Annotated in this window: 87 protein-coding genes and 4 pseudogenes (2 of these 91 cut by a window edge); 48 read left to right on the top strand and 43 right to left on the bottom strand. The window is 69.7% G+C overall.

Going from position 1 to position 115343, the window contains the following annotated elements:
* Positions 1-1436, bottom strand: the 5' portion of a protein-coding gene (locus ACL06G_RS02745) for a DNA gyrase/topoisomerase IV subunit A (protein WP_412835323.1). The gene continues 1018 nt to the left of window position 1, outside the view; only the first 1436 of its 2454 coding nucleotides appear in the window; it begins with the start codon at positions 1434-1436; its stop codon lies beyond the left edge, outside the window.
* A gap of 205 nt (positions 1437-1641) precedes the next feature.
* Here ACL06G_RS02745 and ACL06G_RS02740 point away from each other — a divergent pair, with 205 nt between their 5' ends.
* The 3 genes from ACL06G_RS02740 (at position 1642) to ACL06G_RS02730 (ending at position 5418) form a co-directional block, all read left to right on the top strand.
* Positions 1642-2991 (top strand): M16 family metallopeptidase, encoded by a 1350-nt coding sequence (locus ACL06G_RS02740; RefSeq protein WP_412785042.1) that lies wholly within the window; start codon positions 1642-1644, stop codon positions 2989-2991.
* 29 nt (positions 2992-3020) lie between these two features.
* On the top strand, positions 3021-4391 hold the full coding sequence (locus ACL06G_RS02735; RefSeq protein ID WP_412785100.1) for a M16 family metallopeptidase: 1371 nt from the start codon (positions 3021-3023) through the stop codon (positions 4389-4391).
* A 226-nt stretch (positions 4392-4617) separates the two neighbouring features.
* A complete protein-coding gene (locus ACL06G_RS02730; RefSeq protein WP_412835322.1) occupies positions 4618-5418 on the top strand; it encodes a murein hydrolase activator EnvC family protein in 801 nt (266 codons plus the stop codon).
* Positions 5419-5444: 26 nt separating this feature from the next.
* Here ACL06G_RS02730 and ACL06G_RS02725 read toward each other — a convergent pair whose 3' ends face one another.
* The gene (locus ACL06G_RS02725) at positions 5445-5732 is read right to left on the bottom strand and encodes an HPr family phosphocarrier protein (protein ID WP_412785040.1); all 288 of its coding nucleotides are present in this window, start codon (positions 5730-5732) and stop codon (positions 5445-5447) included.
* Positions 5733-5826: 94 nt separating this feature from the next.
* Between ACL06G_RS02725 and ACL06G_RS02720 the strand changes: the two genes are divergently transcribed.
* The 4 genes from ACL06G_RS02720 to ACL06G_RS02705 all read left to right on the top strand — a co-directional run bounded on the left by ACL06G_RS02720 (position 5827) and on the right by ACL06G_RS02705 (position 11216).
* Positions 5827-8526 carry a bifunctional acetate--CoA ligase family protein/GNAT family N-acetyltransferase gene (locus tag ACL06G_RS02720; protein WP_412835321.1) on the top strand — a complete coding sequence of 900 codons (2700 nt, stop codon included), beginning with the start codon at positions 5827-5829 and terminating at the stop codon, positions 8524-8526.
* Positions 8527-8602: 76 nt separating this feature from the next.
* A complete protein-coding gene (locus tag ACL06G_RS02715) occupies positions 8603-9199 on the top strand; it encodes a DUF5998 family protein (RefSeq protein WP_412785038.1) in 597 nt (198 codons plus the stop codon).
* Positions 9196-10422 (top strand): alkaline phosphatase family protein, encoded by a 1227-nt coding sequence (locus tag ACL06G_RS02710; RefSeq protein WP_412785037.1) that lies wholly within the window; start codon positions 9196-9198, stop codon positions 10420-10422. The genes ACL06G_RS02715 and ACL06G_RS02710 overlap by 4 nt, the downstream gene beginning before the upstream one ends.
* Before the next feature lie 56 nt (positions 10423-10478).
* Entirely contained in the window at positions 10479-11216 is a 738-nt protein-coding gene (locus tag ACL06G_RS02705; RefSeq protein ID WP_412785036.1) for a thymidine kinase, read from the top strand.
* Between the two features lie 26 nt (positions 11217-11242).
* Here the strand turns inward: ACL06G_RS02705 and ACL06G_RS02700 are convergent, their stop codons facing one another.
* Entirely contained in the window at positions 11243-12034 is a 792-nt protein-coding gene (locus ACL06G_RS02700) for a VOC family protein (RefSeq protein ID WP_412785035.1), read from the bottom strand.
* A gap of 116 nt (positions 12035-12150) precedes the next feature.
* Here ACL06G_RS02700 and ACL06G_RS02695 point away from each other — a divergent pair, with 116 nt between their 5' ends.
* A complete protein-coding gene (locus ACL06G_RS02695; RefSeq protein WP_412785034.1) occupies positions 12151-12981 on the top strand; it encodes a sulfurtransferase in 831 nt (276 codons plus the stop codon).
* 48 nt (positions 12982-13029) lie between these two features.
* On the opposite strand, the gene sepH is transcribed toward ACL06G_RS02695, so the two are convergent.
* Entirely contained in the window at positions 13030-14100 is a 1071-nt protein-coding gene (gene sepH / locus ACL06G_RS02690) for a septation protein SepH (RefSeq protein WP_412785033.1), read from the bottom strand.
* Between the two features lie 418 nt (positions 14101-14518).
* Between sepH and ACL06G_RS02685 the strand changes: the two genes are divergently transcribed.
* Complete coding sequence (locus tag ACL06G_RS02685; RefSeq protein ID WP_412835320.1) at positions 14519-15631, top strand: ferrochelatase; 1113 nt, start codon at positions 14519-14521, stop codon at positions 15629-15631.
* Positions 15632-15686: 55 nt separating this feature from the next.
* Complete coding sequence (locus ACL06G_RS02680; RefSeq protein WP_412835319.1) at positions 15687-16514, top strand: inositol monophosphatase family protein; 828 nt, start codon at positions 15687-15689, stop codon at positions 16512-16514.
* 93 nt (positions 16515-16607) lie between these two features.
* Here the strand turns inward: ACL06G_RS02680 and ACL06G_RS02675 are convergent, their stop codons facing one another.
* Positions 16608-16799 (bottom strand): hypothetical protein, encoded by a 192-nt coding sequence (locus ACL06G_RS02675; RefSeq protein WP_412785030.1) that lies wholly within the window; start codon positions 16797-16799, stop codon positions 16608-16610.
* Positions 16800-17102: 303 nt separating this feature from the next.
* Here ACL06G_RS02675 and ACL06G_RS02670 point away from each other — a divergent pair, with 303 nt between their 5' ends.
* The 4 genes from ACL06G_RS02670 to ACL06G_RS02655 all read left to right on the top strand — a co-directional run bounded on the left by ACL06G_RS02670 (position 17103) and on the right by ACL06G_RS02655 (position 20507).
* Positions 17103-17756: a response regulator transcription factor gene (locus tag ACL06G_RS02670; RefSeq protein ID WP_412785029.1), complete on the top strand. Its 654-nt coding sequence runs from the start codon at positions 17103-17105 to the stop codon at positions 17754-17756.
* 3 nt (positions 17757-17759) lie between these two features.
* The gene (locus ACL06G_RS02665; RefSeq protein ID WP_412785028.1) at positions 17760-19010 is read left to right on the top strand and encodes a sensor histidine kinase; all 1251 of its coding nucleotides are present in this window, start codon (positions 17760-17762) and stop codon (positions 19008-19010) included.
* Positions 19011-19403: 393 nt separating this feature from the next.
* Positions 19404-19703: a DUF4193 domain-containing protein gene (locus tag ACL06G_RS02660; protein ID WP_412785027.1), complete on the top strand. Its 300-nt coding sequence runs from the start codon at positions 19404-19406 to the stop codon at positions 19701-19703.
* A gap of 150 nt (positions 19704-19853) precedes the next feature.
* A complete protein-coding gene (locus ACL06G_RS02655; RefSeq protein WP_412785026.1) occupies positions 19854-20507 on the top strand; it encodes a hypothetical protein in 654 nt (217 codons plus the stop codon).
* A gap of 108 nt (positions 20508-20615) precedes the next feature.
* On the opposite strand, the gene ACL06G_RS02650 is transcribed toward ACL06G_RS02655, so the two are convergent.
* Positions 20616-21113 carry a DUF3093 domain-containing protein gene (locus ACL06G_RS02650; protein ID WP_412785025.1) on the bottom strand — a complete coding sequence of 166 codons (498 nt, stop codon included), beginning with the start codon at positions 21111-21113 and terminating at the stop codon, positions 20616-20618.
* Positions 21114-21172: 59 nt separating this feature from the next.
* On the opposite strand from ACL06G_RS02650, the gene ACL06G_RS02645 reads away from it, so the two are divergent.
* From ACL06G_RS02645 to ACL06G_RS02625, 5 genes are all read left to right on the top strand, one after another.
* Positions 21173-21766, top strand: coding sequence for a PaaI family thioesterase (locus tag ACL06G_RS02645; protein ID WP_412785024.1), 594 nt, complete (start codon positions 21173-21175; stop codon positions 21764-21766).
* Positions 21763-22305 carry a dUTP diphosphatase gene (gene dut / locus ACL06G_RS02640; RefSeq protein ID WP_412835318.1) on the top strand — a complete coding sequence of 181 codons (543 nt, stop codon included), beginning with the start codon at positions 21763-21765 and terminating at the stop codon, positions 22303-22305. Before ACL06G_RS02645 ends, dut begins: the two co-directional genes overlap by 4 nt.
* 1 nt (position 22306) lies before the next feature.
* Positions 22307-23083, top strand: a complete 777-nt coding sequence (locus ACL06G_RS02635) for a DUF3710 domain-containing protein (protein WP_412835317.1) — start codon at positions 22307-22309, stop codon at positions 23081-23083.
* 156 nt (positions 23084-23239) lie between these two features.
* Positions 23240-23638: an OB-fold nucleic acid binding domain-containing protein gene (locus ACL06G_RS02630; RefSeq protein WP_412785021.1), complete on the top strand. Its 399-nt coding sequence runs from the start codon at positions 23240-23242 to the stop codon at positions 23636-23638.
* Positions 23639-23641: 3 nt separating this feature from the next.
* Positions 23642-24478: a DUF3159 domain-containing protein gene (locus ACL06G_RS02625; protein WP_412835316.1), complete on the top strand. Its 837-nt coding sequence runs from the start codon at positions 23642-23644 to the stop codon at positions 24476-24478.
* A gap of 107 nt (positions 24479-24585) precedes the next feature.
* On the opposite strand, the gene ACL06G_RS02620 is transcribed toward ACL06G_RS02625, so the two are convergent.
* Positions 24586-25254 carry a potassium channel family protein gene (locus ACL06G_RS02620; RefSeq protein WP_412785019.1) on the bottom strand — a complete coding sequence of 223 codons (669 nt, stop codon included), beginning with the start codon at positions 25252-25254 and terminating at the stop codon, positions 24586-24588.
* Positions 25251-25922 (bottom strand): potassium channel family protein, encoded by a 672-nt coding sequence (locus tag ACL06G_RS02615; protein WP_412785018.1) that lies wholly within the window; start codon positions 25920-25922, stop codon positions 25251-25253. Before ACL06G_RS02615 ends, ACL06G_RS02620 begins: the two co-directional genes overlap by 4 nt.
* 69 nt (positions 25923-25991) lie before the next feature.
* Here ACL06G_RS02615 and ACL06G_RS02610 point away from each other — a divergent pair, with 69 nt between their 5' ends.
* The 3 genes from ACL06G_RS02610 to ACL06G_RS02600 all read left to right on the top strand — a co-directional run bounded on the left by ACL06G_RS02610 (position 25992) and on the right by ACL06G_RS02600 (position 30418).
* On the top strand, positions 25992-28028 hold the full coding sequence (locus tag ACL06G_RS02610; protein WP_412785017.1) for an APC family permease: 2037 nt from the start codon (positions 25992-25994) through the stop codon (positions 28026-28028).
* Between the two features lie 116 nt (positions 28029-28144).
* Positions 28145-29497 carry a class I SAM-dependent RNA methyltransferase gene (locus ACL06G_RS02605; RefSeq protein ID WP_412835315.1) on the top strand — a complete coding sequence of 451 codons (1353 nt, stop codon included), beginning with the start codon at positions 28145-28147 and terminating at the stop codon, positions 29495-29497.
* 315 nt (positions 29498-29812) lie between these two features.
* Positions 29813-30418, top strand: coding sequence for a hypothetical protein (locus ACL06G_RS02600; RefSeq protein WP_412785015.1), 606 nt, complete (start codon positions 29813-29815; stop codon positions 30416-30418).
* Positions 30419-30439: 21 nt separating this feature from the next.
* On the opposite strand, the pseudogene ACL06G_RS02595 reads toward ACL06G_RS02600, so the two are convergent.
* The 4 genes and pseudogenes from ACL06G_RS02595 to ACL06G_RS02580 all read right to left on the bottom strand — a co-directional run.
* Positions 30440-31210: pseudogene (locus tag ACL06G_RS02595) on the bottom strand (3'-5' exonuclease); the annotation flags it as partial.
* 283 nt (positions 31211-31493) lie between these two features.
* Positions 31494-32162 carry a hypothetical protein gene (locus tag ACL06G_RS02590; protein ID WP_412785014.1) on the bottom strand — a complete coding sequence of 223 codons (669 nt, stop codon included), beginning with the start codon at positions 32160-32162 and terminating at the stop codon, positions 31494-31496.
* Positions 32163-32175: 13 nt separating this feature from the next.
* Positions 32176-34401, bottom strand: coding sequence for a WXG100 family type VII secretion target (locus tag ACL06G_RS02585; RefSeq protein WP_412835314.1), 2226 nt, complete (start codon positions 34399-34401; stop codon positions 32176-32178).
* Between the two features lie 51 nt (positions 34402-34452).
* Positions 34453-34767 carry a hypothetical protein gene (locus ACL06G_RS02580; protein ID WP_412785012.1) on the bottom strand — a complete coding sequence of 105 codons (315 nt, stop codon included), beginning with the start codon at positions 34765-34767 and terminating at the stop codon, positions 34453-34455.
* A gap of 389 nt (positions 34768-35156) precedes the next feature.
* On the opposite strand from ACL06G_RS02580, the gene ACL06G_RS02575 reads away from it, so the two are divergent.
* The gene (locus ACL06G_RS02575) at positions 35157-35498 is read left to right on the top strand and encodes a hypothetical protein (protein ID WP_412785011.1); all 342 of its coding nucleotides are present in this window, start codon (positions 35157-35159) and stop codon (positions 35496-35498) included.
* Positions 35499-36544: 1046 nt separating this feature from the next.
* Here ACL06G_RS02575 and ACL06G_RS02570 read toward each other — a convergent pair.
* Positions 36545-37365 (bottom strand): annotated as a pseudogene (locus ACL06G_RS02570) (transposase family protein).
* A 159-nt stretch (positions 37366-37524) separates the two neighbouring features.
* On the opposite strand from ACL06G_RS02570, the pseudogene ACL06G_RS02565 reads away from it, so the two are divergent.
* The 6 genes and pseudogenes from ACL06G_RS02565 to ACL06G_RS02540 all read left to right on the top strand — a co-directional run.
* A pseudogene (locus tag ACL06G_RS02565) lies at positions 37525-38661 on the top strand (IS256 family transposase); the annotation flags it as partial.
* Positions 38662-39274: 613 nt separating this feature from the next.
* Positions 39275-39796, top strand: coding sequence for a DUF6416 domain-containing protein (locus ACL06G_RS02560; RefSeq protein ID WP_412835313.1), 522 nt, complete (start codon positions 39275-39277; stop codon positions 39794-39796).
* Positions 39797-40039: 243 nt separating this feature from the next.
* A complete protein-coding gene (locus tag ACL06G_RS02555; protein ID WP_412835312.1) occupies positions 40040-40234 on the top strand; it encodes a ribbon-helix-helix protein, CopG family in 195 nt (64 codons plus the stop codon).
* Between the two features lie 2 nt (positions 40235-40236).
* Positions 40237-40629: a type II toxin-antitoxin system death-on-curing family toxin gene (locus tag ACL06G_RS02550; protein WP_412835347.1), complete on the top strand. Its 393-nt coding sequence runs from the start codon at positions 40237-40239 to the stop codon at positions 40627-40629.
* 196 nt (positions 40630-40825) lie between these two features.
* On the top strand, positions 40826-41086 hold the full coding sequence (locus ACL06G_RS02545) for a ribbon-helix-helix domain-containing protein (RefSeq protein ID WP_412835311.1): 261 nt from the start codon (positions 40826-40828) through the stop codon (positions 41084-41086).
* Positions 41087-41230: 144 nt separating this feature from the next.
* Positions 41231-41371 carry a type II toxin-antitoxin system Phd/YefM family antitoxin gene (locus ACL06G_RS02540; protein ID WP_412835310.1) on the top strand — a complete coding sequence of 47 codons (141 nt, stop codon included), beginning with the start codon at positions 41231-41233 and terminating at the stop codon, positions 41369-41371.
* A 366-nt stretch (positions 41372-41737) separates the two neighbouring features.
* On the opposite strand, the gene ACL06G_RS02535 is transcribed toward ACL06G_RS02540, so the two are convergent.
* The 13 genes from ACL06G_RS02535 to ACL06G_RS02475 form a co-directional block, all read right to left on the bottom strand.
* Positions 41738-42310 (bottom strand): hypothetical protein, encoded by a 573-nt coding sequence (locus tag ACL06G_RS02535; protein ID WP_412835309.1) that lies wholly within the window; start codon positions 42308-42310, stop codon positions 41738-41740.
* Between the two features lie 719 nt (positions 42311-43029).
* Positions 43030-43266 carry a hypothetical protein gene (locus ACL06G_RS02530; RefSeq protein ID WP_412835308.1) on the bottom strand — a complete coding sequence of 79 codons (237 nt, stop codon included), beginning with the start codon at positions 43264-43266 and terminating at the stop codon, positions 43030-43032.
* An 85-nt stretch (positions 43267-43351) separates the two neighbouring features.
* On the bottom strand, positions 43352-44734 hold the full coding sequence (locus tag ACL06G_RS02525; protein ID WP_412835307.1) for a hypothetical protein: 1383 nt from the start codon (positions 44732-44734) through the stop codon (positions 43352-43354).
* Positions 44735-44737: 3 nt separating this feature from the next.
* Positions 44738-45079, bottom strand: coding sequence for a hypothetical protein (locus tag ACL06G_RS02520; protein ID WP_412835306.1), 342 nt, complete (start codon positions 45077-45079; stop codon positions 44738-44740).
* A gap of 312 nt (positions 45080-45391) precedes the next feature.
* A complete protein-coding gene (locus ACL06G_RS02515) occupies positions 45392-46765 on the bottom strand; it encodes a hypothetical protein (protein ID WP_412835305.1) in 1374 nt (457 codons plus the stop codon).
* A gap of 163 nt (positions 46766-46928) precedes the next feature.
* Positions 46929-49082 (bottom strand): DEAD/DEAH box helicase, encoded by a 2154-nt coding sequence (locus ACL06G_RS02510; protein WP_412835304.1) that lies wholly within the window; start codon positions 49080-49082, stop codon positions 46929-46931.
* Positions 49082-50407 (bottom strand): BREX system ATP-binding protein BrxD, encoded by a 1326-nt coding sequence (gene brxD / locus ACL06G_RS02505; RefSeq protein WP_412835303.1) that lies wholly within the window; start codon positions 50405-50407, stop codon positions 49082-49084. The genes ACL06G_RS02510 and brxD overlap by 1 nt, the downstream gene beginning before the upstream one ends.
* A 46-nt stretch (positions 50408-50453) precedes the next feature.
* Positions 50454-52202, bottom strand: coding sequence for an AIPR family protein (locus ACL06G_RS02500; protein WP_412835302.1), 1749 nt, complete (start codon positions 52200-52202; stop codon positions 50454-50456).
* A 39-nt stretch (positions 52203-52241) separates the two neighbouring features.
* Positions 52242-55142: a BREX-2 system phosphatase PglZ gene (pglZ, locus tag ACL06G_RS02495; RefSeq protein WP_412835301.1), complete on the bottom strand. Its 2901-nt coding sequence runs from the start codon at positions 55140-55142 to the stop codon at positions 52242-52244.
* On the bottom strand, positions 55139-59026 hold the full coding sequence (gene pglY, locus ACL06G_RS02490; RefSeq protein WP_412835300.1) for a BREX-2 system ATPase PglY: 3888 nt from the start codon (positions 59024-59026) through the stop codon (positions 55139-55141). The genes pglZ and pglY overlap by 4 nt, the downstream gene beginning before the upstream one ends.
* Before the next feature lie 91 nt (positions 59027-59117).
* Positions 59118-61061 (bottom strand): DNA/RNA helicase domain-containing protein, encoded by a 1944-nt coding sequence (locus ACL06G_RS02485; protein WP_412835299.1) that lies wholly within the window; start codon positions 61059-61061, stop codon positions 59118-59120.
* Positions 61062-61196: 135 nt separating this feature from the next.
* Positions 61197-61427, bottom strand: coding sequence for a hypothetical protein (locus ACL06G_RS02480; RefSeq protein ID WP_412835298.1), 231 nt, complete (start codon positions 61425-61427; stop codon positions 61197-61199).
* Positions 61424-61675, bottom strand: coding sequence for a hypothetical protein (locus ACL06G_RS02475; protein WP_412835297.1), 252 nt, complete (start codon positions 61673-61675; stop codon positions 61424-61426). Before ACL06G_RS02475 ends, ACL06G_RS02480 begins: the two co-directional genes overlap by 4 nt.
* 209 nt (positions 61676-61884) lie before the next feature.
* Between ACL06G_RS02475 and ACL06G_RS02470 the strand changes: the two genes are divergently transcribed.
* The gene (locus ACL06G_RS02470) at positions 61885-62727 is read left to right on the top strand and encodes a helix-turn-helix domain-containing protein (protein WP_412835296.1); all 843 of its coding nucleotides are present in this window, start codon (positions 61885-61887) and stop codon (positions 62725-62727) included.
* Positions 62709-62918 carry a DUF397 domain-containing protein gene (locus ACL06G_RS02465; RefSeq protein ID WP_412835295.1) on the top strand — a complete coding sequence of 70 codons (210 nt, stop codon included), beginning with the start codon at positions 62709-62711 and terminating at the stop codon, positions 62916-62918. Before ACL06G_RS02470 ends, ACL06G_RS02465 begins: the two co-directional genes overlap by 19 nt.
* Before the next feature lie 59 nt (positions 62919-62977).
* Here ACL06G_RS02465 and pglX read toward each other — a convergent pair whose 3' ends face one another.
* From pglX to pglW, 4 genes are all read right to left on the bottom strand, one after another.
* A complete protein-coding gene (gene pglX, locus ACL06G_RS02460; protein ID WP_412835294.1) occupies positions 62978-66616 on the bottom strand; it encodes a BREX-2 system adenine-specific DNA-methyltransferase PglX in 3639 nt (1212 codons plus the stop codon).
* Positions 66617-66923: 307 nt separating this feature from the next.
* Positions 66924-67109: a hypothetical protein gene (locus tag ACL06G_RS02455; protein ID WP_412835293.1), complete on the bottom strand. Its 186-nt coding sequence runs from the start codon at positions 67107-67109 to the stop codon at positions 66924-66926.
* A 76-nt stretch (positions 67110-67185) separates the two neighbouring features.
* Positions 67186-67548: a transposase domain-containing protein gene (locus ACL06G_RS21585; protein ID WP_503167844.1), complete on the bottom strand. Its 363-nt coding sequence runs from the start codon at positions 67546-67548 to the stop codon at positions 67186-67188.
* Between the two features lie 27 nt (positions 67549-67575).
* Positions 67576-72249: a BREX system serine/threonine kinase PglW gene (gene pglW, locus ACL06G_RS02440; protein ID WP_412835292.1), complete on the bottom strand. Its 4674-nt coding sequence runs from the start codon at positions 72247-72249 to the stop codon at positions 67576-67578.
* Between the two features lie 380 nt (positions 72250-72629).
* Between pglW and ACL06G_RS02435 the strand changes: the two genes are divergently transcribed.
* Positions 72630-74744 carry a DUF2075 domain-containing protein gene (locus ACL06G_RS02435; RefSeq protein WP_412835346.1) on the top strand — a complete coding sequence of 705 codons (2115 nt, stop codon included), beginning with the start codon at positions 72630-72632 and terminating at the stop codon, positions 74742-74744.
* Between the two features lie 55 nt (positions 74745-74799).
* Here ACL06G_RS02435 and ACL06G_RS02430 read toward each other — a convergent pair whose 3' ends face one another.
* The gene (locus ACL06G_RS02430; RefSeq protein WP_412835291.1) at positions 74800-74928 is read right to left on the bottom strand and encodes a DUF6408 family protein; all 129 of its coding nucleotides are present in this window, start codon (positions 74926-74928) and stop codon (positions 74800-74802) included.
* 365 nt (positions 74929-75293) lie between these two features.
* Between ACL06G_RS02430 and ACL06G_RS02425 the strand changes: the two genes are divergently transcribed.
* From ACL06G_RS02425 to ACL06G_RS02405, 5 genes are all read left to right on the top strand, one after another.
* Complete coding sequence (locus ACL06G_RS02425) at positions 75294-76904, top strand: TIGR02677 family protein (RefSeq protein WP_412835290.1); 1611 nt, start codon at positions 75294-75296, stop codon at positions 76902-76904.
* Positions 76901-78151, top strand: coding sequence for a TIGR02678 family protein (locus ACL06G_RS02420; protein WP_412785001.1), 1251 nt, complete (start codon positions 76901-76903; stop codon positions 78149-78151). Before ACL06G_RS02425 ends, ACL06G_RS02420 begins: the two co-directional genes overlap by 4 nt.
* Positions 78148-82383 (top strand): TIGR02680 family protein, encoded by a 4236-nt coding sequence (locus ACL06G_RS02415; protein ID WP_412835289.1) that lies wholly within the window; start codon positions 78148-78150, stop codon positions 82381-82383. The genes ACL06G_RS02420 and ACL06G_RS02415 overlap by 4 nt, the downstream gene beginning before the upstream one ends.
* Positions 82374-83744 (top strand): TIGR02679 family protein, encoded by a 1371-nt coding sequence (locus tag ACL06G_RS02410; protein ID WP_412784999.1) that lies wholly within the window; start codon positions 82374-82376, stop codon positions 83742-83744. The genes ACL06G_RS02415 and ACL06G_RS02410 overlap by 10 nt, the downstream gene beginning before the upstream one ends.
* A gap of 1430 nt (positions 83745-85174) precedes the next feature.
* The gene (locus tag ACL06G_RS02405; RefSeq protein WP_412835345.1) at positions 85175-93319 is read left to right on the top strand and encodes a golvesin C-terminal-like domain-containing protein; all 8145 of its coding nucleotides are present in this window, start codon (positions 85175-85177) and stop codon (positions 93317-93319) included.
* A gap of 676 nt (positions 93320-93995) precedes the next feature.
* On the opposite strand, the gene ACL06G_RS02400 is transcribed toward ACL06G_RS02405, so the two are convergent.
* Positions 93996-95384: an IS1380 family transposase gene (locus tag ACL06G_RS02400; protein ID WP_412784998.1), complete on the bottom strand. Its 1389-nt coding sequence runs from the start codon at positions 95382-95384 to the stop codon at positions 93996-93998.
* 1141 nt (positions 95385-96525) lie between these two features.
* Here ACL06G_RS02400 and ACL06G_RS02395 point away from each other — a divergent pair.
* The 4 genes and pseudogenes from ACL06G_RS02395 to ACL06G_RS02380 all read left to right on the top strand — a co-directional run.
* Positions 96526-96837: pseudogene (locus tag ACL06G_RS02395) on the top strand (transposase family protein); the annotation flags it as partial.
* 106 nt (positions 96838-96943) lie between these two features.
* The gene (locus tag ACL06G_RS02390) at positions 96944-97750 is read left to right on the top strand and encodes an ISAs1 family transposase (RefSeq protein ID WP_412835288.1); all 807 of its coding nucleotides are present in this window, start codon (positions 96944-96946) and stop codon (positions 97748-97750) included.
* A 546-nt stretch (positions 97751-98296) separates the two neighbouring features.
* Positions 98297-98878 (top strand): suppressor of fused domain protein, encoded by a 582-nt coding sequence (locus tag ACL06G_RS02385; protein ID WP_412835287.1) that lies wholly within the window; start codon positions 98297-98299, stop codon positions 98876-98878.
* A 209-nt stretch (positions 98879-99087) separates the two neighbouring features.
* On the top strand, positions 99088-99297 hold the full coding sequence (locus tag ACL06G_RS02380; RefSeq protein ID WP_412784995.1) for a hypothetical protein: 210 nt from the start codon (positions 99088-99090) through the stop codon (positions 99295-99297).
* Positions 99298-99380: 83 nt separating this feature from the next.
* Here ACL06G_RS02380 and ACL06G_RS02375 read toward each other — a convergent pair whose 3' ends face one another.
* From ACL06G_RS02375 to ACL06G_RS02365, 3 genes are all read right to left on the bottom strand, one after another.
* Positions 99381-99953: a hypothetical protein gene (locus ACL06G_RS02375; protein ID WP_412784994.1), complete on the bottom strand. Its 573-nt coding sequence runs from the start codon at positions 99951-99953 to the stop codon at positions 99381-99383.
* A gap of 545 nt (positions 99954-100498) precedes the next feature.
* Complete coding sequence (locus ACL06G_RS02370; RefSeq protein WP_412784993.1) at positions 100499-101062, bottom strand: Uma2 family endonuclease; 564 nt, start codon at positions 101060-101062, stop codon at positions 100499-100501.
* A 430-nt stretch (positions 101063-101492) separates the two neighbouring features.
* Positions 101493-102797 carry an MFS transporter gene (locus ACL06G_RS02365; RefSeq protein WP_412784992.1) on the bottom strand — a complete coding sequence of 435 codons (1305 nt, stop codon included), beginning with the start codon at positions 102795-102797 and terminating at the stop codon, positions 101493-101495.
* A gap of 185 nt (positions 102798-102982) precedes the next feature.
* On the opposite strand from ACL06G_RS02365, the gene ACL06G_RS02360 reads away from it, so the two are divergent.
* On the top strand, positions 102983-103807 hold the full coding sequence (locus ACL06G_RS02360) for an MBL fold metallo-hydrolase (protein ID WP_412835286.1): 825 nt from the start codon (positions 102983-102985) through the stop codon (positions 103805-103807).
* A gap of 175 nt (positions 103808-103982) precedes the next feature.
* Complete coding sequence (locus ACL06G_RS02355; RefSeq protein WP_412784990.1) at positions 103983-104915, top strand: sulfite exporter TauE/SafE family protein; 933 nt, start codon at positions 103983-103985, stop codon at positions 104913-104915.
* 94 nt (positions 104916-105009) lie between these two features.
* Here ACL06G_RS02355 and ACL06G_RS02350 read toward each other — a convergent pair whose 3' ends face one another.
* Entirely contained in the window at positions 105010-105336 is a 327-nt protein-coding gene (locus tag ACL06G_RS02350; protein ID WP_412835344.1) for a putative quinol monooxygenase, read from the bottom strand.
* Between the two features lie 248 nt (positions 105337-105584).
* On the opposite strand from ACL06G_RS02350, the gene ppk2 reads away from it, so the two are divergent.
* The 3 genes from ppk2 (at position 105585) to ACL06G_RS02335 (ending at position 108093) form a co-directional block, all read left to right on the top strand.
* Positions 105585-106583, top strand: coding sequence for a polyphosphate kinase 2 (gene ppk2 / locus ACL06G_RS02345; RefSeq protein WP_412784989.1), 999 nt, complete (start codon positions 105585-105587; stop codon positions 106581-106583).
* A gap of 56 nt (positions 106584-106639) precedes the next feature.
* Entirely contained in the window at positions 106640-107401 is a 762-nt protein-coding gene (locus tag ACL06G_RS02340) for an NUDIX hydrolase (RefSeq protein ID WP_412784988.1), read from the top strand.
* Positions 107402-107496: 95 nt separating this feature from the next.
* Positions 107497-108093: a dihydrofolate reductase family protein gene (locus ACL06G_RS02335; RefSeq protein ID WP_412784987.1), complete on the top strand. Its 597-nt coding sequence runs from the start codon at positions 107497-107499 to the stop codon at positions 108091-108093.
* A 25-nt stretch (positions 108094-108118) separates the two neighbouring features.
* Here ACL06G_RS02335 and ACL06G_RS02330 read toward each other — a convergent pair whose 3' ends face one another.
* Complete coding sequence (locus ACL06G_RS02330; protein WP_412784986.1) at positions 108119-109093, bottom strand: ArsR/SmtB family transcription factor; 975 nt, start codon at positions 109091-109093, stop codon at positions 108119-108121.
* Between the two features lie 56 nt (positions 109094-109149).
* On the opposite strand from ACL06G_RS02330, the gene ACL06G_RS02325 reads away from it, so the two are divergent.
* Positions 109150-110685: an MFS transporter gene (locus ACL06G_RS02325; RefSeq protein ID WP_412835285.1), complete on the top strand. Its 1536-nt coding sequence runs from the start codon at positions 109150-109152 to the stop codon at positions 110683-110685.
* On the top strand, positions 110603-110923 hold the full coding sequence (locus ACL06G_RS02320) for a cyclic nucleotide-binding domain-containing protein (protein ID WP_412784984.1): 321 nt from the start codon (positions 110603-110605) through the stop codon (positions 110921-110923). The genes ACL06G_RS02325 and ACL06G_RS02320 overlap by 83 nt, the downstream gene beginning before the upstream one ends.
* Positions 110924-110976: 53 nt before the next feature.
* Here ACL06G_RS02320 and ACL06G_RS02315 read toward each other — a convergent pair whose 3' ends face one another.
* From ACL06G_RS02315 to ACL06G_RS02290, 6 genes are all read right to left on the bottom strand, one after another.
* Entirely contained in the window at positions 110977-111123 is a 147-nt protein-coding gene (locus tag ACL06G_RS02315; RefSeq protein WP_412784983.1) for a hypothetical protein, read from the bottom strand.
* A 51-nt stretch (positions 111124-111174) separates the two neighbouring features.
* A complete protein-coding gene (locus ACL06G_RS02310; protein ID WP_412784982.1) occupies positions 111175-111381 on the bottom strand; it encodes a hypothetical protein in 207 nt (68 codons plus the stop codon).
* 55 nt (positions 111382-111436) lie between these two features.
* The gene (locus tag ACL06G_RS02305) at positions 111437-112027 is read right to left on the bottom strand and encodes a DUF5947 family protein (protein WP_412784981.1); all 591 of its coding nucleotides are present in this window, start codon (positions 112025-112027) and stop codon (positions 111437-111439) included.
* Positions 112024-112572 (bottom strand): NifU-related iron-sulfur-binding protein, encoded by a 549-nt coding sequence (locus ACL06G_RS02300; RefSeq protein ID WP_412784980.1) that lies wholly within the window; start codon positions 112570-112572, stop codon positions 112024-112026. The genes ACL06G_RS02305 and ACL06G_RS02300 overlap by 4 nt, the downstream gene beginning before the upstream one ends.
* Positions 112565-114364, bottom strand: a complete 1800-nt coding sequence (locus ACL06G_RS02295) for a nickel-dependent hydrogenase large subunit (RefSeq protein WP_412784979.1) — start codon at positions 114362-114364, stop codon at positions 112565-112567. The genes ACL06G_RS02300 and ACL06G_RS02295 overlap by 8 nt, the downstream gene beginning before the upstream one ends.
* 96 nt (positions 114365-114460) lie before the next feature.
* Positions 114461-115343, bottom strand: partial view of an NADH-quinone oxidoreductase subunit B family protein gene (locus ACL06G_RS02290; RefSeq protein ID WP_412784978.1) — the 3' portion only. The gene runs 194 nt beyond the window's last position; only the last 883 of its 1077 coding nucleotides appear in the window; the start codon falls outside the window, past its right edge; its stop codon occupies positions 114461-114463.

Genomic DNA, 115343 nt, shown 5'->3' with positions numbered 1-115343 from the left:
ACCAGCTTGCGCAGTTCGGCGTCGGAGTCGAGGACCTTCGTCAGGTCTGCGATCTCTTCGCGCAGCCGATCCCGTTCCGATTCCAGTTCGATCCTGTCCAGGCGCGTCAGCCGGCGGAGCGGCGTGTCCAGGATGTACTGCGTCTGGATCTCGGAGAGCTGGAACCTCTCCTGCAGCGCCCGCTTCGCCTCCGCCGCATCGTCGCTGGCGCGGATCAGGCGGATGACCTCGTCGATGTCGAGCAGGGCCACGAGCAGGCCCTCCACCAGGTGGAGCCGGTCGCGCCGCTTGCGGCGGCGGAACTCGCTCCGCCGCCGCACCACTTCGAACCGGTGGTCGATGTAGACCTCGAGCAGTTCCTTGAGCCCGAGGGTGAGGGGCTGGCCGTCCACCAGGGCGACGTTGTTGATGCCGAAGGACTCTTCCATCGGCGTCAGCTTGTAGAGGTGGGTGAGTACGGCCTCCGGGTTGAAACCGTTCTTGATCTCGATGACCAGGCGCAGGCCGTGCTCGCGGTCGGTGAGGTCCTTGACGTCCGCGATGCCCTGCAGCTTCTTCGCGTTGACGAGGTCCTTGATCTTGGAGACGACCTTCTCCGGGCCGACGGCGAACGGCAGTTCGGTCACGACCAGGCCCTTGCGGCGTGCGGTGACCTGTTCGACGGACACCGTGGCGCGCATCTTGAACGAGCCGCGGCCCTTGGCGTAGGCGTCCCGGATGCCCTCCAGGCCGACGATCCTCCCGCCGGTGGGCAGGTCCGGCCCGGGGACGAAGCGCATCAGCGTCTCGAGGTCCGCGCCGGGGTGCTTGATCAGGTGCCGGACGGCCGCGACGACCTCGCCCAGATTGTGCGGTGCCATGTTCGTCGCCATGCCCACGGCGATGCCGGAGGCACCGTTGACGAGCAGGTTCGGGTAGGCCGAGGGGAGGGCGAGCGGTTCGGACTCGCTGCCGTCGTAGTTCGGGCGGAAGTCGACCGTGTCCTCGTCGATGGACTCCACCATGAGGCCCGCGGCAGGCGTGGCGCGGCACTCGGTGTACCGCATCGCGGCCGGTGGGTCGTCGTTGCCGAGGGACCCGAAGTTGCCGTGCCCGTCCACCAGCGGCACCCGCATCGAGAACGACTGCGCCATGCGCACCAGGGCGTCGTAGATGGCCGAGTCGCCGTGCGGGTGGAGCTTTCCCATCACCTCGCCGACGACGCGCGCGCACTTGACGTAGCTGCGCTCGGGGCGCAGACCCATCTCGTGCATCTGGTACAGGATCCGGCGGTGCACCGGTTTCAGGCCGTCGCGGGCGTCCGGCAGGGCGCGCGAGTAGATGACCGAGTAGGCGTACTCCAGGTAGGAGCCCTGCATCTCGTCCACGACGTCGATGTCGAGGACGCGTTCCTCGAAGTCGTCCGGAGGCGGGGTCTTCGTACTGCGGCGGGCCATCGCGGCGGTCGCTCCTTCGTGCGGGTGGTCGTCGACGAGGTGGATCCGATGCGGACCATTGTGGCGCGTGGGTCCGTCACACGGGCGCGCGGCCCGATCGTGGTTCCCCTGGGCACGTACCGTACGGGAACTTCGCTCGTCGTCCGTGCGCTTGCATACAGTGACGGGAAGAATCACCTCTCGCGATCGAAGGGACTCCTCGCCCATGGGTCACACGGCCACGCCCCCGTCCGCCACGGGCGGATTCACAGCGACCGAGCACCGGCTGGCCAACGGCCTGCGCGTGGTGCTCTCCGAGGACCACCTGACCCCTGTCGCCGCCGTCTGCCTCTGGTACGACGTCGGCTCCCGGCACGAGGTGAAGGGGCGGACAGGCCTGGCGCACCTCTTCGAGCACCTGATGTTCCAGGGCTCCCGCCAGGTTCCCGGCAACGGCCACTTCGAGCTGGTGCAGGGTGCGGGCGGCTCGCTGAACGGCACCACCAGTTTCGAGCGCACCAACTACTTCGAGACCATGCCGGCCCACGAACTGGAGCTGGCGCTCTGGCTGGAGGCGGACCGGATGGGCTCGCTGCTGGCGGCCCTGGACGAGGAGTCCATGGAGAACCAGCGGGACGTGGTGAAGAACGAGCGCCGCCAGCGGTACGACAACGTGCCGTACGGCACCGCCTTCGAGCGGCTCACCGCCATGGTGTACCCGGAGGGCCACCCGTACCACCACACGCCCATCGGATCGATGGCGGACCTGGATGCCGCCACGCTGGAGGACGCCCGGCAGTTCTTCCGCACCTACTACGCGCCGAACAACGCGGTGCTCTCCGTCGTCGGCGACATCGACCCGGAGGCCACGCTCGCCTGGATCGAGAAGTACTTCGGTTCCATTCCCGGGCACGGCGGGAAGCAGCCCCCGCACGACGGTTCGCTGCCCGACGTCCTCGGCGAGGAGGAGCGGGAGGTGCTCCACGAGGACGTGCCCTCCCGCGCCCTGATGGCCGCCTACCGCCTGCCGCACGACGGCGCACGCGAGTGCGACGCCGCGGACCTGGCGCTGACGGCGCTCGGCGGCGGCGAGTCCTCGCGGCTGCACAACCGTCTGGTGCGCCGGGACCAGACCGCGGTCACCGCCGGATTCGGCCTGCTGCGGCTCGCGGGAGCGCCCTCCCTCGGCTGGCTCGACGTCAAGGCCTCCGCGGGCGCCGACATCGCCGACATCGAGGCCGCCGTCGACGACGAGCTCGCCCGGTTCGCCGCGGAGGGCCCCAGCGAGGAGGAGATGGAGCGCGCCCAGGCCCAGCTCGAGCGGGAGTGGCTCGACCGGCTGGCCACGGTGGGCGACCGCGCCGACGAACTCTGCCGCTACGCGGTCCTCTTCGGCGATCCGCAGCTCGCCCTCACCGCCGTCGCACGGGTGCTCGACGTCACCGCCGAGGAGGTGCGCGAGGTGGCCGCAGCGCGACTGCGCCGGGACAACCGGGCCGTCCTGGTGTACGAGCCGACGGCGCCCGAGGAGACCACCGAGACCACCGACACCACAGCCCAGGAGACCGGCCAGTGAGCAACACGACCGAGACCGCAGGCGTCACGATGGACTTCCACCCGCAACCCCGCGGCGGCGAGCCGAAGCCGTGGGCGTTCCCGGCTCCCGAGCGGGCCACCCTCCCCAACGGTCTGACGGTGCTGCACTGCCACCGTCCGGGCCAGAAGGTCGTGGCCGTCGAGGTCAACCTGCCGGCGCCGCTGGACGCCGAACCCGAGGGGCTCGACGGCGTCGCGACCATCATGGCGCGGGCACTCGCCGAGGGGACCGACAAGCTCGACGCCGAGGCGTTCGCCGCCGAACTGGAGCGCTGCGGCGCCACGCTCGACACGCACGCCGACCACCCGGGCGTCCGCGTGTCGCTCGAGGTGCCCGCCTCGCGTCTCTCCAAGGCCCTCGGGCTGCTGGCGGACGCGCTGCGCGCCCCTGCCTTCCGCGAGGACGAGGTCGCGCGGCTGGTGCGCAACCGCCTCGACGAGATCCCTCACGAGCTGGCCAACCCGGCACGTCGCGCGGCCAAGGAGCTGTCCCGGCAGCTGTTCCCGGCCGACTCCCGCTTCTCCCGCCCCCGGCTCGGCACCGAGGAGACCGTGGAGCGCATCGATGCCGCGGCGGTGCGCGCCTTCTACGAGCAGCATGTGCGACCGGCGACGTCCACCGCGGTCGTGGTGGGGGACCTCACCGGGATCGAGCTCGACGCGGCCCTCGCCGACACGCTGGGCGCCTGGACCGGGGCGGCCGCCGAACCGCGGCCGGTTCCGCCGGTCACCGCCGACGACCGCGGCCGGGTCGTCATCGTGGACCGCCCGGGTGCCGTCCAGACGCAGCTGCTCATCGGGCGCGCCGGCGCGGACCGGCACGACCCTGTCTGGCCCGCCCAGGTTCTCGGCACCTACTGCCTCGGCGGGACGCTGACCTCCCGCCTGGACCGGGTGCTGCGTGAGGAGAAGGGCTACACCTACGGCGTCCGGGCCTTCGGGCAGGTACTGCGGTCCGCTCCGGACGGCACGGGCGCGGCGCTGCTGGCGGTCAGCGGATCCGTCGCCACGGACGTGACCGGCCCGGCGCTCGCCGACCTGTGGCAGGTGCTGCGCACGCTCGCCGCGGACGGACTCACCGACGAGGAGCGGGACTTCGCGGTCCGCAATCTCGTGGGCGTGGCGCCTCTGCGGTACGAGACTGCCGCTGCGGTCGCGGCCACGCTCGCCGACCAGGTCGAGCAGCACCTCCCGGACGACTACCAGGCGACCCTGTACGCCCGTCTCGCCGAGACGGGCACGGTGGAGGCCACGGCAGCGGTCGTGAACGCCTTCCCGGAGGACCGGCTGGTCTGCATCCTGGTCGGTGACGCCGAGCAGATCGCGGGTCCGGTACGCGAGCTCGGCATCGGCGAGGTGTCCGTGGTGTCCGGGAGCTGACCGCCGGACGCGCGCGACCGAGCGCGGCTCCCCGGCGTCCGGGCGGCACCGGGGAGCCGCGCTGTGTCCGTTTCGTTCCCGGACGTCCGGTGCCGGATGTGGCGTCGGCGACAACCAACCGTTTCCGTTTGGTGCTTGACAGGCGACCCCTCTAGCGTCTCCCCGGCCCACGCCCGACGTGCCGCGACCGCGGCCTGCGTGGAGCCGGAAAGGAGCCCGACGCAGCATGGCGTCCAACTCTGGCCCCGGGAGGAAGCGCACGCCCGGGAACCCTCGTCGCCCCGGCCGCACCCGCCGCACGCGTGCCAGGATCGTCGGCGTGGCCGGGCTCGCCACCGCGGCCGTCGGCTCCCTGACCACTCCGGCCGCCGCCGTTCCCGGCCCGGCGACCGCGGGTGAGGCACCCGCCGGCGCCGACCGTGTCCTGGTCGCCGACGTCGGGCTCGACGACGCGGCCGGTGTCGCCGAGTCCCTCGCCGAGTCGCTCGCCGGACAGGCCCGGACCCAGCGGCGCGCGGCAGCCGCCCACGCCGCGCAGGAGGCGGCGGAGCGTGCCGAGGCACGCCGCGAACGGGCACAGGAGGCCCGCGCGGAACGTGCCGCCGAACGCGCGGCGCTGCGCCGCCACGTCCTTCCGGTACAGGGCTCCTACGTCTCCACCGCCTACGGTGCCGGCGGCGGCCAGTGGTCCTCCGGCGCCCACACCGGTGTCGACTTCCACGCCGCGTCCGGTACCCGCGTGGGCTCCGTCGCCGTCGGCGAGGTCGTGGAAGCGGGATGGTCGGGCTCCTACGGCTACAACGTCGTGATCCGCCACCGGGACGGGATGTACACGCAGTACGGCCACCTCTCGTCGGTTTCCGTCGGCGTCGGTGCGCAGGTGTCCGCGGGGCAGCAGATAGGCCTGTCGGGATCGACCGGCAACACCACCGGCCCCCACCTGCACTTCGAAGTGCGGACCGGCCCGGACTACGGCTCGGACGTGGACCCGCTCGCCTACCTGCGCAGGTACGGCATCGCCGTCTGACGGGCGGCGGTACGGCGCGGCGCGGCTCAGGCCTCGTCGGGCAGGGCCTCCAGCCCCTCGGTGACGAGCTTCGCCAACCGGTCCAGTGCGGACCGTTCCGCCGGGCCGTCGCCCTCCGAGGCGAGCACGATCTCGTCCCCCTGCTCCGCGCCCAGCGCCAGCACCCCCAGCATGGACGACGCGGACACGGCCGCCCCCTCGCCCCTGCGTACGGTCACCGGCACCCCCAGGGCGGTCGCCGCGCGGCAGAAGAGGGCGGCGGGGCGGGCGTGCAGCCCCTCCGCCCAGCCGACGGCGATGCGGCGTTCGGCCATGATCTCCTCCTGGTCTCTCCCGAGGCATGTCGGGGCGCCGGGCACCGGCGCACCGTCCCACGACACTACGCCGCCCCGGTCGTACGCTGTGCCCATGCGGACTCCGGCGGAGCGTGCCTACCCCACCCACTGGGAAGCCGACGTCGTGCTGCGCGACGGCGGCACGGCACGGATCCGGCCCATCACGGAAGACGACGCGGAACGGCTCGTCGCCTTCTACGAGCAGGTGTCCGACGAGTCGAAGTACTACCGGTTCTTCGCCCCCTACCCCCGTCTCTCCGACCGGGACGTGCACCGGTTCACCCACCACGACTACGTCGACCGTGTCGGTCTCGCCGCCACGGTGCGCGGCGAGATCATTGCCACCGTGCGCTACGACCGCATCGGCGCGGGCGGCCTGCCCGCATCGTCCGGCACCGACGGCGGGGAGGGGGACGAGGCGGAGGTCGCGTTCCTCGTGCAGGACGCCCACCAGGGCCGGGGGCTCGCCTCCGCGCTGCTGGAGCACATCGGCGCCGTGGCGAGGGAGCGGGGCATCCGCCGCTTCTCGGCCGAGGTGCTGCCCGCCAACACCAAGATGGTCAAAGTGTTCACGGACGCCGGCTACTCCCAGCGGCGCAGCTTCGAGGACGGCTCGGTCCACCTGACCTTCGACCTCGAGCCCACCGAACGCTCGCTCGCGGTGATGCACGCCAGGGAGCAGCGGGCGGAGGGGCGTTCGGTGCAGCGGCTGCTCGCACCCACCTCGGTCGCCGTCGTCGGGGTCAGCCGCGGCCCGGGCGGGGCCGGACGCACCGTGCTCGACAGCCTCCGCGCCGCCGGCTTCACCGGAAGCGTGCACGCGGTGAACCACGCGCTCCGGGACGGCGACGGACTCGCCGGGGCGGCCGCGTTCCGCTCGGTGCGCGACATCCCCGGGAGCGTCGACCTGGTGGTGGTCGCGGTGCCGGCCGACCGCGTCGCGCCCGTCGTCGACGACTGCGGCGAGCACGGCGTGCAGGGACTGGTCGTCCTCTCGGCGGACTTCAGCCGCGAGGGTCAGCGGGAACTCGTCCGGCACGCGCGGTCGTACGGCATGCGCGTCATCGGCCCCAACGCGCTCGGCATCATGAACACCGCACCCTCGGTCCAGCTCAACGCCACTCCCTCGCCCCGCCTGCCCCGGCGCGGCAGGGTCGGACTCTTCACCCAGTCCGGCGCCATCGGGATCGCGCTGCTCGAAGGGCTGCACCACCGCGGGACCGGACTGTCCACGTTCGTCTCGGCGGGCAACCGCGCCGACGTCTCCGGCAACGACGTGCTGCAGTTCTGGGACGAGGACCCCGACACCGACATCGCGCTGATGTATCTCGAGTCCATCGGCAATCCACGGAAGTTCACCCGCATCGCCAAGCGCCTCTCGACGCGCAAGCCCGTGGTGGTCGTGAAGGGCGCCCGGCACAGCGGCAGCGCACCGCCGCCCGGCCACGCGGCGCCCGCTTCGCACACGCCCGCCGCCACCGTGTCCTCCCTGCTGCGACAGGCCGGCGTCATCACCGTCGACACCGTCACCGAGCAGGTCGACACCGGTGTTCTGCTCGCCTCCCAACCGCTGCCGGCGGGGCCGCGGATCGCGGTGCTGGGCAACACCGAATCGCTGAACCTCCTGACCCACGACGCCTGCCTGACCGACGGGCTGCGGCCGCTGCCCGGCCGCGATCTCACCACCTCGGCCACTGTCGCGGACTTCTCGGACGCCGTTCGCGAGGCGCTCGCCGACACGGGCAGCGACGCCGTCGTCGTCACCGCCATCCCCGGGGTCGGCGCCATCCCCGCGGCGGAACTCGCCGCCGCCCTCGCGGATGCCGCCGAAGGCGCCGGGAAGCCCCTCGCGGTCGTGCACCTCGCCCTCGAGGGACTCGACGGCGCCCTGGCCCGACACGGTGTTCCCAGCTACCCGGCGCCCGAGCGCGCGGTGCGCGCACTCGCGCACGCCGCACGGCACGCCGCCTGGCGCAGGGACGCCCGAACCCCCGGCCGCCTGCCGGAGTTCGATGCCGACGAGGCGGCCGCCCACCGCCTGGTGGCCCGGGCCGCACGCGGCGGCGAAGGGGAGGAGGACCACCCCGGCGTCCCGCTGGACCCGGCCGACACGGCCGCCCTCCTCGGCCACTACGGCGTCGCGGTGCAGCCCACCGCTCCCGCCGGGACCCCCGACGAGGCGGTGGCCGCCGCACGCCGGCTCGGCTACCCCGTCGCGCTGAAGACCACCGCTCCCCACCTGCGCCACCGCGCGGACCTGGGGGGCGTACGGCTCGACCTGTCGGGCAAGCAGCAGCTCCGCCGCGCCTACGCGGAACTCACGGCGGACCTGGGAAGCCCCCGGGAGCTGCGGCCCGTCGTCCAGGCCATGGCCCCCCGCGGCGTGGACACCGTGGTCCAGGCCGCTGTGGACCCCTCCGTCGGCGCGGTGCTCTCCTTCGGTCTGGCAGGCGCTCCCTCGGAGCTGCTCGGCGACACCGCCCACCGCCTGATCCCCGCCACCGACCGCGACGTCTCCGGGCTCGTCCGGGCTCTGCGCTCCTCACCCCTCCTGTTCGGCTGGCGCGGTGCGCAGCCCGTCGACACGGACGCCCTGGAGGACCTGCTGCTCCGCGTGTCGCGCCTGCTCGAGGACCATCCCGAGGTCGTGGCGGTCGACCTGGAGCCGGTGGTGGTCGCCCCGCGCGGCCTGACGGTGCTCGGCGCCGCGGTCCGCGTCGCGGAGCCGCCACCGCGTGCCGACCTGGGGCGCCGCACCCTTCCCGCCTACTGAGCGCCCGGGCGCGGTCTGCCGGGCCGGCGCCCCGGGCCCGGCCTCGGCGGAGCGCAAAGGGCCTAGGATGGTGCGCATGGCGAAGACCGGCACGACGACCCAGGGACTGCGCTCGGCGATCGAGCGCAGCGGCTACTACCCGGCGCTGGTCGCCGAGGCGGTGGAGGCGGCCGTCGGCGGCGAACCGGTCACCTCGTACCTGGTCCACCAGGAGACGACGTTCGACGCGAACGAGATCCGTCGCCACGTCACCGTCCTGGTCCTCACCGGTACTCGCTTCCTCGTCAGCCACACCGACGAGCAGCCGGCGGACGGCACCTCCGCCTCCCCCTACGCCACCACGTCCACCGAGTCGGTGAAGCTGGAGCGGATCGCCTCGGTGGTGCTCTCCCGCGTCGTCGCCGACCCGGAGTCGTACACACCCGGCACTCTCCCCCGCGAGGTGGTGCTCACGATCGGCTGGGGCGCGGTCTCCCGCATCGACCTGGAGCCTGCCACCTGTACGGATCCCAACTGCGAGGCGGATCACGGCTACACCGGCTCGACCACTGCCGACGACCTCTCGCTGCGTGTCAGCGAGGCCGGTGACGGGCCGGAGACGGTGCGGCAGGCCCTGGCGTTCGCCCAGGCCCTCTCCGAGGCGACGGCGAACCGGCCGGGTGCCCACCGGTGACACCTCCCGACGCGGGGCCTTCCGCCGCAGACGGGCCGGCGGGCGCCGGCGACCGGGGGGAACCGGAGCCGCTCGACCCGCGCACCGCACCCGTTCCCCGCTACGGCGACGGCTCCCTGGCAGACCTGCTGCCCACCGTCGTCTCCGGCATGGGGGTCCCCGGCTGCGCCGGCGCGCTCCCGCTCGATCCGGCCGACCGCGTCTGCGTGTTCCTGGTGGACGGCATGGGCTGGGAGGCACTCGCGGCCCACCCCGAAGAGGCCCCTTTCCTGACCTCGTTGCTGCCGAGCTCGCTCGGACACACCGGAAAGCCGTTGACCAGCGGCTTTCCGTCCACCACCGCCACGTCGCTGGCGTCGGTGGGCACCGGTCTGCCGCCGGGGGGCCACGGTCTCCCCGGGTACGCGGTGCGGAACCCGGACAGCGGTGAGCTGATGAACCAGCTGCGCTGGCGCCCGTGGACGGATCCGCACCTGTGGCAGCCGTATCCGACCGTCTTCCAGCGGGCCCATGCCGCGGGCGTGGCGACCTGCCAGGTCACCGCGCCGCATTTCGCCGACACCCCGCTGACCACCGTCGCCCTGTCCGGCGGGACCTTCGTCGGGCGCCTGCCGGCCGAGGACCGCATGGACACCGCGGCCGAACGGCTCGGCGCCGCCGACCGCACCCTGGTGTACACCTACTACGCGGAACTCGACGGCCACGGCCACCGCTACGGCATCGACTCCGACGCCTGGCGCGGGCAGCTCCAGTACGTCGACCGGCTCGCCGAGCGACTCGCCGAACAGCTTCCACCCCGCTCGGTCCTCTACGTCACCGCCGACCATGGAATGGTCGACGTGCCCCTCACGGGCGACGCCCGGTTCGACTTCGACGAGGACTGGGAGCTGAGCGCCGGCGTCGCGGTCCTCGGCGGCGAGGGACGGATGCGCCATCTCTACGCGGTGCCCGGCGCGGCGGGTGACGTCGCCGCCGTGTGGCGCGAGGTGCTGGCCGACCGGGCTTGGGTGGCCTCCCGCGAGGAGGCGGTCGCGTTGGGCTGGTTCGGCCCGGACGTCGAGGAGCGCGTCCTCGGACGCATCGGTGACGTGGTCGTCGCGATGGACGCCGACGCCGCGATCGTCGCCACCCGCCGGGAACCCAAGGAGTCGGCCCTCGTCGGCATGCACGGCTCCGTCACCCCCGCCGAGCAGTTCGTCCCCCTGCTCGAGGTGCGCGGCTGACCGCCTCTCCACCCCCGCCTCCCCGCCCCCGACCCGACGAAAGGCCCGTCTCCTCCATGCCCGAGCTGGTTTTCTTCTCCGGCACGATGGATTGCGGCAAGAGCACCCTGGCGCTGCAGATCGAGCACAACCGGTCCGCGCGCGGCCTGCACGGCATGATCTTCACCCGGAACGACCGGGCGGGGGAGGGGCGGTTGTCCTCCCGGCTCGGGCTGGTCACCGAAGCGGTCGAGGCGGACGAGGAGTTCGACTTCCACCTGCACCTCGTACGCCACCTGACCGCGGGAGGCCGCGCCGACTACGTGATCGCGGACGAGGCCCAGTTCCTCTCCCCGGAACAGGTGGACCAGTTCGCCCGGATCGTCGACGACCTCGGCATCGACGTGTTCGCCTTCGGCATCACGACCGACTTCCGCACCAAGCTCTTCCCCGGCTCCCAGCGGTTGATGGAACTCGCGGACCGCATAGAGGTGTTGCAGGTCGAGGCGCTGTGCTGGTGCGGTGCGCGCGCCACGCACAACGCGCGCACCGTCGACGGCCGTATGGTCGTGGAGGGCGCCCAGGTCGTGGTCGGCGACATCGGCGGAAGGGGCGGGCAGGCCGCGGAGATCGGCTACGAGGTGCTGTGCCGCCGGCACCACCGCAGAAGGCTCACCGCCGCCACCGCCGGTGCGGCGCCTTTGTCCCCGGACGTGCTGCCCGTCGAGTCGGCCCCGCGGGGCACGCCGACCGGGACCGCCGGAGGCGCTCCGGCACCACGGGCGGACGTCGTCGCCCCGCGCCGTTCCTCCTGACGTGCGGGCCGGTGCAGCGATGCGGTTCAGTCGCCCGTGCGCTGGAGCACACTGAACCGGGCGCCCTCCGGGTCCGCCACGGTCGCCCGGATGCCGTACGGCGTCCGGTGCGGCGGGTGCACCGGACGGCCGCCCAGCTCCACGGCCCGCCGCACCGAGGCCTCCGTGTCGTCGACGGCGAAGCCGGTCCTCCAGTGGGGGCCGTGCACGGACGGCTGCTCCGGGTCGGTCGCGCGGACCGTGGCCACCGGCTCGCCCTCCAGGTACAGCGTCACCCGGTCCTCGTTCCCGCCCGGCGACGGCTTCGCGGTGTACCCGAAGAGCGCCGGGTAGAAGGCGGCCGGTCCGGCGGTGGTGTGCGTGACCAGCTCCAGCCACGTCGGCACGCCCGCGGCGCCGCTCCCCGTCACGCCCGGCCCGTCCGCCGCGGCTGCCTGCCAGACCCCGAACACGGCTCCGTCGGGATCGGCCGCGATCACCATGCGGCCGGCCTCGCCCGCGTCCAGCGGTCCCACCGCTACCGTGCCGCCGCAGTGCCGGATCAGTTCGGCGGTGGCGTCCACGTCGTCACTGGCCAGGTAGGGCATCCATGTGACCGGATACCCGACGTCGGGTGGTGCCGTCCCCATCCCGGCCACTTCCCGTCCGTCCAGCGTCGCCCTGACGTACGGGCCCGCACGCTCGGGACGGACGGTGAACTCCCAACCGAACAGCCCCCGGTAGAACTCCTGACCGGCCACCGGGTCGTGGACCATCACACTGGCCCAGCAGGGGGCTCCGTGGGTGTGCTGCCTTCGCGTACCCTGCGTCTGCGTCAACTGCTCTCCCGGTCCCCTCGGGGAGGCCCTTCCGCGGTACCCCCGGCAGGAAGGAGGATACTGCCGGCGCCCGCACCGTTGCAGGGAGTGCCGGACCGGTGCGCAAGGATGGACCCATGACCGCACTCATCTCCGCTTCCGGGCTCGCAGCCGAACTGGACGGCCCCCGCCCTCCCGTGCTGCTGGACGCGCGCTACAACCTCGGGGGGCCGCCGGGCCGTCCGGAGTACCTCCAGGGGCACCTGCCCGGTGCCGTGTACGTGGACCTCGACAGCGAACTCGCCGGCCCGGTCGGGTCGGCGACGGGACGCCACCCGCTGCCCGACCCCGAAGCCTTCGGTGCCGCGATGCGCCGCGCCGGCGTCTCTGCCGGCCGCGGTGTCGTGGTGTACGACGCCGCGCGGGGCTGGTCCGCCGCACGCGCGTGGTGGCTGCTGCGCTGGGCCGGCCACCGTGACGTACGCGTCCTGGACGGCGGACTGGCCTCCTGGCAGGGGCCGTTGACCCGTGAGGTGCCCGAACCGGAGGCAGGCGACTTCGTCCCGGTGCCCGGAGGACTTCCCACCCTCGACGCGGATGCCGCGGCGGATCTGGCGCGCAGCGGAGTGCTGCTGGACGCCCGGGCGGGGGAGCGCTACCGGGGCGAGACGGAGCCCATCGATCCGGTGGCCGGGCACATTCCCGGTGCCCTTTCCGCACCCACGACGCAGACCGTCGGCGGGGACGGCACCTTCCTGCCCCCTGCCCGGCTGCGTGAGCATTTCGCGGCACTCGGCGCCACTTCCGGCACCGGGGTGGGCGTCTACTGCGGCTCCGGCGTGTCGGCCGCGCAGGAGGTGCTCGCCCTGAGCGAGGCAGGCGTGGACGCCGCGCTCTATCCGGGGTCGTGGAGCGAGTGGTGCGCCGATCCCTCACGGCCGGTCGCCACCGGGCCGCAGCCGGGGTGAACCGCGGTGCCCGCCTTCCGGCCGTGCCGGGCGGCGGGCACCGCCCGGTCACTCGTTCTTGCGCCGCGTACCGAAGACGATCTCGTCCCAACTGGGCACCGCCGCGCGGCGCCCCGGGCGCACGCCGTCCGCCTCCGCCTGGCGATCGGTGTTGCCGGTCAGGCGCTCCCGGTGCGCCTTGACCGAACGCGGCATCAGGACGTCCGCATAGGCCGATCCCGCGCTCGCCGCGGGCGCGGGTGGCTCGACCTGCTCGCGCTCCTCCTCGCTCTCGGCCGCGGCCTCGTCGTCCGCCTCGGCCTGCCCGGCGGCCTGCGACCGCTCGGGCACCACGAGGTCGCCGCGGAAACTCGGAACCGCCTCCAGCAGACTGGTCAGTGAATCCGCGGCCTCAGCCGTGCCGTTGTCCGCGGAAGCCGGTGGCAGCGCGGACGGTCCCGGCTCCGCACGGTCGGTGCGGTCGCGGGGCAGCCGCGCGATCCGCGGAACGAACGGGAAGGTCGGCTCCGGGGTGTCGTCGGTCTCCCCGATCAGCGCCCGCGCCTCGTCGTCCACGGCCTGCACGAGCCGCCGCGGAGGGTCGTAGGTCCACACCGCCGCGTGCGGTTCACCGGCGACCCGGTAGGAGAGCACCACTTCCCATGTGCCGTCGTCCCGGCGCCAGGAGTCCCACAGCACCGTGTCCTTGTCCGCGCCGCGCAGCAGCAGCCGCTCCGCGACCGCGTCGCCCAACTGCGGGCCGGTGTTCTCCCCGGGCCGCCGCACCGGCGTCTTCTGCGCCCGCTCCGCCATGAAGGTGCGTTCGGCGAGCACCGGCCCCTCGAAGCGGCGGACGCGCTCGACCGGAATTCCGGCCTGCTGGGCCACTTCCTCGGCGGTGGCGCCCGCTCTTATCCGGGCCTGGATGTCGCGGGGGCGGAGGTGGCTCTCGACCTCGATCTCGATCTGCCCCAGGCGGGCGCGGTCGTTGCGCACGGCGGCCCGTAGGCGCTCATCGATCGGAAGGGTGTATTCCGTATTGTCGGCAGCTTTCAGCACCAGCCGTGTGCCGTCGTTGCTGACGGCCACGACACGCAGTTCGGGCATGGGAACCTCCCCGGTGGTGCCTGCCGACGTCACGTGCGTCGCTGCTCCCGCTAGACGAGTGTGGCCTGCCCGGGTGCAGCCTGCCACAACCTTGCCGACTTGCCCGGCGTGTCGAGCCCCTGTCCCGATCCATCACTGTGACACGGTGTCGCGTTGACCACTCAACGTGACGAATGGTCACGTTGTGCAGTAATGCCGAGGCCGAGGTCGAGGCCAGGGTGTGTCACACTACTCCATTCGTGCCATCGGGGGCGGTGTGACGCGCCGCCGAACCCGTACCGGGCGGCGCGGTGTGCGGCGCCCGGCCGTACCCCGGCGAGGCTCCCCGGGCGGCGCAATCTTCACGCCATCCACACAAGTGGAATTCCCGGCGGGGCGTGGTGCCGAGGGCGCGGAACGTGCGCCCGGCCCCTGCGGACCGTGCCGCTCCCCGAGTGGCAGGATCGGGGACATGCCCCCAGCCCTCGATGCACGTCCGTACGACGCCCTCCTCCTCCTCTCCTTCGGCGGACCGGAGGGCCCCGACGACGTCGTCCCCTTCCTCGAGAACGTCACCCGCGGCCGCGGCATCCCGCGGGAGAGGCTCGAGGAGGTCGGCGAGCACTACTTCCGCTTCGGCGGCGTCAGTCCGATCAACGAGCAGAACCGCGTGCTGCGGCGGGCGCTGCGCGCGGACTTCGCCGAACACGGCCTGGACCTCCCGGTGTACTGGGGCAACCGGAACTGGGCGCCGTACCTGACCGACACCCTCCGCGAGATGGCGCGGGACGGCAGGCGACGCGTCCTGGTGTTCGTCACGAGCGCCTACGCGTCCTACTCCGGCTGCCGGCAGTACCGCGAGAACCTGGCCGAGTCCCTCGAGACGCTCCGGGCCGAGGGCCTGACGCCTCCCCGCGTGGACAAGCTGCGCCACTACTTCAACCACCCCGGCTTCCTCGCCCCGGTCGCCGACGGCGTGCTCGCCGCGCTCGAGAAGCTCCCGGCCGAGGTGCGCGACGGTGCCCGCCTCGCGTTCTGCACCCACTCCATCCCCACCGCGTCCGCGGACACCTCCGGCCCCGACGGCGGTGCCTACGTCGCCCAGCACCTGGACGCGGCACGCGTGATCGCGGAGGAGGTGCGGAACACGACGGGCGTGGACCGCCCCTGGGAACTCGTCTACCAGTCGCGCAGCGGCTCGCCCCGCGTTCCCTGGCTGGAGCCGGACATCTGCGACCATCTCACCGACCTGAGCCGCACCGGAGCGCCGGCCGTGGTCATGGTGCCCGTCGGCTTCGTCTCCGACCACATGGAGGTCCTCTACGACCTCGACACCGAGGCGGCGGCCAGGGCGGCGGAGCTGGGACTGCCCGCGGTGCGCTCCGCGACGGTGGGCGCCGACCCGCGGTTCGCCGCCGCGGTGCGCGAGCTGATCCTGGAACGGGCCGCGACCGAACGCGACGAGCGGCCCGACCGCTGCGCCCTGGGAGACCTCGGGCCGAGCCACGACGTCTGCCCGGTCGGCTGCTGTCCGGCCAGGGAGCCCCGGCCCGCTGCCGCCGGTGCGGACAGCCCCTTCGCCTGATCCGCCGCCGGACGCGATCCGCCCGAGACCCGAGAGACACCACGCAAGGAGCACCGTGACCGACCGGACCGACCTGACCGACCTGGATCAGCTCAAGGCCGACCTCCTCGAGACCGCTCTGGAGGCCGCCGCCCGGGCCGGCACCCTGCTGAGCGAGGGGCGCCCCGCCGACCTGGGGGTCGCCGCCACCAAGAGCAGCCCGATCGACGTGGTCACCGAGATGGACCTCGCCGCGGAGAAGCTGATCACCGGCCATCTCGCGGAGCACCGCCCCGAGGACGGGATTCTCGGCGAGGAGGGCGCCTCACGGGAGGGCACCAGCGGGGTGCGGTGGATCGTCGACCCGATCGACGGGACGGTGAACTATCTCTACGGCCTCCCCGCATGGGGTGTGTCGATCGCGGCGGAGTACCGGGGGACCACCGTGGTCGGCGTGGTGGAGGTGCCGCCCCGCGGGGAGACGTTCCGCGCGGTCGAGGGGCACGGCGCGTTCCGCAACGCCGCTCCGCTGTCCTGCCGTCCCGCGGCACCCCTCGACCGCGCGCTGATCGGTACGGGGTTCAACTACGTCCAGGAGCGGCGGACGGCGCAGGCGGAGGTGGCGCGACGGCTCCTCCCGCTGGTGCGCGACATCCGGCGTTCCGGGTCCGCCGCGATCGACCTGTGCGACGTGGCCGCGGGTCGGCTGGACGGCTTCTACGAGCGGGGCCTGCACCACTGGGACTACGCGGCAGGTGCCCTCGTCGCACGCGAGGCCGGGGCCCGGACCGGCGGCAGGCCGGGGGAGGAGCCCGGTGAGGAGCTCACGATCGCCGCCTCGCCCGGGGTGTTCCACGACCTCCAGTCGCTGCTGGAGGAGTTCGGCGCCTGGCACGACGGCTGAACGGGCCCCGTACGCACTCCGAGCCCCGGACGGAGGGTGTCCGGGGCTCGGCAGGCGGTGACGGCCGTGGCAGCCGGCAGGCGGTGGGGTGACTCAGCAGGAGACGTGGGTGTCCCGGCTGACGTGATCCACGTCGACGCCGTGGTCGGCGGCGATGCGTCGCAGATCCTCCAGTTCGGCCTGCTCGACGTCCACCAGGAAGTCGTCGCCCGACTCGCGAGCGGCGTGCAGATCGGACTGTGTGCTCCGTATACGTTGCAGAATGCCTGCGGTGAACGCGTCCATGTGCGCCCCCTCGTCATGGTCGGCGGCACGGGGGTGTGCCGAGGGTGGTGGGCGCGATCACGACGTACTGCCCCGGTCGGCGGCCCGGGTGGGTCGGGCATGCGGCCGACGAGGTGTGATCGCTGGGTGTGAACTCGTCCTCCCCGCCTCCACTCCCCGAGAAACCTCGCGGACGCGGAAAAATTTCCTCCTTTCGCCCCTCCCCTCCCGCGCTTCCTCTTACCGCCGGTTTACTGCGGGCCCAGGCAGGATGGACGGGGCCCCTGCGCGGGCCCGCCGCACACCGAAGGGAAAGGACACGCCGTGCGCGTACTCGTCGTGGAGGACGAGCAGCTGCTCGCCGATGCCGTGGCGACCGGGCTCCGCAGAGAGGGCATGGCCGTCGACGTCGTCTACGACGGCGAGGCGGCGCAGGAGCGCGTCGAGGTCAACGACTACGACGTGGTGGTGCTCGACCGCGACCTGCCGCGGGTGCACGGTGACGACGTCTGCCGCCGCATCGTCGAGGCCGGTCTCGCGACGCGGGTGCTGATGCTCACCGCTTCCGGGGACGTCAGCGACCGGGTGGAGGGCCTGGAGATCGGCGCCGACGACTACCTCCCGAAGCCGTTCGCCTTCAGCGAGCTCACCGCCCGGGTGCGGGCGCTGGGGCGCCGCACCAGCGTCGCGCTGCCGCCCGTGCTGGAGCGTGCCGGGATCACCCTCGACCCCAACCGGCGGGAGGTCTTCCGCGACGGCCGGGAGGTCCAGCTCGCCCCCAAGGAGTTCGCCGTGCTGGAGGTGCTGATGCGGGGCGAGGGCAACGTCGTCTCGGCGGAACAACTGCTGGAGAAGGCCTGGGACGAGAACACCGATCCCTTCACCAACGTCGTCCGCGTCACCGTGATGACCCTGCGTCGCAAGCTGGGCGAGCCGCCGGTCATCGTGACCGTGCCGGGCGCCGGCTACCGGATCTGACCGATGGCCGGCCCCGTACCACCGTTCGACGTGCCCCCCAAGCCCGACCGGGACCCCCAGCCGCCCCGGACGTACCCGTGGCTGCGCCCCACCATCCGGATACGGCTCACCCTGCTGTACGGCGGCATGTTCCTCATCGCCGGCATGATCCTGCTGACCATCATCTACCTGCTGGCCGCGCAGGCGCTGCACGACGTCAGCAAGCTCCCGTTCACGATCCTCGGCGTGCACGCCGAGCTGAACTCCAACGCCTGCCCGGAGCTGGCCCGGCAGTTGCCCGAGCGGATGCCCGTGGAGGAGCTCATGCGGCGGCTGGGCGAGTGCAACGACACCCAGCGCGCCCACGCACTGGACGAGCTGCTGCGCAGTTCACTGCTGGCCCTCATGGGCCTCGCGGTCGCCGCGTTCGCCTTCGGGTACGTGATGGCCGGCCGGGTGCTTTCCCCGCTCGGCCGCATCACCCGGACCGCACGGCAGGTGGCGGGCACGGACCTGCACAAGAGGATCGAACTGGAGGGGCCGGACGACGAGCTGAAGGAGCTCGCCGACACGTTCGACGAGATGCTGGACCGGCTCGACCGGGCGTTCACCGCGCAGCAGCGCTTCGTCGCCAACGCCTCGCACGAATTGCGCACCCCGTTGGCGATCAACCGCACGCTGCTCGAGGTGCAGCTCTCCGACCCCGAGGCCTCCCCGGAGCTCCAGCAGCTCGGCAAGACGCTGCTGGCCACCAACGAGCGCAGCGAGCAGCTCGTCGAGGGGCTCCTGCTGCTGGCGCGCAGCGAGAACGAGATCGTGGACCGCAAGCCGGTCGACCTCGCCGAGGTGGCCTCCCGGGCCGTGGAGCAGGTCAGGGCGGACGCCGAGGAGAAGGGGGTGACGCTGCGCGGGGTGCGCGCCCCGGTGTACGTCCAGGGCAACGGGGTGCTGCTGGAACGGGTGGCCCTGAACCTCCTGCAGAATGCCGTCCGGTACAACCTGCCCGAGGGCGGGTGGGTGTCGGTCGGCACCGAGGCGGGCCCCGGGCGCGCGGTGCTGGAGGTGGAGAACACCGGCCCCGTCGTACCGGCCTACGAGGTGGACAACCTTTTCGAGCCGTTCCGGCGTCTTCGTTCGGAGCGGACCGGGAGCGACAAGGGCGTCGGGCTCGGACTCTCGATCGTGCGGTCGGTGGTGCGGGCCCACGGCGGCCTCGTGCAGGCGGTTCCGCGCGAGGACGGAGGGCTGGTCGTACGGGTCGTCCTGCCCGTCTGACCAGGCAGAGTGAGGAAGGCAACAGTGCACGATCCGTGGGCGCACCCCCGCGCAGGCCTCCCGCGAACGGGCCTGTGAGCGATCACACAGGCGATTTTGATCGCAGGAACTCTGTGTGATCATCGGGCGGGAAGAAATGCCGGAACGTCCAGGTTTGGCCCGGTGCGGGACGTGGGCAGACCACGGAGTGTTGCGCGGGAAGTGCGACTTTCGGACCGTCCACGGTCCGTATCGGCGGTCCACCCGATCACCTCTTCGGGGGTCGGGTCGGGTGTCGATTGAGTAACAGACCTTGATGTGAGGCAAAATCTCCGCCTCAGGTCGGGCACAAGCCCGGCCTCTCACGCGTTACGTGCGCGGAGACACCGCAGACACCCAGAGGGGGAGAGCGACATGGCAACGGATTACGACACCCCACGCAAGACCGACGACGAGGTCAACGAAGACAGCATCGAGGAGCTGAAGGCCCGGCGGAACGACAAGTCCGCGTCCAATGTCGACGTGGACGAGTTCGAGCAGGCCGAAGGCCTGGAGCTGCCGGGGGCCGACCTGTCCAACGAGGAGCTGTCCGTCCGCGTCCTGCCCCGGCAGGCGGACGAGTTCACCTGCATGAGCTGCTTCCTGGTGCACCACCGGTCGCAGCTCGCAGCGGAGAAGAACGGGAGCCCGATCTGCCGCGACTGCGCGGCCTGACCGGGCGCCCCCGTGGCGGCGGACGACGCACGTGACGCCGAGCGAGGAACCCCTGGGGAGGGTGCCTCGCTCGCGCCCCGGAGCGCGCGCGGCCGGGCACCGCGCATCGGCCGGCAAGGAACCACGCCCCAGGCGGCCGGGAGCGGGATCGTGCCGGACACCGGGGACCCCCTCGGCCCGCACGACTCCGGTGACCACTCCCGGCGCGGACGGGTCCGCGCCTTCCTCGGTGTGGTCGCGGACCGCATCGTCGGGGTCGCGCCCCGGGTACCGGTACGCGACGGGGCAACGCTCCGGCGTCAGTTCCCCGGCCTGGAGCCCGAGGAGATCGCCGACAAGCTGGTGTCCGGGGCCCTGAACGGCTCCGCGACGATCGGCGCCGGGGTCGGTGCTGCCGCGATGATGCCGGTGCCCCCGGCGATGCCGGCAGAGCTCGCCACCGAACTCGTCGGTGTCGCGTGCGTGGAACTGAAACTGATCGCCGAACTGCACGAGGTCTACGGCTGCCCCGCCCCCGGAAGCCCCCAGCAGCGCACCATGGCGTACCTGCGGGCCTGGACCGCCGAACGCCGCATCGACCTCACCCATCCGGCGACGCTGAACGCCGCGCTGGGCGCCCAGGTCCGGCGGGAGCTGCAGCACCGGCTGGTCCGGCGCACCCTCCGCACCCTGCCGAGTCTGGCCCCGTTCATGATGGGCGCCGCCGTCGGTGCCGTGATGAACCGCCGCGGCACGGCGAGGCTCGCCGAGCGGGTGCGGAAGGACCTCCGGCGGGAAGCCCTGCCCCGGCCCCCGGAGCCGTAGGAGCCCTGCCGGCGCCCCAGTGAACGGAGCAGGCAACCGGGACCGCCCCCGGCCCTCGCCGCTCCGCCACCGACCCGCCCGCGCCGTCCGAGAGGGATGCAGGAGGGCTCAGTAGCCGGACTCCTGGGACCGCCGGGCCGCATCCAGCGCCTCGACCAGCGCCGACGGGCGACGCGTCGAGACGTACACGTACGGCGTCGGATCGTCCGGGTCCGAGACCTCCACCCGCACCGCGGTCGCCACGTAGCCCCGCAGCAGCATGTGCGCCCGGGGATCGGCCTTGTGGGTGCGCCACGCCCGCGCCTCCTCCGGCGGCAGCGCCTGCGCCTCGCCGAGCGCGCTCACCGGGATGCGTGCCTCGCCCGCGACCAGCGAACCGGCGACCACCCGCACCCGTGCCGACCCGTAGGAACTCACGGCGACCGCCGCGAGCGCCCCCGCCGTGACCAGGCCGGCCAGCATCGCCGCGACACCCAGCGGCAGCAGGATGAGGCCGCCGGCGAGCCCGGTGCCCGCGGCGATCAGCCACCAGCTGCCCGGAGCGGTCAGGCGCTCGTCGAACCGTGCCGGGGAGGAGGGACGGACGGGATGCGAGGAGGGCTGCATGCCCACCAGCTTGGCACGGCTGCAGGCACGCGGAGCCCGCGGCGGTAGGGTCTGCACACGTGAGTGAAGAGCGCACCTCGAGAACTACCCTGACGCCGCCGGCCGACGCCGTCGAGCCGGTGCGTCACCCCGACGCCCCCGCGCCGGGCGAATTGCTGGGTTCCCACTACGCCCAGTGCTTCGGCTGCGGCTCCGAGCAGCCGCACGGCCTCCACCTGGAAGCCCGCGCCGGCGAGGGGGTGACGGTCACCGCCGAGTTCACCGTCAAGCCCGCCCACCAGGGTGCGCCGGGTCTCGCCCACGGCGGGGTCCTCGCGACGGCACTGGACGAGACGCTCGGCTCCCTGAACTGGCTGATGCACGTCATCTCGGTCACCGGCCGCCTCGAGACGGACTTCGTCAGCCCCGTGCCGGTCGACACCGTCCTGCACCTCGACGCCCGCGCCACCGCCCGTCACGGCCGCAAGATCTACTGCTCCGCCACCGGCCGCATCGGCGGCCCGGACGGCCCGGTCGCCGTACGCGCCGACGCCGTGTTCATCGAGGTGAAGATCGACCACTTCGTCGACCACGGGCGCGAGGAGGAGATCCAGGCGGCCATGTCCGACCCCGACCAGGTCCGCCGCGCCCGCGCCTTCGAGGTCAACCCGTGACGCGGCAGCCCGTGGACGTGCTGCTGCGGCGCCTCGACCCCGACGTGCCGCTGCCCACGTACGCCCACCCCGGGGACGCCGGCCTGGACCTCGTCACGACCCGTGCCGCCGCGCTGGCACCCGGCGAACGCACGCTCCTGCCCACGGGGGTTTCCCTGGCCCTGCCGGACGGGTACGCCGCCTTCGTGCACCCCCGTTCGGGCCTCGCGGCCCGCTGCGGGGTCTCCCTGCTCAATGCCCCTGGAACCGTGGATGCCGGGTACCGTGGAGAGATCAAGGTGATCGTGGCCAACCTGGACCCGCACGAGACCGTGCGGTTCGAGCGGTTCGACCGCATCGCCCAACTCGTCGTTCAGCAGGTCGAGAAGGTGCGCCTCCACGAAGTGGGGGAACTGCCCGGATCGGCACGGGCCGCGGGGGGCTTCGGGTCGACCGGTGGTCACGCCGCGAGCGCCGGAAGCGCTGACGGCGCTGCTGCACAGCAAGAAGATGTCGTTGCGGTCGAACCCGACCTGGACGCCGACCTGAGAGGACAGTGACGTGTTCGGACGTCGTCGTAAGAAGAGCGGAAAGCCCGAGGGCGCCACGGACGAGTTCGAGACGGAAGAGTCCGGGAACGGCACCGCGGACCCGGGCGCCGGGAGCGCCGAGGACCAGCACTTCAAGCTGCCGCCGGCACCCCGCCCCGACGGCCCCTGGGACATCGGCGAGGTCGCCGAACCCGGCAAGGGCCGGGTGAACCTCGGCGGGCTCTACGTGCCCGGCGTGGAGGGCATGGAACTCCGCGTCGAGGTCGCCGGCGACGCCATCGTCGCCGCCACGATCGTCCTGCGCGACAGCGCGATCCAGCTGCAGGCCTTCGCCGCCCCCAAGCGCGAGGGCATCTGGGACGAGATCCGCGAGGAGGTCGCCTCGGGCATCACCAAGCAGGGCGGCGTCATCGACGAGCAGGAGGGCGCGCTCGGCTGGGAGCTCCGCGCCCAGGTCCCGGTGCAGCTCCCCGACGGCAAGCACGGCGTGCAGGTCGTGCGGTTCGTCGGCGTCGACGGCCCCCGCTGGTTCCTCCGCGGCGTCATCTCCGGACAGGGGGCGGTGCAGCCGGAGCAGGCGGGGCTGCTGGAGTCCGTGTTCCGCGACACCGTCGTCGTCCGCGGCGACTCGCCCATGGCTCCGCGGGACCCGATCGTCCTCAAGCTCCCCGAGGACGCGCAGATGGTGCCCGAGGGCGTCCGGCAGGAGACCGTCGAGGAGGGCTCCCGCTTCGCCGGCGGCATCGACAAGCTGCAACGCGGCCCGGAGATCACCGAGGTCCGCTGACCGGTCGTCCGCGCGACCCCGTGGAGCCGAACGACCACCTGCGGAGTCCGGTGTCCGTCACGGACACCGGACTCCGCAGGTGTTCACCGGCCTTCACCGCCCGGAAAGCCCCCGCGGCAGCCGTGGCGGCGCCGCCACGCGGGTACGCTGACCGTTATGAAAGGCGCCACCCGAGACGAGAAGGCCGGTGGACGGTTCCGGCGCTTCCTGGAGCGGCTCTCCTCGTCCGAGGAGGACCTGCGCACCGCGGAACTCCGCGAGGACTCGGCCACGACGGGCTGCACCCGGATCAGTGACTGCGCGGACCGCCAGTTCGTCCGCGTCACCGGTACACTGCGCACCGTCACACTGCGGCCACGCGCCGGAGTGCCGACCCTGGAGGCGGAACTCTTCGACGGGTCGGCCGCGCTGGACGTGGTGTGGCTGGGAAGGCGGGCCATCGCGGGCATCGAGCCGGGGCGCAAGGTGATCGTGTGGGGCCGCATGGCGATGCACCGGGGCCGCCCCGTGCTCTTCAACCCCAAGTACGAACTGCGACCCCTCGGACAGGAGTAGCGGGTGACCTCACTCGACAAGCAGACCGCCGGCAACAACCCAGCGGGTGACGCGGCGGAGGCCACCGAGGAGGTCGCGGACCGGGCCGGAACCCAGCAGGCGCTGCTGGAGGCCTTCGGCGGCCTGCGCGGCTTCGTGGAGACCACACTGCCGGGGCTGGTCTTCATCCTCATCTACACGATCAACCAGGACGTCCACGCCTCCGCCATCGCCGCTCTCGTGCTCTCCGGCGTGATGTGCGTGGCCCGTCTCGTCGGCCGGAGCACCGTCAAGCACGCGTTCAGCGGCGTCTTCGGCGTGGTGGTCGGTGTCGCCTTCGCGGTCTTCACCGGCAACGCGAAGGACTTCTACCTGCCCGGCATGCTCTACGGGCTCGGGCTCTCCCTCGCCTACCTCATCAGCGCGGCCACCGGATTCCCCCTCCTCGGCATCATCCTCGGACCGGTCTTCAAGGAGAACCTCTCCTGGCGCCACCGCAACCCGGGGCGGAAACGTGCCTACGTGCGGGCCAGCTACGCCTGGGGGCTCATCTTCCTCGGGAAGTCGGCCATCCTCTTCCCGCTGTACTTCTTCGCCGATCCGACCCGCTTCGGCTGGGTCACCATCGCGCTGAAGATCCCGCCGCTGCTGCTCGCGGTCTACCTCACGTGGATCTTCCTCGCCAAGGCGCCTCCGCCGATCAACGTCATCGCCGAGATGGAGGCCGAGGAAGCCGCGAAGGCCGAAAATGCACAGGCCGAGGCAGCCGAGAACGAGGACAGGACGGAAGCGCCCGCGGAGAGTGCCGACGGAACCCCCGCAGCGTCCCCGTCCCGCCACGGGGGCCGGCACCGCCGCTGACCCCCGCTCCGCCCCTCGGCGCGGGGCCCCGGGGAGGCCCGAGGACCCGGGACGAGCAGCCCTCGCCCTCGCCCTCCTCGGACCCGGCCACCCGGCCCCGGCCCGGATCAGGCCGAGCCGCGCACCGACAGCAGATCCTCCAGCTGCTCCTCGCGCGAGGGCGCCGCGACGAAGAGCAACTCGTCCCCCGCCTCCAGCGCATCGTTCGGGTCGGGCGTCATCACCCGGTTCCCCCGGATGATCGTCACCAGCGCGGTGTCCTGCGGCCACCGCACGTCGCCGACCCGGGTACCGGCGAGCGCCGCCTCCGGCGCCAGGGTCAACTCCACCAGGCTCGCGTCGCCCTGCGAGAACCGCAGCAGACGCACCAGGTCGCCCACGCTCACGGCCTCCTCCACCAGCGCGGACATCAACCGCGGCGTGGAAACGGCCACATCCACACCCCACGACTCGTTGAAGAGCCACTCGTTCTTCGGATTGTTGACCCGGGCCACGACCCGCGGCACCCCGTACTCCGTCTTCGCCAGCAGGGACACGACGAGGTTCACCTTGTCGTCACCGGTCGCCGCGATCACCGTCTGGCACCGCTCCAGCGCCGCCTCGTCCAGCGACGTGATCTCGCAGGCGTCCGCCAGCAGCCACTCCGCCTGCGGCACCCGCTCGACGGAGATCGCCGACGGCGTCTTGTCGATCAGCAGGACCTCGTGACCGTTCTCCAGCAGCTCGCCCGCGATGGAACGGCCGACGGCCCCGGCACCCGCAATCGCCACTCTCATCGCTGCTGCGCCTCCTCCGGGCCCTTCGCGAACGCCGCCTCGGTCTCCGCGACCTGGTCGGTGCGCATCATCACATGCACCAGGTCACCCTCCTGCAGGACGGTCCGGGACGTCGGCAGCATCGCCTCGCCCAAGCGGGTGAGGAAGGCGACCCGTACGCCCGTCTCCTCCTGGAGCAGACTCACCCGGTGCCCGACCCACGCCGGCGAGGCATGCACCTCGGCCAGCTGCACGCCGCCGCTCGGATCCCGCCACAACGGCTCCGAACCGGCCGGCAGCAGCCGCCGCAGCATCTGGTCCGCCGTCCAGCGGACCGTCGCCACCGTCGGGATACCCAGCCGCTGGTAGACCTCGGCCCGCTTCGGGTCGTAGATGCGCGCCGCGACGTTCTCCACGGAGAAGTTCTCCCGCGCCACCCGGGCCGCGATGATGTTGGAGTTGTCGCCGCTGCTCACGGCCGCGAAGGCCCCGGCCTCCTCGATCCCCGCTTCCCGCAGCGTGTCCTGGTCGAACCCCAGACCGGTCACCCGGCGCCCGCCGAAGCCGGAGCCCAGCCGCCGGAACGCCGTCGGGTCCCGGTCGACCACGGCGACCGTATGTCCTTGCTGCTCGAGAGCCTGTGCGAGCTCGGCGCCCACCCGGCCACAGCCCATGATCACAATGTGCACGCCCGTCCCTCTCATCCACTACAGCGGGCCGTATCAGGATCGCACGAGTGCCCGCGTACGATCCTCCCCGTGCCGAAGTTGACCGACCTGCCGAAGCGGATCCTGATCGGCCGTGCCCTGCGCAGCGACCGACTCCACGAGACGTTGCTCCCGAAGCGGATCGCACTCCCCGTCTTCGCGTCCGACCCGCTCTCGTCCGTGGCGTACGCCCCGGGCGAGGTCCTCATCATGCTGTCCCTCGCAGGGGTCACCGCATACCACTTCAGCCCCTGGATCGCACTCGCGGTCATCGTGCTGATGTTCACCGTGGTCGCGTCCTACCGGCAGAACGTACGCGCCTACCCCTCCGGCGGCGGCGACTACGAGGTGGCCAACACCAACCTCGGACGCCGCGCCGGCCTGACCGTCGCCAGCGCGCTCCTCGTCGACTACGTGCTGACGGTGGCGGTGTCGATCTCCTCCGGCGTGGAGAACCTCGGCTCCGCCGTACCCCTCATCGTCGAGCACAAGACCGCCTCGGCCGTCCTGATCATCCTCCTCCTCACCCTGATGAACCTGCGGGGCGTGAAGGAGTCCGGCAAGCTGTTCGCCGTCCCCACCTACTGCTTCGTGTTCGGCGTGCTGTGCCTGATCGCCTGGGGCGCCGTCCGCCACTGGCTGTTCGGCGACGACCTCGCGGCACCCAGCGCCGACTACGAGATCCACACCGAGCACCCCGGCGGCCTCACGGGCGTCGCACTGGCCTTCCTCCTGCTGCGCGCCTTCTCCTCCGGCTGCGCCGCGCTCACCGGAGTGGAGGCCATCAGCAACGGCGTACCCGCCTTCCGCAAACCCAAGTCGAAGAACGCCGCCAACACCCTCGCCCTGATGGGCGCCATCTCGGTGACCATGTTCTGCGGCATCATCGGCCTGGCCCTGGCCACCGACGTGAAGATGGCGGAGAAGCCCGCCTCCCAGATCCTCATCGACGGCAGGCCCGCCGGAGCCGACTACACCCAGGACCCGGTCATCACCCAGGTGGCGGCCGCGGTCTTCGGCGACGGCTCCCTGCTCTTCGTGTTCCTCGCCGCCGCGACCGCCCTGGTCCTCTTCCTCGCCGCGAACACCGCCTACAACGGCTTCCCGCTGCTCGGCTCGATCCTCGCCCAGGACCGCTACCTGCCCCGCCAGCTCCACACCCGCGGCGACCGCCTGGCGTTCTCCAACGGCATCGTGCTGCTCGCCGGAGCCGCGGCCATACTCGTCGCGATCTACGACGCCGACTCCACCCGGCTGATCCAGCTCTACATCGTCGGCGTGTTCGTCTCCTTCACCATCAGTCAGATCGGCATGGTCCGGCACTGGAACCGCCTCCTGTCGACCGAACGCGGCCCCGCCGCCCGGCGCCGGATGCACCGCTCCCGCATCATCAACACCTTCGGCGCCTCCTTCACCGCGCTCGTCCTGGTCGTCGTGCTCGTCACCAAGTTCAGCCACGGCGCCTGGGTCTCCCTGGTCGGCATGGCCCTCTTCTACGCCGTGATGACCGCCATCCGCCGCCACTACGACAACGTGTCGGACGAGTTGACCGTCGACGAGAACGAGGAGGTGCCGGTCCGCCCCTCGCGGGTGCACTCCCTCGTCCTCGTCTCCAAGATCCACAAGCCGACACTGCGGGCCCTGTCCTACGCCCGCCTGATGCGCTCCGACACCCTCGAGGCCGTCACCATCAGCGTCGACGAGGCGGAGACCCGGGAGTTGCGCGCGGAGTGGGACCGGCGCGGCATCGACGTCCCGCTCAAGATCCTCGAGTCGCCCTACCGCGAGGTGACCCGGCCGGTGATCGACTACGTGAAGCGGCTGCGGCGCGAGAGCCCCCGCGACGTGGTGAGCGTCTACATCCCGGAGTACGTGGTCGGCCACTGGTACGAGCAGCTGCTCCACAACCAGAGCGCGCTGCGGCTCAAGGGCCGGCTGCTCTTCACCCCAGGCGTCATGGTCACCTCCGTGCCCTACCAGCTGGAGTCCTCGGAGATCGCCAAGCGCCGCGCCCGCCGGCGGGCCGACTGGAACGCACCGGGCGCCGTCCGCCGCGGCCCGGTGCCGCGGTCGAAGCGCAAGGACTGAAGCGCACCGACCGAAGGGCACGAACCGAAGCGCGGCAACCAGGGACCGGGCCCGTCCCCGCAGCGCCTAGACTGGGCCGCTGCCCCCGCCCCTGCACGTACTGGAGCCGCCTCCTCATGCCCGATTCCCAGGCCGACGACCGAGCCGACCGCTCCGCTGCGTCACGCGTCGGCGAGGAGCACACCGTCGAGGTCGGCCCCGTCGCGCACGGCGGCCACTGCGTGGCCCGCACCGAGGAGGGCCAGGTGCTCTTCGTGCGGCACACCCTGCCCGGCGAGCAGGTCCGGGTGCGCGTCACCGAGGGCGACACCGGTTCGCGGTTCCTGCGCGCCGACGCCGTGGAGGTCCTCCGCCCCGCCAAGGACCGCGTGCCCGCACCCTGCCCGTTCTCCGGGCCGGGCCGCTGCGGCGGCTGCGACTGGCAGCACGTCAAGCCGGGGGCGCAGCGCCGCCTGAAGGCGGACGTGCTGGCCGAGCAGCTGCAGCGCCTCGCCGGGCTCACCCCCGAGGACGTCCGCTGGGACGGGACGGTCGAGCCCGCACCGGGCGACAAGGTGCCGGCCGGCGAGGTGCCGGCCTGGCGGACCCGCGTGCAGTACGCCGTCGACGAGGAGGGCCGTGCGGGCCTGCGGCGGCACCGCTCGCACGAGGTCGAGCCCGTCGACCGGTGCCTCATCGCAGCGCCCGGTGTGAGTGAAATCGGCGTCGAGAAGCACCGGTGGCCGCAGATCGCCACGGTGGAGGCCACGGCCGCCACCGGCTCGCACGACCGCCAGGTCGTCCTCACCCCGCGCCCGGGCGGGCGGCTGCCGCTGGTCGAACTGGACCGGCCCGTCTCCGTGCTCCGCGTGGGGGAGAAGGACGGCGAGCTGCACCGCGTGCACGGGCGCCCGTACGTCCGCGAGCGCGCCGACGACCGCACGTGGCGCGTCTCCGCCGGAGGCTTCTGGCAGGTGCACCCGCAGGCCGCCGCGCTGCTCGTCGACACCGTCATGCGGGGTCTCACGCCGCGCAGGGGCGAGATGGCCCTGGACCTGTACTGCGGTGCCGGTCTGTTCGCCGGGGCCCTCGCGGACCGGCTCGGCGAGCAGGGCGCGGTACTCGGTATCGAGTCCGGCAAGCGTGCGGCCGAGGACGCCCGGCACAACCTCGCCGACTTCCCCCGGGTGCGCGTCGAGCAGGGGAAGGTCGAGTCGGTGCTGCCCCGCACCGGCATCACCGAGGCCGACCTCGTCGTCCTCGACCCGCCCCGTGCCGGTGCCGGCAAGCAGACCGTCCGCCACGTCGCCGGCCTCGGCCCGCGCCGCATCGCGTACGTCGCCTGCGACCCCGCCGCGCTCGCCCGCGACCTGAAGTACTTCCGCGAGGCGGGCTACGTCCCGCACTTCCTGCGGGCCTTCGACCTCTTCCCGATGACCCACCACATGGAGGCCGTCGCCATCCTCAAGCCGGCACCGAAGGACGCCTGACCCGCGGTATTATCGATGTGCATCATGTGCGGTGTGGGCGTTACGGGCGATATCTCGACGCTGAATTTGACGCTCGTTGATCATGGTTCGAGAGCGGTGTTGCACAGGCGCCGCCGGACTGTACGCGAACCTTGTACAACCTGCGGTCCATTGACAACCAGCGCGGGGCCGGAGCCCCCCGCCCGGGCTGGGCGGCGCTGGGTCGGGCAGAGAGAAAGACGGGGTGGAGCGCGTTCACTGCCAGGGCCGCGAACGGCAACTCTTGCCAGGAGCAGTGGCAAGTTCGGGCCTGGAGCTGGGCTAGCTCACGTTGCGGTGGCCACCGACGGACCCCTGGAACCTGCGAAGGAGCAGGTCGCGGACGTACCGCTGATCGATCTCCTGGACGACGTCGTCGATCTCACGCCGGACCTGTACACGGAGGCGACCCACCGGGACTATGCCGCGGACTACGCAGCGTTGAAGGACCGCCTGCGGGCGCAGCTCGAGGATCTTGCCGAGCTGTTGCCCGACCTTTCCGAGGGCACCGGCTCCTCGACGTCCGAGGCGGCGACCGTGAGCCTCTCCGAACTGGCCCGGGCCGGCCTTGTGGAGTACCGCGGGGAAGAGCCCAGCTCGTCCAGCGGCCAATTGGACACCGACTACCTCCAAGGCTTCCTGCGCAGCGCAGCGAACCGGCGGCGCTCCACGAGCGCGAGTGGTACTCACCGGCCCGACAGCCGTGGAGCACGCATCCCTCAGCTCGACATCGCAAGTCAGCGCAGATTCGGCCGCGCTTTCCGGGCGCTCCAGGATTTCGAGCGCCGGGTGCAGAATGTGGCGGATCTCGGGCAGGAAGCTGCCGAGTTGGCTCGGGACGGGCTCACCGGCGGCGCGCTCGAGCCCAGTGAGCCCGGGCCCAGCGAGTACGAAGGCCGCTGACGAGCCTGGCCGTCCCTCCGGTCACCGGCTTGCGCCGGCGGGGAGAAGCTCGCTCTTCCGGCCGCTCCACGAGACCTGCAGTGCCTCGCGGGCCCGAGTGCACGCCACGAACAGCAGGCAACGCTCTCGCAGGAGGTCCGTCACATGCTGCTTGGAGTCCACCTTGGCGGGAGTAATCTCCCGCGCGAACGGCAGCGCGCTCGCCGTCACCCCGAGTACGGCGACGCAGCGGAACTCGAGCCCTTTCATGGAGTGCATCGTCGCCAGGCGCACGCCGTCCATCTCCCGGCCCGGGTTCTCCCGGACCCGTACCGCCGGCACTCCCGCCTCCGAGAGTCTGTCGTATGCCTTGTCCAGCAGGAGATGGAACCGGGCGCACACGCCGATCTCGGCAGGACGGACACCCTGCGCGATCCACTCCTGGACCCGCTCGACCAGTGCCGCGACTTCCGCCTGTTCGGACCCATGCCCATCGACCGCCGGCGTTCGCCCGTGCAGCAGTGACCGGTAGCCGGTCAAACCGTCGGCACCGTCGCCGCTGAGGTCGTCGATGGGAACGTCGTGCAGGAGGCGAGCCGACCAGCTCAGGATCTCCTCCGTGCTGCGATAGTTGACCCGCAGCCGGTTCGTCCGGCCGGTCACGCGGATTCCCAAGGAGCGCAGCGAGACCTTCGCGTCGTAGATGCGCTGGTGGGGGTCGCCGGTGATGAACAGATCGTCGGTGCCGGAGGCGACGGCACCACGGAGTACCCGCCACTGGGCGGGGTGCAGGTCCTGAGCCTCGTTCCTCACGCAGCCGGTAGGAGGATGCGCCGTGCCGTGCGAAGTTGGGAGAGACGTCCGGGCGTACCGGCTCCCCGGCCGGCACGAAGAACTTGCGGCTGCCGTTGGTGCCCAGCATGTCCGTCTGCCGCCCCCGCGCCCTGGGCCGCCGTTCGGCAGCTGAAAGTAGAACTCCGGGTATTCGTCAGTCATACGTCCTCACCCCTTGCATGATCGTCGATCGTGCGCGCACCGGTCACCTGCCAGGGGCTCGAACTGCTTGTCATGGGACGTGCCTGAATGCTGGAAACCTCTAGTAGATTTCCAACGGGTAAGGCGGCAGGGGTGTTCCGGGTTCGCATTGAGAGTTGGAATCTCCACTGTGTGCGGCGTTCAAGGCGGTCTCGGTGAGGGAAACCCTGTGCTGCCCGCTTCGGGAACGCGAGGCCTGGGGGATTACCACAGTGGTGCTGAGTCGCACAGGCTTGTGGTCGAATATGAGATTCTCGCACGAGACGTAAATGGCGGCGGAGAAGGGAGTGTTGAAGGACGAGTCGCCGATATCGAGTTCTTGGAGGTCATCTATGGCGACGCCCTTACGCTGCATGTCTCTTCGCCAATCCTCTTTCGGTTTCTTGATCAACTCGCTTTTGATTTTTAGGGCTGCAGTGCCATCGACGATGATTGTGCAATTTGACCAGAAGTCTTGAGGGTTGTTGACGTCGTGGGCGTGTCGATCGGCTTTGATAGTTATTTGCTCCCCTTTCGGGAGTGCGCTCTGAAGAGGTTCAAGCTCTTCGCCGCCAAATTCAGCATTGCATACGCCCGCAGGGTTGAGGCGTGCGTAGCTATCGCTTGACGTTCGTTGCTGAATGTAATAGGCTGCGGCTAGTCCAATCAGGATAATAGTAGTCAATCCCGCTACTTTCAGTCGATGTTTCATGGGTGATGCTTTCTTTTGCGTGTCAATTTGATCTTTCATGAGGGCGTAGTGCTCAGTTGGGGAGGCTAATCTTCTTGTCTCTCGCGTAGGCAGTGATGTCGTGCTCGGCCTGGGCCATCCCAGATTCTGACGACGAGGCGATGTAACTTCTGTAGTCGGCCAATTCTTCCTTTGTCAAAGGCACATCATTGCCCAGGGCTGCAGTGGTGAAGGCCTCTTGGGATGTGATCCTTGTTGAATCCTTCACGTGCTCCCACTCATATCCCGCCGAGTAGACCGCTTGTTCGTCGTTGTCCTTCAGTCTCCCCTCGATCATCTCGTCGATGAGGCTATTCGTGATGCTGGTAGCGCCTGCTCCCACTCCTGCGCCGACCGCAGGTGTGGCAATGAATGAGGCGCCTACGCCGATTCCGACACCGACGATGCCTTGAGCCCATTTTCCCCCCGTCTTGAGTGACTCATTGTATTCTGCGTCGGACTGCACCACATTTCCTATGGAATCTTCCCGGCGGCCGATGCCAATCAGTCCCTGGACTTCGCCGTTCGACGCGGCAATATTCCTGATCGTTTCTTCCCGTCCTTGAGGTGACGCGTCCGGGTTCTGCAGGTGATAGTCCATGAGGCTGGATGTGTACGCGGTTTGACCCAGATTGACTGCGGCATATCCGTCGGGGTTTCCGCCTATTGTAAGGAGAAATCTTGCTGCGTCTCTTTCTCCGAAAGGCGCCTTGGCCCCTGAAGTAGGGAACAAGCTTTCGGCCGAGTCGGCATCTTTGTGCAGTTCCTGATTGAAATCGGGGAGGTATTCGGCAGCCATCTCTCCGAGACTGTCGTACATACCTTCACGGGCCAGGGAATCGCGCTCGGCGATGTCGTGAACAACCATGGTCATCAAACTCGCTTGTTCTTGAGTGTGTGCCGGAAGATCACCAGACGGTGCTTCATCGTATGGATGTCCGGTCACAGCCGCTTCCAGAGCATGGCCTAGGGAGTCGTAGCCAGCGGACTGGTCGCTGTTCTGGCTGCCGTCCTCGGGCCACTCGCGCTGTTCCATAAGATATTCGTAGTTCTTTTGATCAGCGAGAAATTCTGTTGCTGCAGATTGTTCAACAAACTCGCCGTCACTGACCTCGGGACTGCTGTGTCCCAACGCTTCCATGAAGCCAGTCATTGGGTCAGTGCCGAGGTCGTTCGGCGCACCTATGTTCAGCGAGGGGCGAGTGCCGACAGGATGGTCCCATAGGATTTTCGGATCCAAGCCGTCGCCAGTGAGTGCCCGCTCGGTCGCGATGAGTTTTTCTCCGTAGTCGGTGAGGAATTCGTTGTCCCACTCGCCGTAGCGCATCAGATTACTGGTTACTTGGAACCCATACGGAGCGGGGCCGCCGTGAGGTCGCTGCAGGATTTCTGGTCCGAGGTCTATCGTATCCTGCTTCCACTCTTTCATCCCGAACTTGTCGGTTTGGGAAGCGGTTCCGAGAGTCGTTCCAAGGTTCTTTTGCATCTGCTTCAGCAATTCGCGTCGTTCCTCCGGAAGTCTGACGCCAGGAGAATGCTGAGGATTGGCGACACTGGTCCAGAAGTTCATTGTTCCCTGTGATCCGAGGGAGGTAGTGAACTTGGCGGAGAATTCTGTGTCGTTGCGATTTACCTTGAGCAGATGATTCAGCTGGTTGAGTTCGGTCTTGGAGAGCTCTTCACCATTTGCGGCCTTCTTTGCGATAGCCGATGCTTTGGCTGCTTCAGCGGCATCTCCCGATGCGTAGCCTTTCCTGTTGAAGCCTTGGTCATCCGATCCGTTGGAGTCCTTTCGTAGCGCCATGTCGGCCGCTATGTCCGCTGCTGTTGCCTGGCTAAGTATCCGTTCGAGCCGGCCGGTATACCCAGACATAAGCTTTTGGCGTTGTTCTTTCCAGGCGAAATCCTTCCCTGCCACTGGAGATTCCCAAGTGGGATGTACATCGGCAATAGTGCCGGTGTCGTCCACCTTGAACTTGTCCTTGCGGGCGTCCTCAAGGAAGTCTTGGAGCTCTTTCTGCCACTTGATGAGCTCGCTGTGCGTATCATCCAGAAGCCTGGCGATCCGCCGCGCCTCCACAGCGGCCGCTTCGTATTGTTCCCTGGCCTTACGCATGTGCGCAAAGCCTTTAGCTGCAGCCTCTCCCTCCCAGCTGCCCTTGAGGCGATTGACGACTTGGGATTCGAACTGGTCCAGGAGACCTTCGTACTTGGACGGTAGTTTGCGCCATTCGGCCGCTGCCGTCGCGATCTTTGTCATGTCTGCTTCGCGTAGATAAACGAAAGAAACCACTATGCTAGTCCCCGTTTGTCAGCCGAAATCTGCCCGCATGCGCTGATACGCATCATTCTCTGCCTTTTCTCGTTCTGTGTACGAGTGCCGAGTGTCGTGGAGCTTCTCGCTGATATCCCGGAGGATCTGCTTCAAGTGAATAACCTGCGCACCCCAGCGCACGTCCATCTGGACGATCCCGCCCGCTGTGAGCCAACTGCCATCGTCCGGAGCGTTTCCGAATGTGTGCTTGTTCAGGTGCTTACTGGCATCCAAGGAGTCCTCGCTCGCTTGGTTGTCCACGTTTTCTGTCGAACCGCGCAGCCCCACGAGCGCGTCCGCGGCCTGTCGCATTGCTTCAAGATCAGCCCTGGTGTGGCCGCTTGACCCACCGCCTGGGCTATCCAACTTATTGAGCCTCATGGCGGCTGCGGGTTGTGACTCGGCTTCGCCAGAGTTGTTTTGTGGCACCGTCCCCCCCCATTCACTCTGTCCTGGCGTCTTCGCTAGCCAGCTTCGACGCCAGCTTGTCAAATTATGCAACATCGCGTATGCATGTCAATATCGAGTTGTCTGGCGCCCCATTCCGTGGCGGTTCTCCGTCCGCCCTGCGGTGGCAGGGCAGTGCAGATGCAAGAGCCTGCTGCCATATGCAACCGGGTCTGGTACTGGGAGACCGACGACGCCCAGGCGTACGGTCGTGGCTTCGACAACAGGTCGGATCAGGCGAAGGCCGCGCTGAAGTGAGCGACAGGGCGACACCGCGGCTCCACACCGAGCGGAGAGACCGGCGCGGCCGGGTCGCAGGGGTGATCGTCGGTGCAGCGCTCACGTCTCTGTGCCTGATCGTCGCCGCCTACTTCCTCCTGCTCGCCTTCATGATCACCCCGGACGGCTTCTGGGACCACGAGTCGGTGTCGAGGGCACGCATCGCAGCGGGGGTGAGCATCGTGTTCGCCGGCCTCGGCGCGCTGCTGGTACGCGCCTTCAACAAGGCGCGATGGCTGCGCACATGGTGGTACGCGCTTCCGGTCGTACTCGTCGCCGGATCGATCTGGCGCATGGTCTTCCCGGGCCAGGCGTAGCCGCCTGCTGGAGAGCAATTCCGTCATGGGGCTTACGAGCCGGGCGTTCTCAGCCCCGGTGCAGAACGCAGTGTTCCAGCCGCTCGTCGTCCCTCGCCGTCGCACCGACGAAGGAGCTCAGGCTCAGGTGGTCCGGCGATGTCGGTGGATGCTGCGCGGGCGCTGGGGCGGGCGTGGCGTGGCGGAATGCGCCTGGCGGGCGGCTGCGTATGCGGCAAAGCCGGAACTCGCGGTCAGCGGAGGCGAGGGCGCCCGATGGGTCCGGCAGTCGGGGCACAGCGTCTCGTCGGCGCCCGGCGGCGGGGTGAAGAGGCGCGGCTGGCCGTGGCGCGTCGTGCACTCACGCATGCGCGCAACGCGCGGCTCCGGCGTCGGGGCTTCGGCCGCTGTGGCCTGTGCTGATGGTGGCGTCGCTTCGGGGAGGGCATGCTGGAGGCGCCAGTGCAGGGCGCCGAGAGGCTTGCGGGCGCTGTCCAAGCCCTCGGTGAGTGCCTGGCGGATACGCAGCTTCGACAGGCCCGTCTCCAGCCACTTCGCAGCGAGCGGCGCCCAACGCCGTGCCGTACGTGCCGACATGGCGAGCTGCGGGTCGACCCGGCCGAGTGAGAGCAGTAGAGCCTCGGCTGCAGCATGCGTGTCGGGTGCGGGTTCCGCGTGGCGGGCTGGTGCCTCGGTGCGGGCCGGGCTTGGCTTCGGGGACCCGGCCGCCGACTCGGAGGCAGGGCTGGCTGGTTGGGTGGTGTTCTCTCCAGTCTTCTTCTCTGGTAGACGACCGACGGGCGGACCCGTTGGTTCACGAGCAATGCTCAAGACCTGTGGAGCGGCCTCGGGTTGGACGTGAAAGGGCGTACCTTCCCGAGTGATCGATAGGTCACCGAGTAGACCGACGTTGCACCGTCGGTTGGGAAGGCACGCCCATGCTCAGCGTAGTCAACGAGGACGGTACGACCGAGTCCGGTTCGCTGATCGACGACATCGTCCGTGAGGGTGCGAGGCGGATGCTCGCCGCCGCTCTGGAGGCCGAGGTCGACCAGTGAAAGCGAGGGTCATGCCCATTGCTGGTTGAGGACGAGCGCTGCGCGGGCGATGTCTCCGATGCGGCTGGGGCTGAGCGTGACGTACTTCAGCATCCGCCACCGCTCCTTGAGTTCGGCGGCGGCTCGTTCACCCAGCGCACGGAGCCCGCGCAGGAGCGCGTTGTAGGTGCGGGTGTCGGCGTGCAGGGCTTCTGAACTCTTGCCGGCCGGGCGTTTGACGGGGACGTGTACTCCGATGCCGGCGCCTTCGTAACCGGCGTCGGCCAGAGTCGGCAGGCCGTCCGCGGCCGCTGCGTACAGGGCGGGCAGCGCGTGTATCCGCGCGGCGGCGAGGTCATGGGTGGATCCGGGCTCCACGTCGCCGACCCACAGCGGTGAACCGTCGGGGGAGCTGAGGAACTGCACGTTTCCGCCGAAGCGCGCATGTTGCCCGAGTACCACTCGTCGATGAGCTGCCCCGTGACGCTCAGTACGGTGCCGGCCAGGCGATCGGTGCCGATCAGCATGCCGTCCAGCACCACGTGGCTCATCCCCTCCGCCTTGCAGTGCTCCAACGCCTGGTGCAGATCACGCGCCTGGGTGGCCAGGACGTCGATGCCTTCGTGCAGGTAGCGGTAGGCGGTGGCCTGCGAGATGCCCGCGTCCCGGGCCAGGCAGTGCACACAGGCCCGCTCACGGAACCAGCGCAGCACCAGGACCGCCTGACGAAAGGTGCCCACCGCGCGCGAACCCTTCGGGGTGCCGATGATGCGCCGCTGCCCTGCCAGCAGGCGCGAGAGGTACTCCAGCACGTGGCGGGGGACGTCGAGCATGGCAACATAGGTGACCAACGTGAAGCCTCTGGTGTTGTCGGACGATCTTGTGGTGAGAACCGTCCTACCAGGGGCTTTACGTCTGCCTGCGGCAGGGTGACTCGGTGTCCGATCACGCCACACCCGGGAAGATCAACCCACCACTTCGCGAAGATCATTTCGCTGAGAAAACCTCAGTACATCGCCGAGCTCGCCGGTGAAAGGGACGAGAGCGGGCGCCGCCTGGTCGTGCGCAACGGCCGTCACCGGCCCCGCACCGTCACTACTGCGGCGGGACCGGTCGAGGTCACCGCCCCACGCGTGAACGACCGCCGCGTCGACGAGGCCTCCGGCGAGCGCAAGAAGTTCTCCTCGAGGATTCTGCCGCCGTGGGCGAGGAAGTCCCCGAAGATCAGTGAGGTGCTGCCCCTGCTCTACCTGCACGGACTGTCTTCGGGCGACTTCGTGCCCGCGCTTGAGCAGTTCCTGGGTACCTCGGCAGGCCTCTCAGCGGCGACGGTGACCCGGCTGACCAGGCAGTGGCAGGACGACCACGCCGCGTTTCAGGGCAGGGACCTGTCGGGCAGCGACTACGTGTACGTGTGGGCCGACGGTGTCCACCCCAAGGTGAGGCTCGGGCAGGCACACGCGTGTGTGCTGGTGCTGATGGGCGTGCGCACTGACGGCCGCAAGGAGCTGATTGCCCTGGCTGAGGGGTTGCGGGAGTCGGCCGAGTCGTGGGCCGACCTGCTGCGCGACTGCCGCAGGCGCGGTATGCGTGACCCGATGCTGGTCGTCGGGGACGGCGCGATGGGCCTGTGGCGAGCGCTCGCGGAGGTGTTCTCGCAGGCCAGGCACCAAAGGTGCTGGGTTCACAAGGTCCGCAACGTCACGAACGCTCTCCCGAAGTCCGCCCAGCCGGGCGCGAAGAAGGCCCTGCAGGAGATCTACAACGCCGAGGACCGGACGCATGCCGAGAAGGCGGTGAAGGAGTTCGCAAGCACCTACGGGGCGAAGTGGCCCAAGGCGGTGAAGAAGATCACCGACGACGTCGATGAGCTGCTGGCGTTCTACGACTTCCCCGCCGAACACTGGGTCCACCTGCGGACCACGAACCCCATCGAGTCGACCTTCAGCACGGTGAAACTCCGCACCAAGGTCACCCGCGGAGCCGGCAGCCCCGCAGCCGCCCTGGCCATGGTCTTCAAGCTCGTGGAGTCCGCCCAGGAACGCTGGCGAGCCATCACCGGCGCCCACCTGGTCGCCCTCGTCCGCGCCGGCGCCGTCTTCAAGAACGGCGAACTTGTCGAGCGTCCCCAGGATCACGCGGCCTGATCCACTTCAACCGACCCACAAGTCTTGACAATTACTCCACGTGACGGCCAAGCGCGCCCTGATCGACACGGCCCGCGCGGCACGGACACGGCGGAGGCCCGGCGCGGACGATCACGAAGCGGCCTCCGAGTTGTGGAACGCCCTGCGCGCGTCCCTCACACTCTTGACCCTCGAAGGGCTACCGGCGCTGGGACACCTTGAGGAGTCTGCGGCGACCCTCGGCGGCAGGGCGCGGATCCTGCTGTGGGAACTCCTCGTCCACGGCACCACGTTCGACGTGGCGGACTGGGGTCGTGATCACCGAGCAGCTGACCCTCGAGATGAAGCTGCTCGCCGAGCAGGCTGAGGGCCGTCGGCTTTTGGAGTTCACCCCGCGGCCGAGTCGGCCGCAGCAGCGGACGGCGTCCCGGGGCCTCCGCCGGAGTGCCAGCGGTGCGGACCGTGCCCGGGACCATGCATCGGAGAGGGGCGTGGTCGAGGGGTTAGGACGCGCTCGCCATGCGGAGCCATGCCGAAGCCACTGATGGCTTTTGACAGATGCCTACGAGTACTGAAAAGCTATCAGTGGCTTCCAGATGGCTTCTGGGATCTTCTGTATGGAGTGGAGACGACCATGATCAAACTCAACCTTGGCTCGGGAGCCGAGCTCACGCTCTCCAAGTCGCAGGCGCTGCACGTCGCCGAGCAGCTGAATCTGGCCCTTCGGCAGGTCGACGAACCGGGAGCATCGCCCTCGAGTTATTCGACCCCACGAGTGCTCGGTGACGACCATCCGATGTGGAACGCACACTCAGGAGGTGGGAGAGACATCCAGGAGTGGGACGCCGAGAGTGACCTTCAGCTCGCTGAGTGGTACTACAACGCAGTGACTCCCAAAGTGCGGTTCTTCCTGGATCTCTTGATGGACCACCCGGGGCAGCGGCTTGATGCTGACGAGATCTGCGAGAGGAGCGCGGGACGCTTCTCCGGCCGTCCCTCACTCTCGGGGTCACTGAAGGGCCTCGCCAAGCAGCACGAGAAGGCGAATCGGAACTATCCGTTCTATTGGTGGGAGGATGCACCAGGCAAACCGTCGTGGTATGCGATGAAGCCCTCTGTTGCCCGACTGTTCCAGCAGGCACGCGGACGAGACTGAAGGTGGCCTCGATCGTTCGTGCGGGGCCCTCGTCAGCTGTGGTGGCGGGGACGTGCTTCCGATGACCCACCACATGGAGGCCGTCGCCATCCTCAAGCCGGCGCCGCAGGCCGCCTGACCCGCAGGCCGTCGACGCCCGTGCGCTGCCCCGTTCTCCGGCAGCAGCGCGCGGGCGGCGGCGTCGTGCTCCTCACCCCGGGCGACGCAGCCCTACCCCGGATACCAGGCCGGTATCATGCGGGTATGGCGATGACACTCCGGCTCCCCGACGATCTCGACGCGAAGCTCACCGAGCGCGCTCGCCGTGAGGGCCGCAGCAAGCAGGAACTCGCCATCGAAGCCATCCGCGAGGCCCAGGACCGAGCCGAGTCGACGGTCGACGACGTGCTGGTCGAGCTGATGGACAGCGACGCGGAGATCCTGGACTACCTGAAGTGACCGTGACCGACGTGCGGTACCTCCGGATCGACGAGGTCCTGGCCATCGCCCGCACGGTCAACGGCACCGGGCACGGCGTGCGTGACACGGGGCTCCTGGTCTCCGCGATCGAGCGGCCCCGAACCCACATGTTCGGAGTCGAGCTGTATCCGACGCTGCACGAGAAGGCGGCGGCCCTGCTGCACTCCGTCGCCCGCAACCACGCGCTGATCGACGGCAACAAGCGCACCGCCTGGCTCGCGGCCCGCGTCATCCTGCGGTTCAACGGCGTCAGCGCCGGCACCGCCCCGCCGCCCGCCTCCATTGCCGGCCCGTTCGTCGAGGACGTCGCGCAGGACAACGTCGACGTGTCGAGCATCGCCGAGCGCCTGGCGCACTGGTTCCCGGTCGCCTGAGGCGCGCCGACGAGCACGCCGGACGCGCCTGAGCTTCACCCCGCTCCATGAAGGTGCTGAAGGCAGGTGCTCACCGACTGCACCGGGCCTCGGGTGAGGGATCGGGGACTCGAGGCTGTCGAGAGCCCCTCGGCGCTCACCGCAGCGTCGCTGTCCGGTCGGCTCCGACGGTCCGAGCCGACGTTACGCTGGGTGCATGTCCAGGAAGCGGACCACTGTGTACGCCGACCAGCAGGACCTCGCCCTCATCAAGGAGGCGGCAAGGCGGCGGGGCATCAGCGAGGCCGAAATCATCCGCCACGGCATCCACCTTGCGGCCATGGCCAACCGTGTCTGGGACGAACCGTTCTTCTCCCGCACGTTCCAGGGATCCGGCCGCGCTCCGGTCGGGAGCGAGGTGACCGTCGCCGTCGCCAGGCCGAGCAGCGCGAGGCCCCGGGGCCGGACAGCCGGGTGATCAACGCCGACGCTGACGGCTCCGGATTCCACGCGGCGCTCGACTCCACCCATCCCTGAGCACGATCTGTCGAACACTTCTGCAGGGGCGGCGACAAGAGGAGGACGCGTAGCACAGTGACACACATGGAGCGACACTGCTTCCATGAAGATCATCACGCAGCGCGAGTTCCGCAACAACTCCGCGGCCGTTGTGCACGCGGTCGAGGCGGGCGAGACTTACCAAATCGCACGTAGCGGTGCTGCGGTCGCTGAGCTGCGCCCCTCCGGCACAGGCGCGGGCTGAGTGCCGAGGAGTTGGTCGCACGGCACCGCAGACTGCCTCGCGTCGACCGTGCGGAACGGCGACGGGACGTGGGCGACGTTGGTGCGGCGGACCGGGACGGCGACGCCGACCCGTGGGAGCGCAACTGGGGGTGACCACGATCCGCCCGGTCTGCTCGGAACCTGCACCTACATCGATCTGGGCGTGCTGGAGCCCGCTGCGCTGCCCAGTGCTCCAGAGCTCACGGCCGTCACTCTGGCCGAGCTGCATCGGGGAGTGGCCATGGCTCGTACGGCGGTGGCCCGGGCCGCACACATGGAGAAGCTCGGAGCGGCCGTGGCCGACTTCGAGTCGCTGCCCTTCGCGAGCTGCTTGTGCGGCGCGGCGTCAAGGGCGGGGGCTTGTCGACGGCTGCATGGTCCGGCCCTGTTCGCCTATGGCTTCGCGGGCGGAGAGGAAAGCCGCGAAGCCGGGGGCGTTCAGCGGCTCCGGGGCATCTCCGGGGGTCTCGGCAGCGGCGGTGCGGCAGTCGGGACAGAGATCGTCCCCGCTGTCGGGGGCAGGGGTGAACAGGCGCGGCTGTGTGTGGCGCGTGCGGCACTCGCGCATACCGGAGAGCCGCGGTTGTGGGCGCGGGCCGGACGGCGGCAGGGGAGGAGCGTCGGGGAGGGCGTTCGCCAGGCGCCAGCGGAGGAGGGCGATTGTTGAACGCGCGCCTGCGAGGCCCTGGGTGAGGGTGTGCCGCAACTGGTCGCGGGGCTGCCCGGTGTCCAGCCAGTCGACGGCCAGGGGAGCCAGGCGACGGGCAGTGTGCCGGGGCAGGCTGAGCCGCGCGTCGTCGCGTCCGAGTGAGTGCAGGAACGCCTCTGCGTCCAGCAGGCGGGTGGACTCCTCGGACGGCCGCGCTTCGTCGTTCGTCGTTCCCGACCCCGCCTGGTCCTGAAGCGGCTCTGCCGTCACCTCCGCTGCACGCCCTGGTGCGGACGAGGAGGGGTGGTGAGTGTTCTTCCTGGTGTTCCCTTCTGGTTGACGGCCGACGGCCTGGCCGGTCGGTTCACCGGCGGCCGGTTTCCGGTCACTCGGCGGCTCGTCTGTCCCCATGCCAAGGTGCGCCCCGCCGGGCGCCGGCTGGAGACCGTCGCGTACGGCGAGCGCTTCCTTCGCGTTCAGTGGGGAGTTGGAGACGAGCTGGACGGTGACGAAGCGTCCGCCTCCAACCTGCGTCCGCCACTCGTGCAGATAGCCCTCGTTCCGGAGTTGGCGCTTGGCGTTCTGGAAGGCGCACTTGCCGATCCCGGCGCGGCGGGCGGTGTCGCTGAGGCACTGCCGATCTCCGGGTGGGAGGGACAGCTGTCAGTTCAGGAGGGTCTTCGCGTCCGACGACAGGCGTGGATGGCGGAGGATGGCGTTCGGGATCTGCGCGAACGCACGCGCAGGCGCGATAGCATGCCGGAGCATTTCGGGGACTCCTGTGTAAGTCCTCGGGGTGTAGGCCCTCGGGTTGGTGCGCTAACACCTCCGGGGGCCGCCTCACGTTCGGTGCGAGGCAACCCGTTCAGGCGGCAGCGTACACCTGCTTGTGACGGTGTGACGAGATTCCGTAGCGCAGTGTGATGATCGGCGCGGGTGGTGTGTGAGGAGAGCCGCGAACGTCGACCGACCCTCAGCAGGCAGAGTGCTCATGTCCCGGGCGCGAACACCATCCGGGCAACTGCGGTCATCGCCAGGAGCGCAGGGATGACGAACCACCACTTCCGCAGACCGGCGAGAGCGACGAACGCGGCTGTGACGGCGGCTGCAAGGACTTCCGTCAACAGCCCCAAGCCGGCCATCAATCGGACCGTGTCCGTCACGCTCACGTCCCACGGCCCCTCCGAGGCCGCCATCAGGGCGTTGAGGATGAAGAAGCCTCCCACGGCATGAAGAGTGACCAGGGCAAGGCCACACCCTCCCTGGCTGGCCGTCCGCGCCCACGTGTGGGGGCGCGGATGGGTCTTGGAGTCAGTCACGCAGAGCCTGCCTGGCGTCGTCGGCGTTGTTCGCGAAGCCCCGACCGTAGGCTTGAGCGGCGTCGCTCTCCCAGTACGGGCCTCCGTTGTACCGTGCTGCGAGCTCCTGTCGCTGGGCCGGGGTCAGCTCGTCCGCCGGAACGTCGGCGAACTCGCTCTCGGCCTTGAGCTGAGCAAGGTACTCCGAAGCGATGTAGATGTTGGTCCCTGGATTCTGTGTGGCCTCCTCGACCTCGCTCCACTGGGCCGGCGTCATGTGCTGAGGGTCGTAGCCGAGCACTTCCGCGGAGCGCCGGAGCTGGATGGCCATCGGCCCCATGGATGTCTCGTCGGCTGCGCCGCTGAGTCCGACCTTGTCCGCCACCCACTGGACTTCCGGCCAGGCTTCGTGCTGGTTCTGGCGGTAGTTGTGGGCGATGTCATCGGCCCAGCCCGGGTCGCCCTGTACTTCCTGCCAAGCGATGCCCGCAACCATGTCGGCGGGAAGCCCGGTGTGCTGAGCAGCGTCCCGGATCTGTTCACGGTTGGCGTGGATCCACTCGCGGCGGTCCTCGTCCGAGTTCGAGGGGAGCCAGTAGTTGTTTCCCTTGGCCTCCGGCATTCCCTCGAGGCGGGAGCGTATCTCCTGCAGTTTCGGGGACACCCGACCGTCTCCGACGTCGCGCGGAATTCCGTCGACCTTCGGCCCCGTTCCGGGAAGAGTGACGTAGGGGTCGTCTGCGGCCTCCCGGACTTCGTTCTCGAACCCAGGCATCCCGGCCAGAAGGGTCGACGGATGAGGGAGGTCGCCGCGGAGATCCGGAAGCGAACGGTACGCTTTCCGTAGATCGGCTGTGCAGTCTTCCCGCGCCTCCCGCTCGAGGCGGGCGGCGTCGGCGTAGGCCTGTTCGATCTGGTTGTAGTAGTTTTCGGCTTCGTCTCTGATCTCGTCCACATCGACGGCGATCTCGGCGATCCAGTCGAGCACGCCGGTTCGCTTCCGCAGATCTTCCCACTGCCTCATCGGCTCGGCCTGCTGTGCAGTCTCCGTCACCGGAGTGGCGACTCGGGACATGACTTCGGAGAGCTTGCTCTCGCAGGCCGTGCCGTCCGAGAAGCGCCCCTTGGCCTTCTCCACGGCGTCCGCGTAGTCGTTGAGTGCTTTCCACGCATCCCGGTAGGCCACCGACAGATCTCTGGCCAGGTACTCGGCGTCGCGGAGTTCTCTCTCGTAGCGGTCGTTGGCCTCGCTGACCCAGTCCGTCAGCTTCGCCTTGCGGAAGGAGTCGTCCGTCGAATCCAGCAGTTGGTGGAGGCGTCGGAACTCGTCGGCGTTCTGCTCGATCAGCGCCGGATTGCACAGTTCGAGGAACTCCACGTCAGCGCGGTAGGTCATGGCTCACCTGTCCTCGGGGCGCACGAAGCGGCTGTCGGTCAGGATGTCGTTCAACGACCCTTGGACGCCGGCTTCGGTCTCTGCGTACGCCACGCTGTTGGTCTTCAGCTTGGTGGACAAAGCGGCCAGCAGCGAAACGGTGTCCAGGAACTGGTCGTTGGTGAAGCGCGCGAACGAGTAGATCTCGTCCGAGACCTCCTGATGCGACCGCGGAACGCGGGCCGTGACGGACAACTCGCCGTCCGGCCTGCCCCGGTACAGCAATCCCGCCATCTCCAACAGCAGATGCGCGCTTCCATCGATGGACTCGGCACTCGCCGAGAAACCGTCGGCATGAGATGTCATGTACGTCCCCCCAGATCGTCTGTCATCGCATGATAGGCGCGTTCGGCTTCGTGAGGTCACCAGGCCCATATGCACCGTTCGGTTGGCCTGGAGCTGTCATCCGGGGGCGAGCGGCCAGACCGTCTTGCCGGGGACTCCGACGCGGGGGCGGTAGTCCCAGCGTGGGCCGAGGGCGTCGACGAGTACGAGACCGGGCCCGGTGGTGGAGGCCGAGGTGCCCGATCCTCGCCGGATAGGTGGACGCCGTTACCGTCCCGGCATGCTTCCCGCGCCGTGCATGACGACAGTGCTTGTCGTGGTTCCGGGACGGCGTCAGCGTCGTGTCGGCCGCTGACCCGGCAGTAGCCGGATGGCGAGCACGGAGCCGTCGGGGTGAAGGGAGACAGGCCCGCCCCACTTCTTGTCCCAAGTGAGCTGAGGGAGCGTGCGGCGGGCAGCATGTACACGCTTGCGGTATTCGTCGACTTGCCTTTCGCAGAGAAGCCCGAAGAGGCTCGCTTCCACACCGGAGAACGCCTCGACGCGGGGGCCGTTCAATCGGAACACGTGGTCCGTGCCGGCAAACGTTGTCCCAAGGAGTTCGTGACTGACGTCCTGGACGCTGCCGCTTGCGGCGTGCCCGAAGCCCTCGAATCGCTTGCGGCCTTGCCGCTCGGTCAGATACCGGGCGGTCGCCTCGCCCGAACCGACGAAAGCCATGAGCCCCGCCGCCGCGGTGTGGCCGAGGGCTTGCTGGAACCAGGCGTGGTACTTGGGCGTCACATGACAGCCGGGTACCGACTCCGGGATCGAGTCCCCCACAGGGGGTGGCTGGATGCCTGGGAAGACGTTCTCCTGCACGGGAACCGAATCCAGAATCACTTTCCGCTCTCCGGGGAGGTTGTTCAGCCAGCCGCCTCGTCCCGTAGCCTGGAGCGCATGGACGGTCACGGCGCCGTTCATCGACAGCTCCGTGCTGAACAGCAGACTCGGAGTTTCGTTCCATTCGCCGACGTGCACGGCCTCGGCGTGGGCCGAGTTTGATGCCAATTGGCCGGAAGAGTTGGTGGCGTTGCCGTGGTGACCCTTGCTGGCGACGGGGATGACGAGCGACGGCTCTCCTGGACGCCAGACTTCAGCGAAGTACTGCGGACGGTAGCGGTACTTCACCGTGGGGCCCTTGTCCCTACTGGTGAGCGCCCACCCTGCACGCAGAGCGGTGTCCGCGGGGACGATCGTCACGGAATGATCTGGGAAGCGCCGGCCCAGCAGCTGCTTGGTGAGGGTGAGCGCGAAGCCGATACCCAGTTCGCCGGACTGCAGGTTCTTGTACTGCTCCTCGATTCGCCGTCCCTCGTCCGTGAGACCGAGGAAGCGATCCGCTTCGCCTGCGAGAGCCTGGTTGTATTTGAGAGCCCCCCAGTGCTCGGCCAGTCCTCGCCCCGCGCCGCGCCCCGACAGCGTGGTTGCCCGGCCGAGCGTGTGCAGGACGTCCCAAGGAACGACCGCCAGCTGGCGGCTCAGTTCCGTGCGGGGGATCGTGGTCAGGCAGGGCTTGCGGCGGAGGGGTTCTTCTTCCTTCGCAGCCTTCTCCTTGTCGTCCGCGGCTATTGCAGCGTTCACGCTGCCGACCAGCTCGTCTCCGGAGCGCACGGCAATGTTGGACGACTCGAGCAGATCCAGAAGTACCTTTTTGACGGACTTCAATGGGCCCTCCGTGCCTCGTGCGGTCGTGGACCTCACGAAGGTATGAAGGAACCCGACGGAGCACGCAAGTACGCAAGGGCGCGTTCCCCCCACCATCGAGGCGATACTTCCGAGGTTTCTTCCTCTCCCGAACGGGTGCCCGGTGGAGGCCTTCCCACAGGCTTCAGGCCGAGGATTCGATGGAGAAGCGCACCGGCTCTGACAGGACGGTGCGCGCACCGTCGAAGTCGGCGAGTCGCGCCGAAAGCGTGGCTACGGCAAGGCGAGGGGGGAGGCCAGCAGAGAACTTGAGGCCGCGCACGGCCCGCTGATCGACTTCGGGCAGGACGAGTGCCGCCCCGTCCTGAGCGGAGGCAAGGGCGCTGCGCCACATGTCCTGGGTCAGATCCTCACGCAGGCGCAGGGAGACGTCGCTCGGGCGCTGGACCGGGTCGGCAATCGAGGCCAGAGTCGCACTCAGCGTCGCATTGGCGCGGTACCCCGCCCATGTCCACCAGCGGACATCGTTGCCCTGCCGCATCACAAGGGTTCCGCCCGGGTGGACGAGTCGGGGCGCCTCCTCGTCACGCCAGTCCTGAAGGCAGGACTCCGCTCGCCGTGTGAGGGTGACCGGTGGGTCGGTGCCCAGAAGGACCTCCCGCATGGCGCGGGTCAACGCGTAGGAAAGCCCGGTGAGCGTGCCCCCCGACCACTTGGCTACTCCGCCACCGTCGACCGGTTCGACGAAGACCCGCTTGCGCCCCCAGTCGATGAACGTCACCTGCCAGCTGCGGCCGGCCAGCAGCAGGCGCCGTGGACCGGGGCGCTCCTCCGTGAGGACCGACGGATCCATCCGGCCGATCTCGTGGCGCCCGGACAGGACGGTGAATTGGGGTGGTGCCGTGAAGGATGCCGTCAGCTCGATGAAGTGCCGGCGACCGAAACGCTGCTCGGCCTGCGGGCCGATGAACAGCATTCCGCCGTCGGCGTCCAGGAAGCCCTGCTCCCGCAGGTGACGCAGGATCGGTGCGGCTGAGCGGTCGAAGGGCGGTAGGCCGTTCCACTGCTCCGGCCAGAGCCGGTCGCCCAGCTTGTGCTCCTGGAGTGTGACGGCGAGCAGCTGCTGGGCGACGAGATGGCGTGGCTCGGGCGGTGGGACGACCGGCTCGACCCAGCTGCGGCCCCAGAGGAGCAGGAGCCCGGCGGCCTGCAGCAGGGTGTCCTTGCGGGTGGCGAGGAACAGGCAGTTGCGGGTGCTTCCCGCACGGCGTCCGGTGCGGCCGACGCGCTGGAGGAACGAGGCGACGGTATCGGGCGCGTCGATCTGGACGACGCGGTCCAGGTCGCCGACGTCGATGCCGAGTTCCAGGGTGGAGGTGGCAACGATGACGCAGTCACGTGCCTCGGCGAACGCCTGCTCGGACCGTGCACGCTCGTCGGCCGAGAGCGAGGCGTGGGACAGGAACACGGTGACGTCGCGCGCCCGGAGCGCGGCGCCCAGTTCCTCGACCTGTCGGCGGGAGTCGCAGAAGACCAGTCGCTTCTCACCCTTGTGCAGGACGGCGAGGACCTTCGCGGCGTTCGTCAGGGAGCCCACGTAGTCGAGCTCGATGTCTCCCGGTGGCGGAGCTCCATCGGCAGCGGCTGACGGCCTCGGCGGGTCAGCGAGGTCCGGGGCGACGACGCGCCCGGTGCGCCGTCCGGCGCCCGACCCCTGGAGCCAGGTGAGGAGTTCCTGCGGATTACCGACGGTCGCGGACAGCCCGATCCGCTGGATGTCGTGGCCCGTGACTCGTTGCAGGCGCTCCAGCACTGCCAGGAGGTGCCAGCCCCGGTCGTCACCGGCGAACGCGTGCACCTCGTCGATCACGACGGCACGGATCCCGCCCAGCAGGTGGGCGTGGTCCGTCTTGACGCCGATCAGCATTGCTTCCAGCGACTCGGGTGTCGTCAGCAGGATGTCGGGTCTGTCGGTACGGATGCGCCGGCGCTGGGCCTGTCCCGTGTCCCCGTGCCACAGGGCTGCGCGGCGTCCCAGCCACTGGGCGTAGCCGTCGACGCGGGTCACCAGATTGTTCAGGAGAGCTTTGAGGGGGCACAGGTAGAGCACTGAGGTGCCGCTCCACTGCTGAGCGGCCATGGCGGACAGGATCGGCAGGCAGGCTGCCTCCGTCTTGCCGCCGGCGGTGGGTGCCAGCAGCACGGCGTCCTCTCCGTCCATCACCGGGTCGATCGCGGCCTTTTGCAGGGGACGCAGGTCCGGCCAGCCCAGCGTGTTGACCACGTGGTGCAGGATGACGGGGTCGAGCCGGTCGACGGGATCTGCGTCGGGCGTCATCACAGGTCCAGTTCGATGTCGTCGGCCGACGACGATCCTGCCAGGTTCCGTTCGACGTCGGTGAGTTCGTTACTGCGCACTGTGAAGGCGTAGTGCTGTCGCGGGTCGAAGTCCGGAAACTGGTCCACCCGGTCCAGGACGTCGCCGACGAGCTTCTTGAGGAAGAGCCGAGGCGCGACGCCGGCTTTGCCGCCGAGAGCGCCTCCGACGGCGCGGGCGAGGTCCGCGACATAGGTGTCGTCCGCCAGCGTCTTGATCCGGTCCGGTGAGTCTGCGCCGGATGCGTAGAGATCGCGGATGCGCGAACCGAGGCTGGTCAGCGACTCCAGGGTGAAACCGGGCAGGCGCAGCTGAACCGCCCGCGGGTTGTCGAACCGCGCATCGGTCGTGAAGTCGGTGGCGAGTCGCTGGGCGAGAGGCGGCAGTCGCTGCACACCCTGCTGGCCGTCGAAGAACGCGGGCGTTCCGGTGATGACGAGGTAGAGACCGGGAAACCGCCCGGAGTGGACTTCGTCGATCAGCTGACGCAAGGCGTTGAGCGCCTTGTCGCGGGCGTCGGAGCGCACGCGCTGCAGCGTCTCCACCTCGTCCAGTACGACGAACAGGCCTTGGTGGCCGGAGTCCCGCAGCACGGTGAGCAGCCCCTGCAGGAAACCGAGGGCCCCGAAGTGGTCCAGCTTGCCGCGCACGCCTGCAGCCCGGCGGGACGCCGCCGCCACATGGGGCTGGCCGCCGAGCCAGGCGAGGACGGCCGCCGCGGTCGGCTCGTCGCCTCCGGCGAGCGCGGAACGGTAGCCGCGCAGTGCGGTGGCGAACGAGGGGGCGTGCCGGGACACCTCGCTCAGGCGGGCGGTCAGCAGCTGCTCCACCGCGCCGCCGAGCTCCTCTTCGTCCGCTCCCTCGGCGAGGGCGTCCTCCTCCAGCCCGTAGAACCAGGCGTCCACCACGGGCCGGAGCGCGCTCGGCGGGAAGCTGGTCGTGGAGAGCCGTTCGGTGAGGCGGCGGTAGACGGTTTCCAGTTTGTGGAGCGGCGTCTCCGTCTCCGAGATCTGGATCTCCGCGACGGCGAAGTTGCGTTGCCTGGCGCGCTCCCCGAGCCAGCGGGTGAAGAACGTCTTGCCGGAACCGTACTCACCGCGCACGGCCTTGAAGACGGACCCGCCGGAGGCGACCGTCTCGATCTCCGCGTCGAGCGCGGTCTCGAAACGGTCGAGCCCGGTGGCGAGGAGGTCGAGGCCGCTTTCGGGCACCGCACCGCGCCGGAGTGCGTCGAGGGCGGTGCGACGCCGGGCGGCGGAGACGGGAGAAGAGCGCGGATCGATCACCGGCTCATTGTCCCATCCGCGCCGCTTCGCCGGCCGGACGGTGACGTCACCTGCGGCGGAGGCTTCCGTACCCCAACCCGGTCGTCAGAGAGGCGACGAAGTCACTGCTTTTCGCGGTCTTGTCCGGCCCGGCCCGCTTCTCCCGCTGGAAGGTGTCGAAATGCTCCTGGAGCGACGCCCACAGCGACTGCAGGCGGGCGTCGCTAGGGAAGGCGTCCTCCCGGGCGGCGTTGTTCAGGTTCTCCGGCTTGCTGAACACCCGGCCCACGAGGTCCACGGCACCCAGCATGGCGAGGTGGAAACGGAGGTTGGTGTGCAGGGAACGGGAGACGGGGTCCGACGTGGACTGCAGGAACTCGTCCACCCGGCGCTGTGCACGGGCCAGCCACAGGTAGACGGGCAGTTCCGTCTTGTCGGAGAACACGCGGCGGTAGTCCGAGTCCGACTTGAGCAGGCTCGAGGGACGGGCGCGGGCGTAGTCGGGCTGCCCCAGGGCCATGGCCATCACGGACTGCGCCAGCAGCGGGATGCTGACGATCCGGTCGGCGGTCTTGCCCTGGTTCCGGTAGAAGTTCTTCCGCCGGTCGTAGAACCAGTCGTGTTCGAGGAAGTACGACTCGATCTGCCGCTGGATGTCGTCCGTGGCACGCAGCGAGGCCACGGGCACGCTCGTCTGCCGGTTGGTGGCGCGGATGACGGAGTCACGGGCCGCCTGGTCCACGGTGACGAGGATCCGGACCTGCACCAGCCTGTCGAAGACGGGGTCGGTCGGATCACTCAGGTAGAGGTCCTTGAGCGTCTCGTGGAGGGTGTACGAGGTCTGCAGGCCGTTGACGACCTGCACGTCGGACAGGCTGAGCCGCTTGCCGACGGAGGTCGCCTGCGAGCACACGATCGTGATGCCGTTGTTGAGCCACCAGAACTCCGGTGCGTCCGGGTCCCGGAGGGCCGCCGTGATCTCCCGGTTCACCTCCACGTTTCCCTGGTAGTCGCGGACGTTCCAGTCGAAGATGTGGGACTTGATCGCCCCGCTCTCGTCGCTGAGGAAGTCGAGGTACTCACCCAGGGAGACGAGCGCGAGGTGGCTGGTGCCGTGGGTGATGCTCTCCCGGTAGGGAAGTTCGAGGGTGTATGAGGGGAGAGTGCTGGCCCGCCGCCAGAGCTCTCCGGGACCGAGGAACTCGACCTCGCCGGTGGAGATGGCGAAGGCGTTTTCGAACTGCGCTTCCAGGAGCTTGGCCTTCGCCTGGACCTTGGGGTGTACGTCGCTCGCCTCGCCGCGCGTGACGTAGGAGAACTTGATCAGCACGGTGGGGTGGCGGGTGAGCAACCGCTGCAACGCCGTGCGGAACAGGCGGAAGCGGGCCAGGAGGTCGTCGGCGTACAGGACATCGACGGTGGCTTCGTCGACCTCCATGTCCAGCAGGTTCTTGCAGGTGGACGCGGCCTTGTCCAGGGCCACCTCCGAGAACCCGGCACTGGTCTTGGCCTGAATGAGCCACAGGGTTAACCGGGTGCCGTGTTCGACGTTCGCGGCGCCCGACTGAGGCTGGAGGATCTCGCTGTCCTCGTGCAGCAGCCGGCCGCCGAGGAAGACGTACGCTCCGTCGATGCCGCCGTCGTCGGCCCCACCGATCACCCCGGCCTCGATCTCCTCGTCGGAGAGTCCGAAGCCGTGCAGGGCATGTTCGCTGGCGAACCGCTCGAATTCGGCGTCGAAGGAGAGAGGTACGCCGCGCGCGTGGCGGCGCTCCTCGATCATCTGGTTGATCAGCACACGGTCGTTGGCGCTCATGTCTCCGGGCTCTCGGTGGGCGGCAGGGCGAACGGAACGTCAGCAAAGGCCGAACTGCATGCGGAGCAGGGAGAGGTGGAGGCGAACGGTGCGGCCGTCCGGCAACGTCTCCAGCACCTGCACACCGTCGTAGTTGAGTAGTTGGCGCAGGATGGCGGCGAAGCCGTCCGCGCGCGTAGCGGGATACGAGACGCGCTGGGCGAGTGCGGTGACCGGCAGGGTGCCCCCGGCGTCGACGAGCGCACGGATCGCCTTCTCCACCTTGTCCAACGGCGGCTTGCGTGCGAGAAGGCTCATCTGCCCCGTGAACGCCTCCGAGGCGAGCAGCGCCGCGACCAGGGCGTCGTCGGGACCCACGAGTTCGGGGGTCACCAGAGCGTCCTGGTCTTCCCGCGCCGGGGCCATGGAGACGTCGAACAACGCGTCGTGCGTACGGGCCAGGTGCGTCTGGGAAGCCGTCGGCCTGCGCCGTGCCTGACGGGCAGGGGAGGATGCCGTCTCGCGGTGAGCGGCGGTGCCGGCCGGGGCCGCCGCCGGCTCCCCCTCCCACCAGGCCGGTCGCTGGTCCCCGAGTTCCCGCCAGGCCGGGGGAGGCGTCGCCCCGAACGGCAGGAAAGCCAGGACAGGGATGGTGAACTCAGCGAGGGAAGCCCCGCCGTGGTAGCCCGCCTTGCGTGCCGTGTACCGGGAGTCGGTATCCCACAGCGCGACGATGGAGCCGCCCGGCTCCGGCGCGACGACCCGGGCGCCCCGCAGCGTGACCTCCGCCGCACCCACCGCGCCGCCCGGGGAACGGTGGCGGGCGGACAGGGCCGAGCCGGTCTCCACCTTCCGGCCGCGCCGGTCCACGACATGCCCGTGGTCGCTCGTCAGCACCACCGCCATGCCCTGGGAGGCTGCCACACGCAGCAGCTCCTGCAGGCCGGGAACGTGCTCCGCCCGCCAGCTGCCGTCGCCCAGCTTCTGCTCCTTGGCGAGCCGGTCGTCGATCGCGTTGAGGACGACTGCCACATGCGTGCGGCCGTCCATGAGCGCTTCGGTCAGCGCGGGACCGAAGACGTCCCCCGCGCTGTCGGAGCGCAGATCGTCCTTGTGGAACACCGCAGCGGGTGCGCCACGCCAGAGCGGCAGGGCGGGGAAGTGCTTGGCCTCGTCCTTCTGGGAGCCGTGCGACAGCTTTCCGGAGAACAGCGAGGTGCGGGACACGGAGGTGAGGGTGGGAAGCGCCGCCGCCATGGCGCGCCGTCGCGGCGAGTCCTCGCCCACCGGGTCGAACTCGGCCCAGGAGGAGCGCAGTTCCTCGCCCAGCTCGGTGGCGATGGCCGCGCTCATGCCGTCCAGGACGAGCAGCAGCACGCGCCGGTCGGTGGTGCCACGCACCACCGGCTTCACCACCCGCTCCAGGAAGGTCTCCACCGTCAGCGGGCCACTGCGGGGGTCGTTGCCGTCCGCGGTCCAGTGCGCCAGTTCGCGGGCGCAGTAGCGGTCGATCTCGTGGCGTCGCTCGCGCGCGCGCTCGGCCAGCGCGTCGTAGGCGGCTCGCAGCCGGTCGTCGGGATCTCCGCCGGCCTCGATGTGCTCCAGCGCGCGATCCACCCAGGCGGTCTCCCGGAGGTGGCGGTCCATGGCCTCACCGACGCCTTGCGTCTCGACGGCCGGTTCGGTGGCCAGCCACCGCAGGAGTCGCCCTGCCATGCGGGTCCGCTCGATCCGCGCCCGCACGTCCTGCACGTCTGCCCTCCGGTGCTCGCTCAGCGACCGCACGGCCGCGTCGAGCGGTCCCGGCTCACCGGTGGCGAGGGCCGTCCCGACCTCGGTGAAGCGGGCTTCCAGACCGGCCGGGAGGAGGGGACTGGTCCGGGCGGCGGCTTCCGCGCCGAACTGGCGGACGAGTACGGAGGCACGCTCCAGGACTGTGTCGCCGGCCCGCCGCGCCTCGCGGGCTTCTTCCGGGCCGGCGCCTTTCCTGGTGGCTTCGGCGAGCAGGATGCCGACGTATTCCTCCGCGGCCCGGCCGAAGGCCGCCGCCATGGCGTCGAGCTGTTCTCCCCGCGCCGGGGGAGGGTCCCCGAACCACTGTTCCGCGCGACCGCGCGCCTGGTAGACGGCCGCATCCGGTTCGGCATGGCACCACAGCGCGGCACAGACGAGACCGAAGGCCACCGCGTCCGGTCCGTGCTCGGCCTGCACTAGGGCCATCAACGCACGCCCGCCGAGCCCGGCCTGGTCTGCCTCGCCGAGGAACGCGGACAGGCCGGTACGTTCGGGACCGCGCAGTGCCAGGAACCGTTCCGGGCCTCCCGGGAGAAGGGACCAGCTCAGCAGGGTGTGGGTGTCCAGCCGGTCTGCGGACGCGGTGTGGTCCTGCGGCAGTGTTTCGTCACGGTAGCTGCCCAGCCCCAGGCGTCGCAGGGCCAGCGCGGACAGCGCGGTCCTGCGGGACAGGACGTGGCCCCCCAGCCGGGGCCAGCCGCCCCGGGGAGGCGCCGCGTCCAGCAGCGCCTCCGCGGCCCACTTCTCGTCCCGCAGCCGCAGTTCGACCTGCTCGGCCCCGAATGCGTCCCGCACGACGTTCCACCTGTCCACCGTGTCGACGCGCTGCCGGTGGGCGCGAGCGAGGAGGGCCGGATCCAGTTCGTGCTGCTCGCGGTCGGTGAGGACCACTAGGACGTCGGGGCCCGTCGCCGCCTCCGACAGGTGGGCGAGCAGCAGCTCGTGCACGGCGAGTGGGGAAGGGGCAGCCGCGATCCGGACCGACCGTCCGTCGCCCCAGACGTGTTCGGCGGGGCCGTCCCACTCAGGAGCGGAGCGCAGCAGCACGGCCCGTCGCCGGTCCCTGCCTGCGAGGGCGTCGGCGAGCGAGCTCTGGGCGGACAGGAACTGGGTGATCGTCGGGAGGGTCAGCCGTGTCGCCACCGCGCTGGTCGTCGTCGCGCTCATCCTTCGACGACCCGCCAGGTGATCTCGACCGTGGCCCCGGGCTGCTGGGCCACCAGGTCCGCGATCTCGGCCTGCAGCTCGGCCACCGCCTGCCCGGCCGTCGTCCGGCCGCCTCCGGACTGCTTCACCCGCCCCGGCGCGGGCGCGCCGCTTCCGGCTGTCTGCTGCTCGGGCACGGGCGGCTGACTGGTCGGCGTGTCGAGGGGCACGTCGCCCGAACGCGGGGCAGGGGGCGCGGTCTGCGGAGCCGGCGTCGCCTTGTTGCGCTTGACCAGCGCCAGCACCTCGCGCTGGGCATGAGCGAGAGTCTCCTTGAGGTCGTTGGTGCGCTGGTCGCTCTGCGCGGCGTTGCGCAGGGACTCCAGCAGCGCCTCGCCCTCGGGGCCCTCGGAGGTGGCCAGGTCCAGGGTCGTCCAGGACGTGGAGTCCAGCGCCTGCGCCACCTTCCGGGCCTGCTTCACGGAGGTCCCGAACCGGTCGGCTCCGACGTCACCGAATTCGAAGGCGGCGAGAGCCTCGACGGTCTTCCGGGCGGAGGCGGCACCCTGGCCGGCCGAGCGGGTGAGTCCCTGGAGCAGGGCGGAGGCTCGCCGCGCCAAGGCCAGGCGCCCGCCCTCGGCGGTCTCGTCGAGGTGCAGGAAGCCGGCGTGCCGCTCCAGCTGGGCCACCAGCTCCTTGGCGTCCTCGTGATGGTTCTTGGACTGCTGGGCGATCTGCCGGGCGAGCTGGTTGACCATGCGGCCCCGGCGCAGCGTGGGCGCCGGCTCGCCGAAGAGGGCCGTGAACCGCTGACGGGCCGTCTCCCACACCTCCTCCGAGGGCAGCGGCTGGCTGCGCAGCGCGTCGTGGTCCTTGACCTCGTTCAGCGCGGGCGCCGGGTCGAGCGGCGTGCCCCCGCGCACCCACACCCGGTCGTCCATCTCGGCGAACGAGGCCACGACGAGCCGGGCGAGGAATCCCGGCAGTCCGCGCGGTGTCGGCACGTCCGTCCAGTCGGTGAGGGTGATCAGGCTGAGGTCGCCGGTCACCCGCTGCTCGCGGGCGAGCTGGCGGAAGTGGTCGGCCCAGTACTGCGACAGCTCGAAGTAGGCCTCCTTCTGCTGCCCCAGCCGCAGCGGCGTGGCCACCCGGCGCATCAGAGGCCGGTCACCGGCGGGCACTTCGGCGCGTCCGTCGCGTGCCTCGGCGGCGGCCTGGACGTGCGTGAAGACCTTCCTGGCGTCGGCCGGCTTGACGACGCTGCCGTTCTTCTCGGGGTCGAAGTCCGGATGGTCCGGGTACTGGCTCGCCAGCAGCTTGTCCGCGACGTGCCGGATGCCGTCCCGGAGCGACTGGCCGAAGGACAGGGTCAGTCCGTCGACCTCGCGCAGCGACTCCAGATGGTCGGTGAAGCCGAGCTCCACGTCGGTGGCCTTCTTGTCGGCGAGGCCGTAGGCCTGCTTGAAGGCGGCCTTCACGTTCTTGAGCAGCGATTCCCGCTGCGTCTCCAGAAGCCCCTTGGCCCGCGACCGGTTGTCGGGACTCAGGTGGCTCGCGTACTGCCCTTCGAAGCGCTCACTGTCGGAGAGAACCTTGTCGATGACGACGAGGCGGCGGAAGTCCAGGTACCGCTGGCTGGAGAGGTGGGTGGGCAGCCAGGCGACGCTCCGGGACGGCTCGCCCTGCCGCTCACGCAGCCGCTGCATCCGGTTGGCGTCCTCGCGCGGCCCCCACTCGCTCTCGTCGAAGGGAAGGTCGATCACGATCCGCCAGTGCCCGTCCTGCTGGGGCATCAGGTCGTGGTCGGGCAGTCCGTCCTCGTCGGCGACGTTGCCGAACACCACTTCGACGCTGCGGTCGGTGCCCCGCCACACCCAGTGCAGCTCGTTGATCAGCTTGTCCTGGGAGATGCCCAGTTCCTCGACGAGGATTCGCTTGGCGAGCGACTCGCGGTTTCCCGAATTGTCGTTGACGTTGGCGTTGGCGATCACCGAGTCGACGTCGACGCCGGACAGTTCGAGCCGGACGCCGGGGTTGCCCTCGGTTCCGGTCGGCTTGATCTCGGGGAAGCGGCCCGCCCACTCGTCCACCTTGTTCTTCAGGATGCCGTACTCGCGGCCGGGGATCGGAGCGACCACCGAGCCGTAGTTGAGCGCGGACAAACGGCGGATCGTCAGGTCGGACAAGGCGGGCACGCTCGGGGCGAGCGCCGACAGCAGCAGCGTCCCGACGATCCGGTTGTCGCCGGTGAACTGTTTGAGCCGGGCGCGCAGATCCGGGTCGGAGATGCTGTCGGGGCGGTGGGCGTACTGCTCGACGTCCTCCTCCGACACGTTGTGGGTGAGCATGAGGTACGGCCGCAGTTTCGTCCGGTACAGCTTGTCGGCCGCCTCGAATACCACTTTCAGTTTGTCGGTGAAGGGCTTGTCGCCGCCCGCGCTGATCAGCGGGTACAGGTCACCGACCGGGATCAGGTCGCCCAGCCGCAGCTCGGCCCGGTGGTCGGCGAGGAGCTGCCCCATCAGCTTCATGCCGGTCCGGTTGCGCTGCAGCGCGGAGGACACGTGCACGAGGGTGTCCATGAACGCCGGCGAGAAGGGGTACGTCAGCCGGAAGCTCTCCTCGTCCGCGCCGACGCCGTCGGCGCCGCGGTCGGAGCCCAGCAGCGTGTCCCACACTTCCTGGCGGATCTTGCGCGTCTTGTCGAACTCGGCGGCGATGCGAGCGGCGGCCTCTTCGTCCCGCGGCTTGAGCAGGCGCGCGTGCGCGACCTGCGGGAGGTTGCGGTCCTCCAGCGTGATCTTGTCGAACCGCCCGGAGGCCAGGTTGAGCGTGTCCTGGATGGAGGCTTCGGCCGCCCCCGACACCTCCTCGCCGACCAGCTCGCGCAGGTCGCGCTGACGGGCGATGAAGGAGATGATCGGCACGGCCCGGCGGGCGTCGCCGCCCTCCACGAAGTTGGTGATCTTGCCGGCTTCCTTGGCCACGAACCTCTGGTCGTGGATGAGGGTGGCGAGCCACAGGATCAGCTCGTCCATGAAGAGGATCAGTCCGTCGTAGCCCAGCGACTTGGCGTGCTCGGCGATCACGGACAGGCCGGCGTCCAGCGACACGAACCCGTGCTCGTCCTCGGCGGCGTTCTTCGCGAAGCCCGGCAGCAGGTGCGTGCTCGCGTCCTGCACAAGCCGCGCCCGCAGCTCGGCGGGCCGGGACGGGCTGACCAGATTGAGGGCCTCGCCGCCCTCGTGGACTTCCTCGGCACCGAGCGCGGTGTCGAGCAGCTGAGGCGTCCAGCCGAACGCCTCGCCCCACTCGTCCTCCTCGTCGGTCGCCGCCCCCTCGCCCGAGGAGAGACCCGCGATGACGGCCGGGTCGCCCATCCGGGCCCGCATCGACCGGATGTCGTCGAACAGGGCGTCGGTCCGGTACACCTGCGGCGTCGGGGCGTCGGGGTGCAGCTTCTTGACGTGGCTGACGTACCCGCCGAGGACCCGCTGCTCCAGGGACTTCGCCCCGAGCATGTGGTACGGCACGAGGAGGAAGTGCTTCCCCTCGGTGCCGAGCCACTCGTGCTTGGTGAGCACCGGGTCCAGGTCCGTCCGCGCACGGGCCGCCGGAGCCCCGCTGAGCAGCGCGTGCAGCACGGCCATGAAGTGCGACTTACCGGAACCGAACGAGCCGTGCAGGTAGGACGCCTTGGACCGGTGCCCGTCGAGCGCGGACCGGATCAGCCCGAGCGCCTCGTCGAAGTTCTCCAGCAGACGTTCGGTGACCACGTAGTCCTGCAGCGCCCGCTCCGCGCCCTCGGGACTCGTGGCCTCCGAGAGCTGGAGGACGAAGTCCGAGGTGGAGATGGACTCCTTGATGTCGATGACATCGCGGAGCAGGGGCGGCTGCTGGGCCATGAACGATCACTCTCCGACGTGCGGCTGTGCTGTGTCATATGATCGTATGACGTACCGTCAACTGCGGAGAACACTTTTCGCACACGCACGACTACACGGGTGCGGGCGCCGCCACTTCGGTCGTCGGATGCACGAGCGAGCGCAGCTTGTCGCGCGTCTCCTGGTCCGTCGAGTAGAGGATCGTGCCGACCATCCCCCGGGTGAGCAGCACCTTGTAGGTGTTGCGGATCAGCCGGTCGATCTCGTCGTCCGTCGTCGCCTTGGTGAAGACCGGGTCCTTGGACGCCGTACGGTCCACGACCCACCGGTCGGTGCGCCACACGAGGTCGGGGCCGATGATGACGCCGGACCAGTCGTACTCGAAGCCCTGCGCGGTGTACACGCAGCCGACCTGGCCGAACCCCTCCGGGCTGGTGGCCCACAGCGGCGCGGGCGGGGCCCCGAGGACGGACCGGTCGCCGTACACGTTCCAGGGCCGCGCCCACTGCCCGATGACGACGTCGGTGGGCAGCTCGGTCATCTCGGGCGTGATCTTGGTGGTCCACTTCCAGCAGTAGCCGGCCGACATGCGCGCGCCGTAGCCCTCCGCCCGGCGGGCGAGCAGGAAATCCTCCAGCTCCTGCGGGCTCTCGGCGGTCCGCAGCTCCAGCTTGCCATCCGGCTCCCAGGCGCTGGGGGTGCCGCCCTCCAGGCCGAGCAGGTCGAGCACCCACTTCTCGTAGGCGTCGCTGCCGCCGCAGCGGAACTGACCGTCCAGATCCACGGACGTGAACTCGAGGTTCTTCTCGGCCGCGGCCCGCTCGATCTCCTCTTTGGTCCCCATCTCGCCGGGGCGCACGACCTGGTGCTGGTCGAGGAGGAACACGGGGACGCGGGCGGCGTCGATCAGCTCCGCCACCTGCGGGCGGCCGGTGCGCAGCTCGGCCTTGGTGTAGCGGTTGGCGGAGGTCTTGCGCAGCCGGTGGGCCTCGTCGCAGATCAGCACGTCGAGGGCGTTCGGCTCGGCGTCCATGAAGCTGTTGAAGTACTTGAACAGCCGCTGCACGGCGGGTTTCCGGGCGCCCGCGATCTTGCGCATGGTCTTGGTGAAGGATCCGGAGCCGGTGGCGTGCAGAGCAGACTCGCCGCGCCGGTACAGCTCGCCCAGGAGGGAGAGGGCGATCACGCTCTTGCCGGATCCGGGGCCGCCGTTCACCACGATGACCTGCTTGTGGTCGGACCGCGTGGCCTTGCGCACGGCGGACATGACCTTCTCGTAGGCGACGCGCTGCTCGGCGAGGAGCACGAACTGCTCGCGGTCGCGGATCTCGTCTGCTGCGACGGCCATCAGTTGCTTCGACGGCCGGATCCTGCCGTTGAGCAGGGCGTCTGCCGCCTCCGCGCCGGGCTTCGCGGCAAGCCGCGAGCGCAGGAAGTCCAGGAAGGCACCGCGCTGGTCACTGCTGTAGAGCCGGCCGTGGAGGTCCTCGTCGACGCCGCGCAGACTCGCGACGAGGTTCTCCTGTGCGTTGTGCAGGAACGCCACGCCGGCGAGGGCATCCGGGAACCGCTCCAGCGCGCCGTTGAACGACAGCAGGTACTCGCAGTAGCCCCGGACCTGCTCGATCGGGTTGAGCACGGCGTCGCGGTAGGCGTCGATCCGGCACAGCAGCGGCCCGTCGTCCTCGTCCGGGCGGGTCGCGCTCCACTGCTTCAGCTCCACGATGACGTACGACGGCTCACCCGTCGTGGGATGCACGCCCGCGAGCACGGCGTCGGCGCGCTTGCTGGTGAGGGGCAGGCTGTACTCGAGAAGCACCTCGACGTCGCTGAGGCCCGCATCCATGAGGGCGTTGATGAGAGCCGGGATGCTGTTCGCCCACGACCGCACCTCCGCTTGCCCGGCGTTCCGGCCGTGCAGGTGACGGAAGTTCTCGGTCAGATGCAGCGCCAGCCGCCCTTCCAGGATGCGGGCGGCCACGGACGACGCGGACTCACGAAACAGCAAGAAGATGCCCCCAGGCAGCACGAAGAAGACTCGTGCGGGTGGGGGCATGTCCTCCGGCGCCCGCCGCGCGCGCTCGCGCGGCGGATCAGGAAGCCCGTCGGGCCGCTGAGACGGTTTCCGCCATCCTAGGTGAGGGCGGTGATCACGGGGAGGGGATCAGGCCGCCGACGCCGTGGAGGGGTGTCACCTCGGTTGTCTGCTGCGGGCGTTCGCCACGGCCACGAGGGCGCTGAGCAGTTCGGACTGCGTGAGCGGGCGGATGGTCTCCGGGGCGGCGTCCCATTCGCGGCCACCGGCGAGCGGGCGGAGCTGCACGTACGGGCCGTCGTGCGCCAAGACGCGACCGACCCGGTCGTGGGCGGTGTCGTGGACGGTTTCGCCGACGGCGGGAACGCCGTCGGCGTCCTCCGTCACCCGGCGAGCCCCTTCGCGATCACATCCGCCAGCAGAAGAGCCACGGGCGCGGAACACACGCCGAGGTGGACCAGGGCATACCGGACTTCGCCCTCATGGTCGTCCCCGCGCACGTCCAGCCACGGAGTACGGATGTCCATGGCGGGGAGCTGGATGCCGGCCCGGGTGAGCGCACCCGCGAGGGCGTCACGGGCTTCGAGAGCTTCGGCGACCTTAGGGTTGTGGGGAGGGCGGGGTGTGGGGCTCATGTGACTCCTCGTCCGTGCGGTCGATGGGTGCTGTTCCGTCGATTCCAGGACCCGACTGCGCTGCGTGAACTACGCTGCGTAGTACGGGTGTCACGAGAATGCACCCGGCGGTGGACGACCGGCGTGTGGACGGGGTGGTGCTTCCCCGCCGCGCGGAGGTGGTTCCACACGTTCCACATCGGTCACGTGCACGTCCCGAAGGAAGCCGCATGCCGCAACGACGCGTCATCACCGGCCGCAGCCAGGAGCCCCGCCAACGCTTCGCGCAGGAGCTGCGGACCTTGCGCGCGCGAAACGGGACCAGCCTGCGGGCCCTCGGCGAACGACTCGGCTGGGATTGGTCGTTGTTCGGCAAGATGGAGAAGGGCGAGACCCTCGGCAGCCCGGAGGTCGCCCAGGCCCTCGACACGTACTACGGGACGCCTGGGCTGCTGCTCGCGCTGTGGGAGGTGGCCGCTGGGGACCACACCCAGTTCCGCGAGCGGTACCGGCGCTACATGGCACTGGAGTCGGAGGCGGTGAGCCTCTGGCATTTCGCGGTAGGCGTGCCTCCCGGAGTCCTCCAGACGTCGGGCTACGCGAGAGAGGTTCTATCTGCAGGCAGACTGAGGGGGAAAGAGCTGGATCAGCAGGTCAAGGCCCGGTTGAGCCGTCGAGACTTGCTGGAGGGCGACGCGGCCCCGCACTTCCGCTCGATCCTCTCTGAGACCGTATTGCGTACGCCCTTGCGGGATACGGGGGCTTGGCGCGAGCAGCTAGCACACCTGGCCGAGATGTCCGAGCGTCCGATGGTGGCTCTGCAGGTGCTTCCCCATAGCGCGGGCCCACACAGCCTGTCGCACACCGACGTGATGTTCCTCCGAGTGTCAGACGGTCGTACCGTGGCCTATGTGGAGAGCGCCAGTCGGGGTGAACTGATCGAGACTGCGAACGAGGTCGAACAACTCCAGCAAATGTACGATGCAGTACGCGACTTGGCCCTACCACCTGATGAGTCGCGCAAATACATTCTGCGCATGCTGGAGGAAGTGCCATGCCAACCATCGACCTGAGCCCAGTGTCCTGGCGCCGGAGTAGCTACAGCAACTCGGATGGTGGTCAGTGCGTCGAGGTCTCTGACGACTTCGGCGCCGTCATCCCCGTACGGGATAGCAAGGTTCCGGACGGATCGGTGCTCGTGTTCCCGGCTGTCGGCTGGGGCTCCTTCATTTCGGCCATCAGAAGCAAGCACTTGGGCGAGTGACAGCATGGCCACGGCCCTGCGACCGGTACCGATCGCAGGGCCGTGGCCATGCTGTCGGACTACTTCTTTGTGGTACGGCGTCCTCGGGACGCGGCGGCTGGGCGCCAGGCGCGCAGGTCGTCGTCGGTGAGGCCGTGCTTGCCCTGCTCCATCTGTCGGTCGCCCTCGAAGAACTTGGCGGGGGTCGGGGCGAAGAGCGGATCGGGTTCGTTGTGCCACTGGTCCAGCCAGGGCTGGAGTTCCAGCAGCCCGGCCAGGAGCGGAGTGACCTCTTCGGTGGTCAGACCCTCGTGGGTGGCGATGTACGTGTCGAGTGCGATCGCCTGCTCCCGGTGGTCCCAGCCTGCCCAGCCGTACAGGTCAGGAGTGGCCACGTTGGCTCGTGCGTAGGAGATGAAGCGTTCCTTGGGGACGTCCAGCTTGCCGCGCGCCCGCCAGTAGGAGGGCCGCAGGAAGTCCGCCGAGGTGTACTTAGGCGGCACGGGGATGGTGTCCCGGATCTTCCGCTTCGCCGGCTCGTCCGGGGCGGCGTCTTCCTTCCGCTGAAGATCCCAGACGTGCTCCCAGTCCGCGCGCTTTTTGAGTGCGGCGGGCTTGTAGCGCAGAGCGGCGAGGAAGGGCACGTGCTCGACCGTCATCAGCTCGGAGACGACCGTGTGCAGGTCCTTGCGGGGCGTGTAGATCTTGGCGACGGAGACGAAGTCCTCGTCGCGGGAGAGGTTGTCGATCAGCCGGGAGAGCGTGACGAGAGCTGGCTGACCGTTCTCATCGAACCAGTGAGAACGGTCTTCGATGCGGTCGAGTAGCCAGCTCCGCAGCGCCTTCTCCTGCAGTGCGTCCCATCCTTCGGTGGCCCAGCGCCGCTTGTACTCGGGCCGCTCGACCATGCCGATTGCGCGGGACGACTCGATCGCATCGATCCGCTTCTGCACGACCTCGCGGTAGGCAGCGGGCCAGTGGGCCGGGATCTCAGTGACGGGAGTGGACCCATGCCGCTTGAACCACTCGTCACTGGCGTCGCCAGCGGCGACTCGCCGGGCAAGCACAATCTCGAAAGCCCGTTCACCGAGGGAGAGGTCGGGGAGATCCGGCGAATCGGGGTCCTCAGAAACGCGCAGGTCTTCGGGGTGCAAGTTGTAGAGCGAGTAGACCTGCCAGTCCAGCTCCTCCTGGAGGGCGATCATGCGGGAGCGTGTGGCGTGCCAGGTGGCGCTGGCCCCGCGGAGATCTCCTGCGATGGGCGCAGTCTTTGTGGCGAGGGCCGACGGACTGGCAGCGGTGAGTTGCTGACCGAGGGTATCCAACGCGGTTGCGAGAACAGTGGGGAAGTCTGGGGGAAGCGGAAACTCCTCAAACTTGGTTCCCGTGAACTCATAACGATCCGACCAGGGATGGACGCTTACTCGGGCGCCATCACCTCCGACTGGGTCGCCGCCCTTCGGGTAACTGACCAGCTTTAGCCAGATGCCAGCAGTGGAGCTGTTGAGTAGACCGAGCAGTTGTAGGTGCCCCTCCTCCTGGGCGTCCTTGCGTAGTTTTATCACTGGCGTCGTGCGTGTGAATGCACTTCGAGTCCGGTCCAATACCACGTGATTGTGTGTTGCCACGAACGCAAAGTTGAGAGACCATGCGTGTGCATCAGCATCCCTCGGGAGCTGATGCCACTCCCACCAAGAGCGTTGGTCGGCGAAATATGTGCGGCCAGAGAATGTTGACCTATTGCCCAACTCGGTGCGGTTGGGCCAGAGGATTCTTTCGATGTTCGGCATAGAGGCCAAGGGGGCGACACGCTTGGAGGCTTCGTAGGGGTGAATTACCCAATTTCCTCTGGCCAAGACGAAGTCGCGAACTTCGTCGCCAACGCCGATAGGCTTGATGAACTCATCCTCCGCGTTCCGTGCTCGGAGAGCTCGGTGCGGCATGGTAAGTGCGTCGTCGGCATGCGTATCGCCGTAGAAGCCGATGCGGGAGACGCGGGATTTCAGCGCCTCTTGGCTGACAATTGACATTGCTTCGACCATCTCTAGGCCGCCATCGGTGAGAATCCAAGGCTTTCTACTGAAATAGCGCTGACGGTCGAGATCGTCCACGGCAACCCACTGGCTAATGGATCGTGGCTGATCGATCTGCTCGACGATGGCCTTCCAGACCAAGCCATTTTCACCGTTTTCGGGTGCGGTCGGCTCGCCCTGCACACTTCGAACGGTGCGCACTGTCGATGCGCGCGGGGTTCCGCCACGACGTTTACCGATGAGGATGACCGTCGGTGTTCCGTGGCCCGGTATGTATGCCCCTGAGGTGTCGATTACCTCCGTAAGTTCCACCTCGTGTCCGAAATACGTCTTGATCAATCGGGTCCCGAATTCTCGCTTCATGAATGAGTTCGCCGTAATCTGGCCTGCGACGCCGTATCCGCGCCCGCTCTCGGCATCACCAGTCATGGCCAGTTCGAAGAACCGCTGCGCAAAAGGCACCGACAGTGCATACGTTCCTGCGCATGCGTCGTACAGGTCCCGATAGAGCTCATTGAGCTTCCGGTCCTTCACCGTGATATACGGCGGATTCCCCACGACCACGTGATACCGCCCCGGCTGCAAAATATCCGGGTGCTCATGCACATCCTCCGTCTCGTACTTGAAGTCGGCCAGCTCGTCCGCGCCCTCCTCGTCCAGGTCGTCGAAGAGGTTGCCCTGCTTGTGCCGGTTTTTGATGAGCGAGTCGCCCACCGCCAGGTGGATCGGCCACTCGTACCTTGCCGCCTGCCCCAGCGTCCGCACCCCGCTCGCGGCCATGGCCGCCACCAGCAAGCGGAACCGCGCGATGGCCACCGCGAAGGGGTTGAGGTCCACCCCGTGCACGGAGTCAAGCGACTCCCGCACGCGCTCGTGCACGTCCTTGCCCGGCCGACCGTCCGCCCACAGCCGCACCAACCGCCGGAAGGCGCCCAGCACAAAGTGCCCGGACCCGCACGTGGGGTCGATCATCTTCAGGCCCTCGTACCCGAATTCCCGCACCGCCGGGTCCATGGCCCGGTCGAGGATGAACTCCTCCACGAACTCCGGGGTCTGGAGCAGCGCGTACGTCTTCCGGGCTGCCTCGCTCAGGTCCTGGTACAGGTCGCCCAGGAACCGGGTGTCCCAGCCCTTCGTGCCGTCGCCGTCCTCCTCTAGCGGGTCCGTGAAGTCGTGGACGAGGACGCCGTCCTTGTCCCGCCCGCGCCAGAAGTCGACCAGGTCCCGTGCGCCGTCGTGCGACAGCGGGATCTGGTAGAGCGGGTTGTGCCGGCGGTCGAACAGCAGCCGACCCGCCTGCCCAGCTCCCAGTTCGTCGAACGCCTGCTCCAGCCAGCCCCGGTAGGTCGGGTCGTCCGACCGGGAGACGTACTCCTCGAACCGGGCCAGCGCCAGGTCTCGCCGGTCGTCCTCCGGCGCCGTCAGGTACGGCTCCGGTATGAGCCCGTTGTCCTCGCAGAACCGCACAAAGACGGTGCCCAGCGCCCACGCCACCGCGACCTGCGTGATGCGGTCGTCCAGCCAGGAGTTCCACGTGGCCGCCGTGCGGCCCAGCTTCCGTGCGCGGTCGTACTCGGCGCGCAGCTTCTCGCCCTCCGGCACCACCTTCACCTGCTTGGCGAGGTCGGACTCGGCCGCCTTGACCTGCTGCTTCAGGTCTCCTAACAGGGCCTTGCGGTCGATCACTTCTCGTCTCCCTCGGTACCGTTCCCGCCCACGCCCAGCGTCGATTGATCTTGCAGCTGGTGGCATCCGGTGATATTCGGGTGACGTTCTATCAGATGTTGTGATCGGTAGGTTCGTTGGGCCTTTCGATGGTCCCGGCTGTCGGTGCAGGGGGAAGAGTTGGAGCTTGACGGTGTGGGTGACGCGGGGTGGTGGCAGGCCCGTGGGGCCGCAGGGTGCGGTAGCCAGTGCCGCTGCGCTTGGCGGCTCGGGTGCGGCGCGTCCGGGGCGGGGCTTTACGGCCTCGCGGACCAGGTCGGTCTGGACGTCACGGGCCTTGGCGGCCAGTTGCCGAGAGGGAAAAGTCCGCGCCGACGGAGCGTCGGGCGGCGGCGAGGATCTGCTTGAAGCTGATGTGTGAAACCGGGAGATGCGCGTGGTGGGCGGTTTCGGCGACCAGGTGGTGGAGGGCCTGGTAGACGCAGAGCATGGCACATAGTTCCTGCTCGACCATGGCGGGGCTGTTGGAGCGCAGGGTCGCGGTGCGCCCACCGCACTGCTCGATCTTGATGTGCTTGAAGATCGTTTCGCTAGCGCGCCGTGTGGAGCTCCGCGAGCTCGCGGGCGGGCACCGCGGCTGGGGCGAGCAGTGTGGTGATCAGGGTGAACAGTTCGGAGGTCTCCTGGCTGACGCCCTCGGCGTCCAGGGTCGCGGTCACCACCGTGTACTCGACCACCCGCACTGAGGTAGGTGCCGTCTGACAGCACCCGGTCCATCGGCAGGGTGAAGGAGTCCGAGAAGCGCCACACACCGGCAGCCCCCGAGTGCGCACCTCCCAAACTCCGGTCTCCTCGATGACGAAGTCCACCAGCTCAGGTGGGAAGGTACGCGTCAGCCGGCCCCTCCGGACCCGCTCGGGGAAGCTGTCACCAACTATGTGATCTTGCGGCACGAGACCGGGACTCCAGTCGATCACGCGCTAGCGAAGCGATGTTGCGCCCACGCCACTCACGACACTCTCGTCCGTCGCCCCGGACAGGTAGTCCTTCTTCACCCACGAGTCCGGCAGGTCGATCCACTCGCCCAGGCCGGCCTGGTACGCCACCGCCGTGTGCCCGAGCTTCGGTTCGCGCGCGGGGTCCGCCTGCGGCACCAGCAGCCACAGCCCGCGTCCGCCCTGCCGGGCCGCCTCCGCCAGCCGGTCCAGGACGCCCATCCCGTCGTACCGGGCGAACACGGCCACCTCTGTCAGCAGCACCGGCCCCGCACCGGTCTCCGGTGCGAGCAGGTCCCGTACCTGCGGCTCCACCGTGCCCCAGGCTGTCCGCGCGTACTCGGCGAACTTGAGCGCACCCCGCGAACCCGGCTCCGCCACGTCCGCCTTGAGGAGCGTCTCCCACGTCGGTTTCGTGCCCGGTGGGACCAGGGCGTGCAAGGACTCCAGGAAGAGTGCGGTCACCGAGACCGGCTGTGCGCCGATGCGGTGGCCCGCCAGTCTCCGTATCGCCTCGACCGCGCGGCCGTGGTGCACCGTCAGGACCCGGTAGCCGTCCCGCCGTGCCGAGGCCAGCAGCCGTTCGTCGGCCCGGACGCCACTCGCCACCAGCGGGTCGTCGGAGTAGCGCGTCGCCGCGCCGGCCTGCGTCGACTGGCGCCAGTCGGCACTCGTCAGATAGGTGGACGCGCTGTCCATCCGCGTCGGGAGATACCGCAGCGTCCGCGTGACCTCGTGCGTGGACAGCGTCAGGTCGAAACCGGCCTCGCGCAGCGCCTTGGTGAGCGGTCCGTCGACCGGCAGGTCGTGCGTGCTGACGCCTCGGCGGTCCCTGATGACCAGCTCGGGGAACCGGGCCCGGACCCGCTCGTGTACGTCCTTGCTCGTCAGGCCGGGTTGCCGTCCTTCCGGCTGGCCCGGGATGAGCCGGACCAGCCCGGCCTGGGTGAGGCGCAGGGCCCGCACCAGGGGCAGGTCGCGGGGGTAGATCTCCAGCCGGGGCGTGGCCGCCGCGTTCTCCGACGCCGCCGCGGCCAGTTCGACCAGGCGGCGTTCGTCCCAGTCCACCGTGCCGGGCGGTGGCGTGAGCGCGCCCAGTTCGCTGAGCACGGTCGTGGCCGTCGGCAGCGTCTCCAGGCGGCTCAACCGGTCGGCGGTCCTGCCCAGGCGGGTGGCGTACTGGAGGAGTCCCGGAGCCGTCGGGGTGTCCGGGCCGTCGCCCTCCCGGACATCCAGCGCGAGCAGGCCCGCCGCCAGGACGTCCTCCGTCGCCTTGCGGTTCGCCTGGTGCTGGAACTGCGCCTCGTCCGGCTGGAGCTGCTCCACCTCCACCACCGCCCGTACGGCGGCCAGCGCCAGCGCGCGCCGCTGCTCACGCCCCGGCAGTTGCGTACCGCGTCGCACCGCCAACGCGTCGGCGATCTCCACTGCAGGGGCGACCCGGCCGAGACCCTCCAGCAGACCGACGATCTCGTCCCGCAGCACCCGGACCGCCGGATGCTTCTTCCAGCGCTGGCGCTCCTCCTTCAGCATCTGCGGGATGCGCCCGGCGGACAGGCCGAGCGTGTCCGCCACGTCCTTCTGCTTGGGCCACACGCCGATGCCGGGCAGCTCGCCGTGCTCGTCCGGGAGGCGCAGCAACAGCCGCACCATCTCGACCTTGTTCTGGTTGGAGCCGTTGTTGTTCCGCTCCGGGACGAAGAGCGTGGCCAACAGGTCCAGGCTCACCGAGCGCAGAGCGGACTCGGGCAGGTCCCCGGCTCCCTCGCCCACGGCCAGGGCGCCGGCGACCGCCGACTCGGTTGCGGTGAGCTGGGCGAGTTCCTCCTTCGCCTCCGCGCGGGCCTTCGGGGTGAGCGGGGAGAGAGGAGCCTCACGCAGCATCCGGCCCCACTGCCGCTGGCGGCGCTGCACCTCCGTGCGGGTCTTCGTGCCCAGGCCCGGAGCGTTGAGGAGCTTGGTGCGGCTGTAGTCCAGCAGCCCGCCCACCGTCGTGATCCCCAGGCCGTAGAGGAAGGACTCGGCGGCCGGGGAGAGGCCCGCGGCGGACAGGTGCGTCTCGCGGGTGGCCTTCGCCGCCACGAGGTCCCGCTGCTCCTCCGCCGTGAGCGGCTCGGCGTCCGCGATCGCCGCCTGACGGTCGTCCGTTGCCGGTTGCTGCGGGGCCGGCTCGGGGTGGCGGGAACGGTGACTGGACGGCGGCTTCTGCGAGGCGTCGAGGAAGATCTTCCGCCAGGCGTCCCGCATCGGCTTCAGGTCGGGGAAGCGCTGCGCCGCATCCCGGTGGAGGGCCTTGCGGAAGAAGGCGTCCAGCCCGTCCCGGACGAGGGGCTCGAAGGCGTCGGCCTGAATCGTCGGGTGCGGGACCTTCTTGGGGTCCGTCATCCTGGGCGGCACCGAGCCGTCGCCCCACTTCGGCAGCTCGCCCGACGCCATCTGGTGCAGGGTGACGGCGACGGCGTACCGCTCGGCGTGCGAGTCGTACGCGGTGCGGGTCAGGGTGCCGATGAACGGGTCGAGGTAGCCGTCGGTCCCGGCCTCGTAGTCCTTGGCCGGGTAGCCCGCCAGGGAGAAGTCGATGAGGACCAGCTCGCGGGTGCGGTTGGGGCGGATGCGGATCGCAATGTTGTCCGGCTTGATGTCGCGGTGCCAGACGCTCTCGCCCTCCAGGAAGTCCACGGCACCGAACAGGTAGTCGCCGTACGCCTCCAGCTGGTCCATCTTCAGCCGGCCGTCTTCGCGCAGCTGACGGGCGACCGTCTCCTCACGGCGGCGGGTGCGCGTGCCCGTGGCGGACCGGGTGGCCGGGTCGGAGTCCTCGCGTTCGTCGCCCACATACTCCAAGGCGAGCGCGGTCCGGGACCCGATGCGCAGCGGTTCCGGCTCGACGAGCCGGATCACCCGAGAGTCGGGACGCAGCCGGTTCATCACCTCCGCCTCGTGGACCAGCACCTGGCCTCGGCTGTCCGAGAGAGCCACCTTCAGAACGGCGAGCGGGCGGGACTTGCGCGCCTCGGCCTGGAGGTCGCGGACGAGGAAGGCCCGGCTGGTGGAGCCGGTGCCCAGGCGCCGGCGTACTTCCCAGCGTCCGTCGAGCACATCGCCGGCCACCGCCTCCAGCGGATCCTTGTCGGAGTCTTTCTCCGATTCCGGATCGTGGGCTGAGGCCGGGGCGGTCAGGCCGTCCTCCACGATTTCCAGCATCTCCAGGAACTCGTCCACCGAGGACAGCCGCTGATCGGGCCGGTACGCCGTCGCCGCCTGCACCAGCTCGTCGATGTCCCCGGAGAGGTCGTCGACCAGCGAACTGGGCCGCAGGCCCTTGCCCGCCTCCAGCCACGCCAGCAGTTCGGCCTGGCTCGCGGCCGGAGCCCGCCCCGTGGCCAGGAGATAGGTGAGGACGCCGAGGCCGTACACGTCCAGGTGGACGGGGTCGGGCTTGGGGGCGGTCAGCTCCGGTGCGAAGTAGGCGTCGGAGTCTTCCGAGAGGTGCGTCGCCGAGAGCGCGGTGGGCGCGAAGCGCGTCGCGCCCCCGCCGGTGCCCGCCGTGTCGGAGGTGCGCTGGGTGGCGATCTGCCAGTCGGAGATCTCCAGACGGGGGCTGAGCCAGGCGGCGTCCTCCCCGATCGCCCGCCCGCGTCGGCCCCGGTCGCGGGGGATCACGTGCACGGCGCGGGCGGTCAACGCTCGGTGGTGGAGCCGTGCGGAGTGCGCGGAGCGCATCGTCTCGGCGAGCTGGCGGACCAGCGCCATCCGGCCGAGGATGTCGAGGCTCTTGCCGTGCTGGAGCAGGTACTCGTCGAGGCGCAGCGTGCGCGGATCGTAGTCGAAGATCAGGGCAGGGCCCGCGGAGTGCCCCGAGGGGAAGTACTGCTTGAGCTGAACGACGCCGGGGTGCTTGAACCGCTGCAGCACGGCCGCCTCACGGCGGGCCGCGCTCTCCACCGACCGGCGGAGCGACGCGTCCGACCCGCGCTCACTCAGGTAGACGCGCACCCGCGCCACCTCGGACAACTCGCTGTGTTCCGCCGTGTAATCGGCCCAGGTCGGGCCGGTGTCGAAGGCTTTGCGGGCCAGCTGGTACGGGCCGACCTTGTACTCGGCATCGCTCCGCCGGATACCGATCCGGTCGAGCGCGGACTTGATCTCGCGGGAACCGGCAGCCGTGATGCGGCGCCGCTCGTCACGCGGCGGCTGCATCAGCATCGCGACCAGCTCGTCCACGGTGTGGACGCCGTTCTGGTCGTGGGCGGGCAGGCGCACGCGCAGCCCGCCGTCGGTGAAGCAGACGGCTTCGCCCACCCACACCCGCCTGCCGTTCTGGCCGAGCAGGGTGGCCAGCTCCTTCGCCTTCTTGTTGACGAGGTGCAGCGGGTTGCCGTGCGGGCGGCGATGACCACTGGGCGTGGTCTGGATCCAGGTGCCGTTCTCACTGGTCACCGAGCCATGCCAGTCCTTGAGTTCGATCATGCACACGCCGCCCGGAGCGACGACGAGGAGATCGACCTCGCGGACGTGGCCCGTGTGGGAGGTGAAGGTGAAGTTCGACCAGGCCCGCCAGGGGTCGGCGTCCGGCAACTTCTTCCGGATGGCCTCCAGGCCACGGCGTTCGTGGTCGAACTCGGACTCGGTGACCGTGGTCCACCGGCCTTCCCGCATGCGCCGCCCCGCTTCTCGACACCCCGTCTGTACTGCCCGTCCGCAGTCGGCGTTACGCGCCGTTTCCACCGAAGCGCGGACCGGACAAATCCTAGACGAGTCTCTCCGACTACGTTCAGTCGTCGGCTCAAGGCGGTGAGGGAAGCCAGGCAGTCCGACCACAGGGAGATCGTGTCTTCCGCAGTGGGTCCACGCCCGGGCATCGGCTTGTTGAACTACCCGACTTGCCCTGGGCTCCGTCCCTGCGATGCCCCACCCCGGTGTCGGTGAATCGCGACTCCGTAGGATCATCCGCACCGGTTGCGGCCCGATGGGCTTCCCCAGGGACATGCCCCCACCCGCACGAGTCACTCGTGCTCTGGGGGAACCTCCTCGTGTCCATGCTCCTGCTGAGGTTGGCTGCGCAGGACCTGCTCGCTCTGAACTCCCGGCGTCGGATGGTGCCGCATCTCGCCGCCAGGTGGCGACACTTCCGCGGCAGAGATGCCTCGGAGACCGAACGCGCCGCGTGGGCGGAGAGTCTGGTGAGTCTCGCCTCCGATCTGGTTGCAGCCGACCGGGGGAACGTGGAAATGATCGTGGAGTGCGGGGCGACGATCGACGAAAGCGGCCGCCAGGACGGTGCCCACCTCATCGACGTCGTCCTGGTGGGGCGTCACCCCGTGGCCCACAACATCTCCGTGCAACTCGTAGAGCTGAAGCGCTGGTCCACAGTGACCCGAGTGGAGTCGGCCGCCGCTGACCTGGTGCATGTGCCGGGGATGGGCCGCAAGAAGCATCCAACGCTGCAACTACACGGACATCATCAAGCCTTCACCGGCCATAGGGGGCCGCTGAACGGTCTCAGCTTCGAATGCGGCGGCTTCGCCTACCTCCACAACGCCACGCAAGCGTCTGTGCGCCCTCTGATCGACGTCGATGCGCCCACCGGTGCCTACGCCCGCGTGTACACCGGCGATGTACGTGAAGCGCTCTTCTCCGACCTGCAAGCGCACTTCGACGTCGAAGGCGGTGCCACCGAAGCAGAGATCCTTCTTTCCAGGATGGGCCTGCGCAACACCCGCTTGCTGGACGCCATGATCTGGTCGAACGGTGAAGACACCGTCTTCACGCTCCGAGGGCGGCAGAAGCTGGTCGCCGACGAGATCATGGCGAAGGCATCGAAGACGCTTCCGGATCTTCGGAACCCTGCCCTTGTCCAGGACGAGCGGCGTGTGATCTTTCTGGTGACCGGTGGCGCCGGTACGGGCAAGAGCGCGGTAGCGCTCCAGCTCAAGGCCGACCTGGAGCGCCAGGGCAGGACGGTCAACTACGCCAGCGGCAGTCGTGCCTTCAACGGAGCGATGCAGGAGCACGTCGGCTTCGGCGACAAGGAGTTCCAGGAGACGTTCACCTACTTCTACAACTACGTCACGCCACCGGATCCGCCCCTGGACGTCCTCATCTGTGACGAGGCGCATCGACTGCGGGACCGCTCGTACAACCGGTTCTGGCCCCCGGAGGAGCAAGGCACACAGCCCCAGGTGGACGAGCTCCTCGACGCCTCCCGTCTGGCGGTGTTCTTCCTCGACGAGAAGCAGACGGTGCGGCCGAAGGAGGTCGGCACCGTCGAGCTGATCCAGGCGGCGGCCGAGCGGCGAGGCGCGCATCTCCTGCAGTACCGGCTGCGGGAGCAGTTTCGATGTGGCGGTAGCGACGCCTACATCCGCTGGGTCAAAGCGGTTCTCGGGCTGACGGACCACGAGCCCGAGCAGTGGACTCCCGACGGGCTCATGCACGTCGAGGTCGTCGACACCCCGGGAGAACTCGAGGAGATCATCCGTACAGAAGCGCTCGCCGGAGCCTCAGCACGGATGGTGGCGGGCTACTGCTGGCCCTGGACGGAGCCCCTCGGCAGGGAGAAGAGGCTGGAGGCCGATGTACGCATCGGCGACTGGCATCGCCCCTGGAACGCCAAGACCGACGCGTTCTGCGAGAACGGTGTGCCTCCCTCGAAGGTCTGGTCCGTCCATGAGAACGGCCTCGGCCAGATCGGCTGCGTGTACACGGCCCAGGGGCTCGAGTGGGACTGGTGCGGAGTGATCATGGGTGAGGACATGGTGCGCCGTGACGGCCGGTGGGTGTTCCGGCGCGGTGAGGAGCGCAAGTATGCGGGGTCGAAGGTCAGACGCGTCCGGGTACCGGGGTCGTTCGACCCCAAGGTGAAGGCCGCAAGCGTAGGTGACGACGAATTCTCCCGGCTCGTGCGTCACGCCTACCACGTGCTGCTCACTCGGGCGAGTCGCGCGACGGTCATTCACTCCACGGACGAGGAGACCCGTGCCTATCTGAAAGACCGGGTCGGCGACGTGCAGATACATGGGTTGCGCCCCACGTGGGAGAACTTGTCGCGGGAGATGCGCACGCCGCCGTTGCCACGTCCCAGTCGGGGGCGGCGCAAGCGTCGGCGGAGGAACAAGCCGTCGAAGATGGTGGAGGAGCTTCCCCTGTTCTGAACGGAGACGCCCGACAGGGAGGTGGCGGGCTCACCGGGCCCGCCACTCGCCCGTGTCAGATGACCAGGCGCGCTGCAACGGTCAGCGACGCCACCACGAGGTTGGCGATGACGCCCACGGCGACATCCACCAGGATCCGACGAAGCCGAATCCGACGTGCGGCCTTGTAGTCAACGAGGTTCACGTGTCACCACTCCTTGGTGTGAAGGGAATGGCAGGGACCGCCCTACCGGGCATCCGCTAGTCACACCGCGTGCAACACGCGATGGAGACCATTCGTCCATCACAGCCTGGAACGGCCCACTGAACGCCGCTGACGTACCCTCCGGGAAGGTGCGCGCAGCGAGATCAACATTAGTGCACGCTCGAGACAGCCGTGGCACGGGCCGCCTCGGTCGCGTCCTTGGCGAGGGTGCGCCCGAAGTCTCACGCTCCAGGGCAAGGTGGCTGGATCGGAGCCGGAGTCGAGGGCGGCTGCTGAGGAGGCAGGTGAACGGAATCCGGACACCACGCACACGGCTGGGCAGCGGTCCGGGATAATGCCCCGCAATGACCTCGCCGCCTTCGCAGCCCGCCGGCACAGACGCCACTGACTACGCCCCCTTCGCCCACCTGACCGCGCCCAACGCCGCCCTCTACCGCGCGGTGATGCGGACGTTCCTCGCCGCCAAGGAGCGGTTCGCGGTGCACCTGCGGCCGGAGGACGTGCACGCCGCGATGGCGGCCGGTGAGCGGCCGACGGACCCGGAGGCCGTGGTGAAGGCGCTGGACGCCCTCGTCGGCTGGGGGAACCTGAGGGCCGACCCGGACACCGCGCGGGTGACGGCGGTGGAGGACTTCTACCGGAAGCGGTTCATCTACCAGCTCACCCGCGCCGGCGAGGCCACCGAGGCCGCGCTGGGCACGTACGACGAGGTGCTGGGGCGCCGCGGCGAGCTGCAGGCGGTCGCGCTGCACGACATCGTCACGCAGTTGCGGGCACTGCTCGTGATCGCGGCGGAGGAGGAGCCCGACCCGGCGAAGACATACGTCGCCCTGTCCGTGCTCACCTCGCGCTTCACCGATCTCGCCGACAACGCCCGCGCGTTCATGGGCTCGCTGCAGCGCACCATCGACCTGCACGACGTGGAGGTCGAAGCCTTCCTCGCCTACAAGGACCGGCTCATCCAGTACCTGGAGCGGTTCATCCAGGATCTCATCACCCTCGGCGGGCGCATCGCCGCACTGATCGGCGAGCTGGAGTCCCAGGGGCGGGTCGGACCGCTGCTGGATCTGGCCGCCGTCCGGGACGCCGCCGACGCCGCTCCCGAGGACGCCGCGCAGGCCGAGAAGGCGGCACGGACCCGATGGGCGGCGAGGTGGTCCGGGCTCGCGGAGTGGTTCGTGTCGGGCGAGGGCCGCGAGTCGCAGGCCAGGCTGCTGCGTGGCCGGGCCCTCAACGCCATCCCGCAGCTTCTCGCCGTCGTACGGCAGCTGAACGAGCGGCGGGCCGGACGCTCGGACCGGTCGGCCGACTTCCGCGAGCTGGCACGCTGGTTCGCGGAGGCGCCGGACGACGAGACGCGGCACCGACTGTGGCGGGTGGCCTTCGGCCTGTACCCGTCCCGGCATCTCACCGCCGACGCCGACACCCTCGCCGAGCGGTCCTCCCGGCCCGAACCGGCCTCGACACCCTGGGCACGGGCGCGGCCGCTCCGCATCAGCCCGCAGCTGCGCCGCACCGGAAGCTACGAACGGCGCGGGAAACCCCGCAGGGTGACCGACCGCAGCGACGCCAGACGCGAACTCGCCGAGATCGCCGCCCGGCAGGCCGAGCAGGCTCGCGAGGCGCGGGCCCGGCTCGTCACGGACGGCCCGGTCCGGCTGTCCCGGCTGGGAGAACTGGACCCGCGCGCCTTCGACCTGTTCCTGCGCCTGCTCGGTGATGCCCTCGCCACCTGGCGCCCGGACATGACGCACACCACGGCCACCAGCGGGGACGGTTCGATGGAGATCCGGCTGACCGCGCTCGACGACGGCACCACAGCCGAAGTGCGCACGCCGCACGGCGTGTTCAGCGGACCGGACCACCTGGTCGACATCGCCGCTGCCGGCCTCGTCGGACCCGGACCGCAGCCGGAGAGCGCCCCCGCCGTGCGGCACACCGAGGGGGCGCGATGACCGGGCCGCTCACCGAAGTCCTCGACGGCCAGCGCGAGGCCGACCTCCGGCGCGCCGCACGCGCCCTGCTGAAGGAACCGCTGCTCACCGCCGACGGACCGCACGCCGACGCGTTCCGTCTGGTGCGGCGGCACGCCTCCGAGCTGCGGGAGTGGTTCGAGCGCAACGCCGGCTGGTCCCTGCGCACGGACGCCGACACCGCGCGGCTGCGCAAGACACCGGGCGTCCTCACCGACAGCACGCACCCGGCCCGCGAGACCGGACGGGCCGCCCTGCCCTTCACCCGGCGCCGCTACGTCCTGCTGTGCCTGACCCTGGCCGCCCTGGAACGCGGCGAGTCCCAGGTGGCGCTCGGACGGCTCGCCGAACAGGTCGTGCTGGCCGCCGCCGACCCCGAACTCACCACCGCCGGGATCACCTTCACCCTGGAGCGGCGCGACGAACGCCTCGACCTCGCGGCCGTGGTACGCCTCCTGCTGCGGTTCGGCGTGCTGCGGCGGGTCGCTGGCGACGAAGACTCCTACGTCAGCGGCTCCGGCGACGTGCTGTACGACGTGCGGCGGCGGGTGCTGGCCGGCATGCCCGCCACCCTGCGCGGACCGTCCCTGATCGAGGCGCGCGACACCGACGAGCGCCTCGCGGAGATGACCGCGCAGACCGCCCTGGACAGCGACGAACTGCGCTTTCGCGCCATCCGCTGGAAGCTGACCCGGCTCCTCCTCGACGAACCGGTGCTGTACTACGACGACCTGGCGGACGACGAACTCGCCTACCTCACCCGCCAGCGCGGCTTCCTCACCGCCCGGATCGGTGAACTCACCGGCCTGGTCGCCGAGGTGCGCGCCGAAGGCATCGCCATGGTCGATCCCCTGGACGACCTCACCGACGTCCGCATGCCCGAACAGGGCACGCACGGCCACATCACCCTGCTGCTCGCCGAGCACCTGGCGCAGGCGGGACGGCCCGTCGAGCCCGCGGAACTGGCCGCCCGGGTACGCGAACTCGCCGCGGAACACGGCAGCTTCTGGTCCAAAGCGGCGCGCGAACCGGGAGCCGAACCCGAACTGGTCGAGCAGGCACTGACGAAGCTCACTGCCCTGGGGCTCGTCGCACGCACCGACCAGGGCGTCGTCCCCCGGCCGGCGCTCGCACGGTACGCGGTCGGCGAGGCGGTCGTCCGGGAGGCGCAACCCGCCGCACGCCGCGCCGCCGCCCAGCAGAACACGACACGGAAAGGCGCACGGTGAACCGCGTCCCGACCACCCTCCCCGCCCCCGCTCCCGGCCGCTGGCGGCCCCTGCGCCTCGGGCTCGTCGACCTGTTCCACTACGACGCCGAGGAGTTCTGGTTCCGGGACGGCCGGCTGCTGCTGCGCGGCAACAACGGCACCGGAAAGTCGAAGGTCCTCGCCCTCGCCCTCCCCTTCCTGCTGGACGGCGACCTCTCGGCGCGCCGCGTCGAACCCGACGGCGACCCCGGCAAGCGGATGGAGTGGAACCTCCTCCTCGGCGGCGCCCACCCCCACCCCGAGCGGCTCGGCTACACCTGGATCGAGTTCGGCCGGCTCGACGACACCACCGGCGAGCCGCACGTCCGCACGCTGCTGTGCGGGCTGAAGGCGGTCACCGGCCGCGGCATCGCCCGGCACTGGTTCGCCGTGACCGACCAGCGCGTCGGCGCGGACCTGCACCTGGTCGACGCCACCCGCACCGCCCTGTCCCGCGACCGTCTCGCCGAGGCGATCGGTACCCGCGGCATGGTGTACGACACGGCGAAGACCTACCGCAGAGCGGTCGACGAGGCACTGTTCGGGCTCGGAGAACGCCGCTACGCCGCACTCGTCGACCTCCTCATCCAGCTGCGCCAGCCGCAGCTGTCCAAACGGCCCAGCGAGGCGGCCCTGTCGAAGGCGCTGACCGAAGCCCTGCCGCCGATGGACCAGGCCGTCGTCGCGGACGCCGCCGAGGCGTTCCGGTCGCTCGACGAGGAGAAGGAGGAGCTGCGGGCGGCACGCGAGGCGGAACAGGCCTCGTCGGGATTCCTCGACCACTACCGCCGCTACGCCCGCATCGCCTCCCGCCGCCGGGCCCGCCTGCCGCGCACCGAGCACGCACGGTACGCACACCTGCAGCGCGAACTCGCCACCGCACACGGCGACCACGAACAGGCTGCCGCGGACCGGGAGAAGGCGCTGGAGCAGGCGGCCGCCCTGGACGAACGCTCGGCGCGACTCACCGCGCAGGACGCCGCGCTGCGCAGCGGCCCGGAGATGCGCGATGCCCGCGCACTGGAACAGGCCGCAGCGGACGCCACCCGCACGGCCGGGGAACGTACGCGTGCCGAGGCCGACCGGCGCACGGCCGCGGACGCGCACGCCCGGGCCGCCGGCCGCCTCGCCACCGCCGGCAACCGTCTTTCCGCCGCGCAGGAGGCGTGGGACGACCTCCGGCGCCGGGTGGCGGACAGCGCCGCAGCCGCCCGGCTGGACACTCCCCGGACGGAAGGAGCACCCGCAGCGGTCCTGCGGCGGGAGGCCGACGAGGCGACGGCGCGCCGGCAGCGTGCCGTGGCGCATGTCGAGGAACTCGCCGAGCGGTCGGAACGGGCCGAGGAGGAACGGCGCTCCGCGCAGGTGCGGGCCGACGAGGCCGACGAGGAGGTCGTGCACAGCGGTGAGCGTCTCGCGGAGGCGGAGGACGGTGTGGCCGAGGAGGGCCGGACGCTCGTCGCGGCCGTGCGGGACCACCTGTCCGGCTGTGCGGAGTTGCGGCTGCCCGGGCTTCCGGGCCTGCTCGACGCCGTGCAGGAATGGACGACCGGCGCGGAGGGCCCGCACCCGGCACGCGTGGCCGCGGCCGAAACGCATCGGACCCGCACCGCAGAGCTGGCCGACCGGTCCGCCGAGCTGACACACCGGGACGCCGGCCTGGCGGACCGGCAGAAACTCTCGGCAGAGGAACTGACCGCCCTCGAAACCGGCAGCCGTCGCAGCCCGGAACCGCCGCACACCCGCTCACCCGAAGCCCGCAACGGGGCCGCCGGCGCCCCGCTGTGGCGACTCGTCGACTTCCGCCCCCAGGTCACCGACAGCGAGCGGGCCGGGCTGGAAGCCGCGCTGGAGGCGTCGGGACTCCTCGACGCCTGGGTCCGTCCGGACGGCTCCGCGCTGGCCGCCGACGGCCACGACGTACTCCTCGCCCCCGCCGCCTCGCCCGACTCTCCGCACCCGGCCCATCGGGCAGGACTCGACCAGGTGCTCTGCCCCGCGGCCGACCCCGCGGACGAGGGCGCGCGGGCCGTGGGAGAGCCCACGGTCGCCCGGCTGCTCGCCGCGATCGGCTTCGCCGAAGAGCGCGGCACCGGTGACGGCGAGCCCGTCCATCCTGTCGGCGGCACCGACACCTGGATCTCCGCGGACGGGCGCTTCCGCATCGGCGCGCTGACCGGCAGTTGGGCCAAGGACACCGCGCAGTACGTCGGCGAAGGCGCGCGGGAGCAGGCCCGCCGGGCCCGCATGCGCGAACTGCGCACCGTGCTGGCGTCCCTGGAGACCGAACGGCACCAGCTGGCGGAGGAACTGCGCACCCTCTCCGAGCGTCGTGCGGTGCTGGACGCGGAACTCGCCGCCGTACCGGGCGACGACGCCCTGCGCCACGCCCACGCCCGCGTCACGGCGGCCGCCGACGCGGTGCGGCGGGCACGCCTACGGCACGACGAGCGAACCGCCCGGCTGAGCAGCGTGTCCCGGAACGCCGACCGCGCGCTGGGTGAACTGGCCGAAGCAGCGGGCGACATGCATCTCCCCACCGACCGGCCCGGACTGAGGGGCGTGCGGCAGGCTCTCGCCGACCACACGACCCTGCTCGCCGGACTCTGGCCTGCCCTGCGCGAGCGGACGGATGCCGCGCACGCCGTGGACGAGGAGCGCACGGAGAACGACCGTGCCGAACACCTTGTCACCGAACTGGCCCAGCGGGCCGCCGAGGCCGCGCGGCTCGCGGCAGCGGCGGACGAACGCCACGCCACCCTCCGCTCCACGGTCGGAGCCGCCGTCGCCGACCTCGAGCGGCGACTGGCCGAGACAGCGTCCGGACTGCACACCTGTCAGGACGAACAGCGCCGGGTGCAGGAGGAGTTCAACGACGCGACCCGACGGGCCGGCCACGCCGAGGGACGCATCCAGCAGCTGGGCGAGGACGTCGCCGACGCGACGGCCGACCGGGAACGCGCCGTCGCCGGCCTGCAGCGTTTCGCCGCGACCGGACTGCTCACCGTCGCCCTCCCCGACATGGACGTGCCGGACACCGACGCAGGCGCCTGGGCTGCCACCCCCGCCGTCGGCCTCGCCCGCGCCGTGGAGTCCCGGCTCTCCGACGTCGACGACTCGGACGCAGCCTGGGAGCGGGTGCAGAAGCGTGTGAGCGAGGAGTTCGGCAGACTGCAGGACGCGCTGTCCCGGCACGGACACACCGCGACCGCCCGGCCCAGCGAGGACGGCATGCGGGTCGACATCGTCTACCAGGGCCGGGAACGGGCCGTCCCCGAACTCGCCGACGCCCTGGCCACCGAAGTCGCCGAACTCACCCGCATCCTGTCCGCCCACGAGCGCGAGATCCTCGAAACCCACCTGATCACCGAGGTAGCCGGCACCCTCCAGGAGCTGATCGGTACCGCGGAACGCCAGGTACAGGCCATGAACACCGAACTGGAGGAACGTCCGACCTCCACGGGGATGACGCTGCGCCTGGTGTGGCGGGCCTCCCGCCACGCCCCGCAGGGACTCGCCCAGGCCCGGGAACGGCTGCGCCAGTCCGCCGACGCCTGGTCGCCGGAGGACCGGACCGCCGTCGGGGCGTTCCTGCAGGAACAGATCGCACGTCGGCAGGCCGACGACAGCACCGGCAGCTGGCTGGAGGACCTCACCGCCGCACTCGACTACCGCTCCTGGCACGAGTTCGGTGTCGAACGCCACCAGCACGGCAAATGGGTACCGGCCACCGGGCCCGCTTCGGGCGGCGAACGCGCCCTGGCCGCCTCCGTGCCCCTCTTCGCCGCGGCGTCCTCCCACTACGCGAGCGCGGCCGGCGCGCACGCCCCGCGCCTGGTCACCCTCGACGAGGCGTTCGCCGGCGTGGACGACGACTCCCGCGCCAAGTGCCTGGGCCTGCTGCACGCCTTCGACCTCGACGTCGTCATGACCAGCGAACGCGAATGGGCCTGCTACCCGCAGGTCCCCGGAATCGCCATCGCACAGCTGTCCCGCGTCGACGACATCGACGCCGTCCTGGTCACCCGATGGGAGTGGAACGGCAGCGAGCGGCGACGCGGAAGCGAGCCGGGCTCCGCCGTGGAGGCACGGGAGATCCCCGCCCAGCCCGACGGCCGTGACAGGGCCGAAGAGGACGCGCCCGCACCCACCGCCGGAACGGTACGCACCGCCGGTCCCGGCGTCACGGGACAGGAACCGGCGTGGAACTGAACCCCTCGTCGCCGCCTTCGTCGCCCTCCTCGTCGGCCGAACGGCCGTCCGCGGCCCGGCCGCCGGGGGAATGCGGGGCATCGAGCGCCACCGAGGCGGCAGAACAGCCCGGAACGCCGCAGGCCGAGGCAGGGGTCGACACCGAACGCCTGCAACGGCTGCTCGGGGACCCCGGCCTGGCATGGCTCCTGGACCGCCTCCGCCGCCGCCTCGCCCAGGGGCGCGGGCTGACCGGAACGGTCACCCTGGCGCAGCCCGACGCCTGCCAGCGCCGGGCTGCCGAGCGCCTTCTGGGACGGGCTCCGGGTGCCGGCACGTCCCTGACGGTCCGTCTCGAGGCGGTGGACGCGGTGCTGCGCCACTCGGGCGTCAGCCCCCACGGGCTGCAGGCCGCCCTGCACGCCCTCGCCGGGCCCGTCGTCCCCCGGGCCGAGATACGGGAACGGGAGGCGCAGGCATGGGAGGAGGCCCTGGAGCCGCTTTCTGCGCTGGGGGCCGAACTGGGCGACTGGGCCGAGCGGATGCGCAGGGACGGCCTGGTGCGGCGCCTCGCACGGACACCGGAAGCTGCCGGGCCGCTGGTGACCGCCACCGTGCAGGCTCTGCGCCTGCTGCCCTTGGTTCCCCCGATGCCGCGGTCGGCGTTCGCAGCGCGGTACCTCGCCGGCGCTCACGCGCTGGACGAAGGAACGCCGCTGGCCACCCTCGTCCTCTCGGGAATCCGGGCCCTCACGGACTTCCCCGAGGGCGCCGGAGCCGAGTGGCGGCGCGCGGCCTGGGCTGCCGGCGGCCTGCTGCGGGACGACGTGTCGTCCACCGTGCTGACCCTCAACCTGCGCGGCACACCGGCCCTCGACTGGATGGCCGACGAGGGCGAGCCTGCGGTGGTGACGCTGCGCGCACTCACTCGCCACGACGTCGGTGCGATCACCGCGCCCGCGGGAGCCGTCCACGTCTGCGAGAACCCCGCCGTCCTGTCCGCCGCTGCCGACTCCCTCGGCCCGGCCTGTCCTCCCCTGGTGTGCCTCCAGGGGCAGCCCTCCGCGGCCGCGCTCACCCTGCTGCGCGCCTTGTCCGCGCAGGGAGCCGACGTCCTGTACCACGGTGACTTCGACTGGGGCGGCATGCACATTGCCACCACCTTGCGGCGCGGTGTGCCCTGGCAGCCCTGGCGCTACTCAGCGGTCGACTACGGGGCTGCCGTGGCCCGGGCGCGCGAGCCGCAGGGGCTCACGGGCACGCCGGTTCCGACACCGTGGGACCCGATGCTGAGCGCCGCTCTGGCCGAGTACGGCGTCCGCGTCGAGGAGGAGTCGGTGATCGACGACCTTCTCCTCGACCTGGAGGAGCGGGCTCGTTGAGGCACCGCCACGGGCGACGACATTCCGTTGCCGGACCTCCCGGCCGCGCCACTGCCGTCCCCATGGCGTCGCGGCTCCGCATTCGGTGCGAGGAGTGTCGACGACCGTTTCCGAATCGTGTTCTGTTCCGTGCCGGGAGGCGCGGCGCGTCACTCGCCCGCACGAACCGGTGGAAGCGGTGACAATCCGGGCACGCCTGGTCGCAGGGGGTACTCCTTATACCGGAAGTGGTCCGCCGTGGGCCAGTGAGCGGAAACAACGGACATACCCGCCGCCCGAATCCTGAACTGTCGGACTTGCGAGAGTGCTTGACCGGGTGTCAGTCGACTGATTAGAAAACGCGGCGCCGATACGTGCGACCTGCAACCAAGCGGGCGCGCACGAACCGGTGCCACTGACATGACGATTGACATCAGGAAAGGGTTGCAGTGAGACCCAGACTGGGCAGGCTGATCGCTTGCCTGGCGGTATCCGCGGTGACCACCACCGCGCTGCCCCAGGTCGCGTACGCAGCGCCTGCATCGGGTGACGACGACGGCAAGGGCGTCGTCGACACCGTCAAGGATTGGTTCAGCAGCGACGACGGACCGGAGCTCGCCGAGCCGCCGTCGCACGACGAGCTCGGGATGGCGGAGCGTCAGAAGCTCCCGAAGGGCCGTGCGGAGTCCGCCGCGAAGCGGGTGAAGGAACTCGAGGGACGCCGCACCGCCAACTCCCGGTTCTGGAAGATGTCGGACGGTCAGGTGCAGGCGGAACTGTCCGCACTGCCGACCTCCTACCGGAACGCGGGTGACGGCTCCTGGAAGCCGATCGACACCTCCGTGCGCGCTTCGAAGGCGAAGGGCTTCGGGTTCGGCAACACCACCAACCACGGCCGGAGCTGGTTCGGTTCCGACACCGACCGGCTGCTGCGGTTCGAGGCACCCAGCGGGCGTTCCGTCTCGCTCGGCCTCGATGGCGCCGGCGAGCGGCTCACGCCGCACGTCAAGGGGTCCACGGTCCGCTACAAGGACGCCGCGCACGGCGCCGACCTCGTCTACCGTGTGGGCCGCGGCCGGGTGAAGGAGAACATCACCCTGGCACGCCGTCCCGACCGGTCGCTGCGGTTCACCTTCCGCCTCGACACCGACGGACTGGTGCCGAAGGCGCGCAAGGACGGCTCGATCGCGCTCTTCGGCGAGCTGCCCCACACCCCCGAGATGATCATCCCGGCGCCGTTCATGACGGACGCCGCGAAGACCGGCGGGAAGTCGGTCTTCGGGCGCACCCACAGCCGCGCGGTGACCCAGAAGCTGACCCGGGACGGGAAGTCCTGGAAGGTCACCGTGACCCCGGACGCGGACTGGCTGGCTTCCGAGGACCGGCAGTACCCCGTGGTCATCGACCCGACCATCACCATCGCACCGTCGCCGTCGGAGTCCCAGGACGCGATGGTCCTCAAGGAGGCCTCGGGCACCAACTACGGCAGCTCGTGGAAGCTGTCCGTGGGACGCACCACCTCCGGCGCCGCACGCTCGCTCATCAAGTTCCCGCTGGACGAGATCCCGTCCGGGACGAAGATCGACGCGGCGCGCCTGAAGATGTACTTCGACAACATCCACACCACGGGCGCCAACAACGTGCCCATCGAGGTGCACCGCGCGACCGGCGCCTGGGACGAGTCGACCGCCACCTGGTCCAACACCAGCGGTCTGGTCGGAGAACTCTCCGGCACCAGCGTCCAGGTGGACGACGGCGACTCCGGAACGACGGCCGCCTCCGGCACCTGGCCGGCCTCCGGGTCGTCGCTGACGCAGTACGCGATCGGCAACGACTACCACTACAACAAGGACTCCGTCGGCGGGGACACCTACACCTGGCAGCCCCGCATCCCGGAGCGGGCGACCTACCGGGTGGACGCGCACTACGTGCCGGCCTCGGACCGTTCCACGGCCGCCCCGTACACGCTGACCGCGCGGACCAGCACGAACACCTACACGGTGGACCAGACGGCCGGCACCGGCGGGGTGTGGAAGTCGCTCAACGGCGGGAAGCAGATCAGCTTCGCCAAGGGCACGGCGGGCAAGGCCGTCCTGGAGGACGGACCTGCCTCCGACTCCACGGCGGTCATCGCGGACGCGGTGCGCTGGGTCAACCCGGCGAAGATCGTCCGCAACACCGGCGAGTACAGCACGTGGAACAAGTTCCCCGTCACCGACACCGTCCAGCAGTGGGTCGACGGCAGTGCCGCGAACCACGGCTTCGTGCTGAAGGCGAAGAACGACGTCGACGGCCCGCTCGGCGGTCCCCGGTACGAATCCGGCGACGGCTACTACGGCGGTGAGACCTCCACCATTCCGCGGCTGACCGTGACCTACGGCAAGGTCGGCACGACGCTCGACTCGCCGACCGTCATCCACTCGACCGGTCCCGAGCTGAACTGGCAGGCCTACTCCAACGGCACCGGCGACTCGGGTCTGGACATCGTGGAATACCAGCTGCACCGCTCCACGCAGCAGGCGTTCACGCCGTCCGCGGCCACCCTGGTGGCGCCGATCGACAAGTCGGCCACGTCGTACACGGACACCACCGCGTCACCGACGCCGGACTCCTCACCGTCCGAAATCGGCCGGTCGTACTACTACCAGATCGCGGTGAAGACGAAGGGCGGCGACCTGCTGGGATCGCCGACCAGGATCGTGGGCGTCCCGAAGGCGGGCCGCACCATGCGCCTGCTCCAGGGCACCTCGGGCGTGCAGGACACCACCCTGTCGTCCGCACAGCCCAACGCCAACCACGACACCCTGGACACCTACGGGCCGCAGAATTGGCTGGAGGTCGGCAACAACTCCGGCACCTACGGCAGAACCAGGGCGCTGCTCGACTTCGACACCGCAGCCATCCCGGCCTCGGCCACCGTGCTGGAGTCCCGGATGTTCATGTGGGGCGCGGAGACCGCGACCGACAGCGACGGTGCGATCTACGAACTCCACGGCCTGAACAAGGACTTCGACGAGTCCTCCGCCACGTGGAACGACGCGTCCAGCGGCACGCCGTGGAACTCCGCGGGCGGTGACTTCTCCGGAACCGTCTCCGACATCGTCCCCTCGGTCCACGACGTGGGCCGCCACTGGTGGGACGCCACCTCGCTGACGCAGGGCTGGATCAGCAACCCGGGCTCCAACCACGGTGCGATGGTCAAGCTCGAGGACGAGTCCGCGGGCGGACCGCAGGAGCGCACGCTGTTCCTCGCCTCGGAGGCCGACGACTACCAGATCGGCCCGCTGCTGCGGGTGATCTACGTCGACTCCACCACCGAGGACACCTACTACGCTCCGCAGACCCCCGCCCGGATGACCCCGAACTCCACCTACCAGGTGGACTTCACGGTCACCAACACCACGTCCTCCGCGTGGGCCGCCGGCGAGCGGGAGCTGTCCTACACCTGGCAGCTGCCCGACGGCACGGACGTCACCACCGGTGGCAACCAGCTGGAGACGGCGATCCCGGCGCTCAATCCCGGGCAGTCGGCGACGATCCAGGCCCAGGTGGCCACCCCGATCAACTCCGACTCCGGCAACAAGCGCACGGACTACGTGCTCGGCTGGGACGTCCGCAAGGTCTCCGACGGCTCCTGGCTCTCGGACGACCAGCCCTCCATAGCGCCGCTCCAGCAGAACGTGGCGGTGGAGGACCCCACCTCCAACACCCTGGGGCTGGAGAAGTTCTACTCCTACTCCGGCAACAACACCGGCGCCGGATCCACGGTGATGAACAACGTCGCCTCCGGCAACAGCGTCTGGTCCTACAACCCCGTCAACAACTCGGGCAGGGGCCTGAACACCTTCTTCCGGGTGGCGTACAACTCCCTGGACACCAGCGACACCGTGCTCGGGGCCGGCTGGTCCGCGCAGGCGGCCGGGCCGCTCCGTCTCGGGGCACCGCTGGACTTCCACCCCAACCCGAATCCCACCGAGGTCCGGCTGCCCGACGGTGACGGCACCACGCACGTCTTCCGCTGGGACGACACGGACAACGAGTGGAAGGCCCCCGCGGGCGTCCACTTCCGGCTGGAGTTCAAGGCCGGGACCGAGTGCACCCCGGACAAGGACAACACCCCGGACGCCTGGACGCTGCTGCGTCCGGACGGCACCCGCTTCCTCTTCGGCTGCGACGGCTATCTGACGTCGATCGTCGACAACGACGGCAACACGCAGACGTACACCTACGAGGAGCGCAAGTCCCGCAACAAGCCGGTCAAGTTCCTCCGCTACATCACGGACCCGACGGGCCGGCAGTCGCTGGTCGTCGACTACTACCGCAAGGGCGACGCGTCCTACGAGTACATCGACGACACCGGCGCCAAGGTCGCGGGCAGCAACCTGACCAACCCGAAGATCTACGACCACGTCAAGTCCGTCACGGACATCTCGGGTCGCCGGATCTCGTTCTACTACACCACCAAGGGCCTCATGGGCAGCATGGTGGACGGCGAGGACTCGGCGCAGCCGAAGAACTTCGCGTTCACCTACGACGCCACGCAGGGCAACAAGAACGTCAAGCTGGTGGAGGCCACCGACCCGCGTGGCAACGCCACCCAGCTGTCGTACTACGCCCCGCAGGCCGGTGACGACCCCGCCTACCACTGGTGGACCAAGACGCTCACCGACCGCCGGGACGGCACCACCGACTTCGCGTACGCGGAGGACGGTGCGAACCCGAAGTTCACCGACACCACGGTGACGGACGCCGAGTCGCACACCACGCAGCACGTCACGGACGACTTCGCGCGGCCCGTCGAGACCACTGACGCCAAGTCGCAGACCACCAAGGTGTCCTGGGACGCGGACAACAACGTCACGTACCTCGAGCAGGCCAACGGCGCCAAGGCGGCGTACTGCTACGACCAGCGGACCGGATACCCGCTCCGCCAGTGGGACCCGGAGACCACCAAGGCGTGGTCGTCGTTCAACCCGACCGAGTACTGCGACCCGGCCTCGTACCCGAGCGGTGCGACGGCCTTCGAGTACCAGACCCGCGCCGACGGCTACTCCGCGAACCTGTTCCGGAAGACGTCGCCGCTCGGCAACATCTGGCAGTTCGGCTACGACGCGTTCGGCAACCCGACCTCGACCACCGACCCCGAAGGTGTCGCGACGGCCACGGCCGACGACTACACGTCGACCACGACGTACGACGCCTACGGGCAGCCGGTCGAGGACACCGACGCCAACGGCAACACCACGACCTACGCGGACTACGGCCCGTCCGGCTACCCGCGCACGGTCACCGACGCGCTCGACAACGCGACCACGTTCGTCTACGACGAGCGCGGCAACACCCTGAGCGTCGTCAACGCCAAGGACGCCGAGGTCACCCAGACCTACGACTACTTCGGCAGGCCGCTGGAGAGGAAGGAGCCGAAGGACGGGGACGCCGGTGTCTTCATCACCACGGCCGCGCCCGAGTACGACGCCAACAACAACATCCTGGCGGCCTACGCACCGAACGGTGCGGTGACCACCTCCGTCTACGACGCGGCGGACCAGCTCACCGACCAGATCGACCCGGTCGACGTCCAGGGCGACCCCGAGCGGCGCACCACCACGACGTACGACAAGGTCGGCAACGTCCTCACGGTGACGCGCCCGCAGGGCAACCTGACGGCGACCGAGGACGACTACACCACCACGTACTCCTACGACGAGATCTACCAGCCGGTGTCGATGGTCGACGCCGAGGGCAACACGACCTCGAGCGAGTACGACAGCGTCGGCAACCTCGTCACGGTGGTCGACCCGAAGAAGAACGCGACGGCCGACACGTCGGACTTCACCACGAAGTACGCGTACGACCTGAACCACCGCGTGGTGAGCACCACGGACGCCTCCGGCGTTTCCACCTCGGTGCACTACGACCTCGACGGCCGTACCGACTCCACCACGGACGCCGAGAACAACACCACGGAGTACTCCTTCGACCACCGTGGCATGACCACGCAGGTCAAGGTGCCGTACTCCGACGACGGCGGATCGGTCACGTACCGCACCACGCAGTACGTGTACGACGAGGTCGGCAACCGGACGAAGGTCGTCACCCCGCGCGGGGTGGAGACCACCGGTGACGCGACCGACTACACGAAGGAGACCGTCTACGACGAGTTGAACCGGGTCAAGGAGGAGCTCAGCGCCTTCGACGCCGACGACCCGGACTACTTCACGCCGGACAGGACGCTGTACACCTACGACGCGGTCGGGCAGCTGGAGAGCGTCTCGGCTCCGCCGTCGCGGGGGCAGAGCGTCCGCAACGTCACGTCGTACGAGTACTACGACAACGGCTGGGTGAAGTCCTCGAAGGACCCCTTCGAGATCACCACCGCGTACGACTACAACGACCTGGGTCAGCAGACGAAGAACACGCTGACCTCGGCAGGTGGGTCGTCGCAGCGCACCATGACCTGGGACTTCTACCCGTCGGGCAACCAGAAGGCCCGTTCCGACGACGGAATCCCGGTCGGCAAGCACGTGGTGGTCGTGGACTCCACGGACGTCAACAACACCGCGACGCAGGGCGGCTGGGACCCCTCCCAGGCCGTCGGCGAGTGGGGTTACGACGTCCGCACGAACGCCGCGGGCACGGGTGCGGACACCTTCACCTGGCAGCTCAACATTCCGCAGGACGGCACGTACGAGGTCTTTGCCCGGCACGGCGACGTGACGGGCGCTGCCACGAACGCCCCGTTCACGGTCACCCACTCCACCGGCTCCGCGACCAGGACCGTCGACCAGACGGCCGACGCGGGCCAGTGGGTCTCGCTGGGCTCGTACGCGTTCACGGAGACCGGGACGCAGAAGGTCACCCTGACCGACGACGCCGACGGCACGGTCGTGGCCGACGGCATCAAGCTCGTCCGCGACAACTCGGGCGACACCGACAACGAGAAGAAGGACTTCACCTACGCCTACAACGCCAACGGCCTGCTGAAGCACGTCGAGGACCTTTCGCCGGGTGCCGCGATCGACACCTACTCCATGGCCTACGACCAGCTGGACCAGCTGACGACGGTCGAGGAGAAGAACGGTTCCACCGTCGAGCACACGACGTCGCTCAGCTACGACGTCAACGGCAACATCGACTCGACCACGCACGATCTGACCTGGTCGTCGTTCGACTACGACGTCCGCGACATGATCAAGAAGATCACCAACGCGGACTCGCCCACGGCCGGCAACCAGCAGATCTCCACGTTCACCTACACCGATCGCGGGCAGCCGCTGAAGCAGGTGAAGCCGAACGGCAACACCGTCGACTACACCTACTTCCTCAACGGCGCCGCGGAGTCGCAGGTCGAGAAGACCTCGGCGGGCACCGTCGTGGCGCGGCACGACCTGGAGTACGACCCGAACGGGAACCGCTCCAAGGACACGGCCAAGGTGATGAACGCCGACGACTCGTCGGCGTACCTGAACACGGTGTCGACGTTCACCTACGACCCGCAGGACCGTATCGCCGAGGTCTCCAGGACCGGTGACGCCACGGCCTCCGAGACGTACCTGTACGACGGCAACTCCAACATCGTCGACCAGACGGTCGACGGGACGAACACCACCTCGGTGTACGACCGCAACCGTCTGCTGAAGACGACCACGTCGGGGATCGCGTCGACGTACAACTACGACCCGCTCGGTCGTCTGGACACCGTGTCGACCAACGGCACGGTGCAGTCGAAGTACTCCTACGACGGTTTCGACCGCATCGCGGAGCACACGGCGGGCACCGGAGCGTCGGCGCGGACGACCTCGTACGAGTACGACGCCTTCGACCGCACGGCGCAGGAGACCACGTCCGGGACCAACGGGAAGACCACGGTCTACACCTACCTGGGCATGGAGAACAAGGTGCTGGCCGAGGAGGTCGCCGGCAAGGTGACCAAGGCGTACCAGTACGCGCCGTGGGGTCAGAAGCTCACCCAGATCAAGCACAATTCGGACGATACGAAGGAGTACTCGCACTACCTCTACCACCCCAAGGGTGACGTCGAGGCGATCACCGAGCCGGACGGCACGACGCGTGCCACCTATGGCTACACCGCGTACGGCTCGGACGACGAGAAGCAGTTCACCGGTGCCGACAAGCCGGACGCCGGGGACCCCGACAAGGAGCCGTACAACGAGTACCGGTTCAACGCCCAGCGTTACGACGACGGTTCCGGGACCTATGACATGGGCTTCCGGAACTACGACCCGGGTCTGAACCGCTTCCTCACGCGCGACATGTTCGGTGGGGCGCTCGCCGACATGGACCTGACCACGGATCCGTACACGGGCAACCGGTACGCGTTCGCGGGCGGTAATCCGCTGACCTTCGTGGAGCTGGACGGTCACCTGTTCGGCATGTCGTGGTCGGACATCGGCCACACCGCGCTGGATGTCGCGGGCATGGTTCCGGTCGTCGGCGAGGCGGCGGATGTCGCCAACGGTGTCTGGTACGCGGCCGAGGGCGACTACGCGAATGCCGCGTTGTCCATGGCGGCCGCCATTCCGGGGGCCGGGAACGCGGCCACTGCGGCGAAGTGGGCGAAGAAGGGTGCCAAGGCTGTCGATGCGGTCAAGGGCGCGGGCAAGACGGCGTCCAAGACCGGCCGCAAGGCGGTCTCCGCGACCAAGAAGGCCGCCAAGAAGGCGGGCACGAAGGTCAAGAAGGCCGGCACCAAGGTCGCGGACAAGGCGAAGGGGGGAGTACGGAAGGCCAAATCCAAACTGAAGGGAGGAAAGAAGACCTGCAAGGCGAAGCCGAACAGCTTCGTCCCGGGGACCCGGGTGCTGCTGGTCGACGGTTCCACGGTGGAGATCCAGGATCTCCGTGAGGGGCAGTACGTCGCGGCGGGCGATCCGGAAACCGGGTTCCTGCAGGCTCGTGAGGTCACCGACACCCGTGACCACAAGAGTCCGCGGCAGATGGTCACGCTGACGGTCGAGCGCAAGGGCAAGGACGGCACGTCCGTCGCCAGCACGATCACTTCGACGGGCGAGCACCCGTACTGGGTCCCGGACTTCGGCCGCTGGGTCGAGGCCGCGGAGATCGAGGCCGGGATGTGGCTGCAGACCTCGTCCGATACCTGGGTCCAGGTCACCGCGGTCGACACCGCACACCGCACACAGCGCGTCTACAACCTCACGGTGCAGGGCCAGCACACGTACTATGTGCTGGCGGGGGCCACGCCGGTCCTCGTTCATAATGCAAACTGCAAGGTCGTCGTCGAGAACCAGGCTGGACGCTTTGGCGATATGGATCCCGGTGTGCCTGGCGACGGACTTACGCCCCATCACATGCCTCAGGATGCGCTTGGGCACCTGCCCAGAAACGACGGCGGTGCGATCGTGATGAAGCATGCAGACCATGCCCTCACTCGCACCTATGGTGCTCGCGGCAAGGCTACCAAGGCTGCGGAGTCTGGGCTTCCATTCCGGACGGTGCTCGCCAGAGATATTTGGGATATGCGCCGAATAGGGCAACAGCAGTATGGTGATCCCGGATACTACAACAAGGGAATCCAGGATCTGCTCGCCTACTACCGGAGCATCGGCAAACTCTAGAAAGGAAGGTGCAGAGTGCCAGTTCGGCGCGAGATCGAGGAGCTGGTCGGTGTGGGACCGCTCCCCTCGGAGGATGCTTCCGAAGAGGAAATCGCTGAGGCTCAGCGACTTCTCGAAAACATCACTGCACCGGTCTCAGATGAAGAGGCGCAGGCGCTGTCGACGTGCTTCGGCCCCGACAACTGTTACGGCCTTTCATGGACCTTGCTGCATCTGATCGAAACAGCACCAGGTGCTCGGAATGCGAGCTACCCACGGAACGTAGAAAACTTGTGGGTTCAATTGCTCGCCTCTCGCGTTGAAGCCGCGAGAGGAAACCGGGAGTAGCGTGCAGTTGAATCTGCGCCATGGCACCGGCTGCAATCTGCCATAGCAAAGCGGGAGCCCCCTGAAGGGGGCTCCCGTTGTGCTTGACGGCAGTAGTTGACGGCAACGTCAGCGGACGGGGAGGGCGCAGGGTGGTGGTTCATCGCCTTCGTCCCGGACCGTATGGCTGCTCGCCTGGCTGCCGAGCGTAGTGCTGAGCCTGGATCCACCGCGTGAATCCTGATGGGGTTTGCTGTGGGGTTGTCGGGTGGTTTTCCGGTTTCCGGGCAGGGGTGGGGGCCGGATGGCCGTTCCGGTGGCGGGTTCTCCGAGGTCTTTCGGGGTGTGGGCGGGCAGTCGGTCCGGTTGGTCAGGTGCGCAGGCGGTGGCCGACGGCCGTCCAGAGGTTCTCCAGTGCTCCCAGCCAGGGCCATCGTTTCGGGAAGTGCCAGGTCAGGGTGCGTGCACCTGCGGCGATGCGGGCGGGAACGGTGATCAGGTGGCGGCGGACGGTGCCGGTGCGGGCCCTGGCATGGAAGACGGAGGCCAGAGCGCCGAGCGCGCGGGTGAGGTTGTGCGCCAGGGTGGCGAGAGTGAGCCAGGCCGCGTTCGCGGTGAACTTCCCCGACGGCAGATGTGCCAGGGCGGAGTCCTCGAGGTCGGCGAAGACCTGCTCGACGATCGCATGCCGGCGGTGGGTCGTCTCGGCTTCGACGAGGCCGAGCGCGGTGTCGGTGAACACGGCGTGGAACCGGTGAGCGGCGAACAACTCGCCCTGCTCCAGGGGGATGTGGGCCTGGTTGAGCCGCTTGACGCGGCGGACCAGGAGCCGGGCTGTGGCGTGGTACTCCTTCCGTTTGCCGGTGAAGGCCGTGTACTTCGTTTCGGCGACCTCGGCATTGGAGACCCAGAGCTGCTGATCCTCGTCGAAGACCGCGCCGGTGTACTTGATCGCCGTCCATGCGCTCTCGTCGAGGGCGGCGATGGTGGTGCGAACCTTGGTGCGCTGGGCGATCGTGAAGGAGAAGCGCACCCCCAGGCGGCGGCAGGCGGCCACCGTCTTGTGGGAACAGAATGCGGAGTCGCCGCGCACGATGATCTGGCCCCTCGCGCCTGCCGCCCGCACCGCTCCCACGGCCTCGGCGATCAGGTGCGCGGCGCCCTTGCCGAAGCCGGCCGAACCCTTGCGCAGCCGCGAGGCCACGACGATCGGCGCGGCGATCGGTGTGGAGGCGGTCACGATCTGGAAGTGCAGCCCGCGCTGCCGGGTGTAGCCGAAGGCGGCACCCTGCTTGGCGTATCCGTGGACGGGTTTGATCTTGGAATCGATGTCCAGGAACACCACCTGGTCCGCGCCGGGCAGCAGGTGGCAGTGCCGCACCAGGTTCCCGGTGAACGCCCGGGCAGCCGATTCCAGTTGACGCAAGTGTCCCCAGGTGAAGGCGCGCAGGAACGCCCCCAGCGTGGACGCGGCGCGTATCCCGGAAAACGCGCGGGACATCGCCCCGTGCCGCAGCACGTCCACGTCCTCGATGCTGTCCGCCCCGGCGAGCATGCCCGCCACCAGCGACATCACCTTCGCATCCGGCGCCGTGCCCGCACCGTTCGCAGCCCCGGGCAGGCGGACCTTCTCACGGACCAGCCCGGGCAGACCGCACCGCTCGGCCAGCCGTACCCCGGCAGCCAGGCCGCCGTACGCGATCACATTCGAGTCATCGGCCGCCGCGATCGTCGCGGCGGCCCTGTGGGAAGATTTCACTTACGAAGTGCCTTGCTGATCGTGCGTGCTGGAAGCGTAGGAACTCCCATCATCGCAGGTCACAAGGCACTTCTTCCTTCCGCTCCCCGAATCACAGACGGCGATCACACGGTGGATCCAGGCTGAGTGTGTCGATGGCGTCGCGCTGGAGGCGGAGCCGGACGTGTAATGGTGCAGTCAGGTATTGGAACTCTCGGAATGCCTCACCCTGAGCGGACCCATGCCGTGAAGTCGTCGGCGAGTCCGGGTGGGTTGGCGGCCTCGGTGCGGCGGGCGATTGCCTCGTAGTACTCCAGCTCATGGAGGACTACAGGTACTGGCCTGCCGAGGATGGTTGCGATGACGCCGTCGTCGTGGAGACCACGGGCGAGTTGGACGCAGGCCTGGTTGAAGTTGGCTTCGATCCGCGCGGCGGTCGACCCGACGGTTGTTACCCAGTCCTCGGGATTGGCGGGCTCGTCGTACCAAAGTCCGAGTTCGTTGATCCACCGACGGCGTGCAGCGGCTCCGTCTGGGTCCCGGGTGAGGTCGCCGATGACCGTCAGCTCGTTCTGGAGCCAGAAGGCGTAGTTCCAGCGAGCCTCCGCCTCGTCGGAGGCTTCCCCGATGCTGCGTCGGAACTGAGCCTCAGTGTTGTATCCGATGGTCAGGGTGGGCTGTCGTGGGTCGTCCCTCTCGTTGTCGATGAAGAACGAGACGACTTAGATGCCCTCCGCCTCGGCAGTCGAGATCGAGGCAACTGCTTGCGTGGCGAGGGCTCGGAGATGGTCCTGGAAGGTCACGGCGTGGGGGCCTTTCGAGAACGGCGGCTGACTTCGGCGGCGTAGTTGGCCCAGTCGCCGGCGGAGAGGCGCTGCCAGGCAACGGCGACGTCGGTGTGGATGCCCAGGGTGCGGGCGAGGATCGCGGCAGGGATTTCAGTGGCGAGTTGGAACAGTGCGGTGCTGCGGGCCTGGTTGGGGCGGATTCCGAGGTTGTTGAGCCGCTGGGTCAGTTGGGTGGTGCTGATCGGTCGTCCGGGTTGGCCGCAGGGCTTGGGCGAGTTCCGGGGTCGGGCGGTTGGTCGGGCCGTGACCGGTTGGGGTGCATAGCAGAGCAGGCACGGGCTTCGTGATCATTGGGGTGTCGAAGCTCAACGATCATGAGGTGGCCCGTGCCTGCCGCTGTATCTTCTCTCATCCCGCCGGTGCTGGTGAAGCTGGGCCCGCTGGATGCCGGTCAAGTCGCTGACCTGGGGACGTTCCTGGATCTGGTGCCCGACCCGCGTGGGCGGCGGGGTCGCTGGTACTCGCTGACCGCGATCCTCCTCGTCTGTTCCTGCGCCGCCGTCTCGGGAGCGAGGAGCGTGGAGGAGATCGCCGAGTGGGCGGCACGGGCCTCGGACACCGTGTTGACGGCCGTCGGAGTCCGCCGGCATTCGCTGCGGTGGCGTCGTTCTCCCTCGCGGACCACGATCGGTCGTGTGCTGGCGGCCGTCGACGGTGACGCCCTGGACCCGGCCGTCGGCGCCTACCTCGCCGGCCACAACAGCGCTGGGACCGGCTCCGGAGCAACGGCAAGTGATCGCCGTCGACGGCAAGTCGCTGAGAGGATCCGGCCGCCTGTCCGCCGGCCGCCGGCACCTGCTCTCCGCCGTCACCCACCACCGGACCCTCACCCTCGCCCAGGCCGAGGTCGGAGCGAAGACGAACGAGACCGCGCACTTCCGCCCCCTGCTCCAAGCCCTGGACCTGGCCGGAGCTCTCGTCACCTTCGACGCCCTGCACTCGGTCCAGGCGAACGTCAACTGGCTGGTCGAGACCAAGAACGCCCACTACATCGCCATGATCAAGCGCAACCAGCCGACCGCCTACCGGCAACTCGCCGCCCTGCCCTGGCCCGACGTCGCCGTCCAGCACACCGCCTCCTGGACCGGACACGGCCGCCGTGAGTCCCGCTCGATCAAGGCCTGCGGCTTCGCCGACGAACTCGGCGGAATCGCCTTCCCCCACGCCCGCCTCGCCCTCCGCGTCCACCGACGCCGCCGACAGGCCGGCCGACGCGAAACCCGCGAGACGATCTACGCCGTCACCAGCCTCGACGCCCACCAGGCCACCCCGGCCGAACTCGCCGCCGCCGTCCGCGGCCACTGGAACATCGAAGCCCTCCACCACATCAGAGACGCGACCTACGCCGAGGACGCCTCCACCCTCCACGCCGGCACCGCACCCCGCGCCATGGCCACCTTCCGCAACCTCGCCATCGGCCTGCTCAAAACCCTTGGAGCCGCCAACATCGCCAAGACCACCCGGGCAATCCGCGACCAGCCAGAACGAGCCCTCCCACTCCTGGGCATCATCAACAACCCTGACGCTCAGGGAACTTGATCAAGCCCTGGACAGCCGGGCCGCCTGCATGCACTACCGCCGAAACAGGACCGGAACACAAAACATCCTCGTCAGCACAGCTGACGAGGACGCTCATGAAACTTCGAGGCTAATCTGAGCCAACTCAGGGCCTTGGACGAGAACCACTTGAGTTTCTGATCAATATGTGCTGGCGGGGCAGACGCCGGTCCTGGTGCACAACTGTCCGGAGGACTTGACGCCTCCCTATGCGAGAAAGGCGTATAAGCGTCCAACGAAGTCAGTTCGTGATGCATTCATTGAGCAGTCTCCAACCTGTCCATACTGCGGCGCGTCTCTCTCAACTGAATTCGAGCACATCGATCCCCAAAAGGCTGACTGGGACCGAGGCGGGTGGCTTAGTAGTCGAGACATTCGCTCCCGGCGAGTAAATGATCCAGGCAATACAACAGGAGCTTGTAAGCCGTGCAATGCAAGCAAACAGGATAAGCCACTGGGTGAAGGACCTGGCCAGTGGTGGCCGAGTGCGTGGCCGTCTGGTGTATGGTGGCCGTTCGGAGGTAAACCATGATCAGTCGCGTCGATGTTCGGTCCTACTATGCCGAGGATTGGGGCACTCCAGATAGGGAAGCTTTCTTCCAGAAGGGCAAGTATATAATCGGCGTACTTAAATGGCAGGCTAGCGATTGCACTCAGGGTGTAAATGTGTATGCCACTGTAGGGGCAAGTGATTATTCACTGCCCGGATTCGGTATGGAGCATCGTCAGGAGTTCTTCGTCGGATTGGCTCCTGAATGCGACGAGATCGCCAGTCCGCTTGCAAGGCTTGGGATCTACGCACAGTTGGCTGGCAGGAGCCTGGCTGCTGGTCACGCCTATAGCGCCCCGCAAGGCCTTATAGAAGGATCTGATCTCAGCGGATTTATTCTCCTTGCGCCACTTGATGGCATGCCTGCGCCAGTTGAGCTCGCTGACGGCCGACACGTTGATTTCCTGATGGCAATTCCAGTCTTCAAAGAAGAGCTTGAATTCGCGTCGAAACATGGCGTGGATTGCCTCATGGGGGCAATGGAATCGTCGCAGGTTCCATTCTGGAATCCTACTCGGCGATCATTGTTTGACTCGAAACAGGAAGTCAATAACCCGTAGCTGATTTCGCTCTTGAACCCCGCCAGGGATGGAGTCCTGGCGGGGTCAGCTCTCTGCGGCGTTGGGGGGTGCTACTGCACATGGGCCGCGAACTCCTCGCCAAGGTCAGTCTCCCAGTGTCCTCTGATCCAGTCGGCGAGCTGGTGCCGGTAGCGGCGCCGGGCGGCAGGCTCGTGATCAGGTGGACGCGCTCGGTGGTGAGCTTGTGGGTGAAGTTCCCTTGGGGAACTTCATGTTCGAACTCGCCCTCCCACACCGGACTCCGCAAGGGCGAACTTCTCGGCCACGCCCACATCGGCGTCACCGCCATCGTTTACGCCCACGTACGCATCCGCCTCCAGCGCGACGCCATCGACACCCTCAGCGCCGCACTCAGCAACAGCGCGAGCAAGCCGCCCTGCGCCGCCTCGGTCCGCTGACGTTGCCGTCATCTACTGCCGTCAAACGCCTCAGGAGCCCCGTCGAGATGTGTCTCGACGGGGCTCCTGAATTCTTCCCTAGCTCAGCCTGCCAATCGGCTCTGAATCGCCACTAGGCGCTCCCGACCAACAGTGCGGTCAGACTCCCTGAGTTGCGAAAGGTGACCCAAGTTCAAATCCTCTAGAGGAGGTTCCGAAATTGCACGTCGCTGAGATCCAGCCTCCTGTGCGAAGAATTCCGCTCCTGGGATGTTCTGATCCAATTGCCCCATCGCAGTCAGGCAGGCGTGTGCACATTTGAGCGCATCCTCGGAATCGGCGCTGGACCGATAGAGGCTTGCATAACGCAAAACAAGAACCGAGTAAATGGCGTAGATTCCCGCTGCCCCAACGATCTCCTCGTCGGATGGTTCCAACTCCTGAAAGCCTTCCAGGGTGTCCACGTAGCTCTGGAATGAACCACCCGGAATTCCAGGTTTCCAAAGGTCCCCTACGGCGTGGACGACGAAATCGACGTCACTACTCCGCGCGTGGTCGTCGCCGCACAACCCCGTAAAGACCTGCACCATCCGCTCCGCACAGCTCGCCACGAAGGTTGCAACCTGAGGGTACGACTGCCCTCGGATGGTGGCCGCAACTGCCTCATCGACTACCACTCAAAACTCCTCTGGCGAGTTGTCGTCTTACCGTTTCCGCGATACACCTGACCCATCATCTTACCGCCGGTGCCTCGGATGAGCGGCGCACACACACCCAGACATACATTGCGAGAGGTGCCTCCCGCCGTGGGAGTCCAGTCCATTTCATTGATGAAGAGTAGGGCGTTCTGCTCTGCGTGGGTGCCTGGAATATTGTCGGCGGCCATCTCACCCTTGCCGATAGCGGACATCTGCGCGGGCGTCAGGCCATCGCCAGATCCCGCAACGACGTTGATCGGACCGTGAGGGTATCCGCCCGAACTACAGCCACAGTGCTCACGTTCTTGCGAATAAATTCATCCGGCTCAGCGGCATGAATTTCGCTGGCTCGCGCGGAGAGATTGCAGTTATGAACCAGGACCGGCGTGGCCCCTGCCAGCACATAGTACGTGTGCTGGGCGAGGGCTTATCACCTGCGTTTTTGCAGGTCAGCGCCGATCTGTGTGTCCGTGGAGGCCCGCTGGCGCCCGTCGTTGGCGGGTCCGGTTGCCGTCAGATGGCGTCTACTGCCGGGAGAGACCCGCCGGGTCGATTGCAACGGGGAGTGGGGCGTCCAGGTGGGTGGTCGCGCCCGGGAGAGCGGTTGTCCGCTCTACGGACCGTCCGTCTTCGAGTTCGTAAACGGCGAGCATCGGGGCCGGGTCGAACTCGAGTCGCCAGAAGTGCGGGATGGCGGCCTCGGCGTAGAGCATCGGCTTGACCTTGCGGTCCACGATGCGGTTGCCGGGAGAGACCAGCTCGACCACAAGCTGCACGCCCTCGGCGTCGACGCTGACACCGTCTTCGGCGGTCGCGTCGGCGTCGATCACCACCAGGTCGGGGACCACCAGGCCCGACGGCAGGATGACGTTGATTGCTTCCAGCACCTCGACCGGCGCCTTGGCAACCTGGGCCGCCGTGTGCAGGATCATGGCGAGTCGGAGCGAGGCCCGCTGGTGGCGAATGCCGGGGGCAGGGGACAGGACGAGGGACTCCCCCAGCAGCTCGTAGCGCATAGTGCGGTCTTCAGGCAGCTCCAGGACGTCGGCGACGGTCCACGGCCCAATGTGATCGATGGCAACGCTCATCCCTCTCACCTCCTCATCCAGACCGGCACGTCTCAGTGTGATCTCGACGGGCGGCACGTGGCCAGCATATGGGCGCTCTCGCCTGCCGACACCGGGTTCCGCTGCCACGAGCGACTCACCGAACACGCGTGCCGCGTGACCCTCCGGGGAGGGCTTCGGCGTGTGGTCACCCATGGCCGGCCCGGGCGGCCGGGCCGCGACCCGGCCGCGTGCGGCTCCGCGTCAGCGGGCCCGCCTTGAAACCACAGAGAGACTACGAAACCTCAGCAGGATCCGAGGCCTGAGACGTCGTTCGGAGTGCAACGGCACCGGCGGGCCCCCGCCCTGCAACGGCAGGAAGCCCTGGCGTGCGGCAGGCAGCCCGGAACGGCGGCCGGGAAGGGAGGGACCGCACCCCGACGGCGCGGTCCCTCCCTCCGGGGATGACAGGTCAGCTCTCGTCCCGTGCGGCAACGGGCCGCGAGGCGGGTCGCGCCGTTCCGCCGGACGGTGCGCCGTCCGCAGCGTCACCGTGGGACTCGGCGGCGGGGGAACTCCCGCGTGCGCCGCCGAGGATCCCCGAGGTCAGCAGGATCACCGCACCGGCTGCGGGGACGAGTACCAGGCCCGTCCTGATCGAGGTCGCGTCGGCGACGATTCCGATCACCGGAGGCGAGGCGAGGAACCCGAGCCGCAGCAGGAACGCCGCCACCGTGATGCCCGTGCCCGGGGGCAGGCCGGGCACCTCGTCGGCGGCCCGGAACGCGGCCGGGATCAGTGTGGCGATGCCGAAGCCCGCCAACGCGAAACCGGCGACCGTCGTCGGGACGGTCGGCCACGTCAGGGCCGTCCCCATGCCGAAGGCGACCAGGAGTCCGCCGAGACGCGCGGTCGTACGTTCCCCGGTCCGGTGCACCACGCGGTCGCCCAGCAGACGTCCCACGGTCTGCGTGCCCTGCAGGGCGATGAACGCGAAGCCGCCGACGAACGCACCCGTTCCCAGCTCGTTCTGCAGGTACGTCGCGCCCCACGACGCGGGGGAGTCCTCGACGACGGCCGCCGCAGCCGTCAGGAGCCCCAGGACCGCGAACGCGGTCACCACGGGCCGGCGGAACCGTACCCGTCCGGCCTCCGACGCGTCTCCCGGCGCCCCTCCGGAGGACGCCGGGTCCCGTTCGGCGTCCTCCGGGCCCGGCAGCAGGAACCGGCGGCCGGCCGTCGCGGAGACCGCCGCGAACACGCCCGCGCCGCACAGGTGCACGGGCAGGGGCACCCCCGCTCCCGCCGCGGCAGCCCCGGCCAGGCCGCCGAGGACCGCGCCGATGGACCACACCCCGTGGAAGGAGTTGAGGATCGACCGGCCGTAGCGCCGCTGCACCCGCATGCCGTGTGCGTTCATGGCGACGTCCGTCACGGCGTCCAGGCTGCCCGCCGTGAACACCGCGGCCCACAGCAGGGTGTACGAGGGGGCCGTGCCGACGAGGACGACGTCGACACCCATGAGCACCTGACTGACCACCGCCGTCCACGCGGAACCGAACCGAGCGATCAGCGGGCCGGCGGCCAGGCCGACCAGCAGCGCGCCGAGCGGCATGGCGGCGATCGCCGTTCCCAGGGCGGCGTTGGAGAGCGCCAGATCGGCCTTGATCTCGGGGTAGCGGGGGACGACGTTGGAGAACACGAAGCCGTTGGTGAAGAACAGGGCGGCGACCGCCGCCCGCGCCTTCACCGGCGGGCCCTGGGGAGTGGCGGGCATGGCTCCTCGAGGACGGTGGGGGAGGGGCGGCCGTCCGCGCCGACGGCTCCGTCGACCGGCACGTGCCGCGCCGCGGCGGTCGCGGGCGAACGTACACGGGTGCCGTCCGTTCGTACACTCGCCGTGTGGGGGTCCCTCCGCCGCCCGCGGAGGGGCACCGTTCCCGAGGCGAGCGGGAGGCCCGTGTGCCGGCATGGATCTGTGAGACCTGCGGAGTCCAGCACGCCGAGACGCCGCGTCCACCGGACCGTTGCGCCGTCTGCGAGGACGAGCGCCAGTACGTCGGGTGGGGCGGCCAGCGGTGGACGACGGCCGGGGACCTCGCCCGCGGCCACACCACCGTGCTGCGCGAGGAGGAGCCCGGCCTGCTCGGTGTCGGCGTGGAACCGGCCGTCGCCATCGGGCAGCGGGCGCTGCTCGTGCGGACGCCGCACGGCAACGTGCTGTGGGACTGCGTCCCCCTCCTCGACGACGCCGCCCGCCGGGCCCTCGCCGAACTCGGCGGGATCTCCGTGGTGTGCATGTCGCACCCGCACTTCTACGCCGCGCACGTCGACGTCGCGGACGCGTTCGACGCGCGGGTGCTCCTGCCGCGGGCGGACCGCGCCTGGATCCGGCGCCCCTCGCCGCGGATCGAGCTGTACGACGACGTCGTGGAGCCGGTGCCCGGCCTGACGCTCGCCCGTATCGGGGGCCACTTCGACGGCGCGTCCGTGCTGCACTGGCCCGACGGGGCCGACGGCCGCGGTGCCCTGCTCACGGGCGACACCATCACTGTGGTGCCGGACCGCGACTGGGTCAGCTTCATGTGGAGCTACCCCAACCTGATCCCGCTCGACGAGCGGACCGTTCAGGACATCGCCCGCCGCGTCGAGCGCTACGCCTTCGACCGCGTCTACGGCGGCTGGTGGGGCCGTGTCGTCGTGCGGGACGGCGCGGCCGCCGTGCGCCGTTCGGCGGACCGCTACCGCGCCCGGCTGCGCGGAGAACGACCGCCCGGCGCGGAGTGACCTCCGGTACGCACACCTCACCCTCCGTGCCCGGCGTGCGTGCTCCGTCACGCACAGTCGGACTCCCCGCTCTTGCCGATCCGCACTGTCGTGACGGCGTCACCCACCGTGGCTTCCGGGGTGCTCCGGTGGGACCGGCGTAGCTGTCCGGCGCGGGGCATGCCACGATGCCGCCGTGGATCTCTCATGGTTGATGATCATCGCCGGGGCCTTGGTGGGCATCTCGGTCGGGCTCACCGGTATGGGTGGCGGAGCGTTGATGACGCCGCTCATGGTGCTCGTCTTCGGGGTGAGCCCCACCGCGGCGGTCGGCAGCGACCTCTCGGCCTCGCTCGCGATGAAGCCCGTGGGTGCCTTCGTGCACCACCGGGCGGGAACGGTGCGCTGGGACCTGGTGAGATGGCTGCTGCCCACGGCCGTTCCCGCCGGGTTCGCCGGGGCCTGGCTGATCAGCCTCTTCGGCGACGGCGACGAGGTGCAGCACAGACTGGAGCTGGCCATCGGCGGCGCGCTGATACTGGCGCTCGTCGGCATGGTCGCCCGCAGCATGCTCGTGCGCCGTCGTGGAGCCCTCTCCTCCGACGAGCCGACGCGGCTCCGCCCCCTGCCGACGCTGCTCGTCGGCCTGATCGGCGGACTCGTGGTCGGCGTCACCTCCGTCGGCTCGGGCTCGCTGATCCTCGTGATGCTGATGCTCACCCACCCGCGGCTGCGGGCCTCCGAGCTGGTCGGCACCGACCTGGTGCAGGCGATCCCGCTCGTCGCGTCGGCCGCCCTCGGCCACCTGCTCTTCGGCGACACGCAGATAGCCCTGGTGGGCACGATCCTGCTGGGCGCCGTCCCCGGCATCTACGTCGGGGCCAAGCTCGCCACCCGGGCCCGTGACGACGTGCTGACCTGGACCCTCGCGACTCTGCTGCTCGCCTCGGCGCTGTCCCTGTGGGGCCTGCCGGGCATCGTCATCGTCCTCGCGGCGGCGGGATGCGCCTCGTACGCGGTGCTGCGCCTGTTCGTGCTCCCCGCCGTCCGGCACCGCCGGAACGCCCGGCTCACCCGGACGGAGGAAGCGGCCCCGAGCGAAACCAAGCAGCCCTCACCCCGTCCCTGACGGAAGTGCTTCCGGCGGCGCGAACGCCGGACCCTTTCCACGCGCAGTGGCCGGCGGCACCGGAAGCGGTGCCGCCGGCCACTGCGTTGCGCCGTCAGCGCGGCTGCACCTCGGCCATCTCCGACCACCCCGTCGCTCCGGGGATCTCGGTGTTCACGATCCGCGGCGTGCCGCTCACGTAGTCCGGCATCCAGGACATGGCGGTTCGGAAGTGCTCGGACTGCACGTGCGCCGCGCCCGCGTCGGCGTCCGCGAACGCCTCCACGAGCACGTACGCGTCCGGGTCGTCGACGCTGCGGCTCCATTCGAAGAACAGATTGCCCGGCTCGGCCCGGGTCGCCTCGGTGAACTCCGCGACGTGCTCCAGCCAGCTGTCGCTGTACTCGGGGCGGACGGGCCACTTCACGACGATGAAGATCACGGGTTTCCCCTTCCCGAGGGTGACGATCATGGTGCTCCGCCGACCATTGTGATCCACCGCAGGCCGCCGCTGCGCCCGCCTCCCGCACCACGTCGTCCCGCCCGGGCGGAACCGGCTCCGTCTCGCGTGCGTGCCGCGGCCCGGCCGGGATACTGGAAGACGGGGGACGGCAGCGGCAGGTGCCGCCCGACGGAACGGAGCACAGCGGTACGGCAGCCCAGCGACACAGGAGAGGACCGGGTCGGGTCATGGCGAAGGCGCGGACCGCGGACGGCGGCCGAGCGGGCACGGAGATCCCCGAGGCGGTGGAGGAGAAACTCCTGCGCGGGCTGCGGGTCGACGACGAACGCCCCGAGCAGCCGCTCGTGCTGGACGCCGAGGGCAAGCGGCCCGCCACCTGGCGCGAGAACTACCCGTACGAGCAGAAGCTGCGCCGCAAGCCCTACGAGCGGGAGAAGCGCAAGCTGCAGATCGAACTCCTGAAGATGCAGAGCTGGGTCAAGGAGACCGGCCAGCGGGTGATCGTCCTCTGCGAGGGCCGCGACGCGGCGGGGAAGGGCGGCACCATCCAGCGCTTCACCGAACGCCTCAACCCCCGCGGCGCCCGCGTCGTCGCCCTGGAGAAGCCCACCGAGCGGGAACGGGGGCAGTGGTACTTCCAGCGCTACGTCGCCCACCTGCCGACCGCGGGCGAGATCGTCTTCTTCGACCGTTCCTGGTACAACCGGGCCGGTGTCGAGCGGGTCCTGGGATTCTGCTCGCCGGAGGAGTACAGCCGGTTCCTCCGTCAGGCGCCGCTCTTCGAGCGGATGCTCACCGAGGACGGCATCCTGCTGGTCAAGTTCTGGTTCTCCATCTCCCGCAGCGAGCAGCGCACGCGTTTCGCGATCCGGCAGGTCGATCCGGTGCGCCGCTGGAAGCTCTCGCCCACGGACCTCGCCTCCCTCGACCTGTGGGACGCCTACACCGAGGCGAAGGTCGACATGTTCCGGGCCACGGACACCCACCACGCGCCGTGGACCGTCGTGAAGAGCAACGACAAGAAGCGCGGCCGGCTGGAGGCGATGCGGCACCTGCTCAGCCGCTGCGACTACCCGGCGAAGGACCCGGAGGCGGTGGGCACCTGCGACCCGCTCATCGTCGGCCCGGCCGACACCCTCCTCGAGCCCGACGAGGAGCCGACGGCGCTCTCGCCCACGCCGCTCGCCGGACACGAGGCCGGGCGCGGCACGCACCCGGAGGCATGACGCACCGGCCCTCGGCGTGGGAAGGATCGGGTGGGGAGGCGTGTGAGCATGAGGGTGTGTGCGCCACCGAGAATCCCCCGGCCCCCGCCGAGGTCCTCGACGTCCGGCATCTGCGCCTGACCGAGGTCCCCGAGCCGCACCTGCCTCCGGCCGAACGCGCCGCCAGGGACCGGGTGTGGGACGAGGCGGCCCGCGCCAACCCCCGGCTCTTCGACGGTCCGGTGGCCGCGTGCGCCGGTCTGGAGCGGCGCAGCGGGGACACGCTGGTGCTCTCCTGGGTCCGGACCACCTACCGCCACTACGCGCTGCGCCGGGTGCCCGGTGCGACGGCCCGGCTTCCGTCGCTGTTCACGGGCGTCCTCCAGCCCACCGACGACGGCCGTCTCCTGCTGGGGCGGATGGCGTCGTGGACGGCGGCCCCGGGACGCTGGCAGCCGCCCGCCGGAACCGCCGAACCACCGGAGGAGGGCTCCGTCCTGGACGCCCTCGCACTCCGCCGGCACGCCGCCCGTGAACTGGCCGAGGAGGCAGGTGTCGACACGCCGCCCGGCGAGCTGACCCTGTGGGGCGCGACGCGTGGCGGGAACGGCAGCGTGGGTGTCCTCTTCCTCGCGCCCGCTCGGCCCGCGGCCGTACTGCGGGAGCGCTTCGCCGCCGTCTGCGAGGCGGAGGAATCCCTGGGGCGGGCACCGGAGCTGGATCGTGTCGCGTTCGTCGCGGGTCCCGCCGGCCTGGCAGGTCTGGAGGGGCCGCATGTGGACTTCCTGGGGCCCGTTCTGCACCGCTGGGCCGCGGACGGGCCGCTCCGCTCCGGCTGACGGGCGGGAAGGGCCGCTCCCGGGGACGATGAGTTCCGGCGGCCGCACCCGTCTGCATTGCCGAACCGCGGAACACGGACCCGAGGAGCGTTCCCATGCGCATCGTCAGCATTGCCTTCGTCAGCCTCGACGGCGTCGTGCAGGCGCCCGGCGGCCCCGACGAGGACACCGACGGCGGCTTCGCGCACGGCGGCTGGACCGGCCCCTTCTTCGACCCGGAGGTGGTGGGTGGTGCCTGGGACGCCGCGCTGCGGCGGGCGGACGCGCTGCTCTTCGGCAGGCGCACCTGGCGCGGCATGGCCGACGCGTGGCCGGACCGCGCGGGCGACCCGTTCGCGGACCGCATGAACGCCGTCCGCAAGTACGTCGTCTCCTCGACGCTGCGCGAGGAGGACCTGACGTGGGAGCACTCCTCCCTGCTCCCCGGCGGCGAGGCGCTGGACCGCATCCGCGCGCTGCGGGAGAAGGACGGCGGCGATCTGCTCGTCATGGGCAGCCCCACGCTCGCGCGTTCCCTGCTGGCCGCGGACCTCGTGGACGCACTCGACCTGATCGTCATGCCCGTGCTGCTCGGCGGCGGCAAGTCGCTCTTCCCCACGGACGGTGCGATACGCACCTTCGCGCTGGAGTCCACGGGGACCAGTCCCGCGGGGGTGAGCATCTCCACCTACCGGCGCACGGAGAAGGGGTGAGCCGGGGCGCGCGTCGGACGCGGCGTCAGCCGCCCGCCACGAGCCGGTCGCCCAGGGCGCTGCGCCGGTAGAGCACCACCCGCCCGTCGCGCGCCCGCGTGACCAGGCCCGACGCGTGCAGCACCCGCAGGTGTTGCGACACGGCGCTCGGGGTGACCCGCAGCCGCCGGGCGATCTCCACGGTGGGCAGCGGTTCCGCGAGCAGTCGCAGCAGCCCGGCGCGGCGTGCGCCGAGGAGCCGCACCAGCGGGGTGTCGGCTGCCGCCGGGGGCGGCCCCCACAGCGTCGCCACGCCGCGGGCGGGGTACACCAGCCGTGGCGGCGCGTCCGGGCCGGCGGGCGGCGCCGGTTTGTGGGCGAACACGGACGGCAGGAGCAGTAGGCCCCGGCCCGCGGCCTCGACCCGGTGTCTGCTGATCATCCTGGAGATCCGCAGTTCGCCGTTGTCCCATCGCAGGTCGGGGTGCATGTCCGCGAACAGCAGTCGTGCTCCTCCCACGGCGAGCTGCCGCGCGCGATAGGTCATGTCGGCTTCGAGTACCAGCCGCATCCGGGCCCACAGGGGCTCGATCGCCACGTGCCAGTACTGCGCGAGCAGCGCGCAGAGCGTGTTGCGGAGCCGGGTGTCGTGGCCGTCGCCGAGAGCCTCGTCGAGCACCCGCGGCAGGGGATCGGGCGCGTGTGCGAGCAGCAGGTCGTGACGGATGCGCTCGGGGGACGTCCGGCGCACCGTGGCGAGTTGTTCGGAGAAGTCCGGTGCGAAGGCCGTCGGCTGCGGGGTGAGGAAGTCGGCGATCGTCCGGCGCCGTGCCACCAGGGAGGTGAGGAGTTCCGTGTCGAGAGTGCCGAGCGAGCCGATCACGTCCCGGCGCCAGGGGAGGTGCAGCGGTGAGAGCCCCGGGTCCCGCAGTACGCGCAGGCTCAGGAGCGTCTCGTGCATCGGCGAGACGGCGAACCGGGTGTCGGCCAGGTCCTCGACGCCCAGCACGAAGCTGATCATTGAGCGGCAGGCTACATCTCTTGGTGGGTGCCCGCCCTTCCGGTGCACTGCCGGTCATGACCTCATGCTTCGCCCGGGACGCGCCGGACCACCGTGACCGCGGGAGCGCCGGCGGCGGCGCACCGTCCGCGCCGAGCCGCCGCATGCTCCTGCTGCTGTCGGTCACCTGTGCCGTCGCGGTGGGCAACATCTACTTCCCGCAGGCCGTGGGCCCTTTGATCGCCGGCGGGCTGAACGTGCCGGGGGACGACGCCGCTCACGTGGTGACCGCCACGCAGATCGGCTACACCGCCGGCATGGTGCTGCTGGTCCCGCTCGGGGACCGCATCCCGCATCGCCGGTTCCTCGTGATCCTGCTGGCGCTCACCGGCGGGTGCCTGCTCCTCGCCGGCTGCGCGCCCGGCCTCCCGCCGCTCGTCGCCGCGTCCGGGCTCGTCGGTCTTGCCACGGTCGGCGCCCAGATCGTCGGTCCTCTCGCCGCGGGCATGGTCGCCCCCGACCGCCGCGGCGCGGTGCTCGGCACCCTGCTCAGCGGCTCGACCGGCGGGATGCTGCTGGCCCGCACCTTCAGCGGGACTCTCGGCGAGCGGTTCGGCTGGCGTGCCCCCTACCTGGTGGCGGCGCTCGCGGTGCTGCTCCTCGCGGCCGCCCTCGCCGCCACACTGCCGCGCACGTCCCCGGGCACGCGGGAGCGGTACGCCGTGCTGCTGACGGCGCCGCTGCGCCTGCTGCGCGCCGAACCGGAACTGCGCCGGTCCAGCTTCTACCAGGCCGCGGTCTTCGCGGGCTTCTCCGCGGTGTGGACGTGCCTGGCCCTGCTCCTGGACGGCCCGGTGTACGGGCTGGGGGCTCAGGCCGTGGGGGTGCTCGCCCTGGTGGGAGGGGCGACCATGCTGTGCACTCCGGTGGCGGGGCGTGCGGTCGACCGCCACGGCTCCGACCCGGTGAACCTGGTCTGCCTGCTCGGGGTTCTGCTCTCGGCTGCCGTGCTCGCTGCCGGCAGTCTCGGCGGCACGGTGGGTCTCACGGCGCTCACGCTCGGCACGCTGCTCCTCGATGTCTCGATGCAGTCCGGCATGGTGGCCAACCAGGCCCGGGTGTACGCCGTTTCGTCCACGGCCCGCAGCAGACTCAACACCGCGTACATGACCTGCGCGTACCTGGGCGGCAGCGCGGGGTCCTGGCTGGGTGTGCGGGTGTGGGGCCGGGCCGGCTGGACGGGCGTCTGCGTGCTGCTCGGGCTGCTCGCAGCGGCGGCGCTCGCCCGGCATGCCGGTGCCGTCGCACGGCGGAAGGCATGGTCACGGCGCAGCAGCGGGCGCATTCTGGAGGTATCCCGAGGCGAGGGGGCGGTCCGGAAGGGGCACCATCATGATCATGACGTCGACGAGCCTTCTCGACGTACTGCCGGAGGAGGGCCGCAACCAGTTGCTCGCGCTCGGCACGGAAGTGAGCTTCCCCGCGGGCGAGAGCCTGTTCAGGGAAGGGCAGCGGGCCGAACGGTTCTGGGTGGTCAGCACCGGTACCGTCACCCTGGACGTCCGGGTCCCCGGCCGCCGTCCGGCGACGGTCGAGACGTTGCGGACCGGTGACCTGGTCGGCTGGTCGTGGCTGACCCCGCCGTACACCTGGCACATGGGCGCCAGGGCCCGCGGGCCGGTCCGTGCCCTGGAGTTCGAGGCCGTCCGGGTGCGTGCGCTGTGCGAGGAGAACGCCGAGCTCGGCTGGGCGCTGGCCTGCCGGGTGATCGAGATCATCGGGCACCGCCTGCACCACACCCGCACCCGCCTCCTCGACCTGTACGGGCCGTACGCCACGAGCCCCGGCTGACGCACGCCCGGCGCCCACCCTTCACGGGCGGACGCCGGGCGGGGGCGGGCGCGTCACGCCGCGGCGCGAACGCCGGACGAGTTCCCCGCCATGCGCCAGATCTTGATTTCGCGGGCCAGGCCGGGCAGTTCCCGCAGGACGATGGTGACGACGATCCCACCTGCCAGCAGGGCCTGGGCCAGCAGTACTCGCTTGGCCATCCGGGACGCTCCTTCTTCTCGTGGTGGTGCCGGTGCCGTACCGCCGCGGTCTCAGCCGGGCGGCAGGTTCGGCATGGTCTCCGCGATCGCGTCGTGCTTCGTCCCGCCGATGCCGGTCGAGCGACGCGCGTCCGCCTTGCCCGAGGCGTGGTGCCCCGGCTGCTCCTCGTAGGGGCCTTCGTTGCCCTGGTGGATCCCTGCGACGTGCGACGGGGTGTCCGGCTCGACGTCGCTCCTGCCTACTCGTATCCGGCCCATCTCCTGCTCCTTCGGTGTCGGTGCGGGCCGCGGTCCGGCCCACGGGCGCCCCGGGTCAGCCGGTCTCGCGCAGCTCGGCGAAGAACCGGTCGATCTCCGGCCAGACCCGACTTCCCCCCGACAGCCCCCTCCACTCCCGCCGGACGACGGCGACCATCCGGTAGCAGTCGTCGAGCGGGACGATCCAGTGCTCCTCGCGTCCCCGCGCGGTGTTCACCAGCAGGGCCTCGACCTCCGGTTCCAGCGTGCCCAGCTGCGGCAGGCCCGCCACGACGTCCTGCCACTCCCGCGCCTCGATCTCCCAGCGCGCGGGACCGGCCGGGCTCGGATAGTGGGCGGTCACGCCGCCCGCCCTGCGCGGGACGAAGTACGCCAGGCCGACGGGCACGCCGAGTGCCTTCGTCGGGACCGGCTCCACGCGCACCCGGCGTTCGGGCATCAGCCGGAAGTGGCCCCTGCTCGCTGCCTCCTTGACGAAGAGCAGCGAGCAGGGACGGCAGGCGCAGAGCACCTCGTCCCGCTCGGTGTCGAGCAGGTGCCGGTGCTCCTGGAGGACGGGCACGCTGCACAGGTCGCAGCGCTCCGAGGCCCGTGCCCGCCGCTCTCCGGCGCGGCGGACCACCCGCTGCAGTGCGCCCGCGGTCATGCCGGTCCTCCGGCGCCCACGGAAGGGCGGGTGGTGAGCGTCGTCAGCGGTACGAACGCCGGATCGCGCTCCTCGGCCGCCGGTCTGACCTCGGAGAGTTCCGGGGCCACCGCCAGCACCGCGTCCCTGACCGCCTCGTGGAGGGAGTCCGTGGACGAGCCGCATCCCTTGGCCGTCAGCCGTACGTGCGCCACGCCGTCCTCGATGCCGAGGAGTTCGACGTCGCCGCCGCGTTCGGTGACGGCCGGACGCAGCCCTTCCACGACCCGTGCCACGCGGCGCTCCACCGGGTCGGGGTGCAGGTCGTGCAGCACCAGCAGGTGTGCGAGGAGCTCGTCGTCGGCGAACCGGCCGGCGGTGCCCGCGTCCACCAGGTCCAGGACGCGGGCCAGCGCCTCGCCGTACAGCTCGGTGAGGGTCTGCACCGCTTCGATCGCGGCGTCGGACGTCGGGCCCGGGACTCCTTCGACGCGTTCCAGCAGTTCGTCGGTCCGGGCCAGACGCTGCCCGACGGCGGCGTCGTCGAGCCGGTCCGGCTCAGCCATGTCCGCCTCCGAACGTCGGGGAGTGGACCCGCTTCACCTCGTTGCCCTTGCCGAGGTACATGTGGACCCCGCACGGCAGGCACGGGTCGAAGCTGCGCACGGTGCGCATGATGTCGACGCCCCTGAAGTCGTCCGGGCCGTTCTCCTCGAAGATCGGCTGCCCCTGCACCGCGTCCTCGTAGGGACCGGGTGTGCCGTAGCTGTCGCGGGGGCTGCCGTTCCACGGAGTCGGCGGGTAGGGGTGGTAGTTCGCGATCTTCTTGTCGCGGATCACCAGGTGGTGGGAGAGGACGCCGCGGACCGCCTCGTGGAAGCCGCAGCCGATGGCCTCGTCCGGCACCTCGAAGTCGTTGAAGACCTTGGTGTCGCCGCTCCGGACCAGGCCCTGGGCCTCCTCCAGGAACTGGAAGGCCATGGCGGCCGCGTAGGCGATGAAGTACGGCCTGGCGCGGTTGCGCTCCAGAGTGTTGCTCCACTTCGGGATCTTCCACTCCAGCGTCTGCTCCGGCAGGTTCGCGCTCTTGGGCAGCGAGATCTTCACGCTCCGGCCGGTGGCCTTGATGTACGGCGTGTCCACCAGGCCGTTGAGGGCCGTCGACCAGAGGCGGGCCAGCGGGCCGCCGCCGGTGTCCAGCGCGAGGTGCTCGCCGCTGCGGTCGTCGTACCAGCGGGGGCTCATGACCCAGCTGTAGTTGCCGTCGAAGCTGCGCTTCTGCGGTACGGGCACCGTGGTCTGGTTCCAGGGGTGGCGCATGTCGACGGGGTTGCCGAGCGGGTCGTGGGTGACGAACGGTTGCTCGTTCGTCCAGTCCTCGTAGAAGGAGCTGCCGAGCAGGATGCGCATCCCGAGGTTGATGTCGACGAGGTTGTTGGTGCGCAGTTCGCCGTCGACGACGATGCCCGGGGTGACGTACATCGCCTTGCCCCACTGGTTCATCGTCTCGTACCGGTAGTCGACGACGTCCGGGTTCTGCCACGAGCCCCAGCAGCCGAGCAGGATGCGGCGGCGGCCGACCTCCTCGTAGCCGGGCAGGGCCTCGTAGAAGAAGTCGAAGATGTCGTCGTTCATCGCCACGGACTGCTTGATGAAGTCGAGCACCGAGACGAGGCGGGTGAGGTAGTCGGTGAAGGTGTTGGGCTCCGGCATGGTGCCCACGCCGCCGGGATACAGCGTCGAGGGGTGGACGTGGCGCCCCTCCATGATGCAGAACATTTCCCGGGTGACGCGGCTGACCTTCAGCGCCTGCTTGTACACCTCGCCCTCGAAGGGGTTGAAGGCGCGCATGAGGTCGGCGATCGTGCGGTAGCCGTGGATCTCGGCGTTCGGTGCGGGGGTCTGTTCCGCCTTGGCCAGGACGCCGGGGTTGGTGTCCTTGACCATGGCCTCGCAGTAGTCGACGAACACCAGGTTGTCCTGGAAGATCGTGTGGTCGAACATGTACTCGGCTGCCTCGCCGAGGTTCGTGATCTGCTCGGCCAGCGGGGGAGGCTTCACGCCGTACGCCATCTGCTGCGCGTAGTTGGAGCAGGTGGTGTGGTTGTCGCCGCAGATGCCGCAGATGCGGCTGGTGATGAAGCCGGCGTCCCGCGGGTCCTTCCCCTTCATGAACACCGAGTACCCGCGGAACAGCGACGAGGTGCTGTGGCACTCGGCCACCTCGCGGTTCGCGAAGTCGATCTTCGTGTAGATGCCGAGGTTGCCGACGATCCGGGTGATCGGGTCCCACGCCATGTCCACCATCTGCGCGGGTTTGCGCTTTCCGGTCCCCGCCCGGGGCTCGGTTGCCGTCATGTCAGTTCCTTACTCTCTGCGTCGCGGAGCGGTGGTGTGCCGGTTGTGCGGTGGTGCGCTGCCCCGGCGGTGGGTCCGCCGGGGCCGGAGCCGGGGTCAGGAGCGCCAGCGCGGGTTGTAGCCGCTGGTCAGCTCCTCGCGGCGGTGACGCCACTTCGGTTCCTGGTTGACGACGGTGTTGGTGATGCCGCGCATCCGCCGGATGAAGGCGCCGTAGGGCCGGATGAGCATCGAGGACAGGCTGCCGCCGGGCGGCTCGTCCATGAACGGCATGAAGGCGTCGGGGAAGCCCGGCATCGTGCAGCCGATGCAGATTCCGCCCACGTTCGGGCAGCCGCCGATGCCGCCCATCCAGCCGCGCTTGGGGACGTTGCAGTTGACGACAGGGCCCCAGCAGCCCACCTTCACCTGGCACTTGGGGGAGTTGTAGTCCTTGGCGAAGTCGGCCTGCTCGTAGTAGGCGGCACGGTCGCAGCCCTCGTGCACCGTCTTCCCGAACAGCCACTGCGGCCGGAGCATGTCGTCCAGTGGAGGCGGCGGAGCGGCCCCGGCGGCGTGGTAGAGCAGCCAGGTCAGCGTCTCCATGAAGTTCTCGGGCTGGATGGGGCAGCCGGGCACGTTGACGATGGGCAGTCCGGCCTGCGAGCGGTAGTCCCAGCCGAGGTAGTCGGCGAGGCCCATGGAGCCCGTCGGGTTGCCGGCCATCGCGTGGATGCCGCCATAGGTGGCGCAGGTGCCGGCCGCGACCACGGCCCAGGCGTGCGGGGACAGGTGGTCGAGCCACCAGTTGAGCGGGAGCGGTTCCCCGGTCACCTCGTCGTTGCCGAACGAGGTCCAGTAGCCGTCCCCGTCGATGATGTTCTGGTTCGGGATCGACCCCTCGATCACGAGCACGAAGGGGCGCGGTGCCTCGCCGCGCGCGGCCGCGCGGAAGGGGGCGAGGTACTCCTCGCCCCCGAGGGTCGGGGACAGCACCTTG

This window comes from Streptomyces callyspongiae (assembly GCF_047200695.1).
In the GTDB taxonomy this organism is placed as follows: Bacteria; Actinomycetota; Actinomycetes; order Streptomycetales; family Streptomycetaceae; genus Streptomyces.
This window is presented reverse-complemented; position numbering and strand designations above follow the sequence as displayed.

Excerpts from the sequence above, each read along its gene's own strand:
- ACL06G_RS02740 (WP_412785042.1), top strand. The coding sequence starts at position 1,642 with ATGGGTCACACGGCCACGCCCCCGTCCGCCACGGGCGGATTCACAGCG.
- ACL06G_RS02735 (WP_412785100.1), top strand. The coding sequence starts at position 3,021 with ATGGACTTCCACCCGCAACCCCGCGGCGGCGAGCCGAAGCCGTGGGCG.
- ACL06G_RS02730 (WP_412835322.1), top strand. The coding sequence starts at position 4,618 with ATGGCGTCCAACTCTGGCCCCGGGAGGAAGCGCACGCCCGGGAACCCT.
- ACL06G_RS02725 (WP_412785040.1), bottom strand. The coding sequence starts at position 5,732 with ATGGCCGAACGCCGCATCGCCGTCGGCTGGGCGGAGGGGCTGCACGCC.
- ACL06G_RS02720 (WP_412835321.1), top strand. The coding sequence starts at position 5,827 with ATGCGGACTCCGGCGGAGCGTGCCTACCCCACCCACTGGGAAGCCGAC.
- ACL06G_RS02715 (WP_412785038.1), top strand. The coding sequence starts at position 8,603 with ATGGCGAAGACCGGCACGACGACCCAGGGACTGCGCTCGGCGATCGAG.
- ACL06G_RS02705 (WP_412785036.1), top strand. The coding sequence starts at position 10,479 with ATGCCCGAGCTGGTTTTCTTCTCCGGCACGATGGATTGCGGCAAGAGC.
- ACL06G_RS02695 (WP_412785034.1), top strand. The coding sequence starts at position 12,151 with ATGACCGCACTCATCTCCGCTTCCGGGCTCGCAGCCGAACTGGACGGC.
- ACL06G_RS02685 (WP_412835320.1), top strand. The coding sequence starts at position 14,519 with ATGCCCCCAGCCCTCGATGCACGTCCGTACGACGCCCTCCTCCTCCTC.
- ACL06G_RS02675 (WP_412785030.1), bottom strand. The coding sequence starts at position 16,799 with ATGGACGCGTTCACCGCAGGCATTCTGCAACGTATACGGAGCACACAG.
- ACL06G_RS02665 (WP_412785028.1), top strand. The coding sequence starts at position 17,760 with ATGGCCGGCCCCGTACCACCGTTCGACGTGCCCCCCAAGCCCGACCGG.
- ACL06G_RS02660 (WP_412785027.1), top strand. The coding sequence starts at position 19,404 with ATGGCAACGGATTACGACACCCCACGCAAGACCGACGACGAGGTCAAC.
- ACL06G_RS02650 (WP_412785025.1), bottom strand. The coding sequence starts at position 21,113 with ATGCAGCCCTCCTCGCATCCCGTCCGTCCCTCCTCCCCGGCACGGTTC.
- ACL06G_RS02630 (WP_412785021.1), top strand. The coding sequence starts at position 23,240 with ATGAAAGGCGCCACCCGAGACGAGAAGGCCGGTGGACGGTTCCGGCGC.
- ACL06G_RS02620 (WP_412785019.1), bottom strand. The coding sequence starts at position 25,254 with ATGAGAGTGGCGATTGCGGGTGCCGGGGCCGTCGGCCGTTCCATCGCG.
- ACL06G_RS02605 (WP_412835315.1), top strand. The coding sequence starts at position 28,145 with ATGCCCGATTCCCAGGCCGACGACCGAGCCGACCGCTCCGCTGCGTCA.
- ACL06G_RS02590 (WP_412785014.1), bottom strand. The coding sequence starts at position 32,162 with ATGAAAGATCAAATTGACACGCAAAAGAAAGCATCACCCATGAAACAT.
- ACL06G_RS02585 (WP_412835314.1), bottom strand. The coding sequence starts at position 34,401 with ATGACAAAGATCGCGACGGCAGCGGCCGAATGGCGCAAACTACCGTCC.
- ACL06G_RS02580 (WP_412785012.1), bottom strand. The coding sequence starts at position 34,767 with ATGCGACAGGCCGCGGACGCGCTCGTGGGGCTGCGCGGTTCGACAGAA.
- ACL06G_RS02560 (WP_412835313.1), top strand. The coding sequence starts at position 39,275 with ATGATCAAACTCAACCTTGGCTCGGGAGCCGAGCTCACGCTCTCCAAG.
- ACL06G_RS02555 (WP_412835312.1), top strand. The coding sequence starts at position 40,040 with ATGGCGATGACACTCCGGCTCCCCGACGATCTCGACGCGAAGCTCACC.
- ACL06G_RS02545 (WP_412835311.1), top strand. The coding sequence starts at position 40,826 with ATGTCCAGGAAGCGGACCACTGTGTACGCCGACCAGCAGGACCTCGCC.
- ACL06G_RS02540 (WP_412835310.1), top strand. The coding sequence starts at position 41,231 with ATGAAGATCATCACGCAGCGCGAGTTCCGCAACAACTCCGCGGCCGTT.
- ACL06G_RS02525 (WP_412835307.1), bottom strand. The coding sequence starts at position 44,734 with ATGACCTACCGCGCTGACGTGGAGTTCCTCGAACTGTGCAATCCGGCG.
- ACL06G_RS02520 (WP_412835306.1), bottom strand. The coding sequence starts at position 45,079 with ATGACATCTCATGCCGACGGTTTCTCGGCGAGTGCCGAGTCCATCGAT.
- ACL06G_RS02510 (WP_412835304.1), bottom strand. The coding sequence starts at position 49,082 with ATGACGCCCGACGCAGATCCCGTCGACCGGCTCGACCCCGTCATCCTG.
- ACL06G_RS02500 (WP_412835302.1), bottom strand. The coding sequence starts at position 52,202 with ATGAGCGCCAACGACCGTGTGCTGATCAACCAGATGATCGAGGAGCGC.
- pglZ (WP_412835301.1), bottom strand. The coding sequence starts at position 55,142 with ATGAGCGCGACGACGACCAGCGCGGTGGCGACACGGCTGACCCTCCCG.
- pglY (WP_412835300.1), bottom strand. The coding sequence starts at position 59,026 with ATGGCCCAGCAGCCGCCCCTGCTCCGCGATGTCATCGACATCAAGGAG.
- ACL06G_RS02485 (WP_412835299.1), bottom strand. The coding sequence starts at position 61,061 with ATGCCCCCACCCGCACGAGTCTTCTTCGTGCTGCCTGGGGGCATCTTC.
- ACL06G_RS02475 (WP_412835297.1), bottom strand. The coding sequence starts at position 61,675 with ATGAGCCCCACACCCCGCCCTCCCCACAACCCTAAGGTCGCCGAAGCT.
- ACL06G_RS02470 (WP_412835296.1), top strand. The coding sequence starts at position 61,885 with ATGCCGCAACGACGCGTCATCACCGGCCGCAGCCAGGAGCCCCGCCAA.
- ACL06G_RS02465 (WP_412835295.1), top strand. The coding sequence starts at position 62,709 with ATGCCAACCATCGACCTGAGCCCAGTGTCCTGGCGCCGGAGTAGCTAC.
- ACL06G_RS02455 (WP_412835293.1), bottom strand. The coding sequence starts at position 67,109 with ATGGTCGAGCAGGAACTATGTGCCATGCTCTGCGTCTACCAGGCCCTC.
- pglW (WP_412835292.1), bottom strand. The coding sequence starts at position 72,249 with ATGCGGGAAGGCCGGTGGACCACGGTCACCGAGTCCGAGTTCGACCAC.
- ACL06G_RS02435 (WP_412835346.1), top strand. The coding sequence starts at position 72,630 with ATGCTCCTGCTGAGGTTGGCTGCGCAGGACCTGCTCGCTCTGAACTCC.
- ACL06G_RS02425 (WP_412835290.1), top strand. The coding sequence starts at position 75,294 with ATGACCTCGCCGCCTTCGCAGCCCGCCGGCACAGACGCCACTGACTAC.
- ACL06G_RS02420 (WP_412785001.1), top strand. The coding sequence starts at position 76,901 with ATGACCGGGCCGCTCACCGAAGTCCTCGACGGCCAGCGCGAGGCCGAC.
- ACL06G_RS02405 (WP_412835345.1), top strand. The coding sequence starts at position 85,175 with ATGGTCCTCAAGGAGGCCTCGGGCACCAACTACGGCAGCTCGTGGAAG.
- ACL06G_RS02385 (WP_412835287.1), top strand. The coding sequence starts at position 98,297 with ATGATCAGTCGCGTCGATGTTCGGTCCTACTATGCCGAGGATTGGGGC.
- ACL06G_RS02370 (WP_412784993.1), bottom strand. The coding sequence starts at position 101,062 with ATGAGCGTTGCCATCGATCACATTGGGCCGTGGACCGTCGCCGACGTC.
- ACL06G_RS02365 (WP_412784992.1), bottom strand. The coding sequence starts at position 102,797 with ATGCCCGCCACTCCCCAGGGCCCGCCGGTGAAGGCGCGGGCGGCGGTC.
- ppk2 (WP_412784989.1), top strand. The coding sequence starts at position 105,585 with ATGGCGAAGGCGCGGACCGCGGACGGCGGCCGAGCGGGCACGGAGATC.
- ACL06G_RS02335 (WP_412784987.1), top strand. The coding sequence starts at position 107,497 with ATGCGCATCGTCAGCATTGCCTTCGTCAGCCTCGACGGCGTCGTGCAG.
- ACL06G_RS02330 (WP_412784986.1), bottom strand. The coding sequence starts at position 109,093 with ATGATCAGCTTCGTGCTGGGCGTCGAGGACCTGGCCGACACCCGGTTC.
- ACL06G_RS02325 (WP_412835285.1), top strand. The coding sequence starts at position 109,150 with ATGACCTCATGCTTCGCCCGGGACGCGCCGGACCACCGTGACCGCGGG.
- ACL06G_RS02315 (WP_412784983.1), bottom strand. The coding sequence starts at position 111,123 with ATGGCCAAGCGAGTACTGCTGGCCCAGGCCCTGCTGGCAGGTGGGATC.
- ACL06G_RS02310 (WP_412784982.1), bottom strand. The coding sequence starts at position 111,381 with ATGGGCCGGATACGAGTAGGCAGGAGCGACGTCGAGCCGGACACCCCG.
- ACL06G_RS02305 (WP_412784981.1), bottom strand. The coding sequence starts at position 112,027 with ATGACCGCGGGCGCACTGCAGCGGGTGGTCCGCCGCGCCGGAGAGCGG.
- ACL06G_RS02300 (WP_412784980.1), bottom strand. The coding sequence starts at position 112,572 with ATGGCTGAGCCGGACCGGCTCGACGACGCCGCCGTCGGGCAGCGTCTG.
- ACL06G_RS02295 (WP_412784979.1), bottom strand. The coding sequence starts at position 114,364 with ATGACGGCAACCGAGCCCCGGGCGGGGACCGGAAAGCGCAAACCCGCG.